Source organism: Myxococcus sp. CA039A (assembly GCF_013336645.1).
In the GTDB taxonomy this organism is placed as follows: domain Bacteria; phylum Myxococcota; class Myxococcia; order Myxococcales; family Myxococcaceae; genus Myxococcus; species Myxococcus llanfairpwllgwyngyllgogerychwyrndrobwllllantysiliogogogochensis.
In genome coordinates this window covers 1-91,309 of sequence record NZ_JABUMQ010000002.1, presented here as the reverse complement: position 1 = coordinate 91,309, position 91,309 = coordinate 1, and the positions used below count along the sequence as shown (strand labels likewise).

Here is a 91,309-nt window from a genome sequence, read left to right as displayed (position 1 = left end):
GGCGAGGGGACGGTCGACGACTACGGGGTGGCGCTGCTGAGCCGAGCGCTGGCCCTGACGGCGACGGGGGCACCAGCGGGGGCCTACGAGGCGGCCCAGCGCGAGGGGTACTTCGGTTTGAAGACCCTGTCGCGGAGTTTTGAGGACACGCGCCCGGTTGATGTGTGGGCGCTGGATGGGCTGGCTCGGGCGGTGACCCAGCAAGCCAATCGGAAGTGAACGGACGGGACAACGCGTGCAAGACCTTCTCACCAACCTGCTCGGCGACTCACAGGGTTTCATCGCCTATGCCACCGTCTTTGGCATCCTCGTGGCCTGCGGCCTGGGGGTTCCCCTGCCGGAGGACATCTCGCTCATCCTGGGCGGCTTCCTGGCGCACAAGGGCGCCGCGAGCCTCCCGGTGATGATGGCGGTGGGCTTCGCCGGCATCCTCGTGGGTGACAGCCTCATCTTCTTCGCCGGCCGTCGGCTGGGCGGAAAGCTGGGGCGCAACGGCGATGGCAAGGGCGGAGGCTTCTTCGCGCGCATCGTCACGGCGGAGAAGCGCGCGCGGGTGGAAGGGCTCTTCGAGCGCCACGGACAGAAGATTGTCTGCATCGCGCGCTTCATGCCGGGCGTGCGCGCCGTGACGTACTTCACCGCGGGCTCGGTGGGCATGTCCTACTGGCGCTTCATCTTCTGGGATGGGCTGGCCGCGCTCCTGTCCGCGCCCATCTTCGTGTGGCTCGGCTTCCACTTCGGCGGCGAGCTGGACATGCTCATCTCCAAGTTCAAGGAAGGCCAGTACGCCGTCATGGGCGTGCTCGCGGTGGCTGGCATCGGCTACTTCCTGTGGCGACGCAGCCGCGCGGCGGCGAAGAAGCAGCAGGAGAGCCTGGCTCCCAACTCGCCCGTGTCGACTCCGTCGCTCTCCTCCAACGAGTCCTCGCCCCCGAGCGCGTCTCGCAACAACGTGAAGGGCGGCTCCGAGCCGCTGTTCAAGGTGAGCTCCACCTCCTCGGAGAAGTCGCCGGTGGTGGACTCCTCGCGCGAGCTGATGAAGCACTGACGACGCGCGTGACTCGCCCGTCACGTGCGCACGTTCGTCATTTGAGCTCATAGGAGCCGCGAGGCTCCCTGAGTCCATGGCAGGCAGGCGCGAACGGGCTGGCGACGCAGTGCGGCGACTGTTAGTCCCTCGCGCGAGTTCAGCGCGGCGGACCATGGCAGACACGACAGTGCAGGGCCCCACCCGGATGGGGTTGTTTCGGCTGACCTGGCCGATCTTCCTGGAGCTCCTCCTCTTCATGATGATGGGGACGGCGGACACGCTGATGCTCAGCGGTGTGTCCGACGACGCGGTCTCCGCTGTCGGCGTCGTCAATCAGTACCTGTTCATCTGCATCCTCATCATGGAGGTGGTGAGCAACGGCGCCTCCGTCGTGGTGTCCCAGTACCTGGGTGCGCGACGTTCGGAGGAGGCCGCGCGCATCTCCGCGGTGGCCATCACCCTGAACCTGTTGCTTGGCGTAACGGTGAGCGCGGGGCTCCTGCTGTTCGGCGATGCGCTGCTGCTGCGGATGAACCTGCACGGCATCGTGTTGGAGCACGCGCGCACGTACATGGGAATCGCCGGAGGGTTCATCTTCCTCCAGGCGCTCATCAACGTCTGCTCCAGCCTGATTCGCACCTACGGCTTCACGCGCGAGTCGATGTTCATCGCGCTGGGGATGAATGCGCTGCACGTGGGCGGCAATGCGCTGCTCATCTTCGGGCTGCTTGGCGTTCCCCGACTGGAAGTGGCCGGCGCGGCCCTGTCCACGGTGGGAAGCCGCGCGGTGGCGCTCGTCGTGTTCGCCTGGCTCCTGTACCGGGTGATGGACGTGAAGATGCGGGCGCGCGACTACGTGACGTTCTCCCGCGACACGCTCCGGAAGATCCTCCGGGTGGGGATTCCCTCCGCCGTGGAGCAGGGCACGTACCAGTCCTGCCAGGCGGTGTTCCTCTACTACGTGACGTTCCTGGGGCCCACGGCGCTGGCCTCGCGGCAGTACGCGAATGCCATTTCCCAGTACATCTTCCTGTTCAGCCTCGCTGTCGGCATGGGCACGGCCATCATCGTGGGCCGGCTGGTGGGCGCGGGGCAGGTCGACGAGGCGTACCGCCGGGTGCTCCAGAGCCTGAAGTGGGCGGTGGCCATCACCTTCGTCGTGGACGTGGCGGCCATCCTGGTCCGCGCGCCGCTGGTGGGGTTGTTCACCCATGACGGCGACATCGTCCGGCTCACGTCCCAGGTCATCGTCCTGGGGCTCCTGCTGGAGACGGGGCGCTCCTTCAATCTGGTCTTGGTGAACGCGCTGCGGTCCGCGGGGGATGCTCCCTTCACCGTCTACATGGGCTTCTTGTCCATGGTCTGCATGAGCCTGCCGCTGGGCTACGTCCTGGTCTTCAAGCTGAACCTGGGGCTCGCGGGCGTGTGGCTGGCCGTCGCCGCCGATGAGTGGCTGCGGGGCATCTCCATGTGGATTCGGTGGAAGAGCCGCGCGTGGGAGCAGAAGTCCCTGGTCGACCCGGTGGAGGCGCCCGCCGTGGTGGCCGTCGTGAGCGCGTAGCCTTCAGTCATCTCAAAGACCTGGCGTGCGCGGCGGGGGCTTGCTCCAGGCCTGGTGGCATGAAGTGAGCAAGGCCCGCCTGGACTTGCTCATGCCCCACGCATCTCCAAGTTGATGCGGAGCTGACTTCTGGACATCCGCAGGGGAGGCGTTCGGTATGGGGCTTCAAGGCATTGGTTCGAAGAAGCGGCTGCTTTCGCTGGTGCTCTGCGCGGGCGGACTGGTGAGTGGTTTGTCGCCCGCGCTCGCGGCACCAGGGCAGGCAGCCGCGGGTCCCCAGGATGCGCCCGCGGTCGACCCCAACGCCATCAAGGCCTTGGAGGAGATGGGCGGCTTCCTGAGGAGCTTGCCTGCATTCGCGATCACGGCGGAGACGACCACGGACGAGGTCCTGGACAGTGGTCAGAAGATCCAGCTGTCCTCGGAAGCAGAGCTCCGCGCGCGCCGCCCCGACAAGCTCAGGGTCGACATCAAGTCTGACCGGAAGCAGCGCCAGTTCTTCTATGACGGGAAGACCTTCACGGTGAATGGCCCGAAGGGCGGTTACTACGCCTCGTTCGATGCTCCTCCCACGCTGGCGCAGACCATCGCCACCGCCGAGCATCGCTACGGTGTCGAGATTCCATTGGTCGACCTCTTCTACTGGGGGACGGACAAGAGCGGCATCAAGGACATCCAGTCGGCTATCGACGTGGGGCCCGCCACCATCGACGGCGTGGAGACCGAGCAGTACGCCTTCAAGCAGCAAGGCGTGGACTGGCAGGTCTGGATCGAGAAGGGGGACAAGCCCCTGCCTCGGAAGCTCGTCATCACGAACACCCAGGACCCCACGCAGCCTCAGCACGTCGCGGTCCTCGATTGGAACCTGAAGCCCAACGTCGGCAACGCGGTGTTCGCGTTCAACCCCCCGAAGGGCTCCCACCGGATTCAATTCGATGCAGGCCCGTCGAATCCCGGAAGAAGCCCGTGAGCCAGGAGCCTGAACCCATGAGCCCCCATTCATTCCTGAAGTCCCTCGCGGTCGTCCTTGGCTTCGGACTGCTCGCAGGAAGCGCCGAGGCGCGTGCGGTCCGCACCACGACGAGGACTCACGTCAATTCCAACGTCAATCGGGATGTCGACGTGCACCGCGACATCGACGTGGATGTCGACCGGAACTATCACCCGGTCGCGACGGCCGCCGCCGTGACGGCGACCGCCACTGTCACAGCGGCGGCCATTGGCTCAGTGGCCCGCTCGCTTCCTCCGGCGTGTTCAACGGCCGTGGTCAGCGGCGTCACGTACCAGAACTGCGAAGGCACCTGGTACCAGCCTCGCTACTCCGGTACCGAGGTCTCCTACGTCGTGGTGAACCCGCCCAGGTGAGCCGCGAGCCCGGTGGATGGGGCAGGGCGGTGGACTAGAGTCGCTTCCCATGAAGCGACTCCTCCCCGTCTGCCTCATGGTCCTCGTGGGCTGTGCCACCACGAAAGCACGTCCGCCCGAATACGCGACGTTCATCCAGAACGACTACACCGCGGCGATCGCCCAGGCCCGCGCCGAGCACAAGCCGCTCTTCGTCGACTTCGGCGCGGTGTGGTGTCCGCCCTGTCGGACCATGGAGGCCCAGGTCTTCGCCGCGCCAGACTTCATCGCGAAGGCGAAGGACTATGTCCTGCTCGCGGTGGACGTGGATGACCCCATCAATGAGCCGCTCCTCGAGCGCTTCCCGGTGGACAACCTGCCCACGTTGCTGGTGCTCGACTCCGAGACGGAGACTCCCGCGGTGCGCTGGATGGGAGGCGCGGCGCTGGAGGATGTCCTGGCGTTGCTCGACGATGCGCGGCGCGCGCTGAGCGCCCAGGTGTCGGGGCCGGAGCTGCTGCTGCTCGAGGGCGACCGCGCCCATGCCCGGAGGGAGCACGAACTGGCCGCGCGGAAGTATCAGGAGGCGGTGGAGCAGGGCCCCAGGGATTGGATCCGTCGCACCCGGGCGGTGGAGTCCGCGCTCAATGCACTGTGGAACGCGGAGGCCTTCCAGGCCTGCGCGGAGTACGCGGTGAGGACCGTCCCCAGCCTCGACGAGGAGGGGCAAGCGGGCCCGGCGAGCACCGGCTATTCGTGCGCGAGCTACGCCAACGAACCCAAGCCCTGGGCCGCGCCGGCCATGAAGGCGCTGGAGGTCTACTTCGAGAAGGCCTTCGAGCAGGCCCAGAAGCACGGCACGAAGAGCCAGACCTGGCTCTACGACTCCATGGCGGACCTGCTCGCGGCGAGGGGCGACAAGGAGGGCGCCCGGAAGCTCTCCGAGGAGTACTACGCGAAGGTGCTCGCGTACCGCGCCGAGGAGACCACCGCGCGGGGCAGGGCAGCGTGGGACTCGCAGCTCTACAGCGCCGCCGAGTTGAGCGGGCACCTGGCGGACACCCTCGAACTCTTCGTCCAGACGGAGCGCGAGCTCCCGGACGACTTCTCCGCCAGTACACGGGTGGCCGCGAACCTCCGAGAGCTCGGCCGCTATGACGAGGCGCTCGCCGCGACGGACCGTGCGCTGAAGCGGGCCCAGGGCGGCCGACGGTTGGCGGTCTGGCTGAGTCGGGCGCGGACGCTGGAGCGGGCGGGACGCGAGGACGAGGCGCGCAAGGACCTGGAGACGGCGCTCGCGGAGGCGGAGCGGCTGCCCAGGATGCAGCGGGAGTTCTCCCAGTACGCGGTGGACGCGGTGCGCGCCGCGCTGTCCTCGCTCCCAGGCGCGAAGTGAGTACCGCTATTCCAACAAGGGCCTGTCGGTCGTAAACGCGGGCCAGGTGAGCTCCCTGCTGGTCTCGCGCGACGTGAGCTTCATTGGCTTCGGCTCAGCTACATCATCGTCCGCAACTGATTCAACGGGTGGGTTGGCCCTCGCTCCAGGGCCAACCCGCATCCCCCACCCAGGAGGAGCGAATCGTGTCCGTGCTCCAGCATGGGCGCATCCTGGAATAGGTCCAGGCGACTGGAGCGCCCCTATCGTCAGCGCGTGCGGCAGACTGAACGGGTGCTGCCGTCCATGCTCGATATGACCGTGGAGATCCGCATCCACGGTACCGACCTCATTTCCCGGGATGCCAGCACCCGCCCGTTCCTCCTCGGGCAGCGGGCCTTCACCGCAGGACAGGCTCAGGACAGCGCAGGCGCCAAGAAGAACACTTCTCCAGTCACAATCACTGTTCATCGGGTTTCTCCTTGTCCGGGTGCCGCATTCCCTGTGAGTCATTTCCCTCCGAATCGAACGGTCGGAGGCTTCGACGCCGAGCGACGAGCGGCCTGTCCCGCTCGGGACTTGAGGGGACAGGCCGGTGGGAAGCGACTACAGCTCTGTCGTGAACTGCACGCGCGACTTGCAGGGGTGCGTGCCCTGGGCCACGTCGTCGAAGTCGATCATGTTGCCGCTCGGGTCCTTCGGGTAGCCGGTGCCTCCCCACGGAGCGCCCGAGTTGAACCGGGTGACTCCGCCCGCCGTGGTGTACAAGGGGTAGCCGGCCGAGGCGGCGGGCGTGGAGGAGATGTCCAGGTTCTTCGCGCAGTTCGTGGGAGCGCCGGCCGGGAACGTGATTCCCACCTCCTGCAAGGCGTTCGCGCGGATGTTGTAGAGCACGATGAAGGGCGACGCCTGGGACATCGTGTCGGTGCGCGGCATGAGCGTGCCCGCAGCGTTGGGCAGCTTCAGGCTGAACTGGACGGTGCCCGTCGTGCCGAAGCAGGTCTCCGGGAAACCCACGAGTTCGATAATGGTGCAGGCGGGCTCGCGCTTCTCGATGTCCGCGTTCCACATGCCCAGCCCGCCCGTGCTGATGGGGACGGCGCCGGAGATGCTGCTCGTGCCCTGCATGGTGAAGGTGGTGCCCGTTGGGCCGAACTGCATGCTGGCGGACTTCTCCTCCCACTTGCCCGTCGTCTCGTTGAACTTCCACATCGCGAGTCGACAGGTGCCGTCGGAGACACACGCCGGCATGCTACCCACCTGCGTGGGCACGGGGATGAAGCCCGTCGCGGTGGCACCCGTCGCCAGGTTGAGGGCCGCGCCGCTGGCATCGGTGGCGCCCACGAAGACGGCGCCCACGGACTCGAGCGCGACCTGCTGCCCGCTGGAGTTCACCGCCGTGAAGTCGCCAGGCATGCGCATCGGGTCATAACTCGCGACGGTGATGCTGACCGGGCCCGTGGCCGGCACGCCGCTGGCGTTGACGAGCGTGTTCGCCTTCAGGTTCACCTTCACGCCGCTGGGCGTGGTCACCGTGCTGTCCACCGTCGGGCTGACGGTCTGCACGAAGCCCGTCTCAAGGGTGTGGTTGAGGCTCGTCTTGCTCGCCGAATAGAACTCGGTCGCCGAGGCCAGTCCGTTCTTCCGGAGGGTGAGGACGTAGCCGTTGGCCGACGCCACGACGGACATGAAGTACCGGCCGGTGGTGTCCGTGGTCCGGGAGATTCCGTTGATGACCACCGTGACGCCCGCCTGCACGGCGCCCGCCGAGTTGCGCACCGTGCCCGAGAAGACGGCCGACGTGGCGAGGTCCGCGTTAGCCTCCCGCGTCTCATCGCCCACGGCCTTCGAGTCCTCCAGCGCTCCGCAGCCAGTCGCAAGCAGCGCGGGCACGACGAAGATGCTGCACAGACGTCTCAGATTCATGGCAAGCCTCCATGCTGGGTTTGAACAGACACGAATCCACCGCGCCCCCGTCGTCTCCGGAGGCGCCCCGCCCTGACTGGCCGCGACTACTGGATGTTGAGGGTGAGGGTGCCGCACCGCGTCCGGTAGCCATCCACGACGATGCGAAGCTGCCGTCCCGCCGAGAGCGTCACGGCGACGGACGACTGGAACGTGCTGGCGTTCACGTCGTCGTTGCATCCGAGCGCCGCGCCGGTGTTCGCGTCGAAGAGGGACAGCACGGTGTCGAAGGAGGAGCCCGTCGTCGACACGGTGAAGGTGCCGGACGAGGGCGCCGTCCAGGTGAAGCTCCGGTCTGGCGCGGTGCTGCCGGCGCTGCACGCGGGCGTGGAATCGTTGGTGGCGGTGCACGTGTCCGCCTGCACCAGCCCCGAGCCCAGGCTGCTCCCCAGGTCGCTCCCCACGTCGGGCGAATACAGGTCGGCCGTCGCGAGATGGCCGCTGCCACCGGTTCCGCCCGTCACCAGGACCTTCCCATTGGCGAGCAGGGTCGCGGTGTGCTCACCGCGGGGGCTGCTCATCACGCCGGCGCTCGTCCAGGTGTTGGTCGCCGGTGCGTAGAGCTCGGCGCTGTCCCGGCTATAGGCCCCCGCCGCCAGGACCTGACCGTTCGCGAGCACGGTCGCGGTGTGCATGTAGCGACCGATTCCCATGGGCGCCACCGGGGCCCAGGTGTTGGTCGCAGGGTCGAATGCATCCACACTGGGCGGCAGGCCCGTTCCGCTGTTTCCCCCCACCGCCAGCACCTTGCCGGTGGGGAGGACCGCAAGGGGGAACAGCGCTCGGGCCGTGCTCATGGAGCCCACGGACGACCAGGAGTTGGTCGCCGGGTTGTACACCTCGGCGCTGGACCAGAAGGGAGTCCCCCCGCTGTAGCCCCCCGCCACCAGCACCCTTCCATCCTCCAGCAGGGCCGCGCTGTGCTGCTTGCGGGCGCTGCTCATGGAAGGCACGGCCGTCCAGATGTTGGTCGCCGGGTCGTACAGCTCGGCCGCGTTCGTCGACGAATTGACGGGAGCGCCCCCGGCGACCAGCACCTTCCCGTTCTGCAGCCGGACCGCCGTATGGAAGGCGCGCGGGCTGATCATGGAGGCCACGTCCGTCCACGAGTTGGTCGCCGGGTTGTACAGCTCGGCCTGGGCCAGGGTGCCGGTGGGGCTCTCTCCTCCCGTGACGAGCACCCTACCGTCCTGCAACAGGGTGGCGGTATGGGCCCGGCGTCCACGGAGCAGGGTGCCGGCCGATGTCCACGTGTTGGTCGAGGGGTTGTACTGCTCGGCGGCGGTCGGGAAGTTCCAGGTCGTCGTGATGTAGAAGCCGCCTGCCACCAGCACATTGCCATTCGCCAGCCGGGTCGCGCTGTGGAGCGACCGGAGACCCAACATCGGCGCCGCAGGCGACCAACCCGCTGCCCAGGCCCCACTCCACGCCACGCTGGCGATGAGCAGGGAAATGATGAAGGCCATGCGGCTGGAAAGGTTTTTGTTCACTGACATGCGCACCCCCGTTCACGGATGGTGTGCTAATTATCACTTATTCATGGATTGCAGCTAGGTAATTACTATCGTGGATTCCACGTATGGCGTTGCTGAGAGGCAGCGACATCGTCTCATCCTGGAACCCGTGGGTCACCGTGTGGGCGTGAAGCACCAACATGTCCGGCGAGATCGGAAACGGCCGCCCGGAGGGTAATCCATCACTCTTGCGTCACTCCACCACCGAGAGTGGTCTGCTTTCACGAAGATTGTCATAGCACCGAGACTTTTCCTTTGTACGCTCTCCGTCTAGCCTTGCTGCGCAGGTGCGAGCCGGGTTGTGGGATGGCAGAGCTGCGGAAGAAGCAAGGTCCAGCCTGATGTCGAACACAATGAATACACGTGGGGTCATGACATGCTTCGCATCCAATTGATTGTGTCGTTGACGCTGCTTGTCCTGTCGAAGCCTGCCGCAGCCGAAGCTCTCAGCGTCGTCAATGTCGGTGCACCAGCGATCAACTGTGTCTTCGACACCCGTTGCACGCTGTCTGTCACCGACTCGAGCGCCACCATCCCTCTGCCAGGAACCTCCGGGACCGCGCGCTTGCAGACGCGCACATTCACAGGAGCGACCGGTGCCCCGGCTCAGGGGTACTACGGCTACGAGTACGTGGTCGACCTGACCAATGCCACCGGCATCACCCACATCCCTTGCGTCCAGTCGCTACGAGTCTCCTTCGGTCCTGTGGCCTCCTTTCAGTACAACGGCACGGGGCCGACCGATCAGGTCTATGTCGTGACTTCCGGTGGGAGCGGCACCATCGGGCTCTCCTCCGCCAACAAGGTGGGCAATGAATTCACCTTCACCTTCGCAACCCCGGTTTGCGCTGGAGGAAGTCCCGGGACTGGAAAAAAGAGCTTCTTCTTTGGCCTTGCTTCCGCCTCGGCCCCCACGGCGGTGACCGCGGTGATCGTGAGCAGCGGAACGTCCCTCTCCATCGGGGCGCGCGCCCCCATACACGACAAGTGCACGTCCGGAGTTCCGTTGTCACCGGCTTCCGACCCGTGTGTCTCGTCGGTCTGCACGGCCGACGCGTACTGCTGCAGTTCCTCATGGGACAGCCGTTGTGTGGGCGAGGTCCGAACAGTCTGTGGCAGCCTGACGTGCGCAGAATCGGACGGCACTTGTGCGCATTCGCTCTGCACGCCAGGTGCCTCTCTCGTGAACCACTGTGACAGTGCGAAGGCTGACTGCGTTTCAGCGATCTGCGCGGTCGATCCATTCTGCTGCTCCGTTTCTTGGGACAGCCTCTGTGTAGAAAAGGTCGGGAGCGTCTGCGGCAAGAACTGCGAATGAAGCGACCGTGAATGGACACTGGGGTTTCTGGGTGGCGCCCCAAACGCTCACGGACCCACCACACGAAGTGCGGGAGCGCCACGGAAGCGTGTCCGACCGACGGGTGACGTCCGCCGGATGCTCCCTTCCGCTCGCGCCGCAGGGAGCCGCGCTGTCCGCACTCCCAGGCGCGAAGTGAGGTCCGGTGTGCCAGGTGCTCCCCCTGGCCCATTCCCTCCGTCTCCTCCCGTGACACGGTGATTTTACATCGTCGGATGCCCGGCACCGCACGGCCGTGGGTTGAATCGCGGCCTTCCCGCCACGAGACTTGCGCGCCAGCAGGCAGGTCAGCACCTTCCCGCCGCCCCATCCCCCCAGGAGAGAGTCGCATGCGCATCCTCTCGGTGCCCCTCATCGTCGCCGCCCTCCTCGCTGGTTGCAGCGAGGACCCTGACCCCACGCCAACGCCCCAAGACTCGGGCGTCCCCCAACAGGATTCGGGTGTCCCGCCGGAAGACGCGGGTGTCCCGCCGGAAGACGCGGGTGTCCCGCCGGAAGACGCGGGTGTCCCGCCGGATCCGCTTCCCAGCGGTCCTGAGGTTCCGCAGGGTCCGCCCAACGTGCCCGAGTTCTCTCGAGCCTTCCCCGAGCAGACACGCGCGCCGGCCATTCAATCGAAGACGGCAATCCAGGTCACCGAGATTGCTTCTGGCTTCAGGAACCCCTGGGCCATCGCCTTCCTGCCCGACCAGCGCATGCTCGTGACGGAGAAGGCCACCGGCTCGCTCTACATCGTCACTCCGCAGGGCGCGAAGTCTCCCGCTGTCACGGGGCTGCCCGCCGTGGATGCCCGTGGCCAGGGCGGACTGCTCGACGTGGAGGTCGGTCCCGACTACGCGCAGAGCAAACTCGTCTACTGGACCTATGCCGAGCCACGCCAGGGTGGCAACGGGCTGGCGGTGGCGCGCGCGAAGCTCGTGGAGGAGGGCTCGCAGCCTCGCGTGGAAAACGTTCAGGTCATCTTCCGAATGATGCCGACACTCGAGTCGACGCTGCACTCGGGGGGACGGCTGGTGTTCACCCCCGACGGCAAGCTGTTCGTCACGCTCGGAGAGCGCTCCATCCTCGCGGGCCGGGTGCAGGCGCGGGACGTGAAGAGCCACTTCGGCAAGGTGGTTCGCATCCATCCCGACGGCTCGGTGCCCCAGGACAACCCGTTCGTGAACACCCAGGGCGCGAAGCCCGAAATCTGGTCGGTGGGTCACCGCAACATCCTGTCGGCGGCGCTCGACAGCCAGAACCGGCTGTGGACGGTGGAGATGGGGCCCAAGGGAGGGGATGAGCTCAACCGGCCCGAGGCGGGCAAGGACTATGGCTGGCCCACCATCGGGTATGGCGAGGAGTACTCCGGCGCGCCCATCCACGACAGCCCGCAGGGCCCGGGCATGGAGCAGCCCGTGTACTACTGGGACCCCGTGATTGCCCCCTCGGGGATGGCCATCTACACGGGGACCCTGTTCCCCGAGTGGCGCAACGACATCTTCGTGGGCGGTCTGGTCAGTCAGGCCCTCGTGCGGCTCATGATTCGCAATGACCGCGTGGTGGGCGAGGAGCATCTCCTCAAGGGCCGCAACGAGCGCATCCGCGAGGTGGTGCAGGGGCCCGATGGAGCCCTCTACCTGCTGACCGACGCCACCAATGGCAAGCTGCTCAAGGTCACACCGCGCTGAGGTTTCCGCCCACCGCGGCGGGATTCGCGCTCCCCAAGTGACTGGGTCCTCGGGGAGCGCGTCCCGGCGCCGCGCTGAGAGGGGCGTGGTGGCGACCGGTCGTTTGGCGATTGGCCGTCAGGGGCCTCGCGCGTCAGCCCCTTCCCGGGTGTGTGCGCCTCCGGGGGGCGGTGCGGGTGGGGCTCTGGTAGACGTGGAGGAATGAGTCGACGACGTGCCTCGGAGGAACTCCACGCGCTGCTGGGGGAGCCGGCGCCGGACTGGGAGCGCCTCAGCAAGGTGCTCAAGAAGCTCCCGGTGGACGTGGACCCAATGCTCGCGGCGGGGGCGGCGCTGCAGCTCCTTCCAGCGGACCGCTCGTTCTTCGGGTCCTTCGGGCAGCACTGTCAGCGGTTGCCCGCGCCTGTCATCCGCGCGGTGCTGGAGCGGCTCGCGAGGGATGTGCGTCCGGCGGTCTTCTTCCTGCGCGAGAGCGTGGACCGGGAGGGCTCCGACGAGGCCCTGTGTGCGTCGTGGCGGACAGCGCTCCAGGGGATGCTGGATTTGAATGTGACGTATGGCTGGGGCTCGAAGCAGCGCAAGACGAAGCTCCAGGGGCTGGCGGAGAACCCCGTACTGCTCCAGGCGATCCAGACCGTCGTCGTGGCCAGCGAGGAGGTGTCCCTGGACATGCTGGCGGTGCTGACCATCGACGCGTCCGAGGCGTCGCTCGACGCGCTCATCCCCCATGTCGAGCGGGCGGTGCAGTCTCAGGGGTGGGAGTTGGACAGGCTGGAGGACCTGCGGACCCACGCGCGCTCCACGCCGGCCCTGGATGCCCTGTTCGAGCGGATGGAGGCGCTGCTCCAGGCGCGTCGTGCCCGCTCGCCGGCGCTGGAGCTGGCGCGCGCGCTGGGGTTCGGCGAACTGGACGTCTTCTGGTTCAAGCTCTACGCGACGGGCGGCGAAGAGGGAGACGCGCGGTCGATGACCTACCGCTACCACTGTCATCTGACGGTCGACAGCCGGGCTCCGGTCTGGTTCAGCTTCTCCATGTCCACCTGGGGCCCGGACGGGGAGCCAGGGCGAATCGTGCCGGTCTTCGACTTCGACAGCGAGAGGCTCCAGAACGACACGCTCGGGCTGGGGGCCTGCGAGCCCACGCGGTTCCCCGAGTGGATGGCCCTGGCCGCGAAGCGGCTGCGGAGCGATTGGGACCTCGAGCAGGTGTCGGTCATGAGCAGCCTGAGGGGCCGGCAGCGCACGCGGCTCGTCAAGTGGCTGAGGGGTGAAACTCCTCCTGGGAAATAGGCCGATGATTTCGGCCTGATCCGGCAGTCAATGCACGTGAACCCTCAGCCACGTCCTTGGAGACGCATGGCTGACTCAGGACGGCGCATCGCGGTCCCAGAAATAGAAAGGCCCTCGGAGCTTCCCTGCCGCCGCAAGGTTGCTCCGAAGGCCCCTCTACCGAGCAGATCCCCCGCTCGGGTCACCCACTTCGATTCAAGCTCACAGCATGCTGGCGATGTCCTTCACCGGCTGCGGAGCGGCCTCCGTGTTGGCCAGCGCGCCCGCCGCGCCACCGAGCAGGAGCGAGGCCGGGTTCACCCGGCCCGTCGTGACGGCCCCGAGGACCCCCTCCGCGGCGCCCTTCAGCGTGTTGACGTAGCCCTTGGCCGCGCCCTCGAAGACGCCCTTCGCGCCACCCTCCGAGTTGCCGATGCCCGTCAGCACGTTGCTCACCGCCGGCAGGAACCACAGGTGCTTGCCCGCCTCACCCGCGGCCCACTGGAAGTTGTCCTTGTTGCTCCCGTCCGCCTTGACGTGCGTGTCCTTCGTCGTCGGCAGCTTCTGCTCGCCCAGGAACGAGTAACCCTGCTCGGCGAAGTCCTTCACCATTCCGGCCTCGGTGCCGTGCCGCGCATCACCGCTCTTCGTGATGCCCTCGATGTTGCCGTCACCCTTGCCGTTCTTCACCTTGCTGTCCCGGTCCCCACCGGTCGACGCCTTCGCGCTGTCGATGAACTCCAGCACCTTGGCCAGGCGGAACACCGCGTCCGGGTTCTGCTTCGCGTCCTTCAGGTCCAGCTTGGGGTCGATGCCCGTCTGCTTGCAGAGCTGGTCGAACTTGATGTCCTTCTGACGGCCCAGGTTCTTCAGCGCGGGCGAGTCGTCGACGATCTGCGCCGCCGAGCGCTTGTCCCCGGCCGGGCGCTTGTCATTGGCGCTCGGGATGCCGGAGGACTCCGGCTCGGCCTGCGGCGCGGCGCGCGGCGTGGCCTCACGGGCCGGCGCGAAGTCCCTCAACTGCGGGGGCAGCCCGCGCGGCGCGGGGTTGACGGGCTCCTGGAGCGAGGGCGGAGGAGCGAAGTCCTGGAGTTGCGAGGGCAGCCCACGGGGAGCGAAGTCGACGAGGCCCGGCAGCGAGGGCACCTGCATGCCCTCCAGCATGTTCGGCGTCATCATCGGCGGCGCGGTGGGGAGCCCGAGACCCTGCGGGAGCCCGTCCATCGAGGGTAGGCCCCTCGGCATGGGCGCGTTCATGGGCGAGAGGGTGTCCATCGCAGGCATCCCGCCCATCCGCATGGGGGCGTTCATGGGCGAGAGCTGCTCCATCGACGGCAGTCCTCCGGCCATCATGGGCGAGAGCGCCTGCATCGCGGGCTGTCCTCCGGCCATCATGGGCGAGAACGCCTGCATCGCAGGCAGGGCGGCGCCTGACACATTCGAAAGCGTCTCCATCGCGGGCAGGGCGGCGCCCGACACACTCGAGAGCGCATCCAGCGCGCGCGTGCCCCGACCGCCGGGCGCGGGGTTCCTGCCCTCGAACCCATCCGTCGGCCGCTGCGCCTGCGAGGGCGCACCCGAGGGGTTGCGAACCTTCGCGTCCTGCTGCGCGGGGACAGCGGAGGGCGTCTTCTTCGGAGGGGTGACCGAGGCGGAGTCCGGCGTGTTCTGACGCAGCTTGGAGGGGGAGAGAGACGAGGGCTTGGTCTTGATCATGGGCGTCACCTGTTTCAGGACAGCGATGGGGGACCGTCGCGGCGAGGAGTTCGTCGTCTCGCCCGTGCATTCCCTCATTGCAGCGCGAATGCCAGCCATCCTGTCTCCGCAACCCCGCGACTTCACTGGAGCGGAGTGTTCCACTTGGGCCCCCAGCCGATGACTGCAGTCATCAGGGGACTGGCTCCAGTCATCAGCGCGCACCCGCGACGCCGGACCCCGGAAACACGAAGGGCCGTGTTCCCCTTGAGGAACACGGCCCAGGTGCTCGGCTCCGCGCGTGACGCGTGGCCGGGTTCTTCAGTACGGCCCGCCGCCCACCGCGGAGACGAGGTGGCGGAGCGGTGCTTTCATGCTCTCGACCATGACCGGCTCCGGTTCAACGACCCGACGGGAAGGTGCGCGGTCGCCTCGGCAGGCACGGTAGTCTTGACGCGCCGCCTTCAGACCCGCCAGGTTTCCGTCAATCGTCCTGACGCATACCCCGCACGCACGAGCTTCGCCCAACCACGCTTCGAAGCGCCTCTTCTAGGGAGCCAGTGCGATGAACCATATCAAAGGCTACGCTGTCATCGACGACGAGATGCGAATCGACGGGCTGCGTGTCATCGAGGTGCGTCACGCGCCCGCGCTCGTCTTGCCTACGCATACGCACGACACGGCGAAACTCGGCGTCTTGCTGGCGGGCGGGGGCAGTGAACGGGCCGGGCTCGAGCTCGAGAGCCACACGCCGCTCGCCCTCTTCACGCGTCGACCCTATCGCCCTCACGAAACCCAATACCACGCGCAGGGCGCTCGCTTGCTGTTCGTCCAGATGGACCCCGACGACCGACGGGCGCGCGCCGCAATCGACCCGCCCCGCCTCGATCCCGCTACCGCCCTGCAACTCGGAGGGCACCTGGTGCGGGCGTTCGGCGAGCTCCGCTCGCGCCGGAGCCGTCTCGTACGTGATGCGGCCCACATGATTCTGCACACGCTCAATGAAATGCGCCGACCGCGCCCGCCAGCCTGGCTCGACGAGGCACGCGAGCTCCTCGTGGCGAACATGGTCCGGCCGCCAACGCTGAGAGAACTCGGGCGCGTCGTCGGCGCGCACCCCGTGCATCTCGCGCAATCTTTTCGCGCCCACTGGGGCATGACGACGCGCCACTATTTGCGCGCCCATCGCGTGTTTCGCGCGCTGGAGTTCATCGACCGCGGGGTCGGGCTCGCCGAAGCGGCGGCGGTGGTCGGCTTTGCCGATCAGAGTCATATGACGAGGGCCATTCGCCTCGAGCGGGGCGCCCCGCCGGGGGCGCTGCGACGGCAGTCGCCGACGTGAGACGCGTTCGCGACGGATGGGGCGCGGCCCACGACGCGCGTCAAGCCTCCCTAATCGCGTTCAAGAACCGCAGTACGCCCGCGGGTAACGTGAGCCTTCTGACGGGCCCTTAGGTCACGCCTCGCTCGAGAGGTGCCTGGGCCCAGTCCAACGCACGCGTCACACCAGGAGGGCTTCGCCATGGAGAAATCAATCGCGCGCATCGAACCGACGTGGTTCGGTCGTACAGCCGGGGCGTTCGTGGCCCTCGCGCTCGCCAGCATCACCTCGCAGGCCCACGCCGCGAGCGCGCACAAGGCCGGCGAGGTGGTGATGGAGACCGCGTCGGCGAAAACGGCCGGGGGCGAGACGGTCCGGTTCGAGATAGGCACCCTCTACGTGCCAGAAAACCGGGCCGTCCCGGGCAGCCGCGTCATCGGCATCGGGTTCGCCCGTATCCGTGCGGCACAGCCCACCGGCGCTCCGCCAATCTTCGACATGGCCGGCGGGCCCGGGAGCAGCAATCTCAGAGCCTTTGTCGACGGAGACCCCTACGGACAGGATTTGCTCCAACTCTTCGCAAGGCTCAGCGCCGCGGGCGACGTCGTGGTCGTCGACCAACGCGGCTATTCGAAGCGCGGAGAAGTGCTGGAATTCGCCTGGCCACAGCGACCCCTGGACAGGCCGGGTTCGCCGTCGGCCGACGCCGCGAACATGGTGAAGGCGGCCCGAGAAGCAATCGCGGCCCACCCGGACAAAGACCTCGCCGGGTACACCATCGTTCAGTGCGCCGAAGACGTGAACGATCTGCGGCGGGCCCTTGGGTATGACAAGATCACGCTATTCGCGGAGAGCTTCGGGTCGCAGTGGGCCTTCGCCGTGATGCGGCTTCACCCCGAAATCGTGGCCCGCGCACAGTTGGCGGCCGTCGAGCCGCTCGACTTCGGGTACGACATGCCCTCGCACGTCCTCGCGGCGCTTCAACGCATCGCCTTCGACGCCGACCGAGACCCCGGGCTCGCGCCCTACCTGCCGAAGGGCGGCATCATGACCGCGTTGCGTGCGGTGCGCGACCGCTTCGCGCGCGCGCCGATCACGGTCAAGGTCAAGGACGAGATGACGGGGAGGGTTCAAGATGTGGTGCTCGGGCTCAAAGAGCTTCGCGACTCGCTCGTCGTGCCCGCCCACGTGTGGCCGGCCTTCGTTCTGTCGCTCTATCATGGCCACTATGACGACTGGGCGCGCGAGCTCGTGAAGCAGAGCAAAGACAACCAATTTCCCCTCATCGGCCCGCTGATTGATACGAGCCTGGGGGTGACGACGGCCCGCGAGCACCTGCTTCGAACCGACCTGGGCGGCGATCTCCTGGGCATGGGCGCACTCGACGCGTACACCGCATCGGCGCCGGTCTGGCCAAGCCCGGACGTGGGCGACGACCTGCGGGTGCCGGTGTTGAGTTCCACCCCGGTGCTCTTCATTCACGGCGATTGGGACACGTCTACGCCCGTCGAAAACACACTGAGCATGCTGCCGTATTTTCCGAACAGCCGAACAATCCTGGTGCACCGCGGCAGGCACGGCGCTCGCTATGCCCTTCTCGATCAACAGCCCGCCGCCCGGGCGGCAATCATCGAGTTCCTCAAGACCGGCGACACCCGTGCGGTACCGACCCACGTGACGCTGCCCGCCCCGCCTTTCAGGCGGCCAGCTTTCCCGGCGCCCGAAAAGCCGTCGGGCCCCTAGGCGGAGGAGCCGAGGAGGGCCGCTGACTGCGTACCGGGCCCAGGACTGGGGGCATGCGCTCTGGCGAGTGGACCGGCTTTGAATCCAGGGGCGCGTGCTACCAACCCGCATGGCACGCTACACTTGATGGCGTCGAGCAAGCAGTGCGGCTTCGTGACCGAAGTGTCTGTCATCGGGCGTACCGCATGCTCATGATCGTCATGGAGGACTGCGCTTTCTCAGACAAGGAAAGCAAAGCAGCTTCGTCACGAATTGTTCGCTGGAGACACGCTGCCGAGCGAGAACCGCGAGGGTGAGGCGACTTCAGTGTCTGAGCTGGCGAAGCAGAGCGGGTCTTGGCATTTTCGTTGAACCGTGGCGCCCTTGGTGCCATGAGCATGTGTCATGCCGAGGCTGTTCCCTCCCAGCGAACAAATGATGCCGTTCGTGCCTTCTGTCAGGCTGTTCGCGCCTGGCGAGCAACTGGCGCCCTTCGTGCGTTCGATCATGGTGCTCGAGGGAGGCCAGGAAGGGACGCGCACGTTGCTTCCCGACCCCGGCATCACTCTCGGCATCGCCTTCAGGGGCTCCGCGAGCCAGATTCAGGGGAGCTCCGAGCGCAAGCTCCCAAGCAGCGCCATCTCAGGCATGGGCTCCATCGTGCGCCGGATACGGGCCTCGGCGAACGGGGGGAACGTCCTCGTGACGTTCAAAGAGGCAGGGGCCGCGCAGTTCTTCGCGGAGCCCTTGCACGAGTTCCTTGATACGATTCAGGCACTCGACGATCTGGTGCCACGCGCAGATGTGGATCGCCTCTCGTCCCGCATAGCGGATTCGGAGAATGCCACGGAGCGGTCGGAGCTTGTGGAGCAGTTCTTGTGCGCACGGTTGAGGCCTCGGGAGCCCGATCAGATTGTCGCAGCGGCAGTGCGCGCCATCCGCGAGGCTCACGGCTCGCTTCGGATTGGCGCGCTCGCCAAGTCACTCCACATCAGTCAGGACGCGTTCGAGAAGCGCTTCCGCCGCACTGTCGGCACTTCACCCAAGCACCTTGCGTCCATCATCCGGTTGCGCCAGGTCGTCGACTCCTACCGACCGGGCGTGAGCCTGTCGCGGCTATCCCTCGACGCTGGCTATTGCGATCAATCTCACTTCCACCGTGAATTTCGGGCCGCTGTAGGATGCGCGCCAAACCGCTTCTTCGAGTCGGAAGAGTATTACTGACGCGTTGGGGCGGCGTTGGGTCCACCTTGGCGACAAGCCTGGCGAAGTCCTCCAGTCCGTGCCCGTCTTCTCCTTGATGGAGTCGAATTACGCTTTGAATGACATGCAGTCTCCGGAGGTTAGGGCTTTGCGGCCGGCATCGGCTCGTCGAGGAACGCCGGGACGATGGGCTCCAGGAGATCCGTTCGAGTCAGGATGCTCCAGTGGCTCACACCCGGCAGCACGGCCAGGCGGGAGCTCGGCGGGTTGCCCATCGCGCCGTCTGCCTTACCGCCGCCCAGCACTCCAAGCATCTCGACGAGGTGGGCTGGAGGCATGTTGTCGGTGTCCCCGGCCACGATCAGCGTCGGCGCCTTGAGGGTTCGAAGGGTGTCCGTCCAGTCATACTCTTCCCCAGCCAGCAGCTGCCTCAGCTTGGACACCAGCACGGGCCAATCTCCCGGCCTGGGCGCAACCCTGACATAGGCCTCGTGCGGGGGAGAGCCTGCCAGCGCGTCGGCGTCCATGGAGGCCATCCCAGCCCGGACCTCGGGGTACCAGCCGTTGCTCTTGAAGGGCGCCGAGACGACTACCAGCTTGCGCACCACGCTCGGATGCCGGATGCCCAGCTGAATCGCGACGCCGCCTCCAAGGGAGAAGCCGCAGACGTCCGCGCTCTCGAACCCAAGGTGCTTGATGAGCGCAGCGATGTCGTCCGCCATCAGCTCGTACTTCATCGGGCGATCGATGTCCGCCGTGCGGCCATGGGCCTGGAGCTCCACCGCGATGACCTGCCGGCTCCGGGCGAGCGTCGACAGAAAGGGCTCCGTCGTATCGATGGTAGACAATCCACCGTGGAGCAGCACCACCGGTCTGCCGGTGCCATGAAGCTCGTAGTACAGATTGATGCCGTTCACCGACGCGTAGGCGCCCGGGGTGCGATTCTCCGGGGCCTTGGGGGGCGGGTTTTCAGAGTCGCATCCCGTCACCCAGAGGGTCGAGCAGAGGATGGCCATCACAGCGAGCGTGAACCTGTTCATTGTCTTCATGGGGTTTTCTTGAAGTCCCTGCGGAGTTGAATGTCTCAGTTGAAAACCAGCGATTGCTTGCGAGTTCTTCGGAGTGGCCTTGGCTGCGCCATTCGCCGCCCCCGACTCACTGCGCCTCACGAAAGGGGAGGAGGGAGCGCAATCGCTCATTGCGCAGCCAGAGCCCGACCCACAGGAACGCCGCGAAGTAGACGGGGGAGAGCACATGCGTGAAGAGCGGGCTCTCGACTCGAACGTGGGTCGCGATGGCGCCGCCCAGGTAGCCTGTCCACAGCACCGCGCCGAGCACCGAGGTGCGCGGGAAGAGGTACACCGCGAGGAACACGAGCTGGAGCACTCCCAGTCCTACGACGACGCTCGCGGGGTAGCCGAGCTGGAGGGTGCCCTCCACGAACTGCGGCGCGGAGAGCACCTTGCCTACGGCGTCGAAGATCAGGAAGAGGACGGCGAGGCCGCTCAAGATGCGCCCCGTCCACAGGGCTTTCTTTGAAGCACCGGCAGAGTGGGGGGTTGAAACGGAAGAGGATGAAGCGGCGTGGACTGCGGTCAAGGGGGCTCCGTGAGGGGGTAATCGGTCTCGATGCATGGACTTGCCAGCCCCACCGAAATCATCGGCTGGCCGCAAAGAAGTATTCGTTGGCCCGCCATGGGTCTTGAACAAATTCATTGAACTGCTCTCTTCACTGCTCAATCACTCGCCTCCAACTCGAAGGGTCTCCGAACTGGAATGGCGTTGTGCGTGGAAGGAGCGCTGCCAGGTTTCCGTCAATCGCCCCGAAGGGCGAGGGACAGATTTTCAGTCCGGACCTAAGGACGGGGGACAGCCCCGCATACCTCACGGGGTTGCCTGCCAAGGAGCGGCGGATGTTCAACCCACGGGACTTCAACTCTCGCGAGCTCAGGGTCCGGGACACCGTCACCGTGGCCCTGGGCGGTTCGCGGTCCCTTCCGGAGGTCCTTGAAGCGACTCGAGCGCCGCTTCTCGAGTTCGTCCAGGCCGACTCCATGGCCCTGTGCCTCATGCGCGTCGCGCCTTCGCTCGACTTCCGATGGCACGTCCCCGGCCACCCCATCCCGATACTCAAGGAGTACGCCGGACTGGTCGACCATGACTTCCTCCGGGCCCCCATCCTCGCCCAGCCCGAAGTGCCCACCTGCGACACGCAGCTGCTCTCCCGCGGGGAGTACGAACGAACCCTCGTCTACCAACGCAGCGTGGAGCTTGAGCTGCCTCTGGAGCACATCATGGCCGTCCTCGTGCCCATCCGCCCCGGCGTCGTCGGCGCCTTCGCGTTCTACCGGCACACGCGGTCCGCCTTCTCCTCCCAGAGCATCACCGCGCTCTCCAGCCTCACCAGGCACCTGGCCAACTCCGTGGGCAACTGCCAGGACTACCAGGACCTGACCGCCCGCACCCAACTGCTCCAGGAGCTCTTCCAACGCAAGGACTCCGCCTTCCTCATCCTGGAGCCTCCCACGCGTGAGGTATTCCGCTCCCCGCACGCCACGGCCCTGCTGGAGCGCTGGTTCACCCCTTCGGACGTACACGCCTCCGGCCTCCCTCGCGTCCTCAAGGAGCGACTGGACGCCCTGGTTCGGATGGACTTGGACTCGCGGCTCGGAAGGACTTTGTGGGTCATCAATCATCCCGAGGGCTACCGCACGTGCCGGTTCGTCGAGCTACCCGCCAGTGACGGCCCCCGCCAATGGGCCCTCCTGCTGACCGAGTTTCCCCACTCCATCCCGCTCCCCTTGCACATGCAGCGCGAGCTCACGCCCCGCGAGCTCGACATCGCGAGGGGTGTGCTTCGAAACTGGTCCAACGGGCAGATCGCCGATGAACTCAAGATCTCGGGCCAGACGGTGAAGACCCACGTGCGTAACCTCTTCGGCAAGCTGGGCGTCGATGGTCGCGCCGATTTCCTCTACCAGGCAGCCCTCCTCAACAGGCCCGTGTGAGGCGTCCTCCCGAAGGCCAGGGTTCGAACGGGAGGTTCCCCCAGCCTGCGTGCGGTTGTCTCTACCCCGCGAGGGGTAGGGTGGAGGCTCCGACCTCACGGAAGATGCACGGGTAGACGCTCCGGGCGATGCGGGCCGAGAAGAGGATGGCCTCCTGGTCCTCGGGCTCCGTCAATCGCTCGAGAAGCCGCGCCATCTCCGCCACGTGGTCGCCATCCAGTGCCCCGTGGCTGCGCAGGAACGTCACGGACTTGTGGATGTTGGGAATGGCGGACACCTCCTTCAGTCGCCGGGCCCACACGCCCGCCCGCGTCTGCGACAGGTACTCCAGCACGTACGCGGTCCCCAACACCGCCGTCGGCACGCCCGCGCGGGACGTGAAGAAGTTCCACCCTGTATAGGCCTCCACCGCCGGACTCCGCACCGCCGTCTCCACGGACTCCTCCGAGCACCCCAGGTTCTTCAGGTCCGACAACAGCCACCGGTCGTGCCCCCGCTCCTCCTCCCCCTTCTGGATCAGCAACTGCGCCAACTCCGGGTGCCGTCCCAGCCGCTTCAGCCGCTCGCCCGCCTCGCCGAGGATCGGCGTGCTCCATCGGGCGTAGTGGTAGGTCTGGACGAGGTAGTGGATGTAGCCCGCGGCATCGAGGGAGCCCTCGAAGAGGCGGTGGCCGTCGGGCCGCGCATCCACCGCCGCCACCAGCCCTCGCGCCTCCGCGTCCAGCGCCGCCAACCAATTCGCTCCCGCGTGATTCTTCGCCTGTGTTCGCACGTACGTCTCCTGTCCGGTGCCCATGGGGCTCCCGGTCGCCGCGTGTTGAAGGTGAAAGGAAGGGAACAGCCGCCCCGGTCTAGGCGGCGGGACTCATGCCGTTTTCCATCGCGTGGAAGCGCGCCACGGAGTCCGCCGGAATTTCATCGAGCACCATGACGAGCGGCAGCGTGAACCACTGGAAATACGTGTCGTAGAGCGGCTCCGCGATGAAGCGCGCCCCCATCGTCCTGGCGAAGAGCGAGGGCGCCCTGGGCAGCCGCAGTCCGTCCAACAGCCCCTGCGCCGCCTGTGCCCGTTCTTCGGGCGTGTAGAAGGGACTGCGGGGCCGCACCGGGGCCCTACACGGGTCGGTCACGGCCACGCGCCAGTGAGGACTCAGCCATCCCCGGTGGGCCGCCACCTGCCAGGAGAGGAGCGCGTCCTCGGGCGAGTCCGTCTCCAGGTTCGCGGACGCAATCCAGTGCGTCACTCCGCGCCGCCGGCTCTCCGCGTACATGCCCGCCTGCAGCCACGTGACGGCCTCCGAGCGCCGCCACTTCGGCAACACGCAGAAGCGCGAGGGTTCCGCGAACAGCCTTCCCGGCTGGAGCAGACCCGAGAGGTCCACTCGCTGCTCCAGCTCGAGCCCCACCTTCCCACCCAGGTTCGCCGCCACCTCCGCGTTGGGCAACGCGACTCGCATGGTCGCCACCGGCTCGTCGCCGGCATGGACGAGCACATGCACCGTGGTGTCGAGCGTGTCGACGCACGTCACCTCCCGCCGAGACAGCGCGGACTGCTCGGGCAGCAATCCCAGTTCTCCGCCGAAGACAGCCCAGCGGATGCGAGCCACGTCATCGAGCTCCCGCTGGGTCGCGGCAACACGCCAGCGCCATTGCCTGCACGTCATGGGTACTCTCCTGGTAGCGAAGCGGGCCGGTGTCTCACCGCCCTCGCACGTCCTTTCGTCGCGGGTGACTCGAGTTCGACCGCGGCCCCGAGACAGGCCTCGCGAGCCGCTGCGCACGTGCTCCGCTCCAGCGGCTAACAGTTCGCCCCATCACAACGGCGTCCAGGTCTCTCCAAGCCGTTGACGGGTTCAGAGCCCACAACGAATGGAGAACATGCACATGACGCAGTGGAAGCGAGTCCTCACGTGGCTGCCGCGTCGGACCTCCATGTCCGAGTCGCGGCAGCCACCTCACGTGCCTGCTCAGCGCGAGGACTTCAGCGCATCCCGCAGTCGCTCGGCCAGGGTTTGCACGCCGGGCTCACGCAGCAGTCCGTAGTGGTCTCCCTTCACCGGGTGACGCTCCAGTCCTTCACCGATGAGCGCGGACCAGCCGCCATCCGTGGGCAGCTCCGCGTCGTGCTCGGTGGCCTTGAACAGCACCGCGCGCGTGGACAGCGGCTTCGCCACGTAGCGACGCGCGGCACCCAGGTTCGCCTCGAACACCCGCAGCAGGGACTTCAGTTGTTCGGGGTCCGTTCCGGGAGGAAGGACTCCCGCTTGGGTGCCCGCCGCGAGCAGGTGCTCCAGGACCGCGTCCGGCTCCAGCGCCGCGAGCGCGCCGAAGTCGAGAGCGAGGTTCGTCAGCGACGCCCCGAGCAAATCTCTCGCGAACATGCCGACCACCTGCAACCGATCCAACTCCGACGGCTCCTGGGCCCGCGTCACATCCGGGGCGTAGCTGTCGATGAGCGCGAGCAGCTCCACCTGCTCCCCCTGCGCGCGGAGCTGCTGGGTCATCTCGTAGGCGATGACGCCGCCGAGCGACCAGCCTCCCAACAGGTAGGGCCCCGAGGGTTGGACCTCACGCATCGCCGTCACATAGGCCTGGGCCATCTCCTCGACGGTGCCTCGCGGTGCGGCTTCCCCGTTCACGCCCCGCGCCTGGAGGCCGATGAAGGGACGCTCCGCTCCGAGTCGACGGGCCAGTTCGGCGTAGGCGAGGACGTTGCCTCCCACGGGGTGCACGCAGAAGAACGGCGTCTTCCCGCCAGGGCGCGGGGCTCCGAAGGGCACCACGGTGGACGGGGTGAGAGGGGCGTTGTCGCTGAGCAGGACCGCGAGCTGCTCCACCGTGGGCGCCTGGAAGAGCGCGGCCAGCGGAACCGGGCGGCCCACCGCCTCGCTCACCGCCGCCATGAGGCGCACGGCCATCAGCGAGTGACCACCCAGCTCGAAGAAGTTGGCGCGGACTCCGACGGCGCGGACTCCGAGCACCTCTTCCCAGATGCGCACCAGCCGCAGCTCCAGAGGTGTCCTCGGCGGCAGCGCGGACTCCGTTCCGGACGCATCGACGGACGGTTCCGGCAGGGCCCGCGTGTCCACCTTGCCGTTGAGCGTCAGCGGCAGGGCGGGCAGGGCGACGAAGGCGGACGGCACCATGTACTCGGGCAGGCGCTGCTGGAGCCACGTTCTCAGCGTGGCCACATCCGGCGCGGGCGGCGTCGAGGCCACGACGTAGGCCACGAGCCTCTTGTCTCCCGCGCCATCGTCTCGCGTCACCACGACCGCGTCTCGCAGGGACTCGTGCTCGCGCAAGACCGCGGCGATCTCGCCGGGTTCGACCCGGAAGCCGCGCACCTTCACCTGGAAGTCCATGCGTCCGATGAACTCCATGCGGCCATCCGCGAGCCACCGGACCCGGTCTCCCGTGCGGTACATGCGTGCCTCGCTCGCCGTGCTGAACGGGTCCGCGAGGAAGCGCTCCGCCGTCAGCTCGGGACGCCCGAAGTAGCCTCGGGCCACCTGGGGGCCACCCACGTACAGCTCACCGGGCATCCCCACGGGGACGGGCCGCAGGCCCGCGTCCAGCACGTACAGGCGCGTCTGTCCCAAGGCCCGACCGAGCGGGACCTGCGCGGGGGCCTTGTCACCGGGCGGCAGCTCCACCCGCCCCGCGAGGACACCCACCGTCGTCTCCGTCGGCCCGTAGTGATTGAAGACCTCGCACTCCGGCGCGAGCGCGTGGACCTTCTCCAGCAGGGCCCACGACGACGACTCGCCGCCCAGCACCAATCGCTTGCGCGGAAGGACACGTCGCGGCTCCGGCACCGACAGCAACGCGGCCAGATGCGACGGGACGATCTTCACGCAGTCCACCGCGTGGCGCTGGAAGTACTCGGCCACCCCCTCCGGACTTCGTGCCCGCTCCTGAGTCAACACGTGCAGCAGCCCACCCGTGACGAGCGCGGGGAACAGCACCGTGTTGCCCAGGTCCGCGGCGAAGGTGGAGACCATCGCGAAGCTCGCGCACTCGGTCAGCCGCAGTCGGTCGATGGCCGCGTGCACGTAGCTCATGAGCTGGCCGTGCGGCACCGCGACGCCCTTGGGCCGACCCGTGCTGCCCGACGTGAAGAGCACGTAGGCCAGGTGCTCCAGGCCGACCTCGACTCCCGTCGCGTGGACAGGCTGTTTCGCGAGCAGCGCCGCGTCCTCATCCATCCGCACGCACCGGACGTCGAGTCCGTCGAAGGCACCCGCGAGGCGCGCCTCCGTCACGACGATGGGTGCGGACACTTCTTCCACGAGGCCGCGCAGGCGCGCCGCGGGCTGTGACGGCTCCAGCGGGACGTAGGCCGCTCCCGCCTTGTGGACCGCGAGCAGCGCGGCGACCACCTCCACGCCACGCTCCAGGCACAGGGCCACGGGCACATCCGGCCCGGCACCCAACGCGCGCAGGTGATGCGCGAGCTGATTGGCGCGTTGGTCGAGCTGCCGGTAGCTCCACGCCTGGTCCTCGCAGCGAAGCGCTGGGGCTTCGGGAGTTCGTGCGGCCTGCTGCTCGAAGAGGCGATGGAAGGGATGCCCCGGCTGCACACTCGCTTCGACCGAGGGGGCGTCCAGGAGCAGTCGCTTCCGCTCGTCATCCGTGAGCAGCGAGAGCGTGGCCAGCGGGGCATCCGGCGTGGCGAGCGCGCGCTCCAGCAGGTGCTGGAAGTGGTGCATGAGGCGCTCGGCGGTGGCCGGCTCGAACAGGTCGGTGCTGAAGACGAGACCGCCCTGGTAGCCGTCGGTCGCTCGGACCATGTGGAGATTGAGCTCGAACTTGGTCGAGCTGTGCTCCACGTCCACGCTCTTGAGCGTCAGGTCCGACAGCGCGACTTCGGGAGTCGGTGCGTTCTGGAGCACGAACATGGCCTGGAACAGGGGCGTCCGGCCCAGGTCCCGCGCGGGCTGGAGTTCTTCCACCAGTCGCTCGAACGGGAGGTCCTGGTGCTCATAGGCGCCGAGTGTCGTGTCACGCACCTGGGCCAGCAGACCTCGGAAGGTCAGCTCCGGCGTGAAGCGTGCGCGCAGCGCCAGGGTGTTGATGAAGACACCCAGCATGCCCTCGGTCTGTGCATGTCGACGGCCCGCGATGGGCGAGCCGACCACCACGTCGTCCTGTCCCGAGTACCGCTGGAGCAGGGCCTGGAACGCGGCCAGGAGCAGCATGAAGGGCGTGACCTTCTCGCGGCGGGTCGCCGCGTCCACCGCGTCGCTCAGCGCGGGAGACAGTCGCAGGGACGCCAGTCCGCCATGGGACGAGAGCGCGGCCGGACGAGGCTTGTCCGTGGGCAGCTCCAGCGCGGGGGCGGCGCCATCGAGGTGACGCTTCCACCACCCGAGCTGCTCACTCAGCGCCTCACCCTTGAGCCAGCCTCGCTGCCACACCGCGTAGTCGGCGTACTGCACCGGCAGCTCCGGCAAGGGCGACGGCGCTCCTCGCTGGAAGGCCTCGTAGAGCTGGGTCAGCTCACGCACCAGTACGCCCATGGACCAACCGTCCGAGACAATGTGGTGCATGCACACGAGCAGGACGTGCTCCGTCGGCGTGACGTGCAGCACGGTGACTCGCAGCAGGGGACCCGCGGCCAGGTCGAACGGACCGAGCGCGTCCTCAGTGGAGAGGCGGAGCACTTCGGCCTCACGCTGCTCGGGAGGCAGCTTCATCAGGTCCACCGCGTTGAACGGCGGAGTTGCCGTCGCATGGATGACCTGTCGCGGCTCGCCGCCCTCCATCGTGAAGGTCGTGCGCAGTGACTCGTGACGCTGGACCAGCGCGTCGAAGGCACGCTGGAGCGACGTCAGGTTCACCGGGCCCAGGAGCTTGAGCGCCCAGGGGATGTTGTAGTGCGCCTGTCCGGGCTGGAGCTGGTCCAGGAACCACAATCGCTGCTGCGCGAAGGACAGCGGGAGCGCGCCTCCTCGCGGCACGGGCACCAGCGGCGGCAGCACCGCGAGCCCTCGTTCCATGGACAGCCCGCGCTGGAGATGCTCCGCGAGCCCCGCCAGCGTGGGGGACTCGAAGAGTGTACGGACGCCCAGCTCCAGGCCCAGCTCCGCGCGGATGCGCGCCACCAGTCGGGTCGCCATCAGCGAGTGGCCGCCCAGCTCGAAGAAGCTGTCGTGACGGCCCACGCGGGGGACCTGGAGCAGCTCCGTCCACAGCTCCGCCAGTCTCGACTCGAACGGGGTCGCGGGCGGCTCGTGCGCCCTCCCCATATCGAAGCCAGACGCGTCCGGCACCGGCAGGGCCTTGCGGTCCACCTTGCCGTGCGTCGTCTGCGGCAGCGCGGACAGGTACATGACGTGCGCGGGCACCATGTACTCAGGCAGCCGTTGCCGCAGCCACGCTCTCGGCTCCTCACCGGTGAGGGCCTTGCCGTCGGCCGTGACGACGTAGGCGACCAGGCGCTTGTCGCCGGGCACATCCTCCCGGACGACGACGGCCACCTCGCGCACCTCGGGATGCGCGCGCAGGGCGGATTCGACTTCACCCAGCTCGATGCGGAAGCCACGCACCTTCACCTGGAGGTCGATGCGTCCCAGGAAGCGGAGCGCGCCGTCCTGCGTCCAGCACACGCGGTCTCCCGTGCGATAGAGGCGCTCTCCCGGCGTGGTGGCGAAGGGATGCGGAACGAAGCGCTCGGCGGTGAGCGCCGGACGTCCCTGATAGCCACGTGCCAGGCCCGGGCCTCCGATGAACAGCTCGCCGGGCACGCCCACCGGGACGGGCCGCAGCGACGCATCCAGGACGTAGACCTGGGTGTTCGGAATGGGCCGGCCAATGGGGACGGAGTCGCCCAGGGGCTCGCCCGGTGGCAGCGCCTGTTGCGTCGTCACCACGGTGACTTCCGTGGGGCCATACGCGTTGGTGAGCGCGAGCCCACGCGCCAATCGCTCGCGAGCCCTGGGGACGGGCAGCACGTCGCCACCCACCCACAGCCGGGGCAGTCGGGACAGGGCCTCCGGCTCATGCTGCTGCATGACGTCGAAGAGGGCGGTGGCCAGCAGCGCGGTGGTGACGTGGTGCTCGTCGATGACGCGGGCCAGCTCCGTCACCTCCGGTGTCACCGGCGGGTACACGGCGAGCCGCGCCCCCGTGAGCAGCGCGCTCCAGATCTCCAGCGCCGTCGGGTCGAACGTCAGCGGAGCCACCTGGAGGATGACCTCGCCCGGCTCGCGAGACGCGAAGCCCATACCGGAGACGAGGCGCAGCACGCCCCGGTGGGTGATGGCCACGCCCTTGGGCGTTCCCGTGGAGCCCGACGTGTACGTGACGTACGCGAGACTGTCCGAAGCCAGCGGCACGGAGAGTGGCTCCGCGGACTGGCTCTCGATGCGTCCCCCGTCGGTATCGAGCGCCACCACGGGCCAGGCACCCGAGGGCAGCACGCCCTGGACCGCGCCCACGGTGAGGACACCGGCGACGCTGGAGTCCTTGAGCATGAAGGCGATGCGCCGTGACGGATGGCTCGAATCGAGCGGGACGTAGCAGCCGCCGGCTTTGAGGATGCCGAGCAGCGCCACGTACAGCTCCAGGCTCCGCGGAATGCACACGGCGAGGCGCGGCTCCTGCCCCAAGCCGAGGGACAGCAAGTGTCGAGCGAGCTGGTTCGAGCGCGCGTCGAGTTCCGCATAGGTGAGGTGCTGGCCCTCGAACTGGAGGGCGATGGCCTCGGGCGTGCGCCGGACCTGCTCAGAGAACTGCTGGGGCAGGGTGGCCTCGGACGGGTAGTCCGCGCGCGTGTCATTCCATTCGACGAGGACGCGCCGGCGTTCGGGCTCGGTCATCAGCGACAGGGTGGAGAGCGGCGCGTCCGCGTCGGCGACGGCTGCTTCCAGCAGGCGCAACAGGTGCGCCCCCAGTCGTTCGATGGTGGAGCGCTCGAACAGGTCCGTCTTGAAGGCCAGTCCTCCGCTGTAGCCCTCCGGCGTTCGGGTCAGGGCCAGCTCCAGCTCGAAGCGACTGACGGTGTATTCCACCTCCACGCTTCGCAGCGTCAGCTCCGGCAGTGCCACCTCCGCGTCTGGCGTGTTCTGCAGGGCGAAGAGGACCTGGAACAGCGGAGTACGGCTCAAGTCACGCGTCGGCTGAAGCTCCTCCACCAGTCGCTCGAAGGGGATGTCCTGGTGCTCGTAGGCCCCGAGCGTCATGTCGCGCACCTGGGCCAGCAGGCTCCGGAACGTGAGGTCCGGAGCGAAGCGGGCGCGCAGCACCAGGGTGTTGACGAAGAAGCCGATGAGGCCCTCCGTCCGGGCATGGTGGCGCCCCGCGATGGGCGAGCCGATGAGGATGTCATCTTGCCCCGAGTACCGGTGCAGCAAGGTCTGGAACCCGGCCAGCAACAGCATGAAGGGCGTGACGCGCTCACGTTGAGCCAGGGCCTCCAGCGCGTTGCTGAGCGCGGGTGACAGGCTCAGGGGGATGCTGGCGCCCTGGTGAGAGAGCACCGCCGGGCGAGGCTTGTCGGTGAGCAAGTCCAGCGTGCCGGCTGCTCCCGAGAGCCGTCCCTTCCACCAGTCGAGCTGCGTCTGGAGCGTCGCGCCCTGGAGCCAGTCGCGCTGCCAGAGGGCGTAGTCCGCGTACTGAATCGGCAGCTCCGGCAGGGGCGACGGCAGGCCCTGGCGGAACGACTCGTAGAGCTGGACCAGCTCGCGCACCAGCACCGTCTGAGACCAGCCGTCGGAGATGGCGTGGTGCATGCACAAGAGCAGCACGTGCTCGTTCGGCTCCAGCACCAGCAACGTGGTGCGCATGAGCGGCCCCGAGGCGAGGTCGAACGGACGGCTCGCATCCTCCATCGCGAGCCGCGTCGTCTCTTCTGCTCGTTGCTCGGCGGACCGGCTCGTGAGGTCCACCATCCGGAGGTTTCCGGGCAGGGCGGGGTGGATGACCTGATGAGGCTCGCCTTCCACCGCGCGGAACGTGGTGCGCAGCGACGCGTGGCGGCGCACCAGCTCGTCGACGGCCTGCTGGAACGCGGTGGGTTCCAGGCGCCCGGACAGGCGCAGCGCCACCGGTATGTTGTAGACCGACGTGCCCGGCTGGAGCTGATCCAGGAACCACAGGCGCTGCTGCGCGAAGGACAGGGGCACGATGCCCTGGCCGCGAGGCTTTCCCAGCTCCGGCAGGGAGCTGCTCGACGTCGCGCTGGTGAGGCGCTCCGCGAGCCCCGCCAGCGTGGGGGACTCGAAGAAGGCTCGCAGTCCCAGCTCCACGCTGAACTCGTCGCGGATGCGCGCCACCAGTCGGGTCGCCATCAGCGAGTGGCCGCCCAGATCGAAGAAGCTGTCGTGACGGCCCACCGTGGGGACTCGCAGCAACTCGCGCCACAGCTCCGCCAGTCGCTCCTCCATGGGCGTCGCGGGCGGATCGTGCGGACTCCCCGTGTCGAAGCCAGACGCGTCCGGAATCGGCAGGGCCTTGCGGTCCACCTTGCCGTGCGTCGTCTGAGGCAGGGCGGACAGGTACATGACGTGCGCGGGCACCATGTACTCGGGCAGCCGTTGCCGCAGCCACGCTCTCGGCTCCTCACCGGTGAGGGCCTTGCCGTCGGCCGTGACGACGTAGGCCACCAGGCGCTTGTCGCCGGGCACGTCCTCCCGAATGAGGACGGCGACCTCGCGCACCTCGGGATGCGCGCGCAGGGAGGACTCGATTTCACCCAGCTCGATGCGGAAGCCGCGCAACTTCACCTGGAGGTCGATGCGTCCCAGGAAGCGCAGCGCGCCGTCCTGCGTCCAGCACACGCGGTCTCCCGTGCGATAGAGGCGCTCGCCGAGCGTGGTGGAGAAGGGATGCGGAACGAAGCGCTCGGCGGTGAGCGCCGGACGTCCCTGGTAGCCACGCGCCAGTCCCGGGCCTCCGATGAACAGCTCGCCGGGCACGCCCACCGGGACGGGCCGCAGCGAGGCGTCGAGGACGTAGACCTGGGTGTTCGGAATGGGGCGGCCGATGGGGATGGAGTCGCCCAGGAGCATGCCCGGTGACAGCACCTGCAGCGTCGCTGCCACGGTCGCTTCCGTGGGGCCGTACGCGTTGATGAGCGCAAGCCCTCGCGCCAGCCGCTCGCGCGCCGTGGGGACGGGCAGTACGTCGCCTCCCACCAACAGCCGAGGCAGTCGGGACAGGGCCTCCGGTTCATGCTGTTGCATGACATCGAAGAGGGCCGTGGCGAGCACCGCGGAGGTGACGTGGTGCTGGTCGATGACGCGGGCCAGCTCCGTCACCTCCGGCGTCCCCGGCGGGTACACGGCGAGCCGCGCTCCGGTGAGCAGCGCGCTCCAGATCTCCAGCGCTGAAGGGTCGAACGTCAGCGGAGTCACCTGAAGGATGACCTCGCCGGGCTCGCGAGACGAGACACCCATGCCGGCGATGAGCCGCAGCACGCCCCGATGGGTGATGGCAACGCCCTTGGGCGTGCCGGTGGAGCCCGACGTGTACGTGACGTACGCGAGGTTGTCCGAGCAGAGCGGTACGGAGAGCGGAGCCTCGGATTGGCTCGCGATGCGCACCTCATTGGTGTCGAGCGCCACCACGGGCCACGCACCCGAGGGCAGCACGCCCTGAACGGAGCTCACGGTGAGGACACCGGCGACGCTGGAGTCCTCAAGCATGAATGCGATGCGCCGCGACGGATGGCTCGAATCGAGCGGGACGTAGCAGCCGCCGGCCTTGAGGATGCCGAGCAGCGTTACGTAGAGCTCCAGGCCGCGCGGAATGCACACGGCGAGGCGGGGCTCCTGCCCCAAGCCCAGGGACAGCAAGTGTCGAGCGAGCTGATTCGAGCGCGCGTCGAGTTCCGCATACGTGAGGTGCTGGTTCTCGAACTGAATGGCGATGGCCTCGGGCGTGCGCCGGACCTGCTCATAGAACTGCTGGGGCAGGGTGGCCTCGGACGGGTAGTCCGCGCGGGTGTCATTCCACTCGACGAGGACTCGCTGGCGTTCGGGCTCGGTCATCAGCGACAGGGTGGAGAGCGGCGCGTCCGCGTCGGCGACGGCTGCTTCCAGCAGGCGCAACAGGTGCGCCCCCAGTCGTTCGATGGTGGAGCGCTCGAACAGGTCCGTCTTGAAGGCCAGTCCTCCGCTGTAGCCCTCCGGCGTTCGGGTCAGGGCCAGCTCCAGCTCGAAGCGACTGACGGTGTATTCCACCTCCACGCTTCGCAGCGTCAGCTCCGGCAGTGCCATCTCCGCGTCTGGCGTGTTCTGGAGGGCGAAGAGGGCCTGGAACAGCGGTGTACGGCTCAAGTCACGCGTCGGCTGAAGCTCCTCCACCAGCCGCTCGAAGGGGATGTCCTGGTGCTCGTAGGCCCCGAGCGTCATGTCGCGCACCTGGGCCAGCAGGCCCCGGAACGTGAGGTCCGGAGCGAAGTGGGCGCGCAGCACCAGGGTGTTGACGAAGAAGCCGATGAGGCCCTCCGTCCGGGCATGGTGGCGACCCGCGATGGGCGAGCCGATGAGGACGTCGTCCTGCCCCGAGTACCGGTGCAGCAAGGTCTGGAAGCCGGCCAGCAACAGCATGAAGGGAGTGACGCGCTCACGTTGAGCGAGGGCCTCCAGTGCGTTGCTGAGCGCGGGTGACAGGCTCAGGGGGATGCTTGCGCCCTGGTGAGAGAGCACCGCCGGGCGAGCCTTGTCGGTGAGCAGGTCCAGCATGCCCGGGGCACCCGAGAGCCGGCCCTTCCACCAGTCGAGCTGCGTCTGGAGCGTCGCGCCCTGGAGCCAGTCGCGCTGCCAGAGGGAGTAGTCCGCGTACTGAATCGGCAGCTCCGGCAGCGGTGACGGGAGGCCCTGGCGGAACGACTCGTAGAGCTGGACCAACTCGCGCACCAGCACCGCCTGGGACCAGCCGTCGGAGATGGTGTGGTGCATGCACAAGAGCAGCACGTGCTCGTTCGGCTCCAGCACCACCAGCGTGGTGCGCATGAGGGGACCCGAGGCGAGGTCGAACGGAAGGCTCGCATCCTCCATCGCGAGCCGCGTCGTCTCTTCCGCTCGCTGCTCGGCGGACCGGCCCGAGAGGTCCACCACCCGGAGGTTTCCGGGCAGGGCGGGGTGGATGACCTGATGAGGCTCGCCTTCCACCGCGAGGAACGTGGTGCGCAGGGACTCATGGCGGCGCACCAGTTCGTCCACGGCTCGTTCGAACGCGGTGTGCTCCAGGCGCCCGGACAGGCGCAGCGCCACGGGCATGTTGTAGAGCGATGTGCCCGGCTGGAGCTGGTCCAGGAACCACAGGCGCTGCTGCGCGAAGGACAGGGGCGCGGAGCCTTGTCCACGACGCCGTCCCAGCTCCGGCAGGGAGCTGCTCGACGTCGCGCTGGTGAGGCGCTCCGCGAGCCCCGCCAGCGTGGGGGCCTCGAAGAAGGCTCGCAGCCCCAGCTCCACGCTGAACTCGTCGCGGACGCGCGCCACCAACCGCGTGGCCATCAGCGAGTGGCCACCCAGCTCGAAGAAGTTGTCGCGACGGCCCACCGTGGGGACTCGCAGCAACTCGCGCCACAGCTCCGCCAGTCGCTCCTCCATGGGCGTCGCGGGCGGCTCGTGCGCGCGGGTGACGCGGTGGAGGCTCGCATCCGGCGCGGGCAGGGCCTTGCGGTCCACCTTGCCGTTGGGCGTGAGCGGCAACACAGCGAGCGGCACGAAGGCCGCCGGCATCATGTACGCGGGCAGCCGCCGCTGGAGCTGGTCATGCAAGGCCAGCACGTCCAGCTCCGGCACCGCGTCCTGCGTCGCCCCGGAGGGCACCACGTACGCCACCAGGCGCTTGTCGCCGGGGACGTCCTCACGCACCTGCGCCACCGCGTCCCGCACCTCGGGGACCGCGCGGAGCGCCGCTTCGATTTCACCCAGCTCGATGCGGACTCCGCGCAGCTTCACCTGCGTGTCGCCTCGACCGAGGTACTCCAGGCCCCCGTCCCGCTTCCAGCGGGCCTTGTCGCCCGTGCGGTAGAGCCGTTCGCCCTGGCCGAAGGGATTGGGGGTGAAGCGATCCGCCGTCAGGTCCGCGCGTCCGACGTAGCCGCGCGCGACGCCCTCGCCACCGATGTACAGCTCGCCCACCACGCCCGTCGGCGTGGGCTCGAAGGCACTGTCGAGCACGTACGTCGTCACGTTCGTCAGCGGTCGACCGATGGGCACTTCCCGCGCGCCCTCGTCGTTGCTCACCGCCATCAGGTCCACCGCAGTGGCCACCGCCGTCACCTCGGTCAACCCGTAGGTGTTCCGCAGGGGAATGGCCGTGCCCGCGCCGCGCCGCCATGCGGCCAATCGCTCGGGGGCCGCGCGCTCACCGCCAATCACCACCCACTTGAGCTGCTTCGGCAAACGGGCGCGGCCCTCCTCCAGGCTCGCGGTGATTTCGTGCCAGAACGCCGTGGGCAGGTTGAGCTGCGTCACACCCGCCGCCTCGCACTTCGCGAGGAACACCGCCGGCGCGTCCAACATGTCCGGCGTGCGCAGCACCAGCGTCCCGCCTCGCGTGAGGCAGGGATAGATCTCCTCCGCGCTCGTGTCCCAACTGATGGACGCGAACTGAAGCATCCGGTCGCCCGGCTCCACGGGATAGGTCTTCCACGCCGCCCGCGTGAAGTTCACCAACGAGCGGTGTTGCACCACCACGCCCTTGGGGCGCCCCGTCGAGCCGGACGTGTACAGCACGTACGCCGCCGCCTCCGGAGGCACGTCCACCGTGAGCGCCGCCACGTCACCCTCGCGAGGCACGGTGTCCACGTCCAGCCAGGCGCGCCCGGCCAGGTCTCCCAGCTTCTCGCGCGCCGGTCCGCGCGACACCACGACGCGCGCGCCGCTGTCCTCCAACATGAAGGCCAGTCGCTCCGCCGGGTACTCCGGGTCCAACGGCACGTAGGCGCCACCGGCCTTGAGCACACCGAGCAGCGACACCAGCAACTCCACCGAGCGCTCCATGCACACGGCGACGCGCGTCTCCAGTCCGACACCCAGCTCGCGCAGGCGCCGCGCCAGCCGCGTGGCCCGGGCCTCCAGCTCGCGATAGGTGACGGAGTCCTCGCCCGACACCACCGCCACCGCGTCGGGAGTCCTGGCCACCTGCGCCTCGATGAGCGCGTGGATGCGCGCATCGGCGGGCAGCTCCTCGCGCTCGCCCGTCCACTCCAGGAGCAACTGCTGGCGCTCCTCCGGTGACAGCAACGGCAGCTCCGACAGCGGCGTCTCCGGCTGCGCGACGATGGCTCGCAGCAACATCAGGAAGTGCAGGGAGAAGCGCTCCAGCGTCGCGGGCTCGTAGAGGTCGGTGCTGTAGCTGAAGGCACCGTTGAAGCCCTCGGGGGTTCGGGTCAGGTCCAGGCCCAGCTCGACCAGGGCGAGGCCCGTTTCGTCGAGGTCGGCCGGAGACACGGACAGCTCCGGCAGGCCGATCTCCGGCAGCGGCGCGTTCTGGAGCGTGAACATGGCCTGGAACAACGGTGTGCGGCTCGCGTCACGCCGCGGCTGGAGCTCCTCGACCATCTTCTCGAAGGGAACGCCCTGGTACTCGTACGCACCCAGCGTCCTGTCGCGCATCTGCGCCAACAGTTCGCGGAAGCCCTGCTTCGGGCCGAAGCGCGCGCGCAGCACCAGCGTGTTCACGAAGAAGCCAATCAGCCCCTCCGTGTCCCCCAGGTTGCGGTTGGCGATGGGCGAGCCGACGAGGATGTCATCCTGCCCCGAGTACCGGTGGAGCAACGTCTGGAACGCGGCCAGCAGCACCATGAAGGGCGAGGCGCCTTCCTTGTGCGCCAGCGCCTCCACGGCCTGGGAGAGCTTCAGCGGAAGGCGCACATCGACGAGGGCCCCCCGGTGACTGAACACCGCCGGACGCGCCTTGTCCGTGGGCATGTCCAGCGCGAAGGGCGCTCCTTCCAACTGCTGCTTCCACCAGCCGACCTGCTCCGTGAGCGTGTCGTCTCGCAACCATGAGCGCTGCCAGACGGCGTAGTCCGCGTACTGGATGGACAGCTCAGGAAGCGGCGACGGGAGCCCTCGACGGAAGGCCTCGTACAGCGCCGTCATCTCGCGCACGAACACGCCGAGCGACCAGCCGTCCGACACGATGTGGTGCACGTGGAGGACCAGGATGTGCTCCTGGGGCCGGAGCTTCAGCAACAGCGTTCGCAGCAGCGGGCCCCGTGCCAGGTCGAACGGACGACGGGCCTCTTCGTTCACCAGCCGGTAGGCCTCCGCGGTGCGCAGGTCCTCCGGGTCCATGTCCGACAGGTCCACCTTCTGCACGGGCACGAAGGTCGCGGGGCTGATCTTCTGGACGGGCTGGCCCGCCTCGGAACTGAACGTGGTGCGCAGCGACTCGTGGCGCCGGACCAGCTCGTCGAAGGTTTGACGGAGGGCGCGCTCATCCAGCGTGCCTTCCAGGCGCAGGGGGAGCGGGCTGTTGTACAGCGTGGACCCCGGCTCGAGCTGGTCAATGAACCACAGGCGTTGTTGGGCGAACGACAGCGGCAGGTCGTCCGTGCGCGGGACGCGCGTGAGGGCCGGGGCCTTCACCTTCGTGGCCGAACCGAGCTTCGCCGCCAGCTCCACCACCGTGGGGGCGCTGAACAGCCTGGCCAGCGGAAGCTCCACGCCCAGCGCGGCGCGGATGCGCGACACCACCTGCGTCGCCATGAGCGAGTGGCCGCCCAGCTCGAAGAAGTTGTCGTGGCGGCCCACGGTGTCGCGATGCAGGACTTCCGCCCAGATGGTCGCGAGCTGGGCCTCCAGCGGGCTTCGCGGTGCCGCATCCTCCGGTGTCGTCGTCACGGACGTCTCCGGAACCGGCAGGGCCTTGCGGTCCACCTTGCCGTGCGTCGTCTGAGGCAGGGCGGACAGGTACATGACGTGCGCGGGCACCATGTACTCGGGCAGCCGTTGCCGCAGCCACGCCTTGGGGTCCTCGCCGGTGGGCGGGTTGCCGTCGGTCGTGGCGACGTAGGCCACCAGGCGCTTGTCGCCGGGCACGTCCTCCCGAATGACGACGGCCACCTCGCGCACCTCGGGATGCGCGCGGAGGGAGGACTCGATTTCACCCAGCTCGATGCGGAAGCCGCGCAACTTCACCTGGAGGTCGATGCGTCCGAGGAAGCGGAGCACACCGTCCTGCGTCCAGCACACGCGGTCTCCCGTGCGATAGAGGCGCTCACCGGGCGTGGTGGAGAAGGGATGCGGCACGAAGCGCTCGGCGGTGAGCGCGGGACGTCCCTGGTAGCCACGTGCCAGGCCCGGGCCTCCGATGAACAGCTCGCCGGGCACGCCCACCGGGACGGGCCGCAGCGAGGCGTCGAGGACGTAGACCTGGGTGTTCGGAATGGGGCGGCCGATGGGGATGGAGTCGCCCAGGGGCATGCCCGGTGACAGCACCTGCAGCGTCGTCACCACGGTGGCCTCCGTGGGGCCGTATACGTTGGTGAGCGAGAGCCCTCGAGCCAGCCGCTCGCGAGCCGTGGGGACGGGCAGTACGTCGCCTCCCACCCACAGCCGGGGCAGTCGGGACAGGGCCTCCGGTTCATGCCGCTGCATGACGTCGAAGAGGGCGCTGGCGAGCTGCGCGGTGGTGACGTGGTGCTCGTCGATGACGCGGGCCAGCTCCGTCACCTCCGGCGTCCCCGGCGGATACACGGCGAGCCGCGCTCCCGAAAGCAGCGCGCTCCAGATCTCCTGCGCTGAAGGGTCGAACGTCAGCGGAATCACCTGGAGGATGACCTCGCCAGTCTCACGAGACGCGAAGCCCGCGCCGAAGATGAGTCGCAGCACGCCCCGATGGGTGATGGCCACGCCCTTGGGTGTGCCGGTGGAGCCTGACGTGTACGTGACGTACGCGAGGTTGTCCGAGCAGAGCGGTACGGAGAGCGGCTCCGAGGACCGACTCGCGATGAGGGGGGAGTCGGTGTCGAGCACCACCACGGGCCAGGGCCCGGAGGGAATCACGCCCTGGACCGCGCTCACGGTGAGGACACCTGCGACGCTGGAGTCCTCGAGCATGAACGCGATGCGCCGCGACGGATGGCTCGCATCGAGCGGGACGTAGCAGCCGCCGGCCTTGAGGATGCCGAGCAGCGCCACGTAGAGTTCCAGGCTCCGCGGAATGCACACGGCGAGGCGCGGCTCCTGCCCCAAGCCCAGGGACAGCAAGTGTCGAGCGAGCTGGTTCGAGCGCGCGTCGAGTTCCGCATACGTGAGGTGCTGGCCCTCGAACTGAATGGCGATGGCCTCGGGCGTGCGCCGGACCTGCTCGGAGAACAGCAGGGGCAGGGTGGCCTCGGACGGGTAGTCCGCACGGGTGTCATTCCACTCGACGAGGACTCGCTGCCGTTCGGCCTCCGTCATCAGCGAGAGGGCGGAGAGCGGCGCGTCCGCTTCGGCGACGGCCGCTTCCAGCAGGCGCAGCAGGTGTGCCACGAAGCGCTCGGCGGTGGAGCGCTCGAACAGCTCCGTGTTGAAGGACAGGATTCCGCTGTAGCCCTCCGTCGTTCGGGTCAGGGCCAACTCCAGCTCGAAGCGACTGGCGGTGTGTTCCACGTCCACGCTTCGCAGCGTCAGCTCCGGCAGTGCCATCTCCGCGGTCGGCATGTTCTGGAGGGCGAAGAGGGCCTGGAACAGCGGAGTGCGGCTCAAGTCACGCGTCGGCTGAAGCTCCTCCACCAGCCGCTCGAAGGGGATGTCCTGATGCTCGTAGGCCCCGAGCGTCATGTCGCGGACCTGGGCCAGCAGGCCCCGGAACGTGAGGTCCGGAGCGAAGCGGGCGCGAAGCACCAGGGTGTTGACGAAGAAGCCGATGAGGCCCTCCGTCCGGGCGTGGTGGCGCCCCGCGATGGGCGAGCCGATGAGGATGTCGTCCTGCCCCGAGTACCGGTGCAGCAAGGTCTGGAAGCCGGCCAGCAACAGCATGAAGGGAGTGACGCGCTCACGTTGAGCGAGGGCCTCCAGCGCGTTGCTGAGCGCGGGTGACAGGCTCAGGGGGATGCTGGCGCCCTGGTGCGAGAGCACCGCCGGGCGAGGCTTGTCGGTGAGCAGGTCCAGCATGCCCGGGGCACCCGAGAGCCGGCCCTTCCACCAGTCGAGCTGCGTCTGGAGCGTCGCGCCCTGGAGCCAGTCGCGCTGCCAGAGGGAGTAGTCCGCGTACTGAATCGGCAGCTCCGGCAGCGGTGACGGCAGGCCCTGTCGGAAAGCCTCGTAGAGCTGGACCAGCTCGCGCACCAGCACCGTCTGGGACCAGCCGTCGGAGACGGTGTGGTGCATGCACAAGAGCAGCACGCGCTCGTTCGGTTCCAGCACCAGCAACGTGGTGCGCATGAGGGGACCCGAGGCGAGGTCGAACGGACGGCTCGCGTCCTCCATCGCGAGCCGCGTCGTCTCTTCCGCTCGCTGCTCGGCGGACCGGCCCGAGAGGTCCACCACCCGGAGGTTTCCGGGCAGGGCGGGGTGGATGACCTGATGAGGCTCGCCTTCCACCACGCGGAACGTGGTGCGCAGGGACTCGTGGCGGCGCACCAGTTCGTCCACGGCCTGCTGGAACGCGGTGTGCTCCAGACGTCCGGACAGGCGCAGCGCCACGGGCATGTTGTAGAGCGCCATGCCCGGCTGGAGCTGATCCAGGAACCACAGACGCTGCTGCGCGAAGGAGAGTGGGAGTCGTCCCGTGCGGTCCACACGAACCAGGGGCGGTTGCTCCCCGCTCGGGCTCGTGCCCTGGGATCGGGCATCCAGACGCGCCGCGAGCGCGGCCACGGTGGGTGCCTCGAACAGCGTGCGCAGGGGCAGCTCCATGCCCAGCGCGCCCCGGACGCGGACGACCACCTGCGTGGCGAGCAGCGAGTGGCCGCCCATCTCGAAGAAGCCGTCGTGAATCCCGATGCGCTCGATGCCGAGCACCTGCGCGAAGAGCGTGGCGAGTGTTTCCTCCAGCGGTGTCCGGGGCGCCACGTACCTGCCGGGCTGCGCGACGGGCGCCTCAGGAGCGGGCAGGGCTTTTCGGTCCACCTTGCCGCTCGGAGACAGCGGCAGCACGCCCAGATGCGTGAAGGCCGACGGCACCATGTACTCGGGCAGGCGCGGCTGGAGATGGGTCTTCAGCAATTCAACCGTCAACGGCTCCGCGTCTCCCGTGACGTAGGCGACGAGGCGCTGGTCGCCAGGGACGTCCTCGCGAACGAGGACGACGGCGTCGCGGACGGAGGGGTGTGAAAGGAGAGCGGCTTCGATGTCACCGAGTTCGATGCGGAAGCCGCGCAGCTTGACCTGGAAGTCGGAGCGGCCGAGGTACTCGAGCGTGCCGTCGGGCAGCCAGCGAGCGACGTCGCCGGTGCGGTAGAGGCGAGCCTCGGTAGCGTCGGAGAACGCATCGGGGATGAAGCGCTCGGCGGTGAGCTGGGGCTTGCGCCAGTAGCCGAGGCCGACCTGGACGCCGCCGATGAAGAGCTCACCAGGGACGCCGATGGGAGTGGGCTGGCCGAGGGAGTCGAGGACGTAGAGGCGGGTGTTGGCGACGGGCCTGCCGATGGGGACGGAGGAGCGGGAGGAGCCGCGAGCGCAGTGGAAGAAGGAGACGTCGACGGCGGCCTCGGTGGGGCCGTAGAGGTTGTGGACTTCCGCGGAGGCCGGCAGGCGCGAGTGGGCGCGGGCCACCAACTCCGAGGAGAGAGCCTCACCACTGCACACGACGCGACGCAGTCCCGAGAGCTTCTCGAGTCCCGGCTCCTCCAGGAAGGCGCGGAGCATGGAGGGGACGAAGTGCAGGGTGGAGATGCGCTGCTCGGAGATGAGGCGGACGAGGTAGGCGGGGTCCTGGTGTCCGCCAGGCTTCGCGAGGACGAGGCGAGCGCCCGTCATGAGGGGCCAGAAGAACTCCCAGACGGAGACGTCGAAGGAGAAGGGAGTCTTCTGAAGGACGGAGTCGTCGGGAGACAGGCCGTACTGCTGCTGCATCCACAGCAGGCGATTGACGATGCCGGAGTGGGCATTCATGGCGCCCTTGGGGCGGCCAGTGGAGCCCGAGGTGAAGATGACGTAGGCGAGGGAGTCGGCGCCAGCCAGGGGCGAGGGAGTCGTCGAGGGCTGACGAGAGACAGCGGCCGCGTCGGAGTCCAGGCACAGCACGCGAGAGGCGTGAGGAGGCAGGACGGGCTTGAGGTGCTCGTGGGTGACGAGGACGGGTGCATCCGCGTCCTCCAGCATTCCGGAGAGGCGCTCGCGGGGGTAGGCCGGGTCCAGGGGGACGTAGGCGGCGCCGGACTTGAGGACGGCGAGGAGCGCGACGACGAGGTCCAGGGAGCGCTCCAGGCAGACACCGACGAGGACTCCGGGACGAGCACCGAGAGAGCGCAGGTGCCAGGCGAGCTGGTTGGCGCGAGCGTCGAGCTGGGAGAAGGAGAGAGAGGAGTCCTCGAAGCGGACGGCCTCCGCGTTGGGAGAACGAAGGACCTGGGCCTCGATGAGCGAGTGCAGGGACACATCGCGCGGGTAGGACTCCGTGCGGCCCTGGAACTCCACCAGCACCTGTCGCCGCTCCTCCTCGCCCATCAGCGGGAGGCGCTGCACCGGCAGGTCCGGTGAGGCCACCACAGTGCGCGCGAGCACGTTGAGGTGCTCGATGAGGCGCTCCATCGTGGCGTCATCGAAGAGCTTCGCGGCGTACTCGAAGCGGCAGGCGAGCTCGCCCTGTCCCTCGACGACTTCCAGGCTCAGGTCGAACTTCGACGTCCCCGTGGCGACGTCGAGCTGGCTCAGCTTGAGCGTCTGATGCGTGGTCTCCGCCGGAGGCGTGTTGATGACGTTGAGGACGACCTGGAAGACCGGCGTGCGGCTCTGGTCTCGCGGCGTCTGGAGCACTTCAATCAATCGCTCGAAGGGCGCGTCCTGGCGCGAGAAGGCCCCCAGCGACTGCTTCTTCACGCGGCCCAATAGCTCGCGGAAGGTCGGCGTCCCCGTGAGCTGGGAGCGCATGGCCAGGGTATTGACGAAGCAGCCGATGAGGCCCTCCGTCTCCGGCTGCGTGCGGCCCGCGATGGGGATGCCGATGGCGAAGTCGTCCTGGCCCGCGTGGCGGCCCAGCAACGCCTGGTACAGCGCCAGCATCACCATGAACGACGTCGCGCCTTCCTTGCGGCCCAGGGCGAGCAGGGGCTCCGTCACCTCGCGACTCAGCACGAAGCGCAGGCTTCCACCGTCGTAGGACTGCACCGCCGGACGCGGCCGATCCACGGGCAGCTCCAGCGCGGGTACTCCAATGAGCTGGTCCTTCCACCAGCGAATCTGTCCGTCGAGGACCGCGCCCTCCAGCCACTCCCGCTGCCAGACCGCGTAGTCCGCGTACTGCACGGGCAGCTCGGGCAAGGGGTTGGGGATGCCCGCGCTGAAGCACGCGTAGAGCACCGACATCTCTCTCGCGAGCACCAGCGAGCACCACGCATCCGAGATGGCGTGGTGCATGACCATGTTGAGGACGTGGTCCTGTGGCCCCATGCGCAGCAACACCGCGCGGATGACCGGACCTTGCTCCAGGTCGAACGTCCGCGCGCCGTTCTCCTGGCAGCGGCGCATCAGCTCGGCCTCGCGCTCCTCGGAGGTCGCTCCAGCCACTACCTCCAGCGGCATGGGCAGGCCACCCTTGGGGTGGATGATCTGCACCGCTCCGTCCTCGGTGAGCTGGTACGTGGTCCGCATCACCTCGTGACGCTGCACCAACGTGTTCAGCGCGGCCTGGAGCGCGTCGGTGTCCAGCGGACCGACGAGCCGGAAGCTGGAGCTGTTGTTGTACGCGGTGCTCGTCGGGTCGAGCTGCTGCAGGTACCACAGGCGCTGCTGCGCGAAGGACAGCGGCAACGGCCTGTCGCGCCGTGCCCTCGGAATCCCCGTGGGCGCGGTGGGCACCGTGGCCGCACGGGGCGCGGGGCTCTCGGTCTTCGCGGGTGGCGCCTTGGCCACGGGGGCAGGGGGCTTGGGTACGGAGACCTGGACATTCTCCACGCGTCCATCCGCGCGCAGTCGCGCATGGCGGCCGGTGCGGAACACCTGGGACGCGCCTCCCATGGGGTGGGCCACCAGACGACGGCGCTCCTCCTCTTCGGAGCGCCACAGTCCGGAGGGCAGGCCCGCGCCTTCCAGCGCCAGCTCTCCGACGACTCCCACGGGCACGGGGTGGCCCGCGCCGTCGAGAATCCACGGACGGAGGCCCGCGGGGATGCGCTCCTCGGGGCCTCGGGGAACCAGCGCGCCTTCTCGTGCGCCGCCCGCGAGCAAAACCTGGAGTCCCGAACTCTGATGCAGCGTCGTGGCCAGCTCGGGGGAAGCCCCATCGAGCACCAGGGCTCCCACGGGCCCCAGCGCCTCACGGGCGCCGGGCAGCTCGGTCAGCGTGCGCGCGAGGCGCGCGGACGTGTGCAGGAGGACCTGGCCTGATTGCCGTGCCAGCTCCAGCACCTCGCCTACGCCCTGGTCGCCTTCCACCAAGACCTGCTCGTGGCGCGTGGCGGCCTCTTGCTCCAGGCGGTCTCGGATGGCGGAGAGCTTCTCGAGCCCCTTGAGCACCACGGGCGTCTCGAGCCCGAAGTCGATGAGCGCGGCGATCTCATCCACGTCCGCCACCCGCACGTCGAGCAGGCGCTTGAAGCCGCTCTCCACCGTGCCGATGAGGCCCGTGCCCTTCGCATGGTGCTCGAAGGTGTGCTCCAGGAGGGTGTTGATGTCCTCCTCGGAGACCTTGTCGATTTCGCCCTGGTGCCCCTGGGCCGCGAGCAGCGTGGCGGTGATCTCCGCCGAGCTGCGGAAGTAGCCCAGCAGCGGCTTGCGCACCGTGCGAAGGACTTCCTGTTCATCGTCGCCGATGAAGGCGTGCAGCATCACCGTGACGTGGCCTCGACCCGGGTGGCCGTTGCGACGCCACGCCTCCCGGTAGAGGGCGACCCGCTGCTTCAGCTCGTCGATGGACAGCGCGAGCAGGCCGGTGAGCACGCCCGCGCCCACCTCGCCGGCCAGTCGGAACGTCTCCGGATTGCCCACGGCCGTGAGCCAGACGGGCAGCTCCTTCTGCACGGGCTTCGGACGCAGCCCGACCTCCACCGTCACGCCACCACCACCCAGCCGCTTCATCTTCTCGCCCCGCCACAGGGAGCGCAGCGTCGCCAGGTGCTTCATCAGGATGTTGCGGCGGTCCTCGAAGTTGGCCGGAGCGAACGAGAAGTCCGCCACGTGCCAGCCCGTGGCCACCGAGAGGCCCACGCGGCCGCCCGAGAGGTTGTCCACGACGGACCACTGCTCGGCGACCTGCATGGGGTCATGCAGCGGCAGCACCACGCTGCCGGAGCGCAACTGCAGGCGTTTGGTGATGGTGGCCAGTGCCGCGGCGACGACCGCCGGCTGCGGGTAGAGACCGCCGAACGAGTGGAAGTGCCGCTCGGGCGTCCAGACGGCCGAGAAGCCGTGGGCATCCGCGAACTTCGCGCCCTCGACGAGCAGCTCGTACTTGGGACCCGTCATCGAGTCCTCATCGTTGGCGAAGTAGATGAGGCTCATGTCCATCGCCTGGGTGCGAGGACCGCCGCCTTGCAGTCGCACCAGTCGCGCGGAGACCTGCTCGGAGGGGAACGCCACGCGCAGACCGCGCGAGAGCGCCCACAACATCTCCAGCTCCGGACGCTCCGCCGACGTGTCGACCGCCGCGAGCCACGTGCCGTCTTCCGACGGACGCAGGCGCTCATCCAGCGCGGTGAACAGCTCCGCCAGGGAGTGATGGTCCAGCGTCCACGCCGGCTGGCCCGCGCCCGAAGGCAACAGCCAGGCCGCCGCATCCGCGCGAGTTCCACGTGCGCCCGTGCTCGCAGGCACCGATGCGTCGAGGACATCCTCGAGGTAGAGCGTGCGCGTGGCATCGAGCTTCGAGGAGGTGACAATCCCTCGCCAGGTGATGAGCAGGGGCGTTGCCGCGCCCTGGGGCGCATAGGCCGCGAGCCCACCCAGGTCCGTGGCGCCGAGGGCCACCACCGCGCCTCCGGCTTCGAGGACACCCCAGAGGACCGCCAGCTTCGAGGGGGACGGAGGCAGGCAGACCGCGACGGGGGCTCCGGGAGTCAATCCCGTGGCACGCAGTCGGGCGGCGACATTCTCCGCGCGCCGGGTCAGCTTCGCCCAGGACCAGGACTGGTCCCCGATGATGGCGGCCACGGTGCCCGGGCTCCGCTTCGAGCGCTCAGCGAGTTGGGCTGGAACGGAGGTGGAGACACGCACGGGACGCGGCGCGGGCCAGGTGGCGCGCTCGGTCTCGGTGGCCAGGGGCAGGCGAGAGACGCGCTCATCCGGACGAGCCATCGCGGACGCGAGCAGCACGTGGAGGTGGTCCACCATCCGACCGGCGGTCGCCGCGTCGAACAGCTCCGTGGCGTACTCCAGCGCGCCGTGGACGCGGCCCGACTCGTCACCGAGCACGAGCGTCAAGTCAGACAGCGTGGTGCCCCACTGCACGGGGCCGTCCGGGACTTCGACGATGGAGCCGCGGACCCCGGTCATCTCCAGGGCCGCCGCTCCGCCGCTGATGCCGCTGTGGAACACGAAGACGGTGTCCGTCATGCGCCCACGGCCAATGTCCTTGCCGGGGACGAGTGCTTCCACCAGGTATTCGAAGGGCACGTCCGGACGGGACTGGACCTCGTTCAGTTCCTGGCGCACACGGTTGAGCAGCTCACGGAACGTCGGGTCGTCCGCGAAGCTGGTGCGGAACGCGGCGGAGTGCGCCACGTATCCGATGAGGGGCAGCAGCTCCGGCCGGGTGCGATTGCCCAGGGGCGTGCCGACGATGATGTCCGTCTGTCCGCTGTAGCGGTGCAGCAAGGTCTGCCACGCGGCGAGCACCAGCATGTACGACGTGAAGCCCTCGCGTTTACCGAACGCGCCCAGCTCGCGGGCCAGGGCTCGCGGGAACTCCACGGGCAGGCGCACGGAGGTGAGCGGGCAGCTCGCGGGGCGCTTGCGGTCCGTGGCCACCTCGAGCTGACGCGGCATTCCCGCGAGCCGCTGACGCCACCACTGCTCCTGCTCGGGGAAGCGGCCCTCGCGGATGCCGCCGCGCTGCCACGCGCCGAAGTCCGCGTACTGGATGGGCAGGGGAGGCAGGGGCGACGGGCGGCCTTGCTTGAAGGCGCCGTAGAGCTGCACCAGCTCGTTGATGAAGAGCGCGGTGGAGAGCGTGTCGCAGACGACGTGGTGGATGCTGCCCAGCAGCAGGTGGTGCCCAGGCTCCAGCCTGAGCAGTGAGGTCCGGATGACGGGCCCGTTCACCAGGTCGAACGGGAGCATCGCCTCCTCGCGCGCCAGGCGCATGGCCTCGGCTTCGCGCAGCTCGGGCGTGGCTCCGTGTACGTCGACGATGGGGAGGGGGATGTGTACGTCGTGGTGGAACCGCTGGACGGGTCGGCCGTCGACCACGTCATACGTCGTGCGCAGGGCCTCGTGCCGTCGGACGACCTCCTGGACCGCGCGCGCCAGCGTGGCCGCGTCCAGATCTCCTTCGAGTCGCAGGACGAAGGGGATGTTGTACGCGGAGAGGCCGGGCAGGTGCTGCTCCAGCCGCCAGACACGTTCCTGGACGAAGGAGAGCGGCAGCTCGGTTGTGCGGGGCAGGGGGACCAGGGGCAGCTCGCGCGTCGGCGCGGCGACGGGGGCCTGCCGCAGCATCGGCTCGATGCGCAGAGCGATGCCGGCCACCGTGGGCGCCTCGAACAGCGCCGCCAGGGGGAGCTGCACGCCGAACGCTTCTCGGACCTGGTTGAGAAGCTGCGCGGCCATCAGCGAGTTGCCGCCAATCTCCAGGAAGTCGTCGTCGCGGCCGACGAACTCCAGGCCCAGACGCTCACGCCAGAGTCCCGCGAGTCGCTCCTCGATGGCACCGCGCGGTGCGTCCTCGCGAGTCGGCGTGGCTTCCACGGGCTCCGGCTCGGGAGTCACCGGTGGCGACCGAGGTGCCTCCACTGGCGCCACGTGGCCGGGTCGGAATCCCGAGGGTTCCAGCGACGCTACCTGGGCTGGCTGGAAGCCTGAGGTCTCCGACGGCGCCACGTGGGCAGGGCGGAAGCCCGCGGACTCACTCTGGACGGCGTGAGTGGGCCGTGAGCCAGCGGGTTTGGACGGGAGTCCGTGCACGGGCGGTGAGCCGGGAGAACCGGCCGGGACTCCGTGGGCGGGCCGGACGCCAGTGGCCTCCGATGGCACCACGTGAGCAGGCCTGTACCCAGACGACTCCGACGGAGCAACCAACGCCGGCGGTGGCACGAGCCCCGTCGTCGTCGGACGCCCGGGCTCCGTCCCGGACGCCATGGCTGTGACAGACGGAGGATGCGCGACCGGCGTTGGTGCTCCGGACGCGGCCCTCATCTGCACGGACTCCGCGACGACCAGGGGCTGCACAGGTGCAGCGCCGGGCTTTGCCTCCACCCAGACGCGCTTCTCCTGGAACGGATACGTGGGCAGGTGCAGTCGGTGTCGCTGCTCATGCGCGAAGAAGGCGGACCACTCCACCTCCACACCCTGGGTCCACAGCTCACCCACGGACGCGAGGAGACTCGCGTGCTCGGGCGTTGAGGTCCCCCGCCGCAGCGTGGCGAGCGCCTTCACCCGGTCCTTGTCCTGGCCCAGTGATGCGCGCACCAGCGGCGTCAAATCCTGTCCAGGGCCCACCTCCAGCAACACGCTGCATCCCTCTTCGAGCAGCGCTCCCACCGCGTCGGCGAACAACACCGGCTCGCGCATCTGGTCGGCCCAGTACCGAGGCTCGGCCAGCGCCCCGGTCCGTGCCCACGTGCCCGTCACGCTGGACGCGTAGCGCACCGTCGGCTCGGAGCGGCGCAGCGAGGCCACCACCCGCGAGAGTTCGGGCATCAGCGGCTCCACATCCGCCGAGTGGAACGCATGGGGCGCGGGCATCCGCACCACACCGACGTCCCGGCGCTTCAGCGTCTCCTGGAGTTGCTCCACCTCCGCCACGGGGCCCGCGACGACGCAGCGGTCCACCGCGTTGACCGCGGCCAGGGACAGCCGGCCCGACAGCAGCGGCTGCACCTGCGACTCGGGCAGCGCCACCGCGAGCATGGCTCCCGGCGGCATCCGGTGCATCAGCTCGCCTCGGGCCACGGCCAGCTTCAGGCCGTCCTCCAGCGACAACACTCCGGAGACGCAGGCCGCGGCGTACTCACCGAAGCTGTGTCCCAGGACGGCATGGGGCTTCAGGCCCCAGTCCATCCACATCCGCGCGAGCGAGCACTCGACGGTGAACAGCGCCGGCAGCGCGACGCGCGTGTCCGCGAGCAGCGTCGCGTGCTCGGCCTCCTGTCCCGGTGCGGAGGTCAGCAGCGTGCGGACCTGGGCCCGCAGCGCCGGAGTCAGCAGCGACAGGCACGCCTCGACATGGGCGCGGAACGTGGGCTCGGTGTCGAGCAACTCTCGACCCATGCCCAACTGCTGGCTCCCCTGGCCCGGGAAGATGAAGGCGATGCGGCGCCGACGCGCGGCCTCCGTGTCCTTCACCTTCGTCGGCGTGGAGGGCTTGAGGAGCTGTCGCGTCAGCTCGGCCGCGTCGCGAGCCACCACCACGCGGCGATGCTCGAAGACCTTGCGGCCAACGGCGAGCGTGAAGGCGGCATCCGCCACGGGCAGGGCTTCGGCATGCGCCTCCGCATGGGAGGCGAGCTGCTTCGAGGCCGCATCCAGCGCCTCGGGCGTGCGTGCGGACAGGACGAACAGGTGATGGGTGCGGGAGCTGCTGCCGCTCGGAGACATCGGGGACTCCTCGAGCACGGCGTGGGCGTTGGTGCCGCCAATGCCGAAGGAGCTGACCGCGGCGCGCCGCGGGGTCTCGCTCCTCGGCCACGGCCGAAGGGTGGTGTTGACGAAGAAGGGCGTGGCGTCGAAATCAATCTGCGGATTGGGGCGCTCGAAGTGCAGGCTCGGGGGAATCTCCCCGTGCCGCAGCGACAGCGCGACCTTGATGAGGCCCGCGAGTCCGGCGACGGTATCCAGGTGGCCGACGTTGGACTTCAACGAGGCCAGGGCGATGGTGCCTCGGTGCTCGGGGCCCAGGCCGTAGGCGCGCTGGAGCGCCGTCACCTCGATGGGGTCTCCCAGCGGAGTCGCCGTGCCGTGCGCCTCCACGTAGCCGATGTCCGAGGCCGGCACGCCGGAGCGCGCGAGCGCCTGGCGGATGACCGCGGACTGCCCCTGCACACTGGGCGCGGTGAAGCCCGACTTGTCGCGCCCGTCGTTGTTGGTCGCCGTCGCGCGAATCACCGCGTAGATGGCATCGCCATCCCGCTCCGCGTCCTCCAGGCGCTTGAGGACGACGCAGGCCACGCCGTTGCCGGAGACGGTGCCCTGCGCCGCCGCGTCGAACGAGCGGCAGTGCCCGTCCGGCGAGAGAATCATTCCCTCCTGGTACACGTAGCCCGTGCGCTGGGGCACCGACAGGCGCGTCGCCCCGGCCATGGCCACGTCGGACATTCCCGCGAGCAGGTTCTGGCAGGCCAGGTGGACGGCCACCAGCCCCGTGGAGCACGCGGTGTGGATGAGGACGCTCTCACCGGTGAGGCCCAGCTTGAAGGACGTCTTCGTGGCCAGGCTCTCGTGAGTGGCCGTGCCGTAGAGTTCGAACAGCGCGGCGCCATCCAGCGGCACCGTGGCGCGCACCGCCTCCGTGTAGCCGGAGTCGATGGCCCCCGCGTACAGGGAGATGGCCCCCGGGAAGCGATCAGGGTCGATGCCCGCGTCTTCCAGCGCCGTCCAGGCCGACTGGAGGAACACGCGCTGCTGCGGGTCCAGCCACTGCGCCTCGCGCAGGGACATGTCGAAGAACGCGTGGTCGAAGCGGTCCGCGCCTTCGAGCACGCCCCCCGCCGGGACGAACGCCGGGTGCTGGCTCAGGTCGATGCCCTCGGGGAGGCCGGGCATGCGCTCCAGCTCCTCGGGCTTGAACCAGGTGATGGACTCGATGCCTCCGCGCAGGTTGCGCCAGAACTCGCCCACGGACCTCGCGCCGGGGAAACGTCCCGCCATGCCGATGATGGCGACGGCCCCCGAGGTGGAGGGCTTGGACACGGGGCGCTGAGGCTCGGGCTCGACGTGAGGCGTCGCCGTGGCGGCGGCCTCCGCGCCCTGCTTCTCCAGGGCACGGGCGAGCCCCTGGACGGTGGGGTGTTCGAACAGCCACACCACGGGGAGCGGCTGGCCCAGCTCTTCACGCAAACGCGCGGCGATGCGCACGACGGAGAGCGACGTGCCGCCCAGCTCCTCGAAGAGGTGGTCATGCATGCCGACGCGCTCGGTGCCCAGCTCCTTCGCCCAGATGGCGGAGATGCGCTGCTCCAGCGGATTCGCTGGCTCGACGAAGCGGCCCTGTCGTCCCGTGGACGCGGCATCCGGCTTCGGCAGCGCCTTGCGGTCCACCTTGCCCGTCGAACTCAGCGGCAGCGTGGGCAGCGTGACGATGACCGACGGCACCATGTACTCGGGCAGCCGCTGGCGCAGCCCCGCGCGCAGTTCGGCCGTGTCCAGCGTCTGGCCCTCCCGCGCGGAGACGTAGGCCACCAGTCGCCTGTCACCCGGGACGTCTTCGCGAACCACGGCGGCGACTTCGTGCACGGCGGGTTGCGAGGCCAGGGCGGCTTCCACTTCGGACAGCTCGATACGGAAGCCGCGGATCTTCACCTGCTGGTCCGTGCGTCCGATGAACTCCAGCACGCCCTCGGCCCGCCAGCGGACGACGTCACCGGTGCGGTAGAGCCGCTCTCCCGGGAGGTTGCCGTAGGGATTCGGGACGAAGCGCTCGGCGGTGAGGTCCGGACGCGACACATAGCCGCGAGCCACACCCAGGCCACCGAGGTACAGCTCGCCAGGGACGCCCACGGGCACCAACTGCTGCCGGGCATCCAGGACGTACGCCTGCGTGTTGTCGATGGGCGTTCCAATGGGGAACGACACGCCCGACGGCATCGGCCGCTGGATGGAAAAGGCCGTGGCGATGACCGAGACCTCGGTGGGCCCATAGGCGTTGGTCAGCGAGCCGCGCACCGTGGACAGCGCGCGATGCGCATGGGGCGCCGAGAGGACCTCACCGCCGACGTGAATCTCCTTCAGGCGCTCCAGGATGTCGGGGCGGTGCTCCACGAGCTGCGCGAAGAGGCCCGAGGGCAGGTGCGTGAACGTGACGCCATGCCGCTCCATGACCGCGCCCAGCGTGTCCAGGTCACTGGGGACGGCGTTGGCCGGGTAGATGACCACTCGGCCGCCATGCAGCAGCGAGGGGCACAGCTCCAACACCGAGCCATCGAACGAAATGGGCGCGAGCAGGATGCTGGTCTCTCGTGCTCCGTACCGCGCGTACCGATCCGCGTGGCACAGGCGCAGCAAGCCCCGGTTCTCGATGGCGACACCCTTGGGCCGCCCCGTGCTGCCGGACGTGAAGATGACGTACGCGAGGTTGCGGGGGCCCGCGCCGGAGCTCGGTGGCGTCGTGGGCCATGAGTCCAGCTTCAGGTCCTCCAGGTTCAGGCTCTCCAGCCCCGAGTCAGGGAGGGACAGCCGCTCCCGCAGCGCGCGCGAGGAGACGAGCAGCTTCGGCCGCGCGTCCTCGACCATGAAGGCCAGGCGCTGGGCCGGGTACGCCGCGTCGAGCGGGACGTAGGCACCACCCGCCTTCATCACGGCGAGGATGGTGACCACCATGTCGAAGCCGCGCTCCAGGCACACGGCGACGAGGACCTCGGGCCCCACACCGCGAGAACGCAGCAGGTGCGCGAGGCGGTTGGCCCGTGCCTCCAGCTCCCTGTACGTCAGCTTCTGTTCGCCGGACTCCAGGGCGATGGCATCGGGGCGCAGGTTCGCCTGTCGCGAGAACCCGTCCACGAACGTGGCATCCGCCGGGAAGGGCCGCACGGTGTCACTCCAGTCGACCACGAGCTGACGGCGCTCGTCCGACGAGAGCAGGTCCAGCGTCCCCAGCGCACGGTCCGGAGTCGCCACCACGGCTTCGAGCAGGTTTCGCAGGTGGCTCGCGAGGCGTGCCACCGTGGGCGCGGTGAACAGCTCCGTGCTGTACTCGATGACGCCGCGCAGCCCGTCCGCCTCTTCCACGAGGACGAGGCCGAGGTCGAAGCGCGCGGTGTCGTTGTCCACGTCGAGCTGGCGCAACGTCAGGCCGGGCACGTTCATCGTCGTGGCGGGCGTGTTCTGGAGCGCGAAGACCACCTGCACCAGCGGCGTGCGTCCCAGGTCTCGCTGGGGCTGGAGTTCCTCGACGAGCCGCTCGAAGGGCAGGTCCTGGTGCTCATACGCCGCGAGGGTCGTCTCACGCACCTGGGCGAGCAATGCGCGGAATGAGTCCTCCGGACGCACCCGTGCGCGCAGCACCAACGTGTTGACGAAGAACCCGACCAGTCCCTCCAGTTCGCCATGGCGGCGGCCCGCGATGGGCGAGCCGACGAGCAGCTCATCCTGCCGGCTGTAGCGCGAGAGCAGCGTCTGCCACGCGGCCAGCAAGGTCATGAAGGGCGTGGCCCCTGCCTGCCGTCCGAGGGAAACGACGCGATTCACCAGCTCACGAGGAAGCTGGATGGCGTGCGAGGCCCCCCGCGGCGTGCGCAGCGCGGGACGCGGCAGGTCGGTGGGCAGATCGAGGACGTGAGGCGCGCCTTCGAGTCGCTGCTTCCACCAGGCGACTTCCCTGGCGAGCGTGTCGCCCTGGAGCCACTGGCGCTGCCACGCCGCGAAGTCGACGTACTGCACCGGCAGCGGAGACAGCGCCGGAGCCTTCTGCGCGGAGAAGGCCTCGTAGGCCAACGCCACCTCGCGCACCATCACCGCCAGGGACCAGCCGTCCGAGATGATGTGGTGCATGACGAGCACCAGTACGTGCAGCTCCGAGTCGAGCTTCACCAGGACGGTGCGCAGGAGCGGCCCGGCGCTCAGGTCGAACGGCTGGCTGGCCTCCTCGGCGGCGTACTTGCGCGCCGCGGCCTCGTGCTCCGCAGGCGAGACGTCGGTGAGGTCGGCGAGCGGCAGGGTCCACGGCTTGTGGGGATGGAACGTCTGCGTGGGCTGGCCGTCCTTGAGCGCGAAGGTCGCGCGCAGGGGCTCGTGACGGGAGACGAGGACGTCCAGCGCCTGCCGCAGCGCCTCGGGATTCAAGGCGCCTTCCAGCCGGACCGCGCCGGACACGTTGTACTGGGTGCCTCCTGGCTGGACCTGGTCCAGCAGCCACAGCCGCTGCTGCGCGAACGACAGCGGCAGCTCCCCGTCGCGAGGAATGGGCCGCAGCGGCGGCACCTGCGACGGTGTCGAGCGGAAGAGCATTCCCTCTTCGACAAGCTCGGTGACTCGGGCCACGGTGGGCGCGTCGAACAGGGCGTGCACGGGGAGTTCGACGCCGAACGTGGTGCGGATGCGAGAGACGAGCTGGGTCGCGAGCAGCGAGTGTCCGCCGAGCGCGAAGAAGTCGTCATGCAGCCCCACGTGCTCGACACGGAGCAGCTCGCGGAAGGCGCTGGCGACCCGTTGCTGGAAGGGCGTGAGTCGTTCAGGTGCCGTGGGCGCGGTGGTTCCTCCCGTGGTCGGTGTCACCGGGGCCGGGAGCGCCTTCCGGTCCAGCTTCCCGCTCGGAGACAGGGGGAAGACGGGGAGGCTCACGAAGGCCGAGGGCACCATGAAGGTGGGGAGTCGGGTCGCCAGGTGGTCCTTCAGCCCGGTCGTGTCGGACGACGCGGACTCCTGGACCACGTAGGCGACGAGGCGCTGGTCGCCGGGGACGTCCTCGCGAACGAGGACGACGGCGTCGCGGACGGAGGGGTGTGAAAGGAGAGCTGCCTCGATGTCACCCAGCTCGATGCGGAAGCCGCGCAGCTTGACCTGGAAGTCGGAGCGGCCGAGGTACTCGAGAGTGCCGTCCGGCAGCCAGCGAGCGACGTCGCCGGTGCGGTAGAGGCGGGCCTCGGGAGCGTCGGAGAAGGCGTCGGGGAGGAAGCGCTCGGCGGTGAGCTGGGGCCTGCGCCAGTAGCCGAGGCCGACCTGGACGCCGCCGATGAAGAGCTCACCAGGGACGCCGATGGGAGTGGGCTGGCCTTGGGAGTCGAGGACGTAGAGGCGGGTGTTGGCGACGGGCCTGCCAATGGGGACGGAGGAGCGGGAGGAGCCGCGAGCGCAGTGGAAGAAGGAGACGTCGACGGCGGCCTCGGTGGGGCCGTAGAGGTTGTGGACTTCCGCGGAGGCGGGCAGGCGCGAGTGGGCGCGAGCCACCAACTCCGAGGAGAGAGCCTCACCACTGCACACGACGCGACGCAGGCCCGAGAGCTTCTCGAGTCCCGGCTCCTCCAGGAAGGCGCGGAGCATGGAGGGGACGAAGTGCAGGGTGGAGATGCGCTGCTCGGAGATGAGGCGGACGAGGTAGGCGGGGTCCTGGTGTCCACCGGGCTTCGCGAGGACGAGGCGAGCACCCGTCATGAGGGGCCAGAAGAACTCCCAGACGGAGACGTCGAAGGAGAAGGGAGTCTTCTGAAGGACGGAGTCGTCGGGAGACAGGCCGTACTGCTGCTGCATCCACAGCAGGCGATTGACGATGCCGGAGTGGGCATTCATGGCGCCCTTGGGGCGGCCGGTGGAGCCCGAGGTGAAGATGACGTAGGCGAGGGAGTCGGCGCCGGCCAGGGGCGAGGGAGTCGTCGAGGGCTGACGAGAGACAGCGGCCGCGTCGGAGTCCAGGCACAGCACGCGAGAGGCGTGAGGAGGCAGGACGGCCTTGAGGTGCTCGTGGGTGACGAGGACGGGTGCATCCGCGTCCTCCAGCATTCCGGCGAGGCGCTCACGGGGGTAGGCCGGGTCCAGGGGGACGTAGGCGGCGCCGGACTTGAGGACGGCGAGGAGCGCGACGACGAGGTCCAGCGAGCGCTCCAGGCAGACACCGACGAGGACGCCGGGACGAGCACCGAGAGAGCGCAGGTGCCAGGCGAGCTGGTTGGCGCGAGAGTCGAGCTGGGAGAAGGAGAGGGAGGAGTCCTCGAAGCGGACGGCCTCCGCGTTGGGAGAACGAAGGACCTGGGCCTCGATGAGCGAGTGCAGGGACACATCGCGCGGGTAGGACTCCGTGCGGCCCTGGAACTCCACCAGCACCTGTCGCCGCTCCTCCTCACCCATCAGCGGAAGCTGTCCGATGGGGCTCTTCGCATCGCGGGCCACGGTCTCCAGCAGGACGCGGAAGTGTCGGCCCAGCCGCTCGGCGGAAGCAGGGGAGAACAGGTCGAGACTGAACTCCAACGCGCCGTCGAGTCCGCCGTCCTGCTGCTCCATCAGGGACATCGTGAGGTCGAGCCGCGCGGTGTTCGTCGCGGTCTTCAACACGTCGACCCGGACGCCGGGCAGCGCCGGAGGCTGCATGGGCGCGTTCTGCAACGCGAACATGACCTGGATGAGCGGAGACCTGCGGCCCTCGCGCTCGCCGCCGAGCGACTCCACGAGCTGGTCGAATGGGACGTCCTGATGGACGTACGCGGCCAGCGACTCCTCACGGACTCGCGCCACCAGCTCCGTGAAGGTCGGGTTGCCGTCGACGCGGGCCCGCAGCACCAGCGTGTTGACGAAGAAGCCGATGAGCGGCTCCAGCTCTGCTCGGGTGCGCTGGGCCACCGGGCTTCCGATGCAGAAGTCCTGCTGCCCGGAGTAGCGCGACAGCAACACCTCGAACGCGGCGAGCAGGACCATGAACAGCGTGGCCCCTTCGGCGCGAGCCAGCTTCTCCAGCTCCGCCACCAGCTCCGGGGGCAGCGTGAAGAAGTGACTGCCACCCCGAATCGTCCGCGTCGTGGGACGCACGGTGTCCGCCGGAAGCTCCAGCGCGGGAGCCCCGACGAAGCGGGCGCGCAGGGCTTCGAGCTGTCCCTGGATGCCCTCGGAGCGCACCCACTGCCGCTGCCACGCCGCGAAGTCCGCGTACTGCACGGGCAGCTCGGGCAAGGTGGGCTCACGGCCCTCGGCGATGGCCTCGTAGAGCGCGGCCACCTCTCGCACCAGCACGCCCATGGACCAGCCGTCCGAGACGATGTGGTGCATGCACAGCAACAGGACGTGCTCGGCGGGCTCAGTGCGGACGAGCACCGTGCGCAGCATTGGACCGTTCTGGAGGTCGAACCGGTGATGTGCCTCCTCGACCATCCGAGCGCGGAGCGCGGTCTCGCGCGCGGCGGGAGCCAGCGTGCTCAGGTCCTCCACGGGCAGGGACCAGCGCGTCGGCGCGGGTTGGATGCGCTGGAACGGAAGGCCTTCACGGGCGAGGAAGGTCGTCCGGAGCACCTCGTGCCGGAGGACCAGCGCGGCGAAGGTCTGCCTCAACACGTCCACGTCGAGCGCGCCGGACATCTTCAGCGCCACGGGCACGTTGTAGACGGCCTGGCCCGGCTGGAGCTGTTCCAGGAGCCACAGGCGCTGCTGGGCGAAGGACAGGGGCATCGCCTCGTCACGGGCCACCGTCAGCAGCGGCGGCATCGCCGTGCGCGAGGCGTGCAGCATGAGCGCCTCGATTCGCTGCGCCAGCCCCGCCAGCGTGGGGGCCTCGAACAACACGCGCAGCGGCAGGTCCACGTCGAGCCGCGCGCGCACCCGTGTCACCAACTGCGTGGCCAGCAGGGAGTGGCCACCCAGCTCGAAGAAGTCGTCGTCCGGACCCACCCGGTCCACCTTCAGCACCTCGCGGAACAGGGCCGCGAGCTGCTGCTGGAGGAGGGGAAGGGCATCCTCGGAGACAGGCGAGGACGAGGACACTTCCGGCGTCGGCAGCGCCTTGCGGTCCACCTTGCCGTTGGGGGACAGGGGCAGGGCGTCGAGCGCGACGAACGCCGTCGGCACCATGTACTCCGGCAACTGACGACGCAGGTGCTCACGCAGGGCGCCGCTCTCCAGCGTCGCGGGCACCACGTACGCCACCAGGCGCTTGTCGCCCGGTGTGTCCTCGCGCACCACCACCGTGGCTTCGAGCACCCCCGGATGGGTGCGCAGCGAGGCTTCGACCTCGCCCGGCTCGATGCGGAAGCCCCGCACCTTCACCTGGAAGTCCGTGCGGCCCAGGAAGCGGAGCGTGCCGTCCTCTGTCCACCGCACCCGGTCTCCGGAGCGGTACAGCCGAGCGCCCGGCGTGGAGGAGAACGGATGAGGAACGAAGCGCTCCGCGGTGAGAGCGGGCTGCCCCAGGTAGCCCCGGGCCAGACCGTCTCCGCCGATGAACAGCTCACCCGGGACACCGACGGGCACGGGCTGAAGAGCGTCGTCGAGGACGAAGACCTGGGTATTGCCGATGGGCCGACCGATGGAGACGGAGGTCCCCACCTCGTCACCCGGTGACATCCGGTGGCAGGCGGTGAAGGTGGTCCCCTCGGTGGGGCCGTAGCCGTTCACCAGACCCCGGCCACTGGCCAGTCGCTCGCGCACCCGTGGCGCGGGCAACACATCGCCGCCCGCGAGGAGCTGCGGAACCCGGGCCAGGGCCTCCGGCTGGTGCTGCTGCATCTGGTCGAACAGCGCGGCCGTCAACCAGAGGAGCGACACCTCGTGCCGCACGAGCGCCTGGCCCAGCTCCTCCAGGTCCGTCGTCGCGTGCGGGTAGATGACCAGCCGTCCGCCATGCAGCAACGCGCCCCACAGCTCCAGGGTGGACGCGTCGAACGCCAGCGGCGCGAGCTGGAGCACCACTTCCTTGGGGCCCAGGTCGACGAAGCGCGCACCGGTCAGCAGGCGCACCACGCCTCGGTGTGGAATGGCCACGCCCTTGGGCGTTCCCGTGGAGCCGGAGGTGTACGTGACGTACGCGAGCTGGTCCGGTCCGATGTCCGCGTTCACCGCGTGCGTGGGCTGCCGCGCGATGACGCTCCATTCGGAGTCCAGGCTCACCAGGGGCTGCGAGCCCGAGGGGAGTTCGTCCTCCAGCGACGCCTGCGTGAGCACCGCCGCCACGCCCGAGTCCTCGAACAGGAACGCGAGCCGATGCGCCGGGTACGATGGGTCCAGGGGCACGTAGCAACCCCCGGCCTTGAGGATGCCGAGCACCCCCACCACCATCTCCAGTCCCCGGTGGAGGCACACGCCCACGCGCGACTCGGCGCCCAGGCCCAGGGTGCGCAGGTGGTGCGCGAGCTGGTTGGACCGCTCGTCGATCTGCGAGTACGTGAGCGTCCGACCGTCATGCTCCACGGCCACGGCCGACGGCGTGCGGGCGACCTGCGAGGAGAACAGCGCGGGAATCGTCGCCACGGCGGGCAGCTCCACCCGCGTGTCGTTCCAGTCGCGCAGCAGTTGATGACGCTCGGCTTCGGTCATCAGGGGCAGCTGACTGAGGCGCTGCTCCAGACTTCCGCGAGCCACCGCCTGGAGCACCACGCGCAGGTGCTCCGCCATCCGGTGGATCGTCGCTTCGGTGAAGAGGTCGGTGCTGTATTCGAGCTGTCCCTCCAGCGCGCCCTCCCGCTCCATCAGGGAGAGCGTGAGGTCGTAGCGCGCCGTGTCTGTCGTGCACGGAAGCAGGTCCACCTGCATGCCCGTGAGCGACGGCGCCCGCATCGGCGTGTTCTGGAGCACGAAGAGGGTCTGGAACAGCGGCGTGCGCGAGAGGTCTCGCTCCCCGCCGAGGGCTTCCACCACCCGGTCGAACGGCGCGTCCTGATGAGAGAAGGCCGCCAGGGCGACTTCCTTCACCTGCCGCACCATGGTGGCCACGGTGGGGTCCTCGTCCCACTGGAACCGCAGTGGGACGGTGTTGACGAAGAAGCCGATCAACCCCTCCAGCTCCGGCCGTTCGCGGTGACCCACCGTGGTCCCCGTGGTGAAGTCGCGCTGCCCCGAGTACCGCGCCAGCAACGCCTGCCAGCCGGTCAGCAGCACCATGAACAGCGTCGCGCTCTGTTCGCGACCGACGACCCCCAGGGCCGACACCAGCTCCGCGGGCAACGAGAAGGAGTGCATGGCGCCCCGGAAGCTGCGGGACACGGGACGTGCATGGTCCGTGGGAAGCTCCAGCACGGGAGCCTCCTGGAGCCGCGAGCGCCACCAGTCGACTTGCGCGCTCACCGCGCGGTCTTCCATCACTCGCCGCTGCCACGCCGCGTAGTCGGCGTACTGCACCGGCAGCTCCGGGAGCGCCGCGCTCTTGTTCTCCAGGAGCGCGGTGTGGACCTCGGCGACTTCGCGCACCAGCACGTCCACGGACCAGCCGTCCGAGATGATGTGGTGCATGCACAGCAGCAGGACGTGCTCCTGCTCCCCGAGCTTCAGCAGCGCGGTGCGCAGCAATGGGCCGCGCTCCAGGTCGAAGGGACGGTGTGCCTCTTCGCTGATGCGGCGCGCGGCCGTGGCCTCGCGCGCGGAAGGCTCCAGCGCGCTCAGGTCCTCGATTCGCAGCGCCCAGGTCTCGGGCGCGGGATGGACGTACTGCACGGGCCGCCCCTCGCGGGACGTGAAGGTGGTGCGCAGCGTCTCGTGACGACGGGCGACCTCCTGGAAGGCACGGCGCAGCACGTCCACCTGGAGCGTCCCACGCAGTCGCAGCGCGGCGGGCATGTTGAACGCGACGAGTCCCGGCTGGAGCTGGTCCATGAACCACAGTCGCTGCTGGGCGAAGGACAGCTCCATTCCCTCTGGAGCGCGGGGCAGGGCGACCAGGGGCGGCAGCTCGGAGGCGGACGCCGCGAGCGAGGCTTCGAGTCGCTCCGCGAGTCGCGCCACGGTGGGCGCCTCGAAGAACGCGCGCAGCGACAGCGTGCTCCCCAGCCGCGCACGCAGTCGCGTCACCACCTGCGTGGCGAGCAGCGAGTGCCCGCCCAGCAGGAAGAAGTCGTCATGCAGGCCCACACGCTCCACGCGCAGCACTTCGCGGAACACGTCCGCGAGCTGACGCTGGAGCTCCGTCTGGGGGGCCTCGAAGCTGGAGGCTCCCGCAGCGAAGTCCGGGACTGGCAGGGCCTTGCGGTCCACCTTGCCGTGGGACGTCTGGGGCAACGACTCCAGCGCGACGAACGCGCTCGGCACCATGTACTCAGGGAGGCGCTGGCGCAGGTGGGCGCGAAGCGACTCCGTGTCCACGGTGGCCGGCGAGACATAGGCCACCAGTCGCTTGTCACCCGGAACGTCCTCACGGACCACCGCGATGGCCTCACCGACCTCGGCGTGCGCGCGCAGGGCGGACTCCACCTCACCCAGCTCGATGCGGAAGCCACGCACCTTCACCTGGAAGTCGATGCGCCCCAGGAACTCGAGGGTGCCGTCCGGACGCCAGCGCACGCGGTCTCCCGAGCGGTACAGCCGCTCGCCGGGCGTGGAGGCGAAGGGATTCGGGACGAAGCGCTCGGCGGTGAGCGCGGGCTGGCCCTGGTAGCCCCGAGCGAGTCCCGCTCCACCGATGAGCAGCTCGCCCGGAACACCCACGGGCACGGGCCGAAGGCTCGGGTCCACGACGTAGACGTGGGTGTTGGCCAGGGGGCGACCGATGGGAATCGAGTCGCCCAGCGTGTCACCCGGGTTGAGGGGGTGCTGCGTGGTGGCGACGGAGACTTCCGTGGGGCCATAGGCGTTGATGAGCGAGCGGCCCTGGGCCAGTCGTTCCCGCGCCCGGGGCACGGGCAGCACGTCTCCACCCACGATCAGCCAAGGCACCTGGGCCAGGGCCTCCGGTTGATGCTGCTGCATCACGTCGAACAACGCGGTGGGCAGCAAGGCGGCGGTCACTCGCTCCTCGACGAGGATGCGTGCGAGTTCTGTCACCTCGGGCATTTGAGCCGGGTACACGACGAGCCGTGCGCCGGACAGCAGCGTGGTCCAGACCTCCAGGGCGAGCGGGTCGAACGTGGGCGCACAAATCTGGAGGACGACGTCCTCGGGTCCGGTGGCGAGGCTCAGGCCGGACGCCAGACGCAGCACGGCCCGGTGGGTGACGGCCACGCCCTTGGGCATGCCCGTCGATCCAGAGGTGTACGTGACGTAGGCGAGCTGGTCCGGGCTCGTCGAGATCGTCACTTCGTCTGTCGACTGGCGCGCGATGTGCGCCCACTCGGAGTCCAGGCACACGCGCGAAGGCGCGACGGACGGGAGCACCGAGGCGACAGCCTCCAGCGTGAGCACCGTGGAGAGGCCGGCATCCGCGATGACGAAGGCGAGTCGTTGCTCGGGCCACGCCGGATCCAGGGGCACGTAGCTGCCACCAGCCTTCACGACACCGAGCATGGCGACCACGAGCTCCGTGCTTCGCGGCAGGAGCAGGCCCACGCGAGGCTCCGACCCCAGTCCCCGGGCCAGGAGGTGGCGCGCGAGCTGGTTGGAGCGTGCCTCGAGTTCCGCGTAGCTGAGCCCGTGGCCCTGGTGAACCACTGCCACGGCGTCGGGTCTGGCCCGCGCGTGCACGGAGATGCGCTCGTGGAGCGTGGTCTCGGACGGGTACTCGGCGCGGGTGTCATTCCAGGAGACGAGCACCTGGTGTCGCTCGGCCTCGGACATCAGCGGCAGTGCGGAGAGCCGGCGTCGCGCGTCTTCCACCACGCCGCGCAGCAAGCGCTGGAAGTGGTCGACCAGTCGCCGCGCGGTGTCCGGGGTGAAGAGGTCCAGGCTGTACTCGAGCTGTCCCTCCAGGGCGCCCGAGCGCTCCATCAGCGAAACGGTGACGTCGAACTTGGAGGTGGTCGTCGCCGTCCGCAGGAGGTCCACGCTCAGGCCCGGCAGCGCTGGAGGCTGCAGCGGAGCGTTCTGGAGCACGAACACCGACTGGAACACGGGCGTGCGCGACAGGTCGCGCTCTCCGCCCAGGGCCTCGACGAGTCGATCGAAAGGCACGTCCTGATGAGCGAAGGCCGCGAGGGACTCCTCGCGCACCCGGCCCACCAGCTCCACGAAAGTCGGGTCGCCCGCGAGCTGTGCCCGCAGCGCGAGCGTGTTGACGAAGAAGCCAATCAGCCCCTCCAGCTCCGGACGCGTGCGATGGGCCACGGGAGTGCCCACGCAGAAGTCCGTCTGGCCGGAGTACCGCGCGAGCAGGGTCTGCCAGGTGGCGAGCAGCACCATGAAGAGCGTGGCGCCCTCGGACTGGCCCAGCTTCTCCAACTGGGAGACCAGGTCACCCGGCACGGTGAAGAACTCTGTCGCGCCGCGCGAGCCGCGCACGGCGGGACGCGGGAAGTCCGTCGGCAGCTCGAGGACGGGGGTCCCCTGGACGTGCGAGCGCCAGGCTTCGAGCTGGGTGTTCTCGGTCTCGTTCTCCAGCACGCGCCGCTGCCAGGCCGCGTAGTCGGCGTACTGGACCGGGAGTGTGGGGAGGGAGGCCGCGCGGCCCGAGGAGACGGCCGCATAGAGCATGGCGACCTCGCGCACGAGCACGCCCATGGACCAGCCGTCGGAGACGATGTGGTGCATGCACAGCAGGAGCAGGTGCTCCTCGGCTCCCAGTCGGAGCAGCGCCGTGCGCAGCAGGGGGCCGTGCTCCAGGTCGAACGCGTGGTGCGCCTCCTCGGAGACACGGTGCTCCACGGCGGCCTCGCGCGCGGAGGACTCCAGGGTGCTCAGGTCCGCGACCGTCAGGGGCCAGGCCTCGGGCGCCGGATGGATGAGCTGCACGGGCTGGCCATCGCGCGAGGTGAACGTCGTCCGCAGGGGCTCGTGCCGACGGACGACCTCCGCGAAGGTCCGACGCAGGGACTCGACGTCGAGTCGTCCCGTCAGCCGCAGGGCCACGGGGATGTTGTACGCGGCCTGTCCGGGCTGGAGCTGCTCCAGGAACCAGAGGCGCTGCTGCGCGAAGGACACGGCGAGCGCGTCCACCGTTCCGGAGCGAGTCAGGCGCTCCAGGGGCACGCTCTCGCTCGGTGTCGGAGCCGAGCCTTGTAGCGGAGCGATGCGCTCGGAGAGCCGTTCGACGGTGGGCGCTTCGAAGAGGGTGCGAAGGGACAACGAGACGCCGAGCTGAGCGCGCAGCCGCGTCACCACCTGCGTGGCCAGCAGCGAGTGTCCGCCGAGCGCGAAGAAGTCATCCCGGGCACCCACGCGGGAGTGCCCCAGCACCTCGGAGAAGATGCGAGCGATGGCCTCCTCGGTGGGGTTTCTCGGCGCGAGGTATTCGTCCTCGATGACGGAGCGGTCCGCTTCCGGAGCAGGCAGCGCGCCACGGTTCACCTTGCCACTGGGAGTCAGCGGCAGCGACGGCAGCACGACGAAGGCCGATGGCACCATGTGCGGCGGCAAACGCTCCATGAGCGACTGCCGGATGCGCGCCACTTCGCGAGCACTCCGGGCCCCGCGCAACGGGTCGTTCGCGAGTCGCGACACGGGCGTGAGATCTCCAGCTGCCTCCGGGGTGAGGTCGAGTCGAGAGGCCTCGCCGGGGCGTGAGAACACCACGTCCAGGGCGCCGTCCGCATGCGCGCCGGCCCAGCTCACCCGGACGTCGTAGCCGATCATTCCGCCCAGGGCATAGAGGTCCTCCGGCTCCACGCCTCGTGAGCCGGGCCAGTCGCGGAGCACTTCGCGCAGCGCGCCCACGTGCGGCGGCCGGCCGGAGCCGGAGAGCAGCGTGACCAGGCGCGTGTCATCGAGCACTCGGGCGTTGGGCAGGCCGCGCACGGCCAGCATCGAAGGCTGGGCTTCGAGCTTCTGGCGCAGGGTCTCCAGCAACAGGTTGCTTCCATCCACCCAGTCAGGACGCGAGGCCGCGGTGGCCTCGCCCACGTGGAGGATGACCTCGTAGCGGAAGCGGCTCAGCTCGTTGTCGTAGCGACCGTGTTTGGGCAGGACCTCCACTCGGGAGATGCCCGGCACCCGCGCGGGCAGCGAGGTGAAGTACGTAGGCGAGAGGACCAGCTCCTCCTCGGCCAGCACGTCTCGCTGCACGCGGTATTGGAGCTGCGGCGTCGACAGGTTGGGCGGAGCGCGATGCAGGCGCACCGAGGCACGGAAGGACTCCAACAGCTCCAGGTTGCGCACGTCGCCCAGGAAGATGCGGCCCCCGGGCTTGAGCACCTTCACCGCTCCGCTCAGGACCTGGAGCAGGTAGTCGCCGCTCGGGAAGTACTGGATGACGGAGTTCAGGATGACGGTGTCGAACGAGTGGGGCTCGATGCCGGACAGGTCATCCACGCTTCGATGCAGCAGGGAGACGGAGCGAAGGGAGTCGCCCAGTCGTTCCTTCTGCTGCTCGATGCGATCCAACGCGGGCCGGGCGAAGTCCACGCCCCAGTACGCCTCGCACCGAGGCGCCAGCCGGTACAGCAGGAGGCCCGTGCCGCAGCCCAGCTCCAGCACCCGGCGAGGACGCAGGGCGAGGATCTGCCGCACCGTGGTGTCCACCCACTCGCGCATCTGCGGCGCGGGGAGCGGCCCACCGGTGTAGCTGTCATTCCAGCCGGAGATGTCGAAGGTGGGGTCCTCGCTGCGCTCCCCCTGGGCGTAGGTCTCGTCGTAGACGGCCTTCCACTGCGCCGTCTGCTCCACGGTGCCCGACGTGTCCAGGTCCCCGAGGACGACGTACGCCGCCAGGCGCTTGTCTCCCGGCGAGTCCTCGCGGGCCATCACCACGGTCTCTCGCACCGAGGGATGCGTGCTCAACGCCGATTCGATCTCCCCCAGCTCGATGCGGAAGCCGCGAATCTTCACCTGGTTGTCGATGCGGCCCAGGTACTCCAAGTCTCCATTGGCCAGGCGTCGCGCCAGGTCTCCCGCGCGGTACAGCCTGCGTCCGCGTACGGGGCCGAAGCGGTCTTCCACGAAGCGCGCGGAGGTCAGCTCGGGACGCCGCAGGTAGCCACGGGCCACACCTGCACCACCGACGTGGATTTCTCCCGGGACGCCCACGGGCACGGGCTGGCCGAGCGCATCCAGCAGGTAGATTTGAAGGTCCGGAATCGGCGCGCCAATCACGCTGGACCAGGGGCGCTCCACGTCCTCCATCCGCACGGGACGGTAGGTGACGTGGACCGTCGTCTCGGTGATGCCGTACATGTTGACGAGCGTCGGGCGCGCGTCTCCGTGCCGCTCGAACCACGGACGCAGCGCGGCCATGTCCAGCGCTTCACCGCCGAAGACCACGTAGCGCAGGGACAGCGTGGGGAGCGGCCCGCGCGCGGCGGCCTGTTGCTCGGCATGGATGAGCTGGCGGAACGCGGTGGGCGTCTGGTTGAGGACGGTGACGCGCTCGTCCGCGAGCAGCCGATGGAAGGCCTCGGGAGAGCGGCTCACCCAGTACGGCACCACCACCAGCCGGCCGCCGTAGAGCAGCGCGCCCCAGAGTTCCCACACTGAGAAGTCGAACGCGTAGGAATGGAACAGCGTCCACACGTCCTCGGGTCCGAATTGGAACCACGCGTCGGTGGCGGTGAAGAGGCGCACGACGTTGTCGTGCCGCACCATCACGCCCTTGGGGCGCCCCGTGGAGCCGGAGGTGTAGATGACGTAGGCGAGGTCGCTCGGGGCGTTGCAGCGCGGCGGGCGAGGCGCGGGGGTGGAGTCGGACGGCTCGGTGTCCAGACGCACCACGGCGGCACCGGGCGCGGGCACGCGGTCCTCCAGCGAGGTCTGCGTGATGAGGACGGGGGCCTGCGCGTCCTCCAGCATGAACGCGAGGTTCTCCCGGGGATACGACGGGTCCAGCGGCAGGTACGCACCGCCAGCCTTGAGGATGCCGATCAGGGCCACGACGAGGTCCAGCCCGCGCTCCAGGCACACTCCGACGAGGACGTCGGGGCCCACGCCATGGCGCAGCAGCACCTGGGCCAGCCGGTTCGCGCGTGAATCCAGATCGCGGTACGTCAGGTGACTGGACTCGAACGTGGCTGCGACGGCGTCCGGCGTGCGGTCCACCTGCGCCTCGAAGCGCTCCACCAGCGTGCTGTCGCTCGGCGACTCGGTGCGGGGGTTCCAGGCGTGCAGCACGTGCTGACGCTCGGCCTCTGTCATCAAGGGCAGCTCGGCGATGCGCTGGCCGGGAGCGTCCACCATGCCGCCCACCACCACTTCGAGGTGGCCGAGCAGCCGGTCGATGGTCTCCGCATCGAAGAGGTCCGACGCGTACTTGCAGCCGATGAGCAGGCCGTCGGGCCCGTGCGCGGCCTCGAACGTCAGGTCCAGCTCGGTGGTGCGGTTGTCCAGCAGCGACACGCCCAGCGTCAGGCCGTTGCCGACGGCCAGGTCGCGCGGAATGTCGTAGTCGTCGAGGACGAAGGCGACGTTGTACAGCTCGCGCCGCTGCGAACCGGGCTGCACGGCCGCGAGCACGTGGTCGAACGGGCAATGCCCGTGGGCCAGCGCGCCCAGGGTGCTCTGCTTCACCGCCGCGAGCAGCCCCGTCACGGTGGACTCGGACGGGAGCCGTACGCGCAGAGGGATGAAGTTGGTGCAGTCGCCCATCAGCCCGCGAATGCCGGGGACCTCGCGGCCGGAGATGGCGGAGCCGAGCACGAAGTCGGCCTGTCCGCTCCAGCGATGCAGCACGGTGGACAGCGCGGCGACCACGCTCATGAACGGCGTGACGCCTTCACGTCGGCCCAAGGCATGGAACTGCGCCATCAGCGCCGCGGGCAACAGCCGCGAGCGGCGCGCACCGTGGAACGAGAGGCGCTGCGGCCGAGGTCTGTCGGTGGGAAGGGCGAGCAGAGAGGGGGCCTCCGCGAGCGCCTGCTTCCACCACGTCAGCTCCTTCCGGAGTGCCTGGGGCGTGAGGTGTTCACGCTGCCACGCGGCGAAGTCTCCGTACTGGAGCGCCGGCTCGGACAGGGGCGAAGGTTGTCCCGCGCTGAAGGCCCCGTAGAGGGTGGCCAGCTCGCGCGCCATCAGGCCCACGGTCCAGCCGTCGGCCACCAGGTGGTGTACGGAGACGACGAGGGCATGGTCCTCGGCCGCGAAGCACACGAGGCTGAAGCGAAGCAGCGGACCCGTCGCCGGGTCCATGGGACGTTGGCCATCTCGTACGGCCACGGCATCCAGCACGGAGGCGCGGTCCGCGAGGTCATCGGCGTCAGTGACGACTCGCTCGATGGCCACGGGCGTCGGTGCGTGGACGTGCTGGAGCAGCTCACCGTCCTTCGAGGTGAGCGTGGTCCGCAGCACGTCGTGGCGACGGACCAGTTCGTTCAGCGCGCGCTCCAGCGCGGCCGTGTCCAGGTGTCCCCGCAACGTGAAGGCGAGGGGGATGTGGTAGGCGGTCGAGGCCGGTTCGAGCTGTTGGATGAACCAGAGTCGCTGCTGCGCGAAGGAGGCCGGCAGGGGCCCTGTGTTCGCGCTGCCCCGCGCCACCGGACCGGAACGCGGTGCGAGCGAGCCCTGGGCCCCCGTCGAAACCTCTCTGATGAGGCCCCGGAGGCTGACGTCCTGAAGCAGCGTGGCGGCGGAGATGCGCGCGCCCAGGCGCTTCTCGATGCGCACCTGAAGGTCGGCCGCGCCCAGGGAGTCCATCCCCAGTCGGGTCAACGGAGCATCCAGGTCCACGGTGCCAGCGGAGGCACCCAGTACGGCGGAGAGTTCCTCGCGAAGCGCGCGCTCCAGCTCCGCGGAGGACAAGCCCGAAGTCCTCGCGGATGGTTCCACGAGCGCGCCAGCGGAAACCGCCACGTCGGCGCTCGCGGACGGCGCGGTGCCGGACTGAGCGGCCACACCGACACCCACCGTCGATGCCGTGCCGGGCTGAGTGGCCACGCCGACGCCCACCGTCGATGCGGTTCCGGACTGTGCGGCCACGCCGACGCCCATCGTCGACGCGGTGCCGGACTGAGCGTCCGCGGTCCCACCAACGTTCACGGACGAAGCGGTGCCCAGCAGCGACGACCCGGTTGCTCGAGGCTCCCTCTCAACGACCCCAGCGGTTGCATCCCGAGTCGTCCCAGGTGCGCCCCCGAGGTTCAGGTCCGAGCGCCACAGCACGGGCAGCTCGCCCGAGGCCAGGCCCGCCCGGCAGGCGAAGCGCTGGATCTTCCCGCTCGACGTCTTCGGGATGGAGCCGGGCGGAAGCAGTGCCACCGTCCTGGGTTGGACCTCCAGCTCACGGGCAATGCCCTGCCGCACCGAGTCCGCCACGGCGGTCAGCGCCTCGGTGTCTCCCGACTCCGCAAGCTCGCGCGCTACCTCCGCGACCACCGCGAGGGCCTCACCCTCCGGCGTCTCGATTCCGAAGGCCGCCACGCCACCGGGCCGCACGCGCCGATGCGCGCGCTCCACCACGGCCTCCACGTCCTGCGGGTACAGGTTCCTACCCCGCAGGATGATGAGGTCCTTGCGACGCCCGGTGACGATGAGCTGCCCGTCATCGAGGAGCAGTCCCAGGTCCCCCGTGCGCAGATAGGCAGGTCCGTCCTCGGCGCCCACGGGGCGTGCCTGGAACGTCTCCTGCGACTGCTCGGGCTTGTGCCAGTAGCCCAGCGCCACACTGCCGCCGGACACCCAGATTTCGCCCACTTCACCCGGAGCCCGCTGCACCTTCGTCTCGGGATCGACGATGAGCAGCCGCTGCTCGGCCAGCGTCGCACCGCAGCTCACATGCGCGCGGACGCCCGGGGTCTCCGGAGATGCGAGGACAGCGGTGCCACGAGACAGCGAAGCCTCGTCGAGCACGTGCACGCGAGGAACGCGGCCCTTCTGCTCACCGGTGACGATGAGCGTGCCCTCGGCCAGCCCATAGCAGGGATAGAACGCCTCGCGACGGAAGCCCGCCGGAGCGAACACCTCCGCGAAGCGGTCCAACGTCGCGGCTCGAATGGGCTCCGCTCCGCAGAACGCCACTTCCCACGAACTCAAGTCGAGCGCCTTCACATCCTCGGAGGTGGCGCGACGCGCGCACAACTCGAAGGCGAAGTTCGGGCCTCCACTGACGGTGCCCCGGAAGCGGGACACGGCCTCCAGCCAGCGCATGGGACGCTGGAGGAAGGACATCGGTGACATCAACGCCACGGAGAAGCCGCCGAACAGCGGCTGGAGGATGCCGCCAATCAGCCCCATGTCGTGGTACGGCGGCAGCCAGATGACGCCCACGCTGTCGCGGCGCACCTGGAACGCACCGGAGATGAGCCCCAGGTTGTGCAGCAGGTTGGCGTGGGACAGCATCACGCCCTTGGGCGTCCCCGTGGAGCCCGACGTGTACTGGAGGAACGCCAGCGTGTCGGAGCCAAGGTCGGGCTCGCGCCACGCGTCCTCGCCGCCCACGGGCAGGTCATCCGTGGACAACCACTGAAGCGCTCGGAAGTCCGGCGCCTGTTCGAAGACGAAGTCCGCCAGGCCCAGGATGCCCGACGTGGTGAGTACCACCGTCGCCTCCGCGTCCTGGATGATGGCGCGCAAGCGGGGAAGGGTGCGCTCGAGCCGCGTCGGGTCCGGCGGATAGGCGGGCACCGCCACCGCGCCCGCATACAAGCAGCCAAAGAAACCCGCGAGGTAGTCGAGCCCCGGCGGATAGAGCAGCAGCACTCGCTGGCCCACGGCCCCACGCGCTTGCAGCGCGGCGGCGATGCGACGTGCCTGGCGCTCCAGCTCGGGTGCGGTCAGCGCGGCTTCGTCGCCGTCCGACTCTCCGAGGAAGGTGTAGAGCGGCTGCCGCGACGACTCTCCGACTGCGCGCACACGGAGGGCGTCATTGAGGATTCGAAAGGGAGCATGCATGGGGTGTGGAGCTCGTCCGGGCTGATTGCGGCCGGCGGCTTAATAACAGGCGAGGCCGACAATCGCGGGCCTCAACGACTACCCACATGCATCTTCATTCCCAGCGTGAAAGTGGAAGGACGACTGATCCACTCTCAGCAAGAAATCGAGACTCAGGCCCTACCGAACAAGCCTTTGAGCCATCGCACGAAGCCTCGCGACTTCGCGCTCACCAAGGCCGGTACCGCGTGGACGTTGGATTGCGGCGCGGCTGTGACCTTCGGAGGAGCGATTCGTGGGGCCGAGGTAGTTGTCACGCCCGCAGGAGCCCTCATCGGCGCCGGACTGGCGGTGCCTGTTCCCGTCGTGCTCACGGTGCGCGTCGGCGTGGAGCCCGTCGCCTGTGCCGCGGCGGCCGTTCCTTCGGCGTCCAACTGGGCGAGCTTCGCCTTCACGGCGTCGGGCGTGTCGCGCGTGGAGAAGGTGCTCGTCACCTCGCGCCCGGAGGAGGACTCGCGCGCGGTGACCTTCAACAGTGACTCGTTGTTCACCTCGAACGTCACGGACACCTGCACGGCGCCACGCGGGAGCTTGGGCAGTCCCGCGAGCTTCAGCGTGCCCAGGTACTCGTTGTCGGACGCCTTGTCGGAGTCGCCCTGGAACACGGTGAGCTCCAGCTCCGTCTGGCCGTCGCGGTGCGTGGAGAGGGTGTAGCTCTTGGTGGAGGGCAGCGAGGTGTTGCGCTCCAGCACGGGCTTGAAGCGTCCACCGGGCAGGCCCACGCCAATGGCCATGGGGAGCACGTCGATGAGCACCACGCCTTCCAGCTGCCCCAGGCTGTGCGCCAGGAGCGCGGCCCCCAGGGCCACCGCTTCGTCGGGGTGGACGCCCTTGCTCGGAGGCTTGCCGAAGAAGCGGGTGATCTTCTCGTGCACCAGCGGGAAGCGACTCTGGCCTCCGACGAGGATGACCTCGTCGATGTCCTTGGGGCCCAGGTTCTTCACCCGGAGGACCTCCTCGCAGACCTGGACGGTGCGGTCGACGAGGCCCTCGGTGAGTTCGATGAGCTTCTGCCGCGTGAGCGTGACGTCCAGGTCGTACGGCTTGTCCTCGATCATCGTGACGAAGGCCACATGCACCCGCATCTCCGAGCGCTCCGACAGCGCGCACTTCGCGCGCTCCGCCGCGTCGTTGATGCGCTGCATGGCCACCCGGTCGCCCTGGAAGGCCCGGCCCGTCTTCTTCTGAAACTCCTCCAGCAGGTACGCGACGATGGCGTTGTCGAAGTCGATGCCACCCAGGAAGGTGTCGCCGCCGGTGGAGATGACCTCGTAGACGTTGTCGGCCAGCTCCAGCACGGACGCGTCGAACGTGCCACCGCCCAGGTCGTACACCAGCACGCGCTGGTTGAGCTTGCGGCCGTAGCCGTACGCGAGCGCCGCGGCGGTGGGCTCGTTGAGGATGCGCTCGACGTAGAGCCCCGCGAGCTTGCCGGCCTCGCGCACCGCGTGGCGCTGGTTGTCGTTGTAGTACGCCGGGACGGTGATGACGGCGCGGGACACGGGCTGGCCCAGCTGGTTCTGGGCGACTTCGCGCACCTCGCGCAGGATGAGCGCGGAGATCTGCTGGAGCGTGTAGACGCGGTCCGACAGCTTCACGCCCGCGTCACCGTTCTCTCCCGCGGTGATCTCGTAGTGGAACTTGTCCTTGATGGACCCGACGATGGCGGACTCGTACGCGCGCCCCACCAGGCGCTTGGCGCCGTACACCGTGTGCCGGGGGTTGGTGAGCATCTGCCCCTTGGCGGGGTGGCCCACCACCAGCTTGCCGCGCGTGTTGACGGCGATGATGGAGGGCACCGTGTTGTGGCCCTCGCGGCTGTTGAGCACCCCGGGCTTGCCGTTGCGCACATAGGCGGCACACGAGTTCGTCGTGCCCAGGTCGATGCCAATCACCACACCCGCGCGCTTGGGCTCCGCCGTGTTCAGGTCCAACGCCGCGTCCGACATCATCGTCGCGGGCACCGGGGCGACTCCGCCCGGAGGGGGGGCGACCTGGGCGGCGACGACCTGGGGATTCGCCTGCCGTGGCGGAGGTGGGACGGTGTAGTCCGGAGCACCCACGCCCGTGGGGACCGGGGGCGCGTCCGACTGGGCGTGGGGCAGGGCGGCGACCGCCGAGTCGAGGAAGCGGCGCGTCTGGGGGTCCATCCCCAGGAAGCGCAGGCCCATGCCCACCACGCCCTGGCCTCCCTGCCCGGTGACGAAGTGGACCACGGCCTGCGCGTGGATGAGCCGCTCGCCGCTCGCCAGCCGAAGGTCCAGCGTGACGGCCGTCCCCGGAGGCTTCACCGCGCGAGCGCGCAGGTAGATGCCACCCCGGGTGACGTTGCCGCCGTACTTCGCCAGGAACTCCTCCGGCGTCGCGAATGGCAGCTTCACGACCAACCCGACCGCCGCCTGATTCGATTCCGTCAAAGCCCGGTTCCTGAGACGTGAGTGAAAAGCCCGGTCGGATTATCGCTTGAAGTGCGAGTGAACGGGCGTCAAAAAGTCCACCCTTCCAGGTTGCGTGGGGACAACGTACCTCGTATGGAACCGCACCCTCGGGGCGCTGGTGCCTCGTGGGCCCTTCGCCCCGGGAGCGCCGCCCATGTTGAACCCCGAGATCCGGCTCGCACTCACCTTCGATGACGTCCTCCTGGTGCCCGCCGAAAGTTCGGTTGTCCCCAAGGATGCGGACCTGTCGACCCGCCTCACGCGCAACCTTCGCCTGAACATCCCGCTCCTGTCGGCGGCGATGGACACGGTGACGGAGTCGCGCACCGCCATCGCCATGGCGCAAGAGGGCGGCATCGGTGTCATCCACAAGAACATGACCCCCGAGCAGCAGGCGCTCGAGGTGACCAAGGTCAAGAAGTTCGAAAGTGGAATGGTGGTGGACCCCGTCACCATCGACCCCGAGGCCCCGCTGGGCCGCGCCATCGAGCTGATGCGGCACCATGGCGTGTCGGGCATCCCCGTGGTGAAGGGGCGTCGCCTGGTCGGCATCGTCACCAGCCGCGACGTGCGCTTCGAGACCAACCTCACGCAGAAGGTCGAAGCGGTGATGACGCGCAAGCTCGTCACCGGCCGCGAGGGCATCATCCAGGGGGATGCGCAGAAGCTGCTGCACGAGCACCGCATCGAAAAGCTGCTCATCGTCAACGACGACTTCGAGCTTCGCGGCCTCATCACCATCAAGGACATCGAGAAGCGCAGGACGAACCCGAACGCGGCCAAGGACGGCAAGGGGCGCCTCCTGTGCGCCGCCGCCGTGGGCGTGTCTCCGGACCGCGAGGCGCGCATCGACGCGCTGGTGAAGGCGGGCGTGGACGTCATCGTCGTCGACACCGCGCACGGCCACTCCAAGGGCGTGGTGGACGGGGTGCGGGACACGCGCAAGAACTTCAAGGGCTTCGAGCTCATCGCCGGCAACGTCGCCACCGCCGAGGCCACCCGCGCGCTCATCCAGGCGGGCGTGGACGCGGTGAAGGTGGGCATCGGCCCCGGCTCCATCTGCACCACCCGCGTCGTCGCCGGCGTGGGCGTGCCGCAAGTCACCGCGGTGGATGACTGCTGCCGCGAGGCGGAGAAGCACGACATCCCCATCATCTCGGATGGCGGCATCAAGTACTCGGGCGACATCGTCAAGGCGCTCGCGGCCGGCGCCAGCACGGTGATGATCGGCTCGCTCTTCGCCGGCACCGAGGAGGCCCCCGGGGACGTCATCCTGTACCAGGGCCGCAGCTACAAGAGCTACCGGGGCATGGGCAGCCTGGGCGCGATGAAGCAGGGCGCCAAGGACCGCTACTTCCAGTCGGACGTGGACGCGGTGAAGCTCGTTCCCGAGGGCATCGAAGGCCGGGTGCCGTACAAGGGCACGCTCGCGATGAACGTCCACCAGATGCTGGGCGGCATCCGCAGCGGCATGGGCTACGTGGGCTGCGGCACCATCGACGAGCTGCGCAAGAACGCGACCTTCGTGCGCATCACCTCGGCGGGCCTCAAGGAGAGCCACGTCCACGACGTCATCATCACCGAGGAAGCCCCCAACTACCGCGTGGAGTAGGCGCCAGGACGGGCGGCTCCTGGAACGAAAAGAGGGCCCACGCCAGGCGGCGGGGCCCTCGGTTGTTTCGGCCGGGAAGGCGGCTACTTGCGGCCCTTGCGACCGCCGGAGCCGGAGTCGTCGGAGGACGGCGACGCGGCGGAGATCTTCCCCTCGGCGCCGGCCACGCGGCTGAGCAGGGCGTCCTTGTCGTCGGGCTCCAGCGTTTCAATGGCCTGGCGCAGGGTGTTGAAGTCGAGCCGGGCGATGGTGACGGTGTTGCCGCCCTTGATCTCCTGCACGGTGGGCACCATCACCAGCTCGCGCATGTAGGTCTCGAACTCCACCTTCACGTCGGCCGTCTGCTGGATGCAGGTGTCCCGTGCATTGACGATCTGCTGGCTGCCCTCGCGGTAGCTCAGGTCCGGGTTGCGGTTCATCGCCTCCTCGAACGTGGTGGTCCGCTTGCGCAGCGAGGAGTACAGCTCGATGTAGTCGACGAGGCGGTCCGTCTCGGGGCGATTGACGTTGCGGGCCTTGCCCAGTGCGTCGGTGGTGTCGTCACAGGTGAGCTTCTGGAGATCGGAGACCCCTGGCGTGTCTTTGACAGCCAGGTTCTGGGTCTCGCGGTCCAGTCGCTCGTCGGAGGAGATTTCCTTCACGCATCCAGAGGCGGAGAGGAACAAGAGGGTCGCAGCAGTGGAAGCGGACAGGCGGCGGAGCATCCGGACCTCGAACAATTGAGGGGACTTGGGCGTTGCTTTCCGGAAGTTTGTAGCGATAAGGGCCCCCAGCCGTCAACGACGCCCCTTGGAGAACCTCCGGTGGACCTGCACGCCGAGAAGATCCTGATCCTCGATTTCGGGAGTCAGTACACCCAGCTCATCGCCCGGAGGGTGCGCGAACTGGGCGTTTATTGCGAAATCCACCGCCCGGACCTCCCGGCGGAGGATATCCGCCGCTATGCCCCCCGGGGCATCATCCTCTCCGGAGGCCCGGCGTCCGTGGAGGCGCCTGGTTCCCCCCGGTGTGACCCGTTCGTCTTCGAGGCGGGCGTGCCCGTCCTCGGCATCTGCTACGGCCTCCAGCTCACCGCCAAGCTCCTGGGCGGGCGCATTGACCGGGGCGCACACCGTGAGTTCGGCAACGCGGAGGTCGAGGTCCTGGCGCCCCGCGGGCCCTTCTCGGAGTTCAAACCCGGAGACCGGGTCCAGGTGTGGATGAGCCACGGAGACCGGGTGGAGGAGCTTCCGCCCGGTTTCGAGGCCATTGGTCGCAGTGGCAATTCGCCCTTCGCTGCGGCGGCCCACCAGACCAAGCCCTTCTACGGCCTCCAGTTCCACCCGGAAGTCGTACATACCCCGCAAGGCAAGGCCATGCTGCGCGCCTTCCTCTTCAACGACTGCAAGGTGAGCGGCTCGTGGACGATGAAGGGCTTCATCGACGAGGCGGTGGCCACCATCCGCCGCCAGGTGGGTGAGCAGGGTCGGGTCATCTGCGCGCTGTCCGGCGGCGTGGACAGCTCCGTGGCCGCGCTGCTGCTCCACCGCGCCATCGGCCCCCGGCTCCAGTGCATCTTCGTGGACAACGGGGTGCTGCGGCAGGGGGAGCGCGCCCAGGTGGAGGGGCTCTTCGTGGACCGCTTCCACGTCCCGCTGAAGACGGTGGATGCGCGGGCCCGGTTCCTGGACGCGCTGGCCGGCGTGACGGACCCGGAGAAGAAGCGGAAGATCATCGGCCGCGAGTTCATCGCCGTGTTCGAGGAGGCCTCGCGCGACATCCAGGACGCCGGGTTCCTGGCACAGGGCACGCTGTACCCGGACGTCATCGAGTCCGTCTCGTACAAGGGCCCCTCCGTCACCATCAAGAGCCACCACAACGTGGGCGGCCTGCCGGAGACGATGAAGCTCAAGCTGGTGGAGCCGCTGCGCGAGCTGTTCAAGGACGAGGTCCGCGCCCTGGGCCGCGAGCTGGGGCTGCCCGAGGACATGGTGAACCGCCAGCCGTTCCCCGGTCCCGGCCTGGCCATCCGAGTGCTGGGTGAAGTCACGGAAGCCCGCCTGGAGCTGGTGCGCCGCGCGGACGCCATCGTCCAGGAGGAGATTCGCGCCGCGGGGCTCTACAAGGAGCTGTGGCAGGCCTTCGCCGTGCTGCTGCCCGTGCAGAGCGTGGGCGTCATGGGCGACGAGCGCACCTACGAGTCCACCTGCGTGCTGCGCGCCGTCACCAGCGTGGACGGCATGACCGCGGACTGGGCCCGGCTGCCGTACCCCGTGCTGGAGCGCATCTCCACGCGCATCACCAACGAGGTGCGTGGCATCAACCGCGTCGCCTACGACGTGTCCTCCAAGCCCCCGGCCACCATCGAGTGGGAGTGAGCCGGGAGTAGGGTGCCCGCTGGAAACGCGAAAGAGGCTGCCTGGCGAACGTGCCCAGGCAGCCTCTTCGTGCTTCAGGGGTCCGGGGGTTGAGCCCGGGCCCCTTCAGGCGGGGTGAATCACCCGGCCGGCTTCGTGGGGACCGAGGGAATCTTGGTGCTGCCCGGACGCAGCTCCTCGAGCACCCGGGTGGCGCCGTAGATCTTCTTCAGCGACTCGATGATGGCGTCGCTGTGCACGGCCACGGTGCGGTTGACGGACTCGTCGAAGCCGTACTCACCGCCCAGGGACTGGATGTTGCCGTCGAACACCAGGCCGACGATCTCCGCGTCCTTGTTGATCATCGGGGAACCGGAGTTGCCGCCGATGATGTCGTTGCTGGTGACCAGGTTCATCGCCGTGGCGCCGTCGAGCAGCTTCTCCGACTTCAGCCAGGAAGGCGGAAGGGCGAAGGGCTCCTCGCCCGTGGCGTGCTCGAACGTCCCGGCCATCTGGGTGACGGGCTCCACCTTCTTGCCGTCCTCCAAGTAGCCCTTCACCGAGCCGTAGGACAGGCGCAGGCTGAACGTCGCGTCCGGGTACTGGTTGGTGCCGTAGGCCTCGAACTTCGCCTTGGCGACCAGCTCCGCGTTCTTCTTGATGACCGCGTCGATGTTCTCCTCGTAGTTCTTGCGGACCGCGCGGCCATCCGCGTCGAGCGCGAGGGCCAGCTGGATCATCGGGTCCTTCGAAGCGGCAATCGCCGCCTTGCCGCCGTCGAGCAGGCCCTTGCGCACGGCCACGTCACAGACCTTGGAGCCCTTCACGTCCTTGAGGACGCAGAGCTTGGAGCCCTTGACCAGCCGGGCCGCCAGCTTCTCGGGGGACTCCTTGCCCAGGACCTTCTTGACGAACGGGTGGTTGGAGCCGAGCTCCTCGCGCATCTTCGTCAGGCCGAATGACAGGCGCATGATCTCCAGCTCCGGGTAGATGGGCGCCGGGCTGAGCAGCCCGGCCGTGAGGGCCGGCACGTTGGCCTGGTTGAACTCACGCAGGCGCTGGCCGTTCTCCTTGGGGAGCTCCTCGGAGGCGCGCACCAGCGTCTTGGCGATGCTGTACAGGCTGGAGGACAGGCCGTTGCCCTGCTCGACGAAGGCCAGGTCCTTGCGGACGTTGACGAGCTGGCCCTGCGCCTTGGCGATCTCATCCCACGCCGCGCCGTACTTCTTCTTCATCTCCGGGTTGGCGTCGACCTTCTTGCGCAGCTCCTGCTCGGCGGCGACCTTCTGGCCGAAGAACTTCTTGTCCTGCAGCGCCTCCAGGCGGCCCTTGGTCGCCTTCAGGCCGTTCTCCACGCCGAAGAGCAGGTTGTTGGAGATGCGCTTCTGCTCGGGGCCGCGCTTCTGGAACTCCGTCACCATGCCGCGCACTTCGGACATCATGAAGAGCATCTTCGGCATGGCCACGTCGCGCTGGTACTCCAGCTCCGCGATGGTCAGCCCGCGCGAGGTGCGGCCGGGGTGGCCGGACACGAAGGTGAGGTCACCCTCCTTGGCGCTCTTCTCGGACCACTTGAAGAAGTTCTCCGTCTTGGCCGGCTTGCCGTCCTGGTAGACGCGCAGGAACGTCACGTCCAGGTCCCACCGGGGGAACTCGAAGTTGTCCGGGTCGCCGCCGAAGAAGGCGATGGCGTGCTCGGGGGCCATCACCAGGCGCACGTCCTGGAAGCGGCGGTACTTGTAGAGGTTGTACTTGCCGCCCTGGTACAGGGTGACGACGTCGCAGCGCACCTTGGCGTCGCCCGCGGAGCACGCCTGCTCCAGCTCGGACATCTTCGCCTTCAGGGCGTCGCTATAAGGCTTGCCGGACAGCCCCGCGGTCGCCTTGTTCAGCGTCTCGGTGACGTCGGTGATCTGCTCCAGCTGGTTGATCTCCATCGCCGGGCACTGCGTCTCCTCGGCTTCGGTCTTCGCGTAGAAGCCGTTGGCGATGTAGTCCTTCTTGGCGCCGGAGAGCTGCTCGATACAGCCGCGAGCACAGTGGTGATTCGTCATCACCAGGCCGTTGGCGGACACAAAGCTGGCGGAGCAGCCGCCCGCGAGACGCGCGGAGGACAGGCGGGCCTTGTCGAGCCACTCCTGCGAAGGCTCGAAGCCGTACTTCTCCTTCACCTTCGCGGACGGGAAGTTGTTGTACGTCCACATGCCTTCGTCGGCCAGCGCGGGGGCGGCGCCGACAAGGGTGGCAATCAGGAACAACCGTTTCATTGGACAGGTCCTTTCCAGGGCCGGGGGTGTCGCGGTTCTGCGGTAACCCACTGCCTCGGTCAACCGGGAAAAAAGCTGGGAAGAATTCCCAACCCCTGGAACATCCAGGCGGCCTGGGGATTCCTCGTCAGTGCGAGGAGTCCTACGAGATGTCGCTGCCCGTGATTGCACGATTCGAGCGGATGACCGCTCCCCAGGGTTGGCTATCGCAGCGCGTCGAGAACCCGCCGCTCCGGGTCGGGTCGCCGTGACTCAGGTGCGCATGGCCACGAGCGGGTCCACGCGGGTGGCGCGGCGCGCGGGAAACCAGCAGGCCAGCAGGGCGACGAGGGCGAACAGGGTGGCCACGGCGCCGAAGGTGAGGGGGTCCGTGGCGGTGATTCCGTGGAGCTGGCTTTCGAGCAACCGGGTCAGCGCCAGGGAGCCCACGAGCCCCAGGGCGATGCCCACTCCCGCGAGCCTCGCGCCCTGGCCGAGCACGAGTCGGAGGACGTCTCCGGGCCGTGCCCCGAGCGCCATGCGGATGCCCAGCTCCCGCGTCCGCTGCGAGACGAGCAGCGAGATGACGCCATAGAGGCCGTAGGTGGATAGCACGAGGGCGAGCGCCGCGAAGCCGCCGAGCAGGCACAGCACGAGCCGCCGGAAGCCGAGCGACTGGGAGATGACCTGGTCCATGGTGAGGGCGCGGAAGACGGGCAGGCTCGAGTCGACCCGGCGCACGGCCTCGCGGACCGAGGGCAGCAAGGTCTCCGGTGGCACCGAGGTTCGAGCGACGAGCACCAGGCTGTCGTCGCCCCAGGGCCGGCCGTAGGGGACGTGGAGCTCGGCCAGCGGCGTCTTGTCCAGGCCGGCCTGTCGCACGTCGCCCACGACGCCGATGATGGTGTGGGCCCCGGTGCCGAGTCGGAGCTGGCGGCCCAGGGCGTTGCCGTCCGGGAAGTGCCGGCGCGCGAGCGTCTCGTTGATGATGACCGTGGCGGGCTGACCGGGGGCCGCGTCGGCGGTGGTGAAGTCGCGGCCTTGCTTGAGCGGGATTCCCACCGTGGCGAAGAAGCCGGGGCTCGTGGAGCGGCGCTCGGCCCTTGGTTCCGAGCCGGCCTCCGGGGGCGGTTCGCCCTCGATGACATAGCGGGCGTTGTTCCATGCACGCTGGATGGGCAGCAGCGACGTCATTCCCACGGCGCTCACCCCGGGCAGCGCTCGCACCTCGTCGAGGATGGGCTCCAGCAGGGTGCTCGGCACGTTTCCGTCCAGGCCCTGCTCGGTGAAGAAACGGCTGTCGGGGATGGCGATGTGCAGCGTGAGCAGTTGCTCCGGAGCGAGCCCGGGGGACGTGCCGAGGAGCTGGAAGAAGCCCCGGCCCAGGAGGCCCGCGCCCACGAGGAGCACCAGACAGACCGCCAGCTCCACGACGACCAGCGTGGACCGGAGGCGTCGGCCGCCCTGGATGGGGGCCCCGCGAAGGTCGAGCCGGGAGAGCTGGAGCGCGGGAAGCAGTCCGAAGGCCAGGCCGCTCCCGATGGAGATGGCGGCGAGGAACAGGAAGGTCGTCCCATCGAGGGAGACCGCGGCCCGGTGTGGCATCGACTCGGGGACCACGGCGAGCAGCGCGTCCAGGCCCCAGTGCGCGAGCAGTCCGCCCAGGGCGCCGCCCGTGAGCGCGAGCAGGAGGCTTTCGACGAGGAGTTGCTGGATGACGCGGGCGCGGGTCGCGCCGAGCGCCACGCGGACGGCGAGTTCCTGCCGGCGGGCACCGGCGCGCGCGAGCAGGATGTTCGCGACATTGGCACAGGCGATGAGGAGGACCAGGGCCACGGCGCCCAGCAGCAGCTTCAGTGGGCCGCTCCAGAGCCGTGTCTGGGCCTCGGCGAGCGAGTCGACCCGGGCGGTGCGTTCCTTGAGGGCATCCGGGCCCGCGGCCGCGATTCCGGCGGTGACGGCCTTGAGCTGCTCGTTGGCCGAGTCCAGGGTGATTCCGGGCGCCAGCCGGGCGCGCACGGAGAGCACCGTGGAATAGCGACCGCCACGGGCATCGGGCGGAGCCACCAGCGGCAGCCAGACGTCCATGTCCGGGGCGAACGACTCGGGAATGACGCCGACGACGGTATGCGGGACATTGTCCAGGAGCACCGTGCGGCCAAGGACGGCGGGATTCGCGCCAAAACGGCGTCGCCAGAGCGCCTCGTTGAGCACCGCGACGGGCTCATGGCCGGGCTGGTCGTCGCCGGGCGCGAAAGTCCGGCCGAGCAACGGGGGGACGCCGTGCACGGTGAAGTAGTCGGCGGTGCCTCGGGTTGTTTCCAGGCGCTCGGAATCGTCGTCCGCGCGGAGAATCGAGCCGCCCACGGTGAATGCCGCCATGTGCTCGAAGGCCCGGGCTTGATCGCGCCAGTCAAAGAACGTGAGCCAGGAGACCGGGCCGCCGGAGCCTTGGGCGCGCAGTTCGACGAGCGACACGAGCCGCTCGGGTTCGGCGTACGGGAGAGGCCGGAGCAGCACGCCGTGGACCACGCTGAAGATGACGGCGTTGGCGCCGATGCCCAGGGCGAGGCAGAGGATGGCGGCGGCCGCGAAGTCGGGCGCACGTCGGAACGTGCGGAACGCGAAGCGCGCATCCGCGAGCAGGTCGTCGAGGAATCTCATAGGGGCCGGTCCGGGAACGCCGTGGTGGAGGTTTGGAAGGCCCGCATCTTGGCCGACCGCCGCGCGCCGATGGCCCGGGAACAGCGGGGAAGAACCCTGGAAAAACGACCCCTGGTTTCCCCTTCGCTTAGTTTACATAACGCATGTTATCGGACGTTCCGATAGAGGGAGGACAGGGGTGAACCGTGGGCCTGGCTGCCTGGATGCCCGCATCGAGTCCTCGCTTCTCGTGGCCACCGTGGCCGCGTACCGTGCCCGGCATGCGTTTCCTCCAACGAACCGCGGTCACCACCGCGTTTTGCTGCGGCCTGCTGGCGCTGACGGGATGCCCGGACAAGACCTCGGGTCCGTCGCCGGATTCTGGCGTCGCCGAAGTTCCCGAGGCGCCCAAGGCCCCGCCGCCGACCACGTTCGCGCTTCGCTCCCAGGTTCCCGATGCGGGCCTCGCGGAGATCTCCCTGGACCCTGGCGAGAAGCCGGTCATCGAGCAGACCTCGACGCTGGAGCTGACCGCGTCACGAGGCCTCCGGAACTACCGGGTCAGGCTCTTCGACGCCGCTGAGCGAGCCATGGTCTCCGACGACGTCGCCGAGGAATCCGACACCGGGCTCGTCTACCGCATCGTCCTGCCCCAGCCCCTGAAGACCGGCTTCGAGTACACCCTGGTCGTCGATGCCCAGACCGGCACCGCGTTCACGGACACCTTGGGCCGCGACGTCGAGGAACTCCGCACCACGTTCCTGATCGCCGGCGAAAAGGAAAAGCCGGCACCGCCTCCAGCGCCGGCCAAGAAGAAAAAGCGCCGCTAGTCCTGGGCCTCATGGCGGCCCCGAATGTTCCCGGTGCCGCCTCGAATGCTCCTGGCCACGCCCTGGGCCGGCATGAACATTCCAGCCTGGCCGCGAACATTCGGGCCCCGGTTTGCCCGGGTCGCCCCTGAACATTCGGGATCGCTACCGCGAATATTCGGGCTCCATCCAGAGAGCCCGGCCGCCCATCAACATTCGGGCTCGCTACGGGCCCTCGGCGGCCACCGGAGGCAGTCCCAGCGCGCCCTGAAGCTCCCGGAGCTTCGCCTGGATGACCCGAATGTTCTGGGGCCCCATCCGCAGCAAGTGCTTCTGCGCCCGGCTCAGGCCCTCCAGCTCCGGCGAGGCATAGACATAGAGCGCTCCTTGCGGCTGGACCTCCAGCGCGGCGCCCTCCGGAACCGGAACCGCGAGCAGATGCTGGAAGGCTCGGCTCAGCGTCGAATCGAACGTCTGTCCCGGCGGAGCAATCTCGCCATGCGCCTGGTCGATGAGCGGCTTCAAGTCGCGGTACATGCTCTTGGCGACCTGCGCGTCGAAGGTGCCGAACACTCGCGCCACCAGGTCGTAGCGAGCATGGCTTCGCGGGTCGATGGTCACCGACTTGTCCTTGCCCTCGACGACCTGGAATCCATCCGCCGGGCCCAGGAAACCCAGCACCATCCGGGGGCTCACGCCCTCCGCGATGTTGTTCACGGCCGCCGTCACCCGGCGCACCAGATCCTTCTCTTGGAGCCAGCGCTGGAGCTCCGCTTCCTCCGACATCCGGCTCGCCATCTCCCGGACCCGGCCGTCACTCTCCGGAAGCGAAGCCGTCGGTGCTACCGGCGCGGCCACACCTGCGTCCTCGATGATCGGAGCCACCGCGACCACGGGCGGCGGCTCCTTCTCGAAGAGGCCCAGCGCGACGGCGGCCCCAACGCCCACCGCCACCAGCGCGCCGCCCACCAGCGCGGCCTTCTTTCCAGCCGAGCCGCGCTGGGGAACCTCGGAGCTTTCTGTCGGGTCAATCGGGTCGCTCATGGGTTGCGGTCCTCCGTCTCGGGTTCGGTTCACCCTACAAACGACTCCTGGACGCATTCCACGGGCGCGGTGCAACCCATGAGGCCGGTTGTTCACCGGAAGAGAGTCCCAGGGGGGCGAATCGCCGAGGCACCCTGCCCGCCCTGCTCAGGAACTCAGGGAAACTGCTCTTCGGCCCGGACGCGCTCGAGCGTCTGAAGGTCCCGCTCCGTGGGGCCCAGCTCCAGGATGATCCGGCTCACGTCGTACAGCACTTCGCCGCGCTCGAACACGGGCAGCCGGGGCACGTCCTGATTCAAGTCATCGGCGCCGCGGTTGTAGGCCACGTCCATCAGCGTCCGGAGCTGGAAGGAGTCGTAGAGGTTGTATTCCACCAGGAACCGCAACGCCTCCACGTCACCGCGCCGCGTATACGCACGCCACAGCAGCACGGCGTCGTAGCCGTTGACGCCCTTCATGTGCGGCGGACGCTCGGCGCCAATCTTTCCTTCGATCTCCTTCAGCCCGCCGCCCAGTCCGAGCCGACGCGTGACGAAGCGCAGATCGATATGCGCGTCCGGTACCGGAAACCGCCCCGCGCCAAAGTAGTTGCGCAGCACCGGCACATCGAACGTGGACCCGTTGAAGGTCACCCACAGCCGCCGCGCCGCCATGGCCTCCGGCAGCGCGTCCATGTTCCGGCCCTGGATGAACACGTGCAGGCCCGTGGCATCGAACAGACTCACCACCGTGGGTGCCTGGGCCTCGCGGCCATCCGTCTCGATGTCGAAGTAGACGGCGTCCTGGTGGAACTCGGGGTACAGCCGCCAGTGCTCACGGGGCGGAATCAGCTCCGCCAGCCGGCGCAAATCCCTCCGCTCCAGCGCCTCACGACCCAGCGCGAGTCGCTCCCGCGCGATGTCGTCCGTCTTCCGGGTGATGGCCACACCCTCGCCGGCCGCCGGATAGTCGTCCCACGTCTTGAAGCCGCGCGCCCAGAGGTCCTTCTCGCGCCAGGGGCCCACGCCGGGGATGTGCTGGAACGTCCGCTGGAGCATCAATCGAGCGCGCCCAACCTTCCCGCCACCAGCTCCTCCAGGAGCGGAATGTCCGCTTCGCAGAAAGGCAGGGACTGCATCTCCCCGGGCGTCCGGAACTCGAGCGCATGCGCGCCCAACGGCTTCGGCTCACCGGAGAGCATCCGCGCCGCGTAGAGCACCAGCTCCACCGTCAGGTCCGGGTACTCGTGGCGGCCTTCCCACAGCCGCCGGCCCACGGAGAGCTCCACATCCAGCTCCTCGCGACACTCCCGGGCGAGCGCGGCTTCGTCCGTCTCGCCAGCCTCCACCTTGCCACCGGGAAACTCCCACAGGAGCGCGCGGCTTCCACCCGGAAGCCGCTGCTGCACCAGGAAGCGCTGGGCGTCGAGGCGACCTGGAATCAGCGCCGCCACCACGCGGACCGTCCGGGTCGCCACCGTGGTCACCCCTTCAGCCCGTTGAAGTCCAGCGAGTAGAGCCATCCGTTGTTGGAGAGCACGAACAGCTTCGAGCCCGCCACGAACGGCGTCGCGGAGACGCCGTCACCGGGGTTCCACGACACGCGAGCCTGGCCCGTCTTCGGGTCCAGGAACAGCAGCGACCGCTGGATGGGAACAATCAGCATTCCCTTGGAGAACACGGGCGTCTGGCCCGACCTTTCGCCCAGGGGGTGCGACCAGAGGAGCCGTCCGTCTTCCGCCAGGTAGGCGTCCACGCGGCCGTCGCCCACGGTGAAGAGCATCTGCCCCTTCGCCAGCAGCCCCGTCATGCCGGACACCGAGCTGGTCCAGACCAGCTCTCCGGACTCCGCCTCGAGCGCGAAGAGGCCATTCTTGTACGACGCCACGTAGAGCTGCCCGTGGTCATCCAGCGCGGGCGTGGTGTCCACGTCCAGGAACTCGGAGCCGCTTCCCGACAGCGACTTCTCCCAGTTGGCGCCGCCGTCCTTCATGTTCAGCGACACGATGTAGCCGTCGGAGAAGCCCACGTAGACATTGCCGCCGCGAACCAGCGGCGTCGACGCGCCTCGCACCGTGAAGCCCGACGGCGGGTCCCTGCGGTACTGCCAGGCCCAGACCCCGTCCTCGACCTTCACCGCGAACAGGGTGTCGCTCTCCGAGGCCACCAACACCAGGCCCTCGGCAATCACCGGCACCGTGGCCAGCGACTCACCCGCCGCGTACTGCCACTTCTGATCTCCAGTGGCCGCGTCCAGCGCGTACAGGGTGCCGTCACCCCCGGGAACGAAGGCCACGCCGTCGCTCACCTGGGCCCCCGCCGCGAAGCGGGTCGTCGTCCGCTTGGACCACTTGATCTGACCGTCCGGACCCACGCCGCGGATGACGCCATCCCGCGTGAGCGCGATGACCGTCTTGCTCTTCGCGTCGTACGCTGGCGAGGCGACCTCGCGCGGCGCGTACTCCAGCAGGGTGGGCGCCACCAGTGGCGCCCACCAGTCCACCGAGAAGTAGTCCACCGGAGGCGCCAGCTCCGTGCGGGGCAGCTCCGGATTGCCGTAGCGCGGCAGGGTACTGCAACCGCCCAGGAGACCGACCGCCACGGCACTCCCCAGCCAACGCCTCCAGCTCACGAGCTGCTTCTTCATAACGTGCGCGCTACCCCGCGTCAGTGACGGCGGCCGGCGCGGGCGCCGGGGCCGGGATCTTCACGCCCTGCGAGGCCAGCACCGCCAGCCGCTCGCTGGACAGTCGCGCCGCCGTGGTGTTCGCGTGGTCCGTGGACACCTTGGACAGCACGGCCGCGGCCTCGTCCTTCTTGTCCTGCGCGATGAGCATCCGACCCTTGTGGTAGTCGCCCATGCCGGCCAGGAACTCACCGCCGCCCGCCGCGCCCATCTGCTCGAAGGACTTGATGGCCTCGTCGTACTTCTTCTCCGCCTCGAAGGCGTAGCCCTGTCCCTCCAGCGCGCCCGCGCGGAGCGGGTCGTTCTGGGCGGCGCCCTTCAGGAAGTCGCTGAACGCGGTCTGCGCGTCCGCGAAGCGGCCCAGGCGGAACTGCGCCTCGCCGAGCGACAGCGCCGCAGTCGTCGCCGACCGCGTCCCACCGTGCTCCTTGCGGAAGTCCGACAGCGCCGTCACCAGCGCCTCGTCGCGCTCCTTCACGTTCTTGAAAGGCGTCTCGGTGTCGCCGGGCTGCGCGGGCTGCACGCCCTCCACGGGACGATCCAGCACGGCGAGCGCCTGGCCCAACGCCTGGCCGGCCTGCGCCTCGCCGCGCTTGGACACCTCGCTGGCGATGGCCACACCCACGCCGCCCAGGATGATGACGGCCACGGCGATGCCGATGAGCTTCTGCCGCTGGATGAGCCAGTCACGCGCGTCAGCGCCGACCTTTTGGAAGGTGTCCGGCTGACGAAGCTCCTGCTGGCGAATCTTCTCGGTCTTGGTTCCAGCCACGTCGGTCAACCTCTCTCTGCGCTTCGGTGCTCTACCCTGTCGGAGAGCGGAAGAGCGGCGCACTGTACGGAGCGCGCGCCGCGAGTGTCAACGCACGGACGCTTCAGTGCTTCCCCTGATGGCTCGGCCTCTTTCGAGCCGCCCGCTTCGCCTGTCCGGGCCGCTCCCGGAACACCAGCCGGATGGGCACGCGCAGGTCGAAGGTCTTCCGGAGCTGATTGGTGATGTACCGCTTGTACATGTCCGGCACGCCCTCCGGATGGTTGCACGTGAGGGCGAACGTCGGCGGCGCCGACGTCACCTGGGTGATGTAGTACAGGCGCAGCGGCTTGCTCCGGACGATGGGCGCCGGGTGGTTGTCCACCATGTACTCCAGGAGCCGGTTGAGCTGGGGCGTGGGGGCCCGGAACCGGAACTGCTCGGCCAGCTCCACCGCCGCGTCCATGACCTTCTCCACCTTGGAGCCCGTCAGCGCGGACGTGAAGATGATGGGCGCGTAGCCCACGAACTTCAGCGAGTGCCGGAGCGACTCCCGGAACGCCTCCTGGCGGCGCTGATCCGCGTCGATCAGGTCCCACTTGTTCACCACGATGACCAGCGCCCGGCCGCGCTCCTCGGCCAGGCCCGCCAGCTTCGCGTCCTGGTCCACCGCGGGCTCCGTGGCGTCCATCAGCAGCACCGCCACGTCGCTGCGCTCCATCACCTTGAGCGCCGCGATGACCGAGTACTTCTCGATCTGGTGGGCAATCGTCTTCTTGCGCCGGATGCCCGCGGTGTCCGTGAGGAGCAGCTTGCGGTCCTTGTACGTCAGCGGCGAGTCGATGGGGTCCCGCGTCGTCCCCGGAATCTCGCTGGCCACCACCCGCTTCTCCTTCAGGATGGCGTTGACCAGGGTGCTCTTGCCCACGTTGGGCCGGCCGATGATGGCCACGCGGATGATGCCGTCGTCCGGCGGGGCCTCGGCGTCCTCGCCCTCTTCCTTGGGCGGCAGCTTCTCGACGACTTCGTCGAACAGCCCGGGCACGCCCAGGCCGTGCTCCGCGGACATGGCATGCACCTCGCCCAGGCCCATCTTGTAGAAGTCCGCGGTCAGCGACTGCATCTGCCCGCTGGTGGTGTCCAGCTTGTTCACCGCGACAATCACCGGCTTGCCGCTCTTGCGCAGGTACTTCGCCACCGCTTCGTCAGCGCCCGTCACGCCCTCCCGGCCGTCGGTGACGAAGATGATGACGTCACACTCCTCCACGGCCAGCTGGGCCTGCTCGCGCACCTGCTTGAGCAGCGAGTCCTTCTCGCCGGGGACGAAGCCGCCGGTGTCGATGAAGGTGAACGCCCGTCCACCCCACTGCGCGTCCGCGTAGTGGCGATCCCGCGTCACGCCCGGCTGGTCCTCCACCAACGCGATGCGGCGACCGATGAGGCGGTTGAACAGCGTGCTCTTGCCCACGTTGGGGCGTCCGACAATGGCTACCAGGGGCTTCATCTCAGTCGTATCCCAGCTTCTTGAGGCCTTCGGGGCGCTCGCTCCAGCGCGGCTCCACCCGGACACGCAGGTCCAGGTACACATGCGCGCCCAGCAGGCGTTGCACGGACTTGCGCGCGTCCGTGCCAATCGTCTTCAGCATCTGCCCCTGTTTTCCAATGATGATGGCCTTCTGGCTGTCGCGCTCCACGAAGATGGAGGCGGCGATGCGGATGAGTCCGCCCAGCTGGCCCGGAGGAGTTCCCGGCCGGGGCTCGCGCTCGGACTCGTCGAAGATGTCCACCATCACCGCGGTGGAGTACGGAATTTCCTGGCGGCAGTGCCGCAGCACCTGCTCGCGGATGTACTCGCTCACCAGCGTCCGCTCCTGCTGGTCGGTGAGCATGTCCTCGTCGAAGAGGTTCTCGCCTTCCGGCAGGTGGCTCAGCACCGTGGTGAACAGGCGCTCCACGCCGTCCTTCTCGCGCGCGGAGATGGGGACCACCTCCGCGAAGGGGAACTCCTGGCGGTACAGGTCGATGAGCGGAAGGATGGCTCCCTTGGGGATGGAGTCGATCTTGTTGATGACCAGGAAGGTGGGCTTGCCCAGCTTCTGGAGCCGCTCGAGGATGATGCGGTTGCCCGGGCTGACCTCGGGCTTCTCGCCGGCGGGCGGTTCAATCAGGAAGAGGACCAGGTCCACCTCCTCCGCGGCCTGGATCGCCGTCTCCACCATGTAGCGGTTGAGCTCCCCCTTGGCCTGGTGGATGCCGGGGGTGTCGAGGAATGCGACCTGCCCTTCAGGGCGAGTCACGACTCCGAGGATGCGGTTGCGCGTCGTCTGCGGCTTGCCGGAGACGATGGCGATCTTCTCACCGGTGAGCGCGTTGAGCAGGGTGCTCTTGCCCACATTGGGGCGTCCGATGAGCGCGGCGAAGCCGCTGCGGTGGTTCTTGGGAGAGGCCATTGCTTCGAAGGTGGTCTGGGAGTCCCTGTGTGGCTGGGAGCCCCTGAGGGGGAACTTCCAACAGCGCCCTATAACAGACCACCACCCCCGGCATCTGCCCGGGGCGGTGGTCAGGCGGGCGGCCTACGGCTGGGTCGTCGAGATGGTCAGCTTGTTGACCGTCACGGGCGTGCGGGGACGGTCATCACCATCCCGGGCCACCTTGCTGATCTTCTCCACGATGTCGTAGCCCTTCACGACCTCGCCGAAGATGGTGTGCTTGTTGTTGAGGTACGTCGGCTTCGACGTCGTCAGGAAGAACTGGCTGCCGTTGGTGTGCGGCCGGCCGATGTTCGCCATCGCCAGCAGGCCCACCTTGTCGAACGTGCGGCCGGACTGGAACTCGTCCTTCACGTTGAAGCCGGGGTTGCCGCGGCCGGAGCCGAGCGGACAGCCGCCCTGAATCATGAAGTTGTCGATGACGCGGTGGAACACGGTGCCGTCATAGAACGGGCGCTTCGTCTTCTCCTGCGTCTTGGGGTCCGTGAACTCCAGTTCCCCCGTCGCCAGGCCCACGAAGCTCGCCACCGAATCCGGGGCGTCCTTCGGGAACAGCTTCACGACAATCTGCCCCTGCGTGGTGTCGAAGGTGGCGTAAAGGTCATTGCCCGCGCGGGCCTCGTCCGTCATTCCCATGCTGCCCTCCCGTCTTGCTTGATGGACCCGCCGAAGCAGCGGGTCCGTTTCACGTCCACTGCCCTAAAGTCCCGCCAACCTACCGGGAGGACTCGGGCCGAGCGCCCTGGGGCTTCGGCGTCACCGGGGGCTTCACCGGGGCATCCGCCGCCGGTCCCTTCCGGATGACGACGCCCGCGGGCGCCTTGTCGCTCAACTCCACCCGGGTGAGCACCACCGGCGTCTGCGGCCGGTCGCGGTTGTCCCGAGGCACCGCGCCAATCTTCTCCACGACGTCGTAGCCCTTCACCACCTCACCGAAGAGGGTGTGCTTGTTCGTCAGGTGGTCAGGCGCGCTGGTGGTGATGAAGAACTGGCTGCCGTTGGTGCCCGGTCCCCGGTTGGCCATGGCCAGCTGACCCGGCTTGTCGAAGACGTGGCCGTTGTTGAACTCGTCCTCGAAGCGATAGCCCGGGTCACCCGAGCCCGTCCCCGTCGGGTCCCCTGCCTGAATCATGAAGCCCGGGATGACTCGGTGGAACACCGTCCCGTTGTACAGCGGCTTCTTCGACATCTCTCCGGACTTGGGGTCCCTCCACTCCTTCTCACCCGTGGCCAGCCCCACGAAGTTCGCCACCGTCTTCGGGGCGTCCTTGGAGAAGAGGCGGACGGTGATGTCGCCCTCGCTCGTCTTCAGCGTGGCGTAGAGGTCCTTGCCGGCCGTCACCTTCTTCGTCCACTTGCCGGGAGCCGCGGCGACAGCGGTACCCGCCACCAGGCAGGCCACCAGCGCGAACGTCAAACGGAGGGGTGAGGAGGGGCGCATGGGCGCGGCACCTTATTCCCCACCCCCTTCCCCACCAAGGGGTTTCACGCCGAGGTGTCGTCCGGTGGCACTTCCGGGGTGGGCGCCTCCACCGGGGGCGGCCC

Annotated in this window: 36 protein-coding genes and 1 pseudogene; 16 read left to right on the top strand and 21 right to left on the bottom strand. The window is 68.8% G+C overall.

Features of this window, described 5'->3' with window-relative positions; translation table 11 throughout:
• From HR086_RS47925 to HR086_RS00560, 6 genes and pseudogenes are all read left to right on the top strand, one after another.
• Positions 1 to 219, top strand: a pseudogene (locus HR086_RS47925) (hypothetical protein); the annotation flags it as partial.
• 16 nt (positions 220 to 235) lie between these two features.
• Positions 236 to 1,048: a DedA family protein gene (locus HR086_RS00580; protein WP_174464536.1), complete on the top strand. Its 813-nt coding sequence runs from the start codon at positions 236 to 238 to the stop codon at positions 1,046 to 1,048.
• Positions 1,049 to 1,202: 154 nt separating this feature from the next.
• Positions 1,203 to 2,591, top strand: a complete 1,389-nt coding sequence (locus HR086_RS00575; RefSeq protein WP_174455541.1) for an MATE family efflux transporter — start codon at positions 1,203 to 1,205, stop codon at positions 2,589 to 2,591.
• Between the two features lie 157 nt (positions 2,592 to 2,748).
• Entirely contained in the window at positions 2,749 to 3,561 is an 813-nt protein-coding gene (locus HR086_RS00570) for a DUF2092 domain-containing protein (protein ID WP_174464535.1), read from the top strand.
• 17 nt (positions 3,562 to 3,578) lie between these two features.
• Complete coding sequence (locus tag HR086_RS00565) at positions 3,579 to 3,956, top strand: hypothetical protein (protein ID WP_141641109.1); 378 nt, start codon at positions 3,579 to 3,581, stop codon at positions 3,954 to 3,956.
• A gap of 49 nt (positions 3,957 to 4,005) precedes the next feature.
• A complete protein-coding gene (locus tag HR086_RS00560; protein WP_174464534.1) occupies positions 4,006 to 5,331 on the top strand; it encodes a tetratricopeptide repeat protein in 1,326 nt (441 codons plus the stop codon).
• A 585-nt stretch (positions 5,332 to 5,916) separates the two neighbouring features.
• Here the strand turns inward: HR086_RS00560 and HR086_RS00555 are convergent.
• Positions 5,917 to 7,236 (bottom strand): carboxypeptidase-like regulatory domain-containing protein, encoded by a 1,320-nt coding sequence (locus HR086_RS00555; RefSeq protein WP_174464533.1) that lies wholly within the window; start codon positions 7,234 to 7,236, stop codon positions 5,917 to 5,919.
• A gap of 86 nt (positions 7,237 to 7,322) precedes the next feature.
• Positions 7,323 to 8,741, bottom strand: coding sequence for a kelch repeat-containing protein (locus HR086_RS00550; protein WP_174464532.1), 1,419 nt, complete (start codon positions 8,739 to 8,741; stop codon positions 7,323 to 7,325).
• Between the two features lie 424 nt (positions 8,742 to 9,165).
• Here HR086_RS00550 and HR086_RS00545 point away from each other — a divergent pair, with 424 nt between their 5' ends.
• The 3 genes from HR086_RS00545 to HR086_RS00535 all read left to right on the top strand — a co-directional run bounded on the left by HR086_RS00545 (position 9,166) and on the right by HR086_RS00535 (position 13,106).
• Positions 9,166 to 10,107, top strand: a complete 942-nt coding sequence (locus HR086_RS00545) for a hypothetical protein (protein ID WP_174464531.1) — start codon at positions 9,166 to 9,168, stop codon at positions 10,105 to 10,107.
• 368 nt (positions 10,108 to 10,475) lie between these two features.
• Positions 10,476 to 11,816 carry a PQQ-dependent sugar dehydrogenase gene (locus HR086_RS00540; protein WP_174463809.1) on the top strand — a complete coding sequence of 447 codons (1,341 nt, stop codon included), beginning with the start codon at positions 10,476 to 10,478 and terminating at the stop codon, positions 11,814 to 11,816.
• 201 nt (positions 11,817 to 12,017) lie between these two features.
• Complete coding sequence (locus HR086_RS00535) at positions 12,018 to 13,106, top strand: hypothetical protein (RefSeq protein WP_174464530.1); 1,089 nt, start codon at positions 12,018 to 12,020, stop codon at positions 13,104 to 13,106.
• A gap of 201 nt (positions 13,107 to 13,307) precedes the next feature.
• Here the strand turns inward: HR086_RS00535 and HR086_RS47920 are convergent, their stop codons facing one another.
• The gene (locus HR086_RS47920) at positions 13,308 to 14,801 is read right to left on the bottom strand and encodes a hypothetical protein (RefSeq protein ID WP_217441638.1); all 1,494 of its coding nucleotides are present in this window, start codon (positions 14,799 to 14,801) and stop codon (positions 13,308 to 13,310) included.
• A 544-nt stretch (positions 14,802 to 15,345) separates the two neighbouring features.
• On the opposite strand from HR086_RS47920, the gene HR086_RS00525 reads away from it, so the two are divergent.
• The 3 genes from HR086_RS00525 (at position 15,346) to HR086_RS00515 (ending at position 19,047) form a co-directional block, all read left to right on the top strand.
• Positions 15,346 to 16,122 (top strand): AraC family transcriptional regulator, encoded by a 777-nt coding sequence (locus tag HR086_RS00525; protein ID WP_174464529.1) that lies wholly within the window; start codon positions 15,346 to 15,348, stop codon positions 16,120 to 16,122.
• A 180-nt stretch (positions 16,123 to 16,302) separates the two neighbouring features.
• A complete protein-coding gene (locus HR086_RS00520; RefSeq protein ID WP_174464528.1) occupies positions 16,303 to 17,844 on the top strand; it encodes an alpha/beta hydrolase in 1,542 nt (513 codons plus the stop codon).
• A 384-nt stretch (positions 17,845 to 18,228) separates the two neighbouring features.
• Positions 18,229 to 19,047 (top strand): AraC family transcriptional regulator, encoded by an 819-nt coding sequence (locus HR086_RS00515; RefSeq protein ID WP_174464527.1) that lies wholly within the window; start codon positions 18,229 to 18,231, stop codon positions 19,045 to 19,047.
• Positions 19,048 to 19,166: 119 nt separating this feature from the next.
• On the opposite strand, the gene HR086_RS00510 is transcribed toward HR086_RS00515, so the two are convergent.
• The gene (locus HR086_RS00510; protein WP_217441636.1) at positions 19,167 to 20,075 is read right to left on the bottom strand and encodes an alpha/beta fold hydrolase; all 909 of its coding nucleotides are present in this window, start codon (positions 20,073 to 20,075) and stop codon (positions 19,167 to 19,169) included.
• A 106-nt stretch (positions 20,076 to 20,181) separates the two neighbouring features.
• Entirely contained in the window at positions 20,182 to 20,535 is a 354-nt protein-coding gene (locus HR086_RS00505) for a DoxX family protein (RefSeq protein WP_305794038.1), read from the bottom strand.
• 404 nt (positions 20,536 to 20,939) lie between these two features.
• On the opposite strand from HR086_RS00505, the gene HR086_RS00500 reads away from it, so the two are divergent.
• On the top strand, positions 20,940 to 22,034 hold the full coding sequence (locus HR086_RS00500; protein WP_174464525.1) for a helix-turn-helix transcriptional regulator: 1,095 nt from the start codon (positions 20,940 to 20,942) through the stop codon (positions 22,032 to 22,034).
• A 61-nt stretch (positions 22,035 to 22,095) separates the two neighbouring features.
• Here HR086_RS00500 and HR086_RS00495 read toward each other — a convergent pair whose 3' ends face one another.
• The 4 genes from HR086_RS00495 to HR086_RS00480 form a co-directional block, all read right to left on the bottom strand.
• Complete coding sequence (locus tag HR086_RS00495; protein WP_174455530.1) at positions 22,096 to 22,830, bottom strand: iron-containing redox enzyme family protein; 735 nt, start codon at positions 22,828 to 22,830, stop codon at positions 22,096 to 22,098.
• Positions 22,831 to 22,885: 55 nt separating this feature from the next.
• Positions 22,886 to 23,698 carry a GNAT family N-acyltransferase gene (locus tag HR086_RS00490; protein WP_174455529.1) on the bottom strand — a complete coding sequence of 271 codons (813 nt, stop codon included), beginning with the start codon at positions 23,696 to 23,698 and terminating at the stop codon, positions 22,886 to 22,888.
• A gap of 303 nt (positions 23,699 to 24,001) precedes the next feature.
• Entirely contained in the window at positions 24,002 to 70,693 is a 46,692-nt protein-coding gene (locus tag HR086_RS00485) for a non-ribosomal peptide synthase/polyketide synthase (RefSeq protein ID WP_174464524.1), read from the bottom strand.
• Between the two features lie 152 nt (positions 70,694 to 70,845).
• Positions 70,846 to 73,149 carry a TIGR02266 family protein gene (locus HR086_RS00480; protein ID WP_174455527.1) on the bottom strand — a complete coding sequence of 768 codons (2,304 nt, stop codon included), beginning with the start codon at positions 73,147 to 73,149 and terminating at the stop codon, positions 70,846 to 70,848.
• Between the two features lie 175 nt (positions 73,150 to 73,324).
• Here HR086_RS00480 and guaB point away from each other — a divergent pair, with 175 nt between their 5' ends.
• Positions 73,325 to 74,782: an IMP dehydrogenase gene (guaB, locus tag HR086_RS00475; RefSeq protein ID WP_141641090.1), complete on the top strand. Its 1,458-nt coding sequence runs from the start codon at positions 73,325 to 73,327 to the stop codon at positions 74,780 to 74,782.
• Positions 74,783 to 74,865: 83 nt separating this feature from the next.
• Here the strand turns inward: guaB and HR086_RS00470 are convergent, their stop codons facing one another.
• A complete protein-coding gene (locus tag HR086_RS00470; RefSeq protein WP_174464523.1) occupies positions 74,866 to 75,486 on the bottom strand; it encodes a hypothetical protein in 621 nt (206 codons plus the stop codon).
• A gap of 99 nt (positions 75,487 to 75,585) precedes the next feature.
• Between HR086_RS00470 and guaA the strand changes: the two genes are divergently transcribed.
• Positions 75,586 to 77,139: a glutamine-hydrolyzing GMP synthase gene (guaA, locus tag HR086_RS00465; RefSeq protein WP_141641088.1), complete on the top strand. Its 1,554-nt coding sequence runs from the start codon at positions 75,586 to 75,588 to the stop codon at positions 77,137 to 77,139.
• A 119-nt stretch (positions 77,140 to 77,258) separates the two neighbouring features.
• Here guaA and HR086_RS00460 read toward each other — a convergent pair whose 3' ends face one another.
• Both HR086_RS00460 and HR086_RS00455 read right to left on the bottom strand, forming a co-directional pair.
• Entirely contained in the window at positions 77,259 to 79,385 is a 2,127-nt protein-coding gene (locus tag HR086_RS00460) for a S46 family peptidase (RefSeq protein ID WP_174464522.1), read from the bottom strand.
• A 252-nt stretch (positions 79,386 to 79,637) separates the two neighbouring features.
• Positions 79,638 to 82,028 (bottom strand): ABC transporter permease, encoded by a 2,391-nt coding sequence (locus tag HR086_RS00455; RefSeq protein ID WP_174464521.1) that lies wholly within the window; start codon positions 82,026 to 82,028, stop codon positions 79,638 to 79,640.
• Between the two features lie 260 nt (positions 82,029 to 82,288).
• On the opposite strand from HR086_RS00455, the gene HR086_RS00450 reads away from it, so the two are divergent.
• Positions 82,289 to 82,837: a hypothetical protein gene (locus HR086_RS00450; protein ID WP_141648045.1), complete on the top strand. Its 549-nt coding sequence runs from the start codon at positions 82,289 to 82,291 to the stop codon at positions 82,835 to 82,837.
• 204 nt (positions 82,838 to 83,041) lie between these two features.
• Here HR086_RS00450 and HR086_RS49340 read toward each other — a convergent pair whose 3' ends face one another.
• The 9 genes from HR086_RS49340 to HR086_RS00405 all read right to left on the bottom strand — a co-directional run bounded on the left by HR086_RS49340 (position 83,042) and on the right by HR086_RS00405 (position 91,205).
• A complete protein-coding gene (locus HR086_RS49340; protein ID WP_174455508.1) occupies positions 83,042 to 83,860 on the bottom strand; it encodes a DUF3014 domain-containing protein in 819 nt (272 codons plus the stop codon).
• A gap of 155 nt (positions 83,861 to 84,015) precedes the next feature.
• A complete protein-coding gene (locus tag HR086_RS00440; protein WP_141648043.1) occupies positions 84,016 to 84,897 on the bottom strand; it encodes a ribonuclease H-like domain-containing protein in 882 nt (293 codons plus the stop codon).
• Positions 84,897 to 85,361, bottom strand: a complete 465-nt coding sequence (locus tag HR086_RS00435; protein ID WP_174455507.1) for a (deoxy)nucleoside triphosphate pyrophosphohydrolase — start codon at positions 85,359 to 85,361, stop codon at positions 84,897 to 84,899. Before HR086_RS00435 ends, HR086_RS00440 begins: the two co-directional genes overlap by 1 nt.
• Positions 85,322 to 86,485, bottom strand: coding sequence for a PQQ-binding-like beta-propeller repeat protein (locus HR086_RS00430; protein ID WP_174455506.1), 1,164 nt, complete (start codon positions 86,483 to 86,485; stop codon positions 85,322 to 85,324). The genes HR086_RS00435 and HR086_RS00430 overlap by 40 nt, the downstream gene beginning before the upstream one ends.
• Positions 86,486 to 86,495: 10 nt before the next feature.
• The gene (locus tag HR086_RS00425) at positions 86,496 to 87,296 is read right to left on the bottom strand and encodes a tetratricopeptide repeat protein (protein WP_174455505.1); all 801 of its coding nucleotides are present in this window, start codon (positions 87,294 to 87,296) and stop codon (positions 86,496 to 86,498) included.
• Between the two features lie 103 nt (positions 87,297 to 87,399).
• Entirely contained in the window at positions 87,400 to 88,779 is a 1,380-nt protein-coding gene (gene der / locus HR086_RS00420; protein WP_174455504.1) for a ribosome biogenesis GTPase Der, read from the bottom strand.
• Between the two features lies 1 nt (position 88,780).
• A complete protein-coding gene (gene era, locus HR086_RS00415) occupies positions 88,781 to 89,725 on the bottom strand; it encodes a GTPase Era (RefSeq protein WP_174455503.1) in 945 nt (314 codons plus the stop codon).
• A 123-nt stretch (positions 89,726 to 89,848) separates the two neighbouring features.
• Entirely contained in the window at positions 89,849 to 90,400 is a 552-nt protein-coding gene (locus HR086_RS00410) for a peptidylprolyl isomerase (RefSeq protein WP_174455502.1), read from the bottom strand.
• Between the two features lie 79 nt (positions 90,401 to 90,479).
• Positions 90,480 to 91,205, bottom strand: coding sequence for a peptidylprolyl isomerase (locus HR086_RS00405; RefSeq protein ID WP_174464520.1), 726 nt, complete (start codon positions 91,203 to 91,205; stop codon positions 90,480 to 90,482).
• Between the last annotated feature and the right edge of the window lie 104 nt (positions 91,206 to 91,309).

Coding starts and splice junctions, on each gene's coding strand:
- HR086_RS00575 (WP_174455541.1), top strand. CDS start 1,203: ATGGCAGACACGACAGTGCAGGGCCCCACCCGGATGGGGTTGTTTCGG.
- HR086_RS00570 (WP_174464535.1), top strand. CDS start 2,749: ATGGGGCTTCAAGGCATTGGTTCGAAGAAGCGGCTGCTTTCGCTGGTG.
- HR086_RS00565 (WP_141641109.1), top strand. CDS start 3,579: ATGAGCCCCCATTCATTCCTGAAGTCCCTCGCGGTCGTCCTTGGCTTC.
- HR086_RS00560 (WP_174464534.1), top strand. CDS start 4,006: ATGAAGCGACTCCTCCCCGTCTGCCTCATGGTCCTCGTGGGCTGTGCC.
- HR086_RS00555 (WP_174464533.1), bottom strand. CDS start 7,236: ATGAATCTGAGACGTCTGTGCAGCATCTTCGTCGTGCCCGCGCTGCTT.
- HR086_RS00550 (WP_174464532.1), bottom strand. CDS start 8,741: ATGGCCTTCATCATTTCCCTGCTCATCGCCAGCGTGGCGTGGAGTGGG.
- HR086_RS00545 (WP_174464531.1), top strand. CDS start 9,166: ATGCTTCGCATCCAATTGATTGTGTCGTTGACGCTGCTTGTCCTGTCG.
- HR086_RS00540 (WP_174463809.1), top strand. CDS start 10,476: ATGCGCATCCTCTCGGTGCCCCTCATCGTCGCCGCCCTCCTCGCTGGT.
- HR086_RS00535 (WP_174464530.1), top strand. CDS start 12,018: ATGAGTCGACGACGTGCCTCGGAGGAACTCCACGCGCTGCTGGGGGAG.
- HR086_RS47920 (WP_217441638.1), bottom strand. CDS start 14,801: ATGATCAAGACCAAGCCCTCGTCTCTCTCCCCCTCCAAGCTGCGTCAG.
- HR086_RS00525 (WP_174464529.1), top strand. CDS start 15,346: ATGAACCATATCAAAGGCTACGCTGTCATCGACGACGAGATGCGAATC.
- HR086_RS00520 (WP_174464528.1), top strand. CDS start 16,303: ATGGAGAAATCAATCGCGCGCATCGAACCGACGTGGTTCGGTCGTACA.
- HR086_RS00515 (WP_174464527.1), top strand. CDS start 18,229: ATGCCGAGGCTGTTCCCTCCCAGCGAACAAATGATGCCGTTCGTGCCT.
- HR086_RS00510 (WP_217441636.1), bottom strand. CDS start 20,075: ATGAAGACAATGAACAGGTTCACGCTCGCTGTGATGGCCATCCTCTGC.
- HR086_RS00500 (WP_174464525.1), top strand. CDS start 20,940: ATGTTCAACCCACGGGACTTCAACTCTCGCGAGCTCAGGGTCCGGGAC.
- HR086_RS00495 (WP_174455530.1), bottom strand. CDS start 22,830: ATGGGCACCGGACAGGAGACGTACGTGCGAACACAGGCGAAGAATCAC.
- HR086_RS00490 (WP_174455529.1), bottom strand. CDS start 23,698: ATGACGTGCAGGCAATGGCGCTGGCGTGTTGCCGCGACCCAGCGGGAG.
- HR086_RS00485 (WP_174464524.1), bottom strand. CDS start 70,693: ATGCATGCTCCCTTTCGAATCCTCAATGACGCCCTCCGTGTGCGCGCA.
- guaB (WP_141641090.1), top strand. CDS start 73,325: ATGTTGAACCCCGAGATCCGGCTCGCACTCACCTTCGATGACGTCCTC.
- HR086_RS00470 (WP_174464523.1), bottom strand. CDS start 75,486: ATGCTCCGCCGCCTGTCCGCTTCCACTGCTGCGACCCTCTTGTTCCTC.
- HR086_RS00460 (WP_174464522.1), bottom strand. CDS start 79,385: ATGAAACGGTTGTTCCTGATTGCCACCCTTGTCGGCGCCGCCCCCGCG.
- HR086_RS00455 (WP_174464521.1), bottom strand. CDS start 82,028: ATGAGATTCCTCGACGACCTGCTCGCGGATGCGCGCTTCGCGTTCCGC.
- HR086_RS00450 (WP_141648045.1), top strand. CDS start 82,289: ATGCGTTTCCTCCAACGAACCGCGGTCACCACCGCGTTTTGCTGCGGC.
- HR086_RS49340 (WP_174455508.1), bottom strand. CDS start 83,860: ATGAGCGACCCGATTGACCCGACAGAAAGCTCCGAGGTTCCCCAGCGC.
- HR086_RS00440 (WP_141648043.1), bottom strand. CDS start 84,897: ATGCTCCAGCGGACGTTCCAGCACATCCCCGGCGTGGGCCCCTGGCGC.
- HR086_RS00435 (WP_174455507.1), bottom strand. CDS start 85,361: ATGGCTCTACTCGCTGGACTTCAACGGGCTGAAGGGGTGACCACGGTG.
- HR086_RS00430 (WP_174455506.1), bottom strand. CDS start 86,485: ATGAAGAAGCAGCTCGTGAGCTGGAGGCGTTGGCTGGGGAGTGCCGTG.
- der (WP_174455504.1), bottom strand. CDS start 88,779: ATGAAGCCCCTGGTAGCCATTGTCGGACGCCCCAACGTGGGCAAGAGC.
- era (WP_174455503.1), bottom strand. CDS start 89,725: ATGGCCTCTCCCAAGAACCACCGCAGCGGCTTCGCCGCGCTCATCGGA.
- HR086_RS00410 (WP_174455502.1), bottom strand. CDS start 90,400: ATGGGAATGACGGACGAGGCCCGCGCGGGCAATGACCTTTACGCCACC.
- HR086_RS00405 (WP_174464520.1), bottom strand. CDS start 91,205: ATGCGCCCCTCCTCACCCCTCCGTTTGACGTTCGCGCTGGTGGCCTGC.